At 51.5% G+C, this 115,093-nt stretch carries 104 protein-coding genes, 2 tRNA genes, 1 other RNA gene and 4 pseudogenes (2 of these 111 only partly in view); 61 read left to right on the plus strand and 50 right to left on the minus strand.

The features are described 5' to 3' along the window. The 3 genes from MON40_RS00300 to MON40_RS00310 all read right to left on the minus strand — a co-directional run. Positions 1–277, minus strand: partial view of a TIGR00341 family protein gene (locus MON40_RS00300; protein ID WP_003779587.1) — the beginning only. Its footprint begins 1,175 nt before the window's first position; only the first 277 of its 1,452 coding nucleotides appear in the window; the start codon lies at positions 275–277; its stop codon lies beyond the left edge, outside the window. Positions 278–622: 345 nt separating this feature from the next. Further along, positions 623–2,398 carry an extracellular solute-binding protein gene (locus tag MON40_RS00305; protein ID WP_039863197.1) on the minus strand — a complete coding sequence of 592 codons (1,776 nt, stop codon included), beginning with the start codon at positions 2,396–2,398 and terminating at the stop codon, positions 623–625. 94 nt (positions 2,399–2,492) lie between these two features. Then, entirely contained in the window at positions 2,493–3,725 is a 1,233-nt protein-coding gene (locus tag MON40_RS00310) for a YihY family inner membrane protein (RefSeq protein ID WP_003779590.1), read from the minus strand. Positions 3,726–3,871: 146 nt separating this feature from the next. On the opposite strand from MON40_RS00310, the gene wrbA reads away from it, so the two are divergent. Further along, complete coding sequence (gene wrbA / locus MON40_RS00315; protein WP_003779592.1) at positions 3,872–4,474, plus strand: NAD(P)H:quinone oxidoreductase; 603 nt, start codon at positions 3,872–3,874, stop codon at positions 4,472–4,474. Between the two features lie 97 nt (positions 4,475–4,571). Here the strand turns inward: wrbA and MON40_RS00320 are convergent, their stop codons facing one another. From MON40_RS00320 to rnpB, 7 genes are all read right to left on the minus strand, one after another. Next, positions 4,572–5,372, minus strand: coding sequence for a sulfite exporter TauE/SafE family protein (locus MON40_RS00320; RefSeq protein ID WP_003755764.1), 801 nt, complete (start codon positions 5,370–5,372; stop codon positions 4,572–4,574). Positions 5,373–5,658: 286 nt separating this feature from the next. Beyond that, a complete protein-coding gene (locus MON40_RS00325) occupies positions 5,659–6,252 on the minus strand; it encodes a hypothetical protein (protein ID WP_003779594.1) in 594 nt (197 codons plus the stop codon). Positions 6,253–6,367: 115 nt separating this feature from the next. After that, on the minus strand, positions 6,368–6,898 hold the full coding sequence (locus tag MON40_RS00330) for a hypothetical protein (protein ID WP_039863200.1): 531 nt from the start codon (positions 6,896–6,898) through the stop codon (positions 6,368–6,370). A gap of 87 nt (positions 6,899–6,985) precedes the next feature. Continuing rightward, on the minus strand, positions 6,986–7,504 hold the full coding sequence (locus MON40_RS00335) for a DUF4189 domain-containing protein (protein WP_003779596.1): 519 nt from the start codon (positions 7,502–7,504) through the stop codon (positions 6,986–6,988). 100 nt (positions 7,505–7,604) lie between these two features. Next, positions 7,605–8,135: a DUF4189 domain-containing protein gene (locus MON40_RS00340; RefSeq protein ID WP_039863213.1), complete on the minus strand. Its 531-nt coding sequence runs from the start codon at positions 8,133–8,135 to the stop codon at positions 7,605–7,607. An 81-nt stretch (positions 8,136–8,216) separates the two neighbouring features. Next, positions 8,217–10,274, minus strand: a complete 2,058-nt coding sequence (gene metG / locus MON40_RS00345) for a methionine--tRNA ligase (protein ID WP_003779598.1) — start codon at positions 10,272–10,274, stop codon at positions 8,217–8,219. A 260-nt stretch (positions 10,275–10,534) separates the two neighbouring features. Further along, an RNA gene (rnpB, locus tag MON40_RS00350) (RNase P RNA component class A) lies at positions 10,535–10,896 on the minus strand. 217 nt (positions 10,897–11,113) lie between these two features. Between rnpB and MON40_RS00355 the strand changes: the two genes are divergently transcribed. From MON40_RS00355 to MON40_RS00365, 3 genes are all read left to right on the plus strand, one after another. Continuing rightward, positions 11,114–12,748 (plus strand): transferrin-binding protein-like solute binding protein, encoded by a 1,635-nt coding sequence (locus tag MON40_RS00355; RefSeq protein WP_003779600.1) that lies wholly within the window; start codon positions 11,114–11,116, stop codon positions 12,746–12,748. A gap of 133 nt (positions 12,749–12,881) precedes the next feature. Next, positions 12,882–13,109, plus strand: coding sequence for an exodeoxyribonuclease VII small subunit (locus MON40_RS00360; RefSeq protein WP_029609485.1), 228 nt, complete (start codon positions 12,882–12,884; stop codon positions 13,107–13,109). Continuing rightward, entirely contained in the window at positions 13,093–13,989 is an 897-nt protein-coding gene (locus MON40_RS00365) for a polyprenyl synthetase family protein (RefSeq protein WP_003779601.1), read from the plus strand. Before MON40_RS00360 ends, MON40_RS00365 begins: the two co-directional genes overlap by 17 nt. A 503-nt stretch (positions 13,990–14,492) precedes the next feature. Here MON40_RS00365 and gnd read toward each other — a convergent pair. Further along, positions 14,493–15,941, minus strand: a complete 1,449-nt coding sequence (gene gnd, locus MON40_RS00370; RefSeq protein ID WP_039863203.1) for a decarboxylating NADP(+)-dependent phosphogluconate dehydrogenase — start codon at positions 15,939–15,941, stop codon at positions 14,493–14,495. A gap of 478 nt (positions 15,942–16,419) precedes the next feature. On the opposite strand from gnd, the gene ggt reads away from it, so the two are divergent. After that, a complete protein-coding gene (ggt, locus tag MON40_RS00375) occupies positions 16,420–18,189 on the plus strand; it encodes a gamma-glutamyltransferase (RefSeq protein ID WP_039863205.1) in 1,770 nt (589 codons plus the stop codon). Between the two features lie 311 nt (positions 18,190–18,500). Here ggt and lpxC read toward each other — a convergent pair whose 3' ends face one another. Then, a complete protein-coding gene (lpxC, locus tag MON40_RS00380; RefSeq protein ID WP_003766512.1) occupies positions 18,501–19,415 on the minus strand; it encodes a UDP-3-O-acyl-N-acetylglucosamine deacetylase in 915 nt (304 codons plus the stop codon). 569 nt (positions 19,416–19,984) lie between these two features. Between lpxC and gap the strand changes: the two genes are divergently transcribed. Both gap and MON40_RS00390 read left to right on the plus strand, forming a co-directional pair. Next, on the plus strand, positions 19,985–20,989 hold the full coding sequence (gene gap, locus MON40_RS00385) for a type I glyceraldehyde-3-phosphate dehydrogenase (protein WP_003766473.1): 1,005 nt from the start codon (positions 19,985–19,987) through the stop codon (positions 20,987–20,989). A gap of 541 nt (positions 20,990–21,530) precedes the next feature. Further along, positions 21,531–22,378, plus strand: a protein-coding gene (locus MON40_RS00390; RefSeq protein ID WP_242925951.1) for an IS630 family transposase whose coding sequence is annotated in 2 segments (ribosomal slippage) — positions 21,531–21,846 and positions 21,846–22,378 — 849 coding nt in all. Because the reading frame shifts where the segments join, the coding sequence is not laid out codon by codon here. Between the two features lie 80 nt (positions 22,379–22,458). Here the strand turns inward: MON40_RS00390 and MON40_RS00395 are convergent. From MON40_RS00395 to tsaA, 3 genes are all read right to left on the minus strand, one after another. Continuing rightward, positions 22,459–22,890, minus strand: coding sequence for a hypothetical protein (locus MON40_RS00395; protein WP_003779613.1), 432 nt, complete (start codon positions 22,888–22,890; stop codon positions 22,459–22,461). Between the two features lie 9 nt (positions 22,891–22,899). After that, complete coding sequence (locus tag MON40_RS00400) at positions 22,900–23,430, minus strand: outer membrane protein assembly factor BamE (RefSeq protein ID WP_003755818.1); 531 nt, start codon at positions 23,428–23,430, stop codon at positions 22,900–22,902. 366 nt (positions 23,431–23,796) lie between these two features. Next, positions 23,797–24,471: a tRNA (N6-threonylcarbamoyladenosine(37)-N6)-methyltransferase TrmO gene (tsaA, locus tag MON40_RS00405; RefSeq protein ID WP_242926042.1), complete on the minus strand. Its 675-nt coding sequence runs from the start codon at positions 24,469–24,471 to the stop codon at positions 23,797–23,799. Positions 24,472–24,585: 114 nt separating this feature from the next. Here tsaA and MON40_RS00410 point away from each other — a divergent pair, with 114 nt between their 5' ends. The 5 genes from MON40_RS00410 (at position 24,586) to MON40_RS00430 (ending at position 28,823) form a co-directional block, all read left to right on the plus strand. Further along, complete coding sequence (locus tag MON40_RS00410) at positions 24,586–25,221, plus strand: nicotinamidase (protein WP_003779619.1); 636 nt, start codon at positions 24,586–24,588, stop codon at positions 25,219–25,221. A gap of 36 nt (positions 25,222–25,257) precedes the next feature. After that, positions 25,258–26,238, plus strand: a complete 981-nt coding sequence (waaC, locus tag MON40_RS00415) for a lipopolysaccharide heptosyltransferase I (protein WP_003779621.1) — start codon at positions 25,258–25,260, stop codon at positions 26,236–26,238. Between the two features lie 215 nt (positions 26,239–26,453). After that, complete coding sequence (locus MON40_RS00420; RefSeq protein WP_003779623.1) at positions 26,454–27,203, plus strand: electron transfer flavoprotein subunit beta/FixA family protein; 750 nt, start codon at positions 26,454–26,456, stop codon at positions 27,201–27,203. A 10-nt stretch (positions 27,204–27,213) separates the two neighbouring features. Then, on the plus strand, positions 27,214–28,149 hold the full coding sequence (locus tag MON40_RS00425; protein ID WP_003779624.1) for an electron transfer flavoprotein subunit alpha/FixB family protein: 936 nt from the start codon (positions 27,214–27,216) through the stop codon (positions 28,147–28,149). Positions 28,150–28,211: 62 nt separating this feature from the next. Next, a complete protein-coding gene (locus MON40_RS00430; RefSeq protein WP_003779627.1) occupies positions 28,212–28,823 on the plus strand; it encodes an IMPACT family protein in 612 nt (203 codons plus the stop codon). 49 nt (positions 28,824–28,872) lie between these two features. On the opposite strand, the gene MON40_RS00435 is transcribed toward MON40_RS00430, so the two are convergent. Beyond that, positions 28,873–29,193, minus strand: a complete 321-nt coding sequence (locus MON40_RS00435; RefSeq protein WP_003779629.1) for a DUF4298 domain-containing protein — start codon at positions 29,191–29,193, stop codon at positions 28,873–28,875. 158 nt (positions 29,194–29,351) lie between these two features. On the opposite strand from MON40_RS00435, the gene purD reads away from it, so the two are divergent. Both purD and MON40_RS00445 read left to right on the plus strand, forming a co-directional pair. Beyond that, positions 29,352–30,623 carry a phosphoribosylamine--glycine ligase gene (gene purD / locus MON40_RS00440; RefSeq protein ID WP_003779630.1) on the plus strand — a complete coding sequence of 424 codons (1,272 nt, stop codon included), beginning with the start codon at positions 29,352–29,354 and terminating at the stop codon, positions 30,621–30,623. A gap of 55 nt (positions 30,624–30,678) precedes the next feature. Continuing rightward, a complete protein-coding gene (locus MON40_RS00445) occupies positions 30,679–31,248 on the plus strand; it encodes an L-threonylcarbamoyladenylate synthase (RefSeq protein ID WP_050797972.1) in 570 nt (189 codons plus the stop codon). Between the two features lie 191 nt (positions 31,249–31,439). Here MON40_RS00445 and MON40_RS00450 read toward each other — a convergent pair whose 3' ends face one another. Beyond that, positions 31,440–31,886 (minus strand): surface-adhesin E family protein, encoded by a 447-nt coding sequence (locus tag MON40_RS00450; RefSeq protein WP_003769219.1) that lies wholly within the window; start codon positions 31,884–31,886, stop codon positions 31,440–31,442. A 383-nt stretch (positions 31,887–32,269) separates the two neighbouring features. Between MON40_RS00450 and recQ the strand changes: the two genes are divergently transcribed. Then, positions 32,270–34,582, plus strand: a complete 2,313-nt coding sequence (gene recQ / locus MON40_RS00455; protein WP_242925952.1) for a DNA helicase RecQ — start codon at positions 32,270–32,272, stop codon at positions 34,580–34,582. 90 nt (positions 34,583–34,672) lie between these two features. Here the strand turns inward: recQ and MON40_RS00460 are convergent, their stop codons facing one another. After that, positions 34,673–35,569: an IS3 family transposase gene (locus MON40_RS00460; RefSeq protein WP_242925953.1), complete on the minus strand. Its 897-nt coding sequence runs from the start codon at positions 35,567–35,569 to the stop codon at positions 34,673–34,675. After that, positions 35,473–35,823 carry a helix-turn-helix domain-containing protein gene (locus MON40_RS00465; protein ID WP_036491819.1) on the minus strand — a complete coding sequence of 117 codons (351 nt, stop codon included), beginning with the start codon at positions 35,821–35,823 and terminating at the stop codon, positions 35,473–35,475. The genes MON40_RS00460 and MON40_RS00465 overlap by 97 nt, the downstream gene beginning before the upstream one ends. A 188-nt stretch (positions 35,824–36,011) precedes the next feature. Here MON40_RS00465 and MON40_RS00470 point away from each other — a divergent pair, with 188 nt between their 5' ends. The 8 genes and pseudogenes from MON40_RS00470 to MON40_RS00505 all read left to right on the plus strand — a co-directional run bounded on the left by MON40_RS00470 (position 36,012) and on the right by MON40_RS00505 (position 40,646). Continuing rightward, entirely contained in the window at positions 36,012–36,467 is a 456-nt protein-coding gene (locus MON40_RS00470; RefSeq protein ID WP_003779637.1) for an HvfX family Cu-binding RiPP maturation protein, read from the plus strand. An 81-nt stretch (positions 36,468–36,548) separates the two neighbouring features. After that, positions 36,549–36,860 carry an HvfA family oxazolone/thioamide-modified RiPP metallophore gene (locus MON40_RS00475; RefSeq protein ID WP_003755853.1) on the plus strand — a complete coding sequence of 104 codons (312 nt, stop codon included), beginning with the start codon at positions 36,549–36,551 and terminating at the stop codon, positions 36,858–36,860. A 107-nt stretch (positions 36,861–36,967) separates the two neighbouring features. Continuing rightward, positions 36,968–37,810, plus strand: coding sequence for an HvfB family MNIO-type RiPP peptide maturase (locus MON40_RS00480; RefSeq protein WP_003779641.1), 843 nt, complete (start codon positions 36,968–36,970; stop codon positions 37,808–37,810). Beyond that, on the plus strand, positions 37,800–38,501 hold the full coding sequence (locus MON40_RS00485) for an HvfC family RiPP maturation protein (RefSeq protein WP_003779642.1): 702 nt from the start codon (positions 37,800–37,802) through the stop codon (positions 38,499–38,501). The genes MON40_RS00480 and MON40_RS00485 overlap by 11 nt, the downstream gene beginning before the upstream one ends. A 306-nt stretch (positions 38,502–38,807) precedes the next feature. Next, entirely contained in the window at positions 38,808–39,398 is a 591-nt protein-coding gene (locus tag MON40_RS00490) for a sigma-70 family RNA polymerase sigma factor (RefSeq protein ID WP_003779644.1), read from the plus strand. An 18-nt stretch (positions 39,399–39,416) separates the two neighbouring features. After that, on the plus strand, positions 39,417–39,587 hold the full coding sequence (locus MON40_RS00495; protein ID WP_003779645.1) for an anti-sigma factor family protein: 171 nt from the start codon (positions 39,417–39,419) through the stop codon (positions 39,585–39,587). Between the two features lie 6 nt (positions 39,588–39,593). Next, positions 39,594–39,707: pseudogene (locus MON40_RS00500) on the plus strand (IS5/IS1182 family transposase); the annotation flags it as partial. A 396-nt stretch (positions 39,708–40,103) separates the two neighbouring features. Next, positions 40,104–40,646, plus strand: a complete 543-nt coding sequence (locus tag MON40_RS00505) for a c-type cytochrome (protein ID WP_003767473.1) — start codon at positions 40,104–40,106, stop codon at positions 40,644–40,646. A gap of 314 nt (positions 40,647–40,960) precedes the next feature. Here the strand turns inward: MON40_RS00505 and MON40_RS00510 are convergent. Beyond that, positions 40,961–41,036, minus strand: a tRNA-Lys gene (locus tag MON40_RS00510). 201 nt (positions 41,037–41,237) lie between these two features. On the opposite strand from MON40_RS00510, the gene MON40_RS00515 reads away from it, so the two are divergent. Beyond that, complete coding sequence (locus MON40_RS00515) at positions 41,238–41,648, plus strand: Ag473 family lipoprotein (RefSeq protein WP_003755882.1); 411 nt, start codon at positions 41,238–41,240, stop codon at positions 41,646–41,648. Positions 41,649–41,880: 232 nt separating this feature from the next. On the opposite strand, the gene ptsP is transcribed toward MON40_RS00515, so the two are convergent. The 6 genes from ptsP to MON40_RS00545 form a co-directional block, all read right to left on the minus strand. After that, the gene (ptsP, locus tag MON40_RS00520; RefSeq protein WP_003779647.1) at positions 41,881–43,668 is read right to left on the minus strand and encodes a phosphoenolpyruvate--protein phosphotransferase; all 1,788 of its coding nucleotides are present in this window, start codon (positions 43,666–43,668) and stop codon (positions 41,881–41,883) included. Next, positions 43,668–43,937: an HPr family phosphocarrier protein gene (locus MON40_RS00525; RefSeq protein ID WP_003767811.1), complete on the minus strand. Its 270-nt coding sequence runs from the start codon at positions 43,935–43,937 to the stop codon at positions 43,668–43,670. Before MON40_RS00525 ends, ptsP begins: the two co-directional genes overlap by 1 nt. Positions 43,938–43,984: 47 nt before the next feature. Then, on the minus strand, positions 43,985–44,422 hold the full coding sequence (locus MON40_RS00530) for a PTS sugar transporter subunit IIA (protein ID WP_003755891.1): 438 nt from the start codon (positions 44,420–44,422) through the stop codon (positions 43,985–43,987). A 129-nt stretch (positions 44,423–44,551) separates the two neighbouring features. Next, positions 44,552–45,115, minus strand: a complete 564-nt coding sequence (locus tag MON40_RS00535) for a hypoxanthine-guanine phosphoribosyltransferase (protein ID WP_003779648.1) — start codon at positions 45,113–45,115, stop codon at positions 44,552–44,554. Positions 45,116–45,736: 621 nt separating this feature from the next. After that, positions 45,737–47,560 carry a tetratricopeptide repeat protein gene (locus MON40_RS00540; RefSeq protein WP_242925954.1) on the minus strand — a complete coding sequence of 608 codons (1,824 nt, stop codon included), beginning with the start codon at positions 47,558–47,560 and terminating at the stop codon, positions 45,737–45,739. Positions 47,561–47,742: 182 nt separating this feature from the next. Further along, complete coding sequence (locus tag MON40_RS00545) at positions 47,743–48,549, minus strand: DNA ligase (protein WP_003779656.1); 807 nt, start codon at positions 48,547–48,549, stop codon at positions 47,743–47,745. 146 nt (positions 48,550–48,695) lie between these two features. Between MON40_RS00545 and MON40_RS00550 the strand changes: the two genes are divergently transcribed. Beyond that, complete coding sequence (locus tag MON40_RS00550) at positions 48,696–49,328, plus strand: MBL fold metallo-hydrolase (RefSeq protein WP_003779657.1); 633 nt, start codon at positions 48,696–48,698, stop codon at positions 49,326–49,328. 107 nt (positions 49,329–49,435) lie between these two features. Then, on the plus strand, positions 49,436–49,858 hold the full coding sequence (locus MON40_RS00555; RefSeq protein WP_174263551.1) for an NTF2 fold immunity protein: 423 nt from the start codon (positions 49,436–49,438) through the stop codon (positions 49,856–49,858). Positions 49,859–50,079: 221 nt separating this feature from the next. On the opposite strand, the pseudogene MON40_RS00560 reads toward MON40_RS00555, so the two are convergent. Next, a pseudogene (locus MON40_RS00560) lies at positions 50,080–50,196 on the minus strand (IS5/IS1182 family transposase); the annotation flags it as partial. A gap of 105 nt (positions 50,197–50,301) precedes the next feature. Between MON40_RS00560 and MON40_RS00565 the strand changes: the two are divergent. Next, complete coding sequence (locus MON40_RS00565; protein ID WP_003779663.1) at positions 50,302–52,071, plus strand: acyl-CoA dehydrogenase family protein; 1,770 nt, start codon at positions 50,302–50,304, stop codon at positions 52,069–52,071. A 399-nt stretch (positions 52,072–52,470) separates the two neighbouring features. Here the strand turns inward: MON40_RS00565 and MON40_RS00570 are convergent, their stop codons facing one another. Beyond that, the gene (locus tag MON40_RS00570) at positions 52,471–53,262 is read right to left on the minus strand and encodes a class I SAM-dependent methyltransferase (RefSeq protein ID WP_003779668.1); all 792 of its coding nucleotides are present in this window, start codon (positions 53,260–53,262) and stop codon (positions 52,471–52,473) included. Positions 53,263–53,589: 327 nt separating this feature from the next. Next, the gene (bioH, locus tag MON40_RS00575; protein WP_003779669.1) at positions 53,590–54,336 is read right to left on the minus strand and encodes a pimeloyl-ACP methyl ester esterase BioH; all 747 of its coding nucleotides are present in this window, start codon (positions 54,334–54,336) and stop codon (positions 53,590–53,592) included. Positions 54,337–54,349: 13 nt separating this feature from the next. Here bioH and MON40_RS00580 point away from each other — a divergent pair, with 13 nt between their 5' ends. From MON40_RS00580 to MON40_RS00595, 4 genes are all read left to right on the plus strand, one after another. After that, positions 54,350–55,087: a ComF family protein gene (locus tag MON40_RS00580; RefSeq protein ID WP_039863216.1), complete on the plus strand. Its 738-nt coding sequence runs from the start codon at positions 54,350–54,352 to the stop codon at positions 55,085–55,087. Positions 55,088–55,150: 63 nt separating this feature from the next. Then, positions 55,151–55,615, plus strand: coding sequence for a tRNA (uridine(34)/cytosine(34)/5-carboxymethylaminomethyluridine(34)-2'-O)-methyltransferase TrmL (trmL, locus tag MON40_RS00585; RefSeq protein WP_003779672.1), 465 nt, complete (start codon positions 55,151–55,153; stop codon positions 55,613–55,615). A gap of 150 nt (positions 55,616–55,765) precedes the next feature. Next, positions 55,766–56,491 (plus strand): septal ring lytic transglycosylase RlpA family protein, encoded by a 726-nt coding sequence (locus MON40_RS00590; RefSeq protein ID WP_003779675.1) that lies wholly within the window; start codon positions 55,766–55,768, stop codon positions 56,489–56,491. Between the two features lie 246 nt (positions 56,492–56,737). After that, positions 56,738–57,070, plus strand: coding sequence for a zinc ribbon domain-containing protein YjdM (locus tag MON40_RS00595; protein WP_003779677.1), 333 nt, complete (start codon positions 56,738–56,740; stop codon positions 57,068–57,070). A gap of 305 nt (positions 57,071–57,375) precedes the next feature. Here the strand turns inward: MON40_RS00595 and ftsY are convergent, their stop codons facing one another. Then, complete coding sequence (gene ftsY / locus MON40_RS00600; RefSeq protein ID WP_003779678.1) at positions 57,376–58,716, minus strand: signal recognition particle-docking protein FtsY; 1,341 nt, start codon at positions 58,714–58,716, stop codon at positions 57,376–57,378. Positions 58,717–58,946: 230 nt separating this feature from the next. Between ftsY and MON40_RS00605 the strand changes: the two genes are divergently transcribed. The 3 genes from MON40_RS00605 to MON40_RS00615 all read left to right on the plus strand — a co-directional run bounded on the left by MON40_RS00605 (position 58,947) and on the right by MON40_RS00615 (position 59,946). Further along, complete coding sequence (locus MON40_RS00605) at positions 58,947–59,393, plus strand: hypothetical protein (RefSeq protein WP_003779680.1); 447 nt, start codon at positions 58,947–58,949, stop codon at positions 59,391–59,393. Positions 59,394–59,418: 25 nt separating this feature from the next. Next, positions 59,419–59,619, plus strand: coding sequence for a hypothetical protein (locus MON40_RS00610; RefSeq protein ID WP_003779681.1), 201 nt, complete (start codon positions 59,419–59,421; stop codon positions 59,617–59,619). Between the two features lie 251 nt (positions 59,620–59,870). Further along, positions 59,871–59,946: transfer RNA gene (locus tag MON40_RS00615), tRNA-Thr, on the plus strand. Between the two features lie 211 nt (positions 59,947–60,157). On the opposite strand, the gene MON40_RS00620 is transcribed toward MON40_RS00615, so the two are convergent. The 6 genes from MON40_RS00620 to MON40_RS00645 all read right to left on the minus strand — a co-directional run bounded on the left by MON40_RS00620 (position 60,158) and on the right by MON40_RS00645 (position 65,238). Then, complete coding sequence (locus MON40_RS00620; RefSeq protein ID WP_003779683.1) at positions 60,158–60,397, minus strand: DUF924 family protein; 240 nt, start codon at positions 60,395–60,397, stop codon at positions 60,158–60,160. A 2-nt stretch (positions 60,398–60,399) separates the two neighbouring features. Continuing rightward, entirely contained in the window at positions 60,400–61,164 is a 765-nt protein-coding gene (locus MON40_RS00625; protein WP_003779684.1) for an SDR family oxidoreductase, read from the minus strand. 45 nt (positions 61,165–61,209) lie between these two features. Continuing rightward, entirely contained in the window at positions 61,210–61,461 is a 252-nt protein-coding gene (locus tag MON40_RS00630) for a hypothetical protein (RefSeq protein WP_147611987.1), read from the minus strand. Positions 61,462–61,618: 157 nt separating this feature from the next. After that, positions 61,619–63,514 (minus strand): tRNA uridine-5-carboxymethylaminomethyl(34) synthesis enzyme MnmG, encoded by a 1,896-nt coding sequence (gene mnmG, locus MON40_RS00635; RefSeq protein ID WP_003779686.1) that lies wholly within the window; start codon positions 63,512–63,514, stop codon positions 61,619–61,621. A 973-nt stretch (positions 63,515–64,487) separates the two neighbouring features. Beyond that, positions 64,488–64,817 carry an FKBP-type peptidyl-prolyl cis-trans isomerase gene (locus MON40_RS00640; protein WP_003743612.1) on the minus strand — a complete coding sequence of 110 codons (330 nt, stop codon included), beginning with the start codon at positions 64,815–64,817 and terminating at the stop codon, positions 64,488–64,490. Positions 64,818–64,977: 160 nt separating this feature from the next. Then, entirely contained in the window at positions 64,978–65,238 is a 261-nt protein-coding gene (locus MON40_RS00645; protein ID WP_003762337.1) for a hypothetical protein, read from the minus strand. Positions 65,239–65,457: 219 nt separating this feature from the next. Here MON40_RS00645 and MON40_RS13430 point away from each other — a divergent pair. Continuing rightward, positions 65,458–65,565, plus strand: a pseudogene (locus tag MON40_RS13430) (IS5/IS1182 family transposase); the annotation flags it as partial. On the opposite strand, the gene MON40_RS00650 reads toward MON40_RS13430, so the two are convergent. Next, the gene (locus MON40_RS00650) at positions 65,552–65,734 is read right to left on the minus strand and encodes a DUF2061 domain-containing protein (RefSeq protein WP_003763483.1); all 183 of its coding nucleotides are present in this window, start codon (positions 65,732–65,734) and stop codon (positions 65,552–65,554) included. The pseudogene MON40_RS13430 and the gene MON40_RS00650 overlap by 14 nt on opposite strands. A gap of 129 nt (positions 65,735–65,863) precedes the next feature. Between MON40_RS00650 and MON40_RS00655 the strand changes: the two genes are divergently transcribed. Then, positions 65,864–66,814, plus strand: a complete 951-nt coding sequence (locus tag MON40_RS00655; RefSeq protein WP_003779689.1) for a D-2-hydroxyacid dehydrogenase — start codon at positions 65,864–65,866, stop codon at positions 66,812–66,814. A 262-nt stretch (positions 66,815–67,076) separates the two neighbouring features. On the opposite strand, the gene mnmE is transcribed toward MON40_RS00655, so the two are convergent. Next, entirely contained in the window at positions 67,077–68,441 is a 1,365-nt protein-coding gene (gene mnmE / locus MON40_RS00660) for a tRNA uridine-5-carboxymethylaminomethyl(34) synthesis GTPase MnmE (RefSeq protein ID WP_003779690.1), read from the minus strand. Between the two features lie 272 nt (positions 68,442–68,713). Here mnmE and MON40_RS00665 point away from each other — a divergent pair, with 272 nt between their 5' ends. Next, positions 68,714–69,391, plus strand: coding sequence for a hypothetical protein (locus tag MON40_RS00665; RefSeq protein WP_242925955.1), 678 nt, complete (start codon positions 68,714–68,716; stop codon positions 69,389–69,391). Continuing rightward, on the plus strand, positions 69,391–69,741 hold the full coding sequence (locus MON40_RS00670) for a HEPN domain-containing protein (protein WP_242925956.1): 351 nt from the start codon (positions 69,391–69,393) through the stop codon (positions 69,739–69,741). The genes MON40_RS00665 and MON40_RS00670 overlap by 1 nt, the downstream gene beginning before the upstream one ends. A 90-nt stretch (positions 69,742–69,831) precedes the next feature. On the opposite strand, the gene MON40_RS00675 is transcribed toward MON40_RS00670, so the two are convergent. Further along, the gene (locus MON40_RS00675) at positions 69,832–70,107 is read right to left on the minus strand and encodes a hypothetical protein (RefSeq protein WP_003762327.1); all 276 of its coding nucleotides are present in this window, start codon (positions 70,105–70,107) and stop codon (positions 69,832–69,834) included. 223 nt (positions 70,108–70,330) lie between these two features. Between MON40_RS00675 and MON40_RS00680 the strand changes: the two genes are divergently transcribed. Both MON40_RS00680 and MON40_RS00685 read left to right on the plus strand, forming a co-directional pair. Beyond that, positions 70,331–70,756, plus strand: a complete 426-nt coding sequence (locus MON40_RS00680) for a CopD family protein (protein WP_003762323.1) — start codon at positions 70,331–70,333, stop codon at positions 70,754–70,756. 63 nt (positions 70,757–70,819) lie between these two features. Further along, positions 70,820–71,284, plus strand: coding sequence for a CYTH domain-containing protein (locus MON40_RS00685; RefSeq protein ID WP_036491155.1), 465 nt, complete (start codon positions 70,820–70,822; stop codon positions 71,282–71,284). Between the two features lie 834 nt (positions 71,285–72,118). On the opposite strand, the gene MON40_RS00690 is transcribed toward MON40_RS00685, so the two are convergent. Next, positions 72,119–72,607, minus strand: a complete 489-nt coding sequence (locus tag MON40_RS00690; RefSeq protein WP_003779699.1) for a dihydrofolate reductase — start codon at positions 72,605–72,607, stop codon at positions 72,119–72,121. A 256-nt stretch (positions 72,608–72,863) separates the two neighbouring features. Between MON40_RS00690 and MON40_RS00695 the strand changes: the two genes are divergently transcribed. After that, positions 72,864–73,754 carry a DegV family protein gene (locus MON40_RS00695; protein WP_003763462.1) on the plus strand — a complete coding sequence of 297 codons (891 nt, stop codon included), beginning with the start codon at positions 72,864–72,866 and terminating at the stop codon, positions 73,752–73,754. A 129-nt stretch (positions 73,755–73,883) separates the two neighbouring features. On the opposite strand, the gene MON40_RS00700 is transcribed toward MON40_RS00695, so the two are convergent. Continuing rightward, the gene (locus MON40_RS00700; protein ID WP_029609441.1) at positions 73,884–74,132 is read right to left on the minus strand and encodes a BolA family protein; all 249 of its coding nucleotides are present in this window, start codon (positions 74,130–74,132) and stop codon (positions 73,884–73,886) included. A 572-nt stretch (positions 74,133–74,704) separates the two neighbouring features. On the opposite strand from MON40_RS00700, the gene MON40_RS00705 reads away from it, so the two are divergent. Both MON40_RS00705 and MON40_RS00710 read left to right on the plus strand, forming a co-directional pair. Beyond that, positions 74,705–84,562: an ESPR-type extended signal peptide-containing protein gene (locus MON40_RS00705; RefSeq protein ID WP_242925957.1), complete on the plus strand. Its 9,858-nt coding sequence runs from the start codon at positions 74,705–74,707 to the stop codon at positions 84,560–84,562. Positions 84,563–84,859: 297 nt separating this feature from the next. Further along, on the plus strand, positions 84,860–85,903 hold the full coding sequence (locus MON40_RS00710; RefSeq protein WP_003780363.1) for an NAD(P)H-dependent flavin oxidoreductase: 1,044 nt from the start codon (positions 84,860–84,862) through the stop codon (positions 85,901–85,903). A gap of 64 nt (positions 85,904–85,967) precedes the next feature. Here MON40_RS00710 and MON40_RS00715 read toward each other — a convergent pair whose 3' ends face one another. Further along, positions 85,968–86,237 (minus strand): hypothetical protein, encoded by a 270-nt coding sequence (locus tag MON40_RS00715; RefSeq protein ID WP_003780362.1) that lies wholly within the window; start codon positions 86,235–86,237, stop codon positions 85,968–85,970. Positions 86,238–86,312: 75 nt separating this feature from the next. On the opposite strand from MON40_RS00715, the gene MON40_RS00720 reads away from it, so the two are divergent. Further along, entirely contained in the window at positions 86,313–86,585 is a 273-nt protein-coding gene (locus MON40_RS00720; RefSeq protein WP_003780361.1) for a hypothetical protein, read from the plus strand. Between the two features lie 576 nt (positions 86,586–87,161). On the opposite strand, the gene MON40_RS00725 is transcribed toward MON40_RS00720, so the two are convergent. The 3 genes and pseudogenes from MON40_RS00725 to MON40_RS00730 all read right to left on the minus strand — a co-directional run bounded on the left by MON40_RS00725 (position 87,162) and on the right by MON40_RS00730 (position 90,466). Continuing rightward, the gene (locus tag MON40_RS00725) at positions 87,162–87,977 is read right to left on the minus strand and encodes an alpha/beta hydrolase (RefSeq protein ID WP_003780544.1); all 816 of its coding nucleotides are present in this window, start codon (positions 87,975–87,977) and stop codon (positions 87,162–87,164) included. 190 nt (positions 87,978–88,167) lie between these two features. Then, a pseudogene (locus MON40_RS13435) lies at positions 88,168–88,233 on the minus strand (transposase); the annotation flags it as partial. A 124-nt stretch (positions 88,234–88,357) separates the two neighbouring features. Further along, on the minus strand, positions 88,358–90,466 hold the full coding sequence (locus MON40_RS00730; RefSeq protein ID WP_003780379.1) for a TonB-dependent siderophore receptor: 2,109 nt from the start codon (positions 90,464–90,466) through the stop codon (positions 88,358–88,360). Between the two features lie 475 nt (positions 90,467–90,941). Between MON40_RS00730 and adhE the strand changes: the two genes are divergently transcribed. From adhE to MON40_RS00745, 3 genes are all read left to right on the plus strand, one after another. Further along, positions 90,942–93,557, plus strand: coding sequence for a bifunctional acetaldehyde-CoA/alcohol dehydrogenase (gene adhE, locus MON40_RS00735; protein WP_003779917.1), 2,616 nt, complete (start codon positions 90,942–90,944; stop codon positions 93,555–93,557). A 117-nt stretch (positions 93,558–93,674) separates the two neighbouring features. Beyond that, positions 93,675–94,025, plus strand: coding sequence for a helix-turn-helix domain-containing protein (locus MON40_RS00740; protein ID WP_003756620.1), 351 nt, complete (start codon positions 93,675–93,677; stop codon positions 94,023–94,025). Continuing rightward, positions 93,929–94,825, plus strand: a complete 897-nt coding sequence (locus MON40_RS00745) for an IS3 family transposase (RefSeq protein WP_242925846.1) — start codon at positions 93,929–93,931, stop codon at positions 94,823–94,825. Before MON40_RS00740 ends, MON40_RS00745 begins: the two co-directional genes overlap by 97 nt. Before the next feature lie 759 nt (positions 94,826–95,584). Here the strand turns inward: MON40_RS00745 and MON40_RS00750 are convergent. Continuing rightward, positions 95,585–96,157, minus strand: coding sequence for a hypothetical protein (locus tag MON40_RS00750; protein ID WP_242925958.1), 573 nt, complete (start codon positions 96,155–96,157; stop codon positions 95,585–95,587). Positions 96,158–96,183: 26 nt separating this feature from the next. After that, complete coding sequence (locus tag MON40_RS00755) at positions 96,184–96,999, minus strand: PoNe immunity protein domain-containing protein (RefSeq protein WP_003779919.1); 816 nt, start codon at positions 96,997–96,999, stop codon at positions 96,184–96,186. Between the two features lie 795 nt (positions 97,000–97,794). Here MON40_RS00755 and MON40_RS00765 point away from each other — a divergent pair. From MON40_RS00765 to MON40_RS00790, 6 genes are all read left to right on the plus strand, one after another. Continuing rightward, positions 97,795–98,769: a S49 family peptidase gene (locus MON40_RS00765; RefSeq protein ID WP_039863262.1), complete on the plus strand. Its 975-nt coding sequence runs from the start codon at positions 97,795–97,797 to the stop codon at positions 98,767–98,769. 431 nt (positions 98,770–99,200) lie between these two features. Then, positions 99,201–100,154 (plus strand): ABC transporter ATP-binding protein, encoded by a 954-nt coding sequence (locus MON40_RS00770; RefSeq protein WP_003779922.1) that lies wholly within the window; start codon positions 99,201–99,203, stop codon positions 100,152–100,154. Further along, positions 100,144–101,268 carry a hypothetical protein gene (locus tag MON40_RS00775; RefSeq protein WP_003779924.1) on the plus strand — a complete coding sequence of 375 codons (1,125 nt, stop codon included), beginning with the start codon at positions 100,144–100,146 and terminating at the stop codon, positions 101,266–101,268. Before MON40_RS00770 ends, MON40_RS00775 begins: the two co-directional genes overlap by 11 nt. A gap of 342 nt (positions 101,269–101,610) precedes the next feature. Then, complete coding sequence (frr, locus tag MON40_RS00780) at positions 101,611–102,168, plus strand: ribosome recycling factor (protein ID WP_003758927.1); 558 nt, start codon at positions 101,611–101,613, stop codon at positions 102,166–102,168. Between the two features lie 57 nt (positions 102,169–102,225). Next, positions 102,226–102,972 (plus strand): isoprenyl transferase, encoded by a 747-nt coding sequence (locus tag MON40_RS00785; protein WP_003758925.1) that lies wholly within the window; start codon positions 102,226–102,228, stop codon positions 102,970–102,972. A 2-nt stretch (positions 102,973–102,974) separates the two neighbouring features. After that, positions 102,975–103,769, plus strand: a complete 795-nt coding sequence (locus MON40_RS00790) for a phosphatidate cytidylyltransferase (protein WP_003779928.1) — start codon at positions 102,975–102,977, stop codon at positions 103,767–103,769. A gap of 118 nt (positions 103,770–103,887) precedes the next feature. Here the strand turns inward: MON40_RS00790 and MON40_RS00795 are convergent, their stop codons facing one another. Continuing rightward, the gene (locus MON40_RS00795) at positions 103,888–104,052 is read right to left on the minus strand and encodes a hypothetical protein (protein ID WP_167317439.1); all 165 of its coding nucleotides are present in this window, start codon (positions 104,050–104,052) and stop codon (positions 103,888–103,890) included. Here MON40_RS00795 and ispC point away from each other — a divergent pair. The 8 genes from ispC to lpxA all read left to right on the plus strand — a co-directional run bounded on the left by ispC (position 104,046) and on the right by lpxA (position 113,371). Further along, positions 104,046–105,230, plus strand: a complete 1,185-nt coding sequence (gene ispC / locus MON40_RS00800) for a 1-deoxy-D-xylulose-5-phosphate reductoisomerase (RefSeq protein WP_003779930.1) — start codon at positions 104,046–104,048, stop codon at positions 105,228–105,230. The two genes, MON40_RS00795 and ispC, sit on opposite strands and share 7 nt — an antisense overlap. 211 nt (positions 105,231–105,441) lie before the next feature. Next, positions 105,442–106,782, plus strand: a complete 1,341-nt coding sequence (gene rseP / locus MON40_RS00805; protein ID WP_003779933.1) for an RIP metalloprotease RseP — start codon at positions 105,442–105,444, stop codon at positions 106,780–106,782. Positions 106,783–106,786: 4 nt separating this feature from the next. Continuing rightward, positions 106,787–109,186 carry an outer membrane protein assembly factor BamA gene (gene bamA / locus MON40_RS00810; RefSeq protein ID WP_003779935.1) on the plus strand — a complete coding sequence of 800 codons (2,400 nt, stop codon included), beginning with the start codon at positions 106,787–106,789 and terminating at the stop codon, positions 109,184–109,186. 162 nt (positions 109,187–109,348) lie between these two features. Continuing rightward, entirely contained in the window at positions 109,349–109,852 is a 504-nt protein-coding gene (locus MON40_RS00815; protein WP_372338583.1) for an OmpH/Skp family outer membrane protein, read from the plus strand. A 195-nt stretch (positions 109,853–110,047) separates the two neighbouring features. Then, positions 110,048–111,091 (plus strand): UDP-3-O-(3-hydroxymyristoyl)glucosamine N-acyltransferase, encoded by a 1,044-nt coding sequence (gene lpxD / locus MON40_RS00820; protein WP_003779940.1) that lies wholly within the window; start codon positions 110,048–110,050, stop codon positions 111,089–111,091. A 124-nt stretch (positions 111,092–111,215) separates the two neighbouring features. Then, complete coding sequence (fabZ, locus tag MON40_RS00825; RefSeq protein WP_003741990.1) at positions 111,216–111,665, plus strand: 3-hydroxyacyl-ACP dehydratase FabZ; 450 nt, start codon at positions 111,216–111,218, stop codon at positions 111,663–111,665. 206 nt (positions 111,666–111,871) lie between these two features. Further along, positions 111,872–112,552: an Abi family protein gene (locus tag MON40_RS00830; RefSeq protein WP_039863244.1), complete on the plus strand. Its 681-nt coding sequence runs from the start codon at positions 111,872–111,874 to the stop codon at positions 112,550–112,552. A gap of 42 nt (positions 112,553–112,594) precedes the next feature. Then, positions 112,595–113,371, plus strand: a complete 777-nt coding sequence (gene lpxA / locus MON40_RS00835) for an acyl-ACP--UDP-N-acetylglucosamine O-acyltransferase (protein ID WP_003779946.1) — start codon at positions 112,595–112,597, stop codon at positions 113,369–113,371. Between the two features lie 318 nt (positions 113,372–113,689). Here lpxA and MON40_RS13340 read toward each other — a convergent pair whose 3' ends face one another. Continuing rightward, on the minus strand, positions 113,690–113,821 hold the full coding sequence (locus tag MON40_RS13340; protein ID WP_259345818.1) for a hypothetical protein: 132 nt from the start codon (positions 113,819–113,821) through the stop codon (positions 113,690–113,692). A 225-nt stretch (positions 113,822–114,046) separates the two neighbouring features. Then, positions 114,047–115,093 carry the 3' portion of a glutamate 5-kinase gene (gene proB / locus MON40_RS00840; RefSeq protein ID WP_003779949.1) on the minus strand. 78 nt of this gene lie beyond the right edge of the window, so only the last 1,047 of its 1,125 coding nucleotides appear in the window; its start codon lies beyond the right edge, outside the window; its stop codon occupies positions 114,047–114,049.

The raw sequence follows: 115,093 nt of genomic DNA on the forward strand, positions 1-115,093 counted from the left end.
TCGGCCCCATCAACGGGGAAATCAACATCGCTCCGATCACTACCGCCGTGCTGTTTACATTTAGACCGATACTCGCCACAGCAATGGCAAACATCAATACCCACATATTCGTTCCGGACACCCGAGTATTGGCACGGATAGTGGCATCGATCTTATCGGGATGAGCTTGGTCATGCGCAAGATTGAACACATCTTGCAACTTGGTCATGGCACCCTTGTCTTCTTGTTCCTGCTTTTCTTGTATTTCCTGATTTTTACTTTCTTCCTGATCTTGCATGTGCGTATCCTAAAATTTTAATATTTTATTTTAAATATCTAATTCATAGAGAATTTTTGAGTAATGAAATAATGCCTTGCCATTACGGCTAAATCTGACAGGCACAATTCTCGCAATATATTAGCATACGTACGCAAATTTCCCCCGCCGGACGGGGAAGGGACAAGTTGCCTTGCGGCAACGAGTAGCGTGGGCTTTGCCCACGAAAGCCACCGTCTGACAACCGCAATCATCCAACAACCAAATCAAACAACAGCCGAATTGGCGTTCATTTTGTGGGTAGAACCCACGCTACGCATTGCTGCCGTATCCGTTTTCAGACGACCTTTTATCTGCTCACTCCTCCTATTTCCACCACCCGCTACTCAGCGAAAAAAATACCGGGTCGTAATATTTCGGCAGTTGTTGCGGGATACCGAGGTTGTTGCGGTAAACGACGCGGTAGCGGTCGGCGTACCAGGCGGGGACGATGATGTATTGGTGGCGGATGGTGCGGTCTAGTGCCCGGGAGGTGGTTTTCAGCTCTTCTCGGTTGGTAAAGCTGCCGAAATGTTTGAGCAGCTTTTCGACTTCGGGGCGGCACACGCCGGCGAGGTTTCGGCTGCCGGGGATTTTGGCGGCTTCGCAGCCGAAATAATCGTATTGTTCGTTGCCGGGGCTTTCGCTGTTGGCATAGACGGTAATGGTCATGTCGAAGTCGAAATCGTTGAGCCGCCTTTGGTATAAGGCGGGGTCGGTAACGCGGATGTTCATGGTTACGCCGATTTTGGCGAGGTCGCGCTGCCATTTGGCGGTAATGCGTTCGTAGGTTTTGGAGGCGGTCAGGAACTCAAAGGTCAGGGGTTTGCCTTGGCTGTCGGTCAGTTTGCCGTTTTTATAGCGGTAGCCTGCTTTTTCCAAGAGTGCGCGGGCTTTGAGCAGGTTGGGGCGTATGCCTGTTTTCGGGTCGGTTTGAGGCGGCTCGGGGACGGGTTGGTTCAGGACGGCGGGATCGAGGGTGTTGCCGAGGGACTGGAGCAGTTTCAGTTCCGCGCCTTGCGGTTTGCCTGTCGCCGCCATCTCGCTGTTGGTGAAGAAGCTGTTGCTGCGGCGGTATGCGCCGTAGAAAATACGCGCGTTGATGCTTTCAAAATCGAAGCTCTCGACCATCGCCTGCCGCACGAGAATGTTGTCGAACGGGGCGCGGCGCAGGTTCATGACGAAGCCCTGCATGCCGGCGTCGCTTTTCTGTATCCATTCGTGCTTGCCCATGCCGCGTTTGGCGAGCATTTCGTCGGAATAGCCCCGCGCCCATTTTCGGGCGATGTTTTCGTAAACGAAGTCGTATTGTCCGGCTTTGAGGCCTTCGAGGCGGACGCTGTCGTCTTTGAAATATTTGAAGCGGACGGTGTCGAAGTTATATCTGCCTTTGCGGGTCGGCAGGTTTTGCGCCCAGTAGTTTTTGTCGCGCGCGTATTCGCTCATGCGCCCGATGTCTGCTTTGACGAAGCGGTAGGGGCCGGAGCCGATGGGCATTTTGTTTGCGCCTTTTTCCAGCCCTTCGGGATAGCTTTTATGAGAAAATACAGGCAGTTGCCCTAATGCCATGTGTAATTCGGCATTGCGCTGTTTGAAGCGGAAAACGACTGTCCTGTCGTCGGGCGTTTCGACTTTGGCAACATCGCTCCAGTATATGCGGTAGAAGGGATTGGCGGCTTTGTCTTGGGTGAGCAGGCGGAAGGAGGCGGCTACGTCTTTGGCAAGCACGGGGTCGCCGTTGTGGAATTTGGCTTTCGGGTTGAGCCTGAATGTTGCCGACAGTCCGTCTTCGGCAAGTGAAAAGTCTTCCGCCAATAGTCCGTACATGGAGAAAGGTTCGTCCCAACTGTTGTCCGTAAGCATGTCCACGGTCAGATTGAGGACGCCGGCTTCTTTGTCGCCTTTGAGGGTAAACGGGTTGAACGTATCGAAGCCGCCCTGTATCGGCAGGGAAAACACGCCGCCTTTGGGCGCGTCGGGATTGACGTATTCGTAGGCGCGAAAGTCGGCGGGATATTTCGGTGCCTGCCCTAAACCCAAACCGTATGCGGCAAAAGCGGTGGCAGTGGAGAAGGAAAGCAGCAGCAGGACGAGCGTTTTCATGAGTTTCCAAACCGAACGGGACGATGAAGTCCGATTATAGCAAAAGGTCGTCTGAAAACCGTTTTCAGACGACCTTTTGTGTGTTTCAAAATCCTCAAGAAGACTGCTGCCGGTTTTTCGCCTGCGCGTCAAACTCTGCCAGCGTCATGTTCAAAGTCTGCAAACACGGAGTCATCACCGCATCGACGGCTTGGTTCACATGGTCCCTTCCCAAAGGCGACGGGCGGTAAACAAAGAGCTTGAAGAGTTCGCTCAACTCAATCGAATCCGCTCCCGTTTTCAACACCCAGCCCTGACGGCCGTTGTAGATATAGCCGTGTCGCGCCAGCTTTTCCAGAAGCTCGCCCAATTCATCGTAGCCCATATTGATATGTCGTCTGAACTCCTGAACAGGCAAAGCTTTGCCCTCTTTTTGCGCCGCATCCAAAAGCAACAGGATTTTCAACACATCATCAAACCGCCCGCGCGAATCGAATCCCCTGCGGAACGCATCGCCCTGCCAATAAGACAGCGACGAAGTCAGCACCGCACCGCCCAACACCAGCGTCCACAGCAAATTCAGCCACACCAAGAAAAACGGCACAGCAGCAAACGCCCCGTAAATCGAGCGATAGCCGTCGAAATTGCCCATATACCAAGCAAACAGGAAACGCGCCGTTTCCAAGCAAAACGCCGTGACCAAAGCCCCGATAAACGCATGACGCCCAGGCACGAAGCGGTTGGGCACAAAACGGTACAGCCCCCACAGCAAAAGCGTGGCAAAAAACAGCGTACCTAAGGTTTGAAGTAACCCCACCACCCATTGCGGCGCAAATGAAGCCAACGCAGAATCCTGCACCGACCCGACCATAAAAGAAATCCCCACGCCCAAAGACAGCGGCCCAAACGTCAGCAACGCCCAATACACCAAAAACTGCATCATCCAAGGCCGCTGCGAATTGACCCGCCAAATCCGGTTAAACGCATTATCAATCGTCCGAATCAGCATCAGCGACGTCACCACCAGCATCACACTGCCGATCGCCGTCAACTTCCCCGCCTGATTGCGAAACGCATTGATATAATCAAACACCATGTCCGCACCCTGCGGCACAATAGTCTGATTGACGAACGCCACAAAAGAATCCGACCAACGGTCGAACACAGGGAAAATCGAAGCGACCGCCACCATCACCGTCAACACCGGCACCAAAGCCAGAAGCGTCGTAAACGTCATACTCGACGCCGCCTGCGGCACACGCTCCTCATCAAAACGCCGGACCACAAACCACGCAAACGCAAACGCCTTACTACCCAACAAACCTTGCCACCACTTTAAAAACGGCATAATCTTTCCCGAAAAAATAACCAATTAAAAATAAAAAAACAGAAAACGCCGCAGCGCACTCTACGTCGTCTGAAAACACAGCTTTAGTGAAGTTAATCCACTATAACACCCATTTCCCATCAACCCCATTGTAACGGAATACCCAAATGAACCCAAATCCCCTCAAAATCCTCGTCCTCTACTACTCCCAAAACGGCAGCACCCTCAACCTCGCCCGCCAAATCGCACGCGGCATCGAAAGCGTCGCAGGCTGCGAAGCCGTATTGCGCACCGTCCCCAAAGTCTCCACCGTCTGCGAAGCCGTCGAAAAAGACATCCCCGACAGCGGCGCACCCTACGCCACCGCCGAAGACCTCAAAACCTGCGCCGCCCTCGCCCTAGGTAGCCCCACCCGCTTCGGCAACATGGCGGCCGCCATGAAATACTTCATCGACGGCACCATCCCCCTGTGGCTCGGCGCAGAACTCGCCGGCAAACCCGCCACCGTCTTCACCAGCACCTCCTCCCAGCACGGCGGACAAGAAACCACCCTCCTCACCATGATGCTCCCCCTCCTGCACCACGGCATGATCATCAGCGGCATCCCCTACACCGAAGCCGCCCTCAGTAGCACCCAAAGCGGCGGCACCCCCTACGGCGCATCCCACGTCGCCGGACACGACAGCAAACCCGTCCTGACCGCCGAAGAAAACGACATCGCCTTCGCACAAGGCAAACGGCTGGCAGAACTCGCCGTCAAGTTGGCTTAAGGCGGGCAGTTTAGAAATCCAATCTGCCAAAAACTAAAAGGTCGTCTGAAAACCTGATTTCCAAGTTTTCAGACGACCTTTTATCAACATCTATCCGTCAAGCCGAAAAAGCCTTATATGCCATCGAAGCAATAATCAGCAAAACCGTTACGACCAAAACCTTACGGATGATTTCCCCGTCTGAATTAATAGCATGGAGGCTGCCGAAATGGTTGCCCAACAAATTTGCCAAAATCATCGGGATTCCGATTAGGAACGCCATTTTCCCCGCTATCAAGAAAGCGACGAATGCCCCGATATTGGAAGCAAAATTAAAAATCTTAGAAGTAGCCGAAGCCTGCAACAACGACAATTTGTTGATGACAAACAAAGCGATAATGAAAATGCTGCCCGTGCCCGGTCCGAAAAAACCGTCATAAAAACCAACAATCAGACAAGTTAAAAAGACAGCGACGGCAGATTTTTTTATCTCGCCGCGTTCATCGTCTTTTTTCAGCAAAACGCCTTTGAACAAAGTTGCCAGCAAGCCTATGGGTAAAAACGCAAGAATGATGTAATTGATGGTTTCCACAGGCAGAATCAGAATGACTTTCGCACCGACGAACGCCCCGATTAAAGCCGCAACAATGCCGACCGGCACAATGCGCCATACAATCGAACTGCTTTTCATAAAGTTTTTAATCGCAGCCACCGTACCGATGGTACTCACCAATTTTTCCTGTGCCAACGCGACCTGCGGCGGCAAGCCGACCATCAAAAACGCGGGAATCAAAATCAGCCCGGCTCCGCCCGCAATAGCATCGACATAGCCCGCAATCAAAGACGCGGCAACCAGCAGGAAAAGACCGAGATAAAAATAATCGGCAATGATACTGCCGGGAATAAATAATTGCTCCATAGATTGTTTCCTCTTGATTAAATTTAATTTTTTGTATGCAGCAGCACGCAGGACCGTTTAAAGCTTCAAATAAAGTATCAGTACATTAATTACCACCATAAAAATTGTCAACACTATTTATTTTTGTAAAAATAAACCAAAAATCAGTTAACTGCTTCAATTAGTTTCTTCTGCTAAAAGGTCGTCTGAAAACCTTAATCGATTCCAAAATAAAAACCCGCTTCAAAAAGCGGGTTTCTTGTATCCGGTCAGGGCAGACCGTCTGTCCGTATTGTCCGAAACTTCGTTACTGTTTTTCTATTTTCCGGCGGGCAATTTCCGCTTTTTTACGGCTGGCTGTCAGTTGTTCGCGCATTTCGTTCAAGATTTGCTTGGAAGATTTCGGTTTTTCCCAGTTGTCCGGTTCTGTATTTTGTCGTTGCGCCAATTGCTTTTGATGCTCTTGATAAAGCGCATTCGATTCTTCGGAGACTTTGCGGGCAATGTTCGGCAGCTCTTTTTCAACCAAAGCCTCGGCGCGTTGTTGGGCAAGATGGCGTTCTTTGCGGCTTTGGGCGCAATATTGTTTGCTGTCTTGCTCGGGGGAATAGCCGTAATGAGGCAGCGGTTTCCCCGCTTTTTTCATCGCCATGCTGTAATTGACGCATTGCAAGGCTTGCGGATCGGCAGCCATGTACAAAGAGTATAAATGCCCAGCATAGTCTTTGATGTCCTCATTGTCCCCGCCGCATACATTCGCCGTAGCCTCAATCAGCGCCGTATCTTGCAGCATTTGCCGGCAATGTTCGACCTGCTCCGTATTCAAACTGACGGCGGGCTCTTGCGCGGCGGCTGAAAAAGATAAAATCAAAGCAAGTAAGCCTAAAGCAGATTGTTTCATGGTTTTTCCTTTTAAACCGGAATGATATTTTCAAATAAAGCATGAATGCATGAATGTCGGAATGTCGGAACGCAGTACATTCATGCCCGAAGTTTTCAGACGACCCCTTCCGTCCTTATCTGCCATCCTTCTGACGGATAAAGGCATCGGCTTTGGCGCGGCGTTCGGTTTCTTCGGCAACGGTTTTACGCAGCAATTCGTCAACGGGAATACCTCGGCGCGGCGCTTCTTCTTCCGCATACTGTTTTATCTTGCTGTCCATATACGCCTCTACCTGACGGCGCAAACGGTCGCGTTCTTCTCGGCTTTCCGCGCAAAGGCGCTTCAACTCCTTATCGTCGAGATGGTGAAAGCTTTGTTTTTTGAATTCCTCCTCCAGTTTCGGATATTGTCGGCACTGATCGACTTTCGGATGGTTAAACAACAAAACCATAGACAAAAGGTTGAAATATTCGGCGGTCTCTTTATTGTCCCGATAACAAAGCGAACCGTTCGCCAAAGTATTGGTGTCTTTAAACAATTGCCCGCACTCGGCGGCAAGCTTTTTATCTGCCGCAGAAGCGGATGGCGCACCGGTTTGATTTTGCGCGGCGGCAGAAGCGGACAAACCGGCGAGCAGCAAAGAAAATACAAAGGCTTTTTTCATATGGGTACTTTCAAAAAACAGATGGGAAAATCATGAATAGTTTATATACAGGGGTCGTCTGAAAACTTTCAGACGACCTTTTGTCTGTCAATATCTAGGCAACGAGCAGCCTTCGGGCGTGGTAATTTCGCATTGCGGAAGCCCTGAAGCCCGACATTTTCTTAATGCCGACGGTTCTGCCAGACCGGGAGATGCTTCTGTCCCAAAAAAGGACTTCCACTTGCTGCCGGATTTTCCCTGGGCAACAGCGATACAACCGTTTCTCACCCAAGCCTCTACTTTACACGGTGCATTACGCCCGCCCTGTTCACAGGTTTTAATCGCTTCTTTTTCTGCGGCAGCACGGGAATTCATATTGAGTGCCCCGCCTGAAATACCCGTTTTAGGATTAATTGCCCATGCGCCGTATTTGGACGGGACATTGATGTTGACGATTTCCGTAGGCTGCTGCCGAGACTGGCGGGGAGATGCGCAGTTGGGATTGTAGCCGTATGCACACAATGCCGAATTATTCTGCAATGCGCCTTTAGTTGCATCATAGGTTGGGTCGGCGGCATAAGTATTAAAACTCGCCAGCCCCAAAAAGATAAAAAGCAGTTTTTTCATCAGTCTTATTCCTTTGTTTGGTCGTAATCTCTTTTTGCTTTCTTAAAGCAAGAACCTGATATAGAGGTCGTCTGAAAACTTTCAGACGACCTTTTGCCTGTCAATATCTAGGCAACGAGCAGGCTTCAGAAACAACAATTTTGCATTGCGGAACACCCGCAGCCTGACATTTCCTCAAAGCTTCCGCTTCAGCACGACCCGGTTTTGTCGTACCAGAGAAAACCCTCGATTGTTTACCCTCATTCCCTTGAGCAACAGCGATACAACCGTTTCTCACCCAAGCAGATACAATACATGGTGCATTGCGACCGCCTTTTTCACAGGTTTTAATCGCTTCTTTTTCCGCAGCTTCACGCGAATCCATGTTGAGGGCGCCGCCTGCAATACCCGTTTTAAGGTTAACCGCCCATGCGCCGTATTTGGACGGGACATTGATGTTGACGACTTTAGAACCGTTTTGCACGGAACCGCCGTTAGAAGATTGGGGCGGAGCCATATTATATTGAACCATTTCCCCGTTATTCCCCTGAAAGCGGCAAATACCGCTGACAGGGTCAAATTGTCCGGGGCAGCCGTTGGCATAGACATTAAAACTCGCCAGTCCCAAAAAGATAAAAAGCAGTTTTTTCATCAGTTTTTCCTTGGTTTCAAGATACAAAAAAAGCTGTCCGAACATCTTGCATGATGGTTTCAGACAGCTTTTGTCAGCGTTTTAGCCTACTTTGTCGCCCGGCTGCGCGCCGGCATCGACATCGAGGAGCTTCAGTTTCCCGTCTGCCGTGGCGGCACTCAAAATCATGCCTTCGGATACGCCGAATTTTGCCATTTTGCGCGGGGCGAAGTTGGCGACGGCGATGACCATGCGGCCGTTCAATTCGGCGGGGTTGGGATAAGACGCGGCGATGCCGGAGAAGATGATGCGTTTTTCAAAACCGAAATCGAGGTCGAATTTCAGGAGTTTGGTGCTGCCTTCGACGGCTTCGCAGTTCAATACTTTGGCGACGCGCATGTCGATTTTCATGAAGTCGTCGAAGCTTGCCTGTTCGGCGACTTTTTCGTATTTGCTCTCTTCGGTGGCAGGCGCGGGGGTCGTCTGAATGCTTTGTTTGTTGGCTTCGATTAAATCGTCCACTTGTTTTTGCTCCACTCGTTGCATTAAATGTTCGTATTTGTTGATGGCGTGTTCGCCTAGGGTTTCGCGCGTGTTCGCCCAGGTAATTGCGTCCAGATTGAGGAAACGCGCGGCGTTGGCGGCGGTTTGCGGCAACACGGGGGCGAGGTAGGCGGTCAGCATGGTGAAGGCGTTGATGAGTTCGCTGCATACTTCGTGCAGGCGTTCGTCTTGACCTTCCTGTTTGGCGAGCTCCCACGGCTTGTTGGCATCGACGTATTCGTTCACGACATCCGCCAATGCCATGATGTCGCGCAGGGCGCGGGCGTATTCGCGGTTTTCGTATTGCTCGGCAATTGCTGAGCTTTCGGCGGCGAGTTTTGCCAGCAATGCGCTGCCTGAAACGTCTTTCAGACGACCTTCAAAGCGTTTGGCGATGAAACCTGACGCGCGGGCGGCGATGTTGACGTATTTGCCGACGAGATCGCTGTTTACGCGGCTGATAAAGTCTTGCAGGTTCAAATCGATGTCTTCGATTTTGCTGTTGAGTTTGGCGGCGATGTAGTAGCGCATCCACTCGGGGTTCAGGCCTTGTTCCAGATAGGATTTGGCGGTGATGAATGTGCCGCGCGATTTGGACATTTTTTGTCCGTCGACGGTCAAAAAGCCGTGTGCGTACACGCCGGTCGGGGCGCGGTGGCCGGAGAAATGCAGCATGGCGGGCCAGAACAGGGCGTGGAAATAGAGGATGTCTTTGCCGATGAAGTGGTACATCTCGGTTTGGCTGTCGGCTTTGAAGTATTCGTCAAAATCGACGCCGATACGGTCGCACAGGTTTTTAAACGACGCCATGTAGCCGACGGGCGCGTCCAGCCAGACGTAGAAATATTTGCCCGGCGCGTCGGGGATTTCGAAACCGAAATACGGCGCGTCGCGGGAGATGTCCCAGTCGGACAGGGTGGTTTCTTCGCCTTCGCCCAGCCATTCTTTCATTTTGTTGAGGGCTTCGGGTTGCAGATGGGGCTTGCCGTCGTGCGGGTTGTTGCCGGAAGTCCATGCTTTGAGGAAGTCGGCGCATTCGCCCAGTTTGAAGAAGAAGTGTTCGGATTCGCGCAATTCGGGTTTGGCACCGGAAACGGCGGAATACGGGTTGATCAGTTCGGTCGGGGAATAGGTCGTACCGCAGACTTCGCAGTTGTCGCCGTATTGGTCTTGGGCGTGGCATTTGGGGCATTCGCCTTTGACGAAGCGGTCGGGCAGGAACATTTGTTTTTCGGGGTCGAAAAGCTGCTCGATGACGCGGCTCTCGATTTTGCCGTTGGCTTTCAGCGCGCGGTAAATGTCTTGGGAAAACTGTTTGTTTTCAGGGGAGTGGGTGCTGTAATAATTGTCGTAGCCGATGAAAAAGCCGGTGAAGTCGGCGAGGTGTTCTTCGCGCACTTTGGCAATCATGTCTTCGGGCGCGATGCCTTGTTTTTGCGCGGCCAGCATCACGGGCGTGCCGTGGGTGTCGTCGGCGCAGCAGTAGTGGCATTCGTGGCCGCGCAGTTTTTGAAAGCGCACCCAAACGTCGGTTTGGATGTGTTCGACCATGTGGCCGAGGTGAATGCTGCCGTTGGCATAGGGCAGCGCGGAGGTAACGAGGATTTTGCGTGTCATGGTTTTATGCTTGGGAAAACAATGGATAAAGATGGGGAATTATACCGTAAATCGTGCGGGCGAGACGGGGGAAAGGTCGTCTGAAAAGGGGATTCCGTGAAGCGGGAACAGGATGGGCAAAACGGGTTATAGTGGCTTAACTTTAAACCGGTACTGCGTTGCCTCGCCTTGTCCTGATTTAGTTAATCCACTATATCTATGGCAAAAGGTCGTCTGAAACACAAAAATCGGTTTTCAGACGACCTTTTCGATAATCGGGACATACAGGCCGGACGGTAAGCCGGGTTCTGTCTCGGACAGTCATTCCTCTAGGCACACCATTACTGATGCGCTCCAGCAACCTACCCGAACGCTCGGCGAGCAGCGTCAATGCGTTCTGTTTGGTCTTGCTCCGGATGGGGTTTAGCCTGCTGCGCCTTGTTACCAAGTGCACGGTGCGCTCTTACCGCACCTTTTCACCCTTACCCGTGCCGCCCGAAGGCGGCCGTCGGCGGTATTGCTTTCTGTTCCACTTTCCGTCGCGTTTCCGCGCCCGGCCGTTAGCCGGCATCCTGCTCTGCGGAGCCCGGACTTTCCTCCCCGTATGCCTTACGCGATACGCGGCGACTGTCTGTCCGACCTGTATGAAACGCGGATTATAACACAAGCAAATCACAACCGTTTGACCATCAAAAAAACCGCCTATCTAAAAATTTACCCATTTCGCAACATAAAAATTCAAATAAAATAAACTATTTATAAACAAAAAGTACCGTTCGTCAAATAAATGAATGACATGTTATAAAAAAGCCCATAAAATGAATATCACATAACTATTTTAAATATAAAAGTACATTACGATGAAAAACTATCCACATATCCTGTCTTACCTTGCCCTATCCTTACTTGCCGCCTGCGGAGGCGGTGGAGGAGGCGGTTCGCCTTCAACCGCCTCAAGCGATACCAACCAACCCAAAATAGAATGCAACGCCGAATGCCAAGCGGGACGTAAAGCCGCTGAAGAAGCTGAGAAAGCTAAAGCTGAAGCTGAGCGTAAAGCAGCTGAAGAAGCTGAGAAAGCCAAAGCCGAGGCTGAACGTAAAGCGGCTGAGGAAGCCGAAAAAGCCAAAGTCGAAACAGAACGTAAGGCTGCTGAAGAAGCCGAAAAAGCTAAAGTAGAAGCAGATCGTAAAGCCGTTGAAGAGGCTGAGAAAGCTAAGGCTAAAGCTGAAGCAGAGCGCAAAGCCACTGAAGAAGCTAAAGTAGAAGCGGAACGCAAGGCTGCTGAGAAAGCTAAGGCTGAAGCTGAACGTAAAGCCGCTGAAGAGGCTGAGAAAGCTAAAGTCGAAGCAGAACGTAAGGCTGCTGAAAAAGCTAAAGCAGAAGCTGAACGTAAAGCAGCCGAAGAAGCTGAAAAAGCCAGAGTAGAAACAGAACGTAAAGCCGCTGAAGAGGCTGAGAAAGCCAAAGCAGAAGCTGAGCGTAAAGCTGCCGAAGAAGCTGAGAAAGCTAAAGCAGAAGCTGAGCGCAAAGCCGCTGAAGAAGCTGAAAAAGCCAAAGCGGAAGCGGAACGCAAGGCTGCTGAAGAAGCCGAAAAAGCTAAAGCGGAAGCTGAACGTAAGGCTGCCGAAGAAGCTGAGAAAGCCAAAGCCGAGGCCGAACGTAAAGCCGCTGAAGAGGCTCAGAAAGCTAAGGCGGAAGCCGAACGTAAGGCTACCGAAGAAGTTGAGAAAGCCAAAGCAGAAGCTGAGCGTAAAGCGGCTGAGGAAGCTGAAAAAGCTAAGGCGGAAGCCGAACGTAAGGCTGCTGAAGAAGCCGAGAAAGCTAGAGTGGAAGCAGAGCGCAAAGCCGCCGAAACTGCTGTTGCAACCCAACAAATCGACGGCTATTACAGCAAAATTTCCCAATCAGGAATGGAAGGCGACGATATTTCCCATATCGGCGACATCAATATTCTTGAGGTGGACGGACAAAAAATTTCGCTGGTGCCCGTATCTCCACAAAGAGATGAAGTATTCGGCATTGAAGATGACGAACACAAATTTTCCCTAGTTGCAGCCACTCATCTGAAATACGGCCGCTACGGATCTTATGGCTTGAGAAATGAAAACGGCGACATCCATACATCGTATATGTTCTACCAAGGGGTTATTACTCCGGAAGCAGCGATGCCTCAAGAGGGTCAGGCTTTTTACCGCGGTTATGCGCTTTACAGCGATGTCGGACAAGCCAATACGTTCGGCAACTCCATCTTTATGGTGGACTTTGGCCGCAAATCCCTCTCCGGTGCGGTTTACTCAGAAAACGGTGAATTTGATGAAGTGAATCTGGAAGGTCAAATCGTCGGCAACCGCTTCTTCCATGTGGATGAGAAAGAACAAAAAATCATGTCGGGTATGTTCCTCGGCCCCCAAGCAGAAGAGCTTACCGGCCGATTCGATCATCTTCTGGAATCTAAAAACGGTACGTTTGGTGCCGCCGCTCTGAAAGAATGATTTTTACCGTATCATCAGCTCAAAAGGTCGTCTGAAAACTTGTAAATCAGGTTTTCAGACGACCTTTTTCCGTTCCCGGCCAAGAAGCAGCCCATAAAATGCTACAATACCGCTTTGATTTTTTGCCCGCATCATCATGAAAAAAGCCCCCAAATCCTTTGAAGAAGCCCTTGCCCGCCTCGAAACCCTGACCCAGTCCATGCAAAGCAGCGAAATGCCGCTGGAAGACGCTCTGGCAGCCTATCAGGAAGGCAACGAGCTGGTCAGATACTGCCAAACCAAGTTGGCGGAAGTCGAACAAAAGCTGCAAGTATTGGACGCGGGCGAACTGAAGGAGCTGAACCTTGAACCCGGCGAATGAATTGAAAGCATGGCAGCAAAAAGCCCAAGCGCAGACCGAATTGCTGCTGGAGCGTTTCCTGCCGTCTGAAAACCAAGTGCCGCACACGCTGCACGAAGCCATGCGTTACGTTACCCTCGGCGGCGGCAAACGGCTGCGCCCGCTCTTGGTGCTCGCCGCGTCCGAATTGGGCGATGCCGACCAAAACGCCATCGAACAAGCCATGGCGGCGATCGAAATGGTGCACGTCTATTCCTTGGTTCACGATGATATGCCCGCAATGGACAACGACAGCCTGCGGCGCGGCAAACCGACCTGCCATGTGAAATACGACGAAGCCACTGCCCTCTTGGTCGGCGACGCGCTGCAAACCCAAGCCTTCGACGTATTGAGCCGTCCGACCGGACTGCCCGCCGAACGCCAAATCGCCATGTTGTCCACGCTCGCCAAAGCATCCGGCAGCCTCGGCATGGCAGGCGGACAAGCCATCGACCTTGCCAACGTCGGCAAAGCCATGAACCAGGCGCAGTTGGAACAAATGCACAGCCTCAAAACCGGCGCCCTCATCCGCGCCGCCGTCGTATTGGGCGCACTTGCCTGCCCCGATTTGGATTCAGACGACGTCCGCACCTTAGACAAGTACGCCGCCAAACTCGGCTTGGCGTTCCAAGTTATCGACGACGTGTTGGACTGCGAAGCCGACACTGCTACTTTAGGCAAAACCGCCGGCAAAGACAGCGACAATGACAAACCGACCTACGTCAAACTGATGGGCCTGCAAGCCGCCCGCGCCTACGCCGAAACCCTGACCGCCGAAGCCGCCACCCTGCTCGAACCCTTCGGCGCAAAAGCCCTGCATCTGCGGCTGCTGGCGGAATTTGTTACTGCGCGGAAAAATTAAACGCTTTAAATCATTTTTCTTTTTATACCGTTAAGACACCAAAGGTCGTCTGAAAAATCAGTTCTAAGATTTTCAGACGACCTTTTTGTATAGGGATAGCGTTTATAGTGGATTAAATTTAAATCAGAGCAAGGCGAGGCAACGCCGTACCGGTTTAAAGTTAATCCACTATAATGAATCATGCTTTTATTCAACGGGATAAATTGGGATTAAAATGTGGATAAGTTGTGCGCAAACAGTGGATTTTATAGGCGTTTTAACCACCCTTCTGTTCCTGCAAACATCCGTTTTTATAGTGGATTAACTTTAAACCAGGACGGCGTTACCTCGCCTTGCCGTACTATCTGTACTGTCTGCGGCTTCGTCGCCTTGTCCTGATTTAAAGTTAATCCACTATAAAATCGAAATTTGTCGTTGAGATTTCGCCTCAAATTGAAAGATTCAAATAAAAAGGTCGTCTGAAACCAAAATTTTCAGACGACCTTTTCGCTGATTCAGACAAATCAAATATCGTAAGTGGTCGATGCCGTATCGCCGCCTTTGCCTGTCCAGTTGGTGTGGAAGAATTCGCCGCGCGGTTTGTCGGTACGCTCGTAGGTGTGCGCGCCGAAGTAGTCGCGTTGGGCTTGCAGCAGGTTGGCGGGCAGGCGTTCGGTGGTGTAGCCGTCGAGGAAGGTAATCGCGGAAGCCATGCAGGGCATAGGGATGCCGCATTCGATGGCTTTGGCGACGACTTTGCGCCATGCGGGCAAGCAGTTTTCCAATACGCCTTTGAAATAAGGGTCGGAACCCAAGAACACCAAATCGGGATTGGCTTCGTATGCGTCGCGGATGTTGCCCAAGAACGCGCTGCGGATGATGCAGCCTTCGCGCCACAGAAGGGCGGTGTTGCCGTAGTTCAATGCCCAATCGTTGTTTTCGCTGGCTTCGCGGATGAGCATGAAGCCTTGTGCGTAGGAAATGATTTTGGATGCCAACAGGGCTTGGCGCAGGGCTTCGACCCATGCGGCTTTGTCGCCGTCAACGGGGGTAACGGTTTTGCCGAACAAGCGGCCGGTTTGAACGCGTTGGTCTTTGAACGCGGACACGCAGCGGGCGAACACGGCTTCGGAAATCAGCGTCAGCGGGATGCCCAAATCGAGGGCGTTAATGCCGGTCCATTTGCCTGTGCCTTTTTGTCCGGCGGTATCGAGGATTTTTTCGACCAAAGGTTCGCCGTTTTCGTCTTTGTAGCCCAAAATTGCGGCGGTGATTTCAATCAGGTAGGAATCCAGCTCGGTTTGGTTCCATTCGCTGAAAATGCGGTGCATTTCGTCGTAGCTCAGACCCAAACCGTCTTTCATGAATTGGTAGGCTTCGCAAATCAACTGCATATCGCCGTATTCGATGCCGTTGTGCACCATTTTGACGAAATGGCCCGCGCCGTCGCGGCCGACCCAGTCGCAGCAGGGTTCGCCTTGCGGGGTTTTGGCGGCAATGGCTTGGAAGATGGGTTTGACGGCAGGCCATGCGGCTTCGTCGCCGCCGGGCATGATAGACGGGCCGTGACGCGCGCCTTCTTCACCGCCGGAAACGCCCGCGCCGATAAAGCGGATGCCTTTTGCCGCCAGCTCGTGCGTGCGGCGGGTGGAATCGGGATAGTTGGCGTTACCGCCGTCAATAATAATGTCGCCTTGTTCCAAAAGTGGGACAAGTTGCTCGATAAAGTCGTCAACGACAGAACCTGCGCGCACCATCATCATGATTTTGCGCGGTTTTTCCAGTTTATCCACTAAATCTTGCAATGAATAGGCACCGATAATGTTGGTGCCTTTGGCTGCGCCGTTGAGAAAATCGTCTACTTTAGCAGTGGTCCGGTTGTACGCCACGACTTTGAAACCGTGATCGTTCATATTCAAAATCAAATTTTGACCCATAACGGCCAAGCCGATGACGCCGATATCGCCTTTCATTGATGGAAGCTCCATTATTAATTTAATTTATCAGCCGTAACTCTATCTGATTTACAGAGGTTTAACAATCCTTAACTATCTAATTTTTTGAAAAGATGCCTTTACGTTGCGGGCTTTGGCTGCGCATTGGAAAACAAACTATAAATAAGATTTTAAATAATAAATAGATGATTATATTGAGTCGCGCATTTGTTTGTGTATAACTTTGATTCCTTTTTCAGTTCAATAAGTTGAATGTAGATTTTGGATGCGGATAAACTGCTGTTTGCCTTGTTTGCAGATGTGGATAATTTTGAAATCCGGTTTGGTTTTGTGCATAACTTTCCGGCTATACACACAGCCTGCCGGTTTTATACCGGGCTCAAACGGAACTGTCCGAAGAGATAAACAGTCCAATCGGTTTTCATGTTTCAGACGACCTTTTGTGTTTTTCAACCGCAGGTCTTCTGAAAAATATCTCAACGAAAAGGGAGCAGATATGAAATTTTCCTTTGGCTTAAACCTGTTGGCAGCTTTGGTTTTGGCGGCGTGCGCGCACCAGCCGATGCAGAAACCTGATGCTGCACCTGTGCCGACGGCTGTGGATAACCATGCGCCGGAACAAGGGACGGGGCTGACCGAGCAGAAATTGATCCGCGCCAAGCATTATATGGCGGCGTCTGCCAATCCGTTGGCGACTGAGGCGGGATACGAGGTTTTGAAACGCGGCGGCAGCGCGATAGATGCGATGATCGCCATGCAGACCACGCTGGGACTGACCGAGCCGCAGTCTTCCGGTTTGGGCGGCGGCGCGTTTTTGGTGTATTGGGACAATAAGGCGAAAAAACTGACGACGTTTGATGCCCGAGAAACGGCGCCGAAAGCGGCAACGCCGGCGCTTTTCTTGGATGAAAACGGTAAGCCGATGGGCTTTATGAATGCAGTGGTCGGCGGCCGTTCGGTCGGTGTGCCGGGGATTCCGAAGCTGCTGGAAGATGTCCACAAGCGTTACGGCAAATTGCCTTGGGCAAGTCTGTTTGACAAACCGATTGCTTTGGCGGAACAAGGCTTTACCGTTTCACCACGCATGGCGAAATCCATCGAGCAGAATCTGGAGCCTTTGAAACGTTATCCGCAAACCGCCGCGTATTTCCTGCCCGACGGCAAGCCTTTGGCAGCGGGAACGGTGTTGAAAAACCCTGAATTTGCCCGCTCCGTACGCCTGTTGTCGGAAAAAGGCAGCGCGCCGTTTTATCAGGGGGAGCAAGCGCAGAATATTGTCCGTGCCGTTACCGGCGCTGTGGATAACCCCGGCAAAATCAGCATGGCGGATTTGAAAAACTACCGCGTTATCGAGCGCGAACCGGTTTGCGCGCCGTATCGTGAATACGAAGTCTGTGGCATGGGCGCGCCAAGTTCGGGCGCGATTGCTTTGGGTGAGATTTTGGGCGTCCTGCAAAATCAGGATATGAAGGCGTTGGGCGCGGAAAATATCCACAGTTGGCGCTGGATAGGCGATGCGTCGCGGATTGCGTTTGCCGACCGTGATTATTACGTCGGCGATCCCGCGTTTGTCAACGTCCCGACCCGCGCCCTGATTTCTCAGGCTTACCTGAAACCGCGTGCCGAAGAAATCCGCCAATCCGACAAGGCGTTGGAAAACATTCAGGCAGGCAAGTTCGGCAAGGCATACGCGCAGGGTATGGCGGTAGAGCTGCCGTCCACCAGCCATTTGGTGGTTGTGGATAAAGACGGTAACGTCGTGTCGATGACGACTTCGATTGAAAACGCGTTCGGCTCGGGACTGATGGCAAACGGCTATCTGCTCAACAATGAATTGACCGATTTCGCTTTCAACCCTGTCGGCGCAGACGGTAAAACGGTGGCAAACAGCGTGGCGGGCGGCAAACGGCCGCGTTCTTCGATGGCGCCGACCATTGTGATGAAAGACGGCAAGCCTTATCTGGCAGTCGGTTCGCCCGGCGGCAGCCGCATCATCGGTTTCGTCGCCAAAACGCTGGTGGCGCATATCGACTGGGGCATGGACATTCAGGCGGCAATCTCCCTGCCGAATATGCTCAATCGCGGCAGCCAGTATGAAATCGAGGAAAAAACCGCGGCGGCGGACAAAGCGGCAGCATTGGAAAAACTGGGCTACAAAGTCCAAATCCGCGATTTGAATTCCGGCGTACAAGGCATTGTGATCGGCAAAGACGGTTTGCTCGGCGGTGCCGACCCGCGCCGCGAAGGCAAAGTCATGGGCGATTGATCACCGATTGGCTTGTGGATAAAAGGTCGTCTGAAATCCGAATTTGGGTTTTCAGACGACCTTTTTTATCGTTGGAGAAAAGCTATGGATAAAGTGTGTATAAAATTTGAGAAAAAATATAATCTTTTTATTTTTCAGAAGGATAGATTAGATAGCCATGTGGATAATCATGTCTGAAATATTGGCGGGAGATGGTTTGTTTTATTGAAAGGTCGTCTGAAAACTTAAAATCAAGATTTCAGACGACCTTTATTCAATAAAAAGGCTGTGGATGATTGTTTATCCACAGCCTTTTTGTACACCGTCTTATCTCAAGCCGCCGGCAGCTCGTGGAAGGCTGATGGCAAATTCTCATCGTCAGAGAATTCCACCCATTCATAAGCGGTTTCGTCCGCCAAAACCGCACGCAATAAAGCGTTGTTGATGGCGTGGCCGGATTTGTAGCCTTCGAATGCGCCGATAATCGGGTGTCCGACGATATACAAATCGCCGATGGCATCGAGGATTTTGTGGCGGACGAACTCGTCGGGATAACGCAAACCTTCCGGATTCAAAACATCCATCTCGTCAATCACAATGGCGTTGTTCAAATTGCCGCCCAGTCCGAGATTGTGGGCGCGCATCATTTCTACTTCGTGCATAAAGCCGAAGGTGCGCGCGCGCGCGATTTCGTCGATGTAGGACTTGCCTGCGAAATCGATTTCAAAAGTGGGCGAGCTGCGGTTGAAAACCGGATGGTCGAATTCGATGGTCAGCGTCACTTTAAAGCCGTCATACGGTGTAAAGCGCACCCATTTGCCCGCCTCCTTGACTTCGACGGGCTTGAGGATTTTCAAAAACCGCTTTTGCGCCTTTTGATCGACAACGCCCGCATCTTGTAAAAGATAAATAAACGGCAGGCTGGAGCCGTCCATAATCGGGATTTCGGGCGCGTTCAACTCAATCAGCGCATTGTCGATGCCGTAGGCAGACAGCGCGGACATGATGTGTTCGATGGTGCCGACGCGCACGCCTTTGTCGGTTACGATAGTGGACGACAGGCGCGTATCGTTGATGAGGTAAGGCGTAAGTTTGATGGTTTCGCCCATTTCGCCGTCCAAATCGGTACGGCGGAAGGAAATCCCGCTGTTTTCGGGCGCAGGGTGTAAGGTCAGCGCGACCCGTTCGCCCGAATGCAGCCCGACGCCGGTTACGCTGATGGATTTTGCCAAAGTTCGTTGCAGCATAAACCGCCTCCTTATTCAATAATTGGTTTGATGTTTGGATAATACGATAAAAAGGAAAAAATAATCCATTATTTTTAATAGTATTTGCTAATGTAGGTGTTTCAGAACCATAGATTTTTCAGACGACCCTTTGTACCGGTAAGATTATCCACAATATGCCGTGTAATCCGAGTGGAAAAATCCGATTTTATCCACAGAAAAATTCAAACAATTACAGATTATCCGACTTTGTTCTCATAAAAAACAAAACTTGAACGCAACCTTTAAATGAATACAACAATTTGATTATACAATCAGTAATAAGGTTATCCACAAAGCGGGGATACACTCATCACCATCATCATTTTTTTAAATAATTACATATTAATTTTAAAAACAACCAAAATTTATCCCCAAATATGGGGACAAACCGTACCAATCTGCATTTTCAGACGACCTATTTCACGGTTTTTTTATTTAAATCAAACATTTTAAAAGTAGCATCGTGTAATTCTAGGTAGTAGTTTTATTTCAGGATACAATAGCCCTTATTGAAATTTATCCCTTTCCCTACTGACAGGAGTATCAAAATGAGCATCAAAGTAGCGATTAACGGTTTCGGCCGCATCGGCCGTCTGGCATTGCGTCAAATTGAAAAAGCCAAAGGCATCGAAGTCGTCGCCGTCAACGACCTGACCCCTGCCGATATGCTGCTGCACCTTTTCAAATACGACAGCACCCAAGGCCGCTTCCAAGGTACTGCCGAATTGAAAGACGATGCCATCGTAGTGAACGGCAAAGAAATCAAAGTCTTCGCCAATCCGAATCCTGAAGAATTGCCTTGGGGCGAATTGGGCGTAGACGTCGTCCTCGAATGTACCGGCTTCTTTACCAGCAAAACCAAAGCCGAAGCCCACATCCGTGCCGGTGCGCGCAAAGTCGTTATTTCCGCCCCCGGCGGCAATGATGTGAAAACCGTCGTATATGGCGTAAACCAAGACATTTTGGACGGCAGCGAAACCGTCATCTCCGCCGCTTCCTGTACCACCAACTGCCTCGCCCCGATGGCGGCAGTCTTGCAAAAAGAGTTTGGCGTAGTCGAAGGCCTGATGACCACCATCCACGCCTACACCGGCGACCAAAACACCCTTGACGCGCCGCACCGCAAAGGCGATTTGCGCCGCGCCCGCGCCGCCGCGCTCAACATCGTGCCCAACAGCACCGGCGCCGCCAAAGCCATCGGTTTGGTTATCCCCGAATTGAACGGCAAACTCGACGGCTCCGCCCAACGCGTCCCCGTTGCCACCGGCTCGCTGACCGAATTGGTTTCCGTCCTCGAACGCCCCGTAACCAAAGAAGAAATCAACGCTGCGATGAAAGCCGCCGCCAACGAATCTTACGGCTACACCGAAGATCAAATCGTTTCTTCCGACGTCGTCGGCATCGAATACGGCTCGCTTTTTGACGCCACCCAAACCCGCGTAATGACCGTAGGCGACAAACAACTGGTGAAAACCGTTGCTTGGTACGACAACGAAATGTCCTACACCTGCCAACTCGTCCGCACTTTGGAATACTTCGCAGGCAAAATCTAAAAGATTTCGGATTGGGTAAACCAGTCTGTGGATAAGTAAGAGAAAAAGGTCGTCTGAAAATTTTTTCAGACGACCTTGTTTTTATCTGTCATCCACTCTCTCTCCCACCAGATGAGAGAGGGTTGAGGGAGAAGATGGTTCTACAAATTTCATGAATTTAATTTTACCCAAAACCATAAAGCCCCCCATCCTAACCTTCCCCCGCCGGATGGGGGAAGGGACAAGTTGCCGTTGCAACGACGAGTAGCGTGGGCTTTGCCCACGAGATGAAAGCAGGTTCGGCTGTTGTCTAATTTTGATTATTGAATGATAGATTTCGTGGGCAAAGCCCACGCTACGGATTTATAGTGGATTAAATTTAAATCAGGACAAGGCGACGAAGCCGCAGACAGTACAGATAGTACGGCAAGGCGAGGCAACGCAGTACTGGTTTAAAGTTAATCCACTATAGTTTATCTAAAGTGTTCATTGAATAAGATTCGCTTTGATTATAGTCAATTAAAAACAAAATAGTACAATACTCAACTTTGAAGGTTTAACCATGGCATACTCTGCGGACTTAAGAAAAAAAGCTTTAAACTATTACGAACAATGCAAAAACATCAGCCAAACCGCAGCAACGTTTAACTTGTCAAGAAACACGCTTTACCTGTGGATTCGCCTTAAAAAACAAACAGGCAGCCTAAAACATCAAGTTACCGGTCTAAATGCCGTCAAATTGGATAGGCAAAAACTGGCTCAATATGTTGGGCAACACCCGGATGCCTATCTGCATGAAATCGCCAAACATTTTGATTGTACGCCAGCCGCCGTTTGCTATGCACTCAAACAGATGGGGATGACGCGCAAAAAAAGACCACCACTTACAAAGAACAAGACCCGGCCAAAGTAACGCATTATTTGACACAGCTGGCCGAATTTTCCGACTACCAACGCGTTTATTTGGATGAAACAGGATTTGACCGCTACCTGTTCCGTCCCTATGCCCGCAGCCCGAAAGGGCAAATAGTGAAAGCGCAGATAAGTGGAAAAAGATACCGACGCTTATCTCTGGTGTCCGCACAAGTCGGCAACCGGCTGATTGCTCCGATGGTTTATCAAAATATGATGACCGGAGTCTTTTTTGAAGCGTGGTTTCAGCAATGCCTACTGCCCGCATTGACTCAAAAATCGGTGATTATTTTAGATAATGCGCGATTTCACCGTATGGGTGTCTTACGGGAAATGGCGGAAAAATGGGGACATAAGGTATTGCCTCTTGCACCTTATTCACCTGAGCTCAACCCGATTGAGAAGGTGTGGGCGAATATTAAGCGGTATCTGCGAACCGTATTGTCTAATTACGCCCGATTTGACGATGCGTTACTGTCCTATTTTGATTTTAATTGACTATAAATAAAAAGGTCGTCTGAAAACCATTTCAGATTTTCAGACGACCTTTCTGCATCCTTGTTATGTGGAGTAGTCCGTCAAATCACTTCCAAAACGAAGTAATTGCGCAGCTTGTCGTACACTTTGTCAGTTACATTGATGCAGCCGTTGGTCATGATGCGGTCAGAGACAACATCAGAGGCAATGCGTTTCATGCGGTGTTCGGAAGGTTTGAGTGTCCAAACGCGGTGCAGGGCGAAGAGGAAGTCTTTTTCCTGCTTGAAGCCGATGACTTCGCCGCCGTAGCCGGGTTTGGAAGTCTTCATCAACTGCATGTCGAATTTGCCTTTTGGCGTGGTTTTACCGATGAGTACGGGGTGGCACTGGCCATCGTCGGCAAAGCACAGCTCGGCTTTGGCGGTGTTGACGATGACTTTTTTGCGTTGCATGTATTCTTTGGCGGCATCGGCTGCTGCAAAGCTGTTCAGCCCTGCCAGCAGCGATACGCTGAGGATGATTCTTTTAAACATGGTTTCCTATTATCTGCGGATGCGGTGGGGTGTTTCAGGCGCAACCTCACGGATGATGATTTGAGGTTCGGGCGCGGGTTGTGGGGCAACTTCTTGTACGGGCGGGCAGACGGCATCTTCCGGGAAGACGGCTTTCCAATGGAAGCTGCGGGCGTATTTGTGTTTGTCGAACAAGACTTTGTATTGGCAGGTGGTAATGCCTTCTACGTTGGAGCCGATATCGGGATTGGCGGGAACGCCGGGAGTGCGGAAGTGGAAGAGGTAGTTCCATTCGCGCACGCCGAACATACCTTCATCGTAGTGCGGACGACCGAGGATTTTGTAGATGTCGTCTTTGCTCAGACCCGGTTTCATCTGTTCGAGTTCATCGGCGGTAGGGAATGTGCCTTGGTTTTTGTTGAAGGTTACGGAGTAGGGTTTGGGAAAGACGGGGTTATCCGTCGTTCCGTCGGCTTTAACGTGGCTTTTGCCGGCGCAGGCGGACAGTACGGCTGCGGCAGCGAGGTAAAGGGCGGTTTTGGCAATGCGGGACGTTTTCATGGTTAATCCTTTTTTGTTGCGGCAATTTCAATCAGGCCGCCGTTGCATGGTCAAGATTCGATGTTATCCGTGCGCCGCCGTTTTCATTCTGTTGACATTTATTGTCACTTTGTAACAATTTCATACGGACATAAATGAAAGCAATGGTATATCGTCTTCAGGCAAGCGTGTGTTTGGCACGGGTAAAATCGCGTTACTGGTTGTTTCTTTTGATGTTTAATCAAATTTTGGGTGAAACGTGAATTTCTCGGTTGAATTTCATGCAAGTTTTATGCCAATTTTTTGAAGAGGTTGTCTGAAAACCATATTTCGCCGTGTAATTCGGTTTTCAGACGACCTTTTTGAATGGGAGCGGACACTAAAAATTTAAACAAGGCTTATCCCAATAACCGTCGCGCGGTTTTCCTCGATTTGAAACCTGACTTCATAATCCGCAATATTCATGACGTAAATCCGTTTGGGAATATTCTGATAGGCGGGGCGCGGGTCTTGGGCTATGCTTTGGCTGATCAGGTTTTGGGTGCTTTCGGATAAATTTTCCGCGCCGATGTTTTCCAACCATACGACTTCAAGCTCTTCGGGTTTGCCGCTAACGAAGCCGGATGATGCGTCGGGTTTGGATTCGACAAAGGGGATGTAGGGTTTGATGTCGATAATCGGTGTGCCGTCCAGCAGGTCTGCGCCGCTGCAATAGAGGCGGACGGGTTTGCCGGTTTCGATGCGTTCGAGTTTTAAGAGCGATAGTCCGAGGTGATTGGGGCGGTGGGGGCTGCGCGTGGCAAATACGCCCATTTTTTGTTTGCCGCCAAGCCGTGGCGGGCGCACCATTTGTGCCCAGCCTTCATCCAGTACGCCGTGAAAGATAAAACTTATCCACACATAATCGAAGTGTTCCAGTCCGCGTACGCTGTCTGCGGTAAATTCGGGATTCAGCTCGATACAGACTTCTGCGGCGGGAACCAATCCGGGCTGACGGGCGACGCCGAATTTCTGTTTGTAGGGCGAGCGGGCGGTGGCGATGGGGACGATGGTGTAAGTCATGAGGATTGTGGACAAGTTTTTCGGAAAAACGTTATCTTATCACAGCCGGTTTTACCGCTTTTGGGCAGTAATTTGTTATAATACAGAGCATTTTAATCGCGTTGAAATGATGAGATGATTGTTTCCATTGATGTTGATGCACAAAAAACTTTTACGCCTTTGTGTCCTGACGAGCTGCCTGTGAACGAGGGGCATTTAATTGTCGAAGAATTGAATGCCCAAGCCGCTTTGGCGGATTTGCGCGTGATGACGAAAGATGCGCATCATGCGGCAGCAAAATGGCTTGTGGATAACCCTGTTGATATGTTGAAACCGACAGGTTTGCCCGATGCGGATTTAACTTGGGTGGCTCATGCGATGGTCGGTACGCGCGGCTATGAATTGTTGGACGGACTGCCTTCTGCTAAGGAATACGATTATTGCGTTTGGAAAGGCGTTGATCCTGAATTGCATCCTTATGGCGCGTGTTTTCATGATATTGAGGAAAAACTGAGCACAGGGCTGATTGAATGGCTGCGTTGTCAAAATACGGATACGGTCATTGTCGGCGGGTTGGCTACGGATTATTGTGTGAAAACAACGGTTTTGCAGTTGCTAAAAGGCGGCAATTGGCAGGTTATCGTCAATGAAGCGGCTTGTCGGGGCATTGCGCCGGAAACCATCGAAACGGCATGGCAGGAAATGCATTCTGCCGGTGCAATGATTTTAAAAAACGCTAAAGAAATTAAAAAATATATTAATAATCAATAAGTTAAAATTGTTTCACGTGAAACACCCTTCCTAAATATGAAAATTTTGCTTGTCCGCTTGTCCAGTATGGGCGATTTAATTCACACTTTGCCCGCAATCGAAGATTTGGCGCGACAATGCCCTGATGTGGAACTGCATTGGTTGTGTGAAGCCGGATTTGCAGATATTGCGCGCCTGCATCCGTTCGTAAAAAAAATCTATGTGATGAAATGGCGGCAATGGCGTAAACATCTCTTTCAGGTTGAAACTTGGAGGGAAATAGGTCGTCTGAAACAGGTCTTGCGGCAAGAAGCATTTGATTTTGTATTGGACAGTCAAGGTCTGATTAAAAGCGCGTGTTTCGCCAAAATGGCAAAATCCCCTATTTATGGTTTAGATAAAAACAGCGCGCGTGAGGGGTTGGCTGCGTTGGCATATGCGAAAACATACGCTGTACCGAAAGGGAAAAATGCTGTTTGGCGCAACCGTGAACTGTTCGCCCAAGTATTTGGATATGCAATGCCGGAAACGCAGGTATTCGGTTTGACCGTTCCCGAAGCAGGTCGTCTGAAAAATTTGGAGCAGCCATATTATGCGGCTTTGCACGCGACCAGCCGGGACAGTAAGTTATGGCCTGTGGAAAACTGGAGGGCGTTGCTGCAAAAGCTGAATGAAGAACAACAATGCAACGTTTACCTGCCATGGGGGAATGAAACTGAAAAAACGCGTGCCGAACAAATTGCAGACGGACTGCCATTTGCCATTGTGTGCGACAAAATGAATTTATTGCAGGCGGCGTATCTGCTGAAACACGCGGTCGGAATTATCGGTGTGGATACCGGTTTGCTGCATTTGGCAAATGCTTTGGAAAAACCTGTGGTCGGTATTTATACCGATACTGATCCGATTAAAACAGGCGTTCAAGTTTCGGCTGTTGCAAAAAATTTGGGCAATATCGGGCAGATTCCGACTGCGGATTTGGTTTATCAAACGTTGATGGATTGTGTGGCTGCTGATGAAGGCTCAAAGGTCGTCTGAAACTGATATAGCGGCATGATATTTTCCAGTTTGTTGAGTACAGGAATGTATATCCTTCAGTCTGAGTAAATGCTTTAAAAATGGTATAATCGGCAATCATTATCTGAAAGATTTCTGAATGAATTCGTTTTTAAGAAAAAACGGATTTGATTTTATAGAGAAGAAGGTTTGGTTTCGCTGGATGGTGAAAGCAACGTTCTTTTTAGGAGAATTCAATGAAAGCACTGGTCGCAGTAAAGCGCGTAGTGGACTACAACGTCAAAGTTCGTGTAAAAGCCGATGGTTCGGATGTGGATATCGGCAATGTCAAAATGTCGATGAACCCGTTTGACGAAATCGCTGTGGAAGAAGCCGTCCGTTTGAAAGAAGCCGGAAAAGTAAGTGAAATCGTAGCGGTTTCTTTGGGTGAGAAAAAATGCGAAGAAACGTTGCGTACAGCTTTGGCGATGGGTGCCGACCGTGCAATTCATGTTGAAACCGATACTAAATTGGAGCCGCTGGCCGTTGCCAAGCTGCTGAAAGCCGTTGCAGACAAAGAAAATCCACAAATTTTCTTTTTGGGCAAACAAGCGATTGATGATGATGCCAACCAAGTGGCGCAAATGCTGGCTGCTTTGCTGAATGCGGCGCAAGGTACGTTTGCGTCCAAAGTACAAATTGAAGGTGACGAAGTGCAGATTGTGCGCGAAATTGATGGCGGCGAAGAAACCCTAGCATTGAAACTGCCTGCTGTTATCAGCGCGGATTTGCGTTTGAACGAGCCGCGCTTTGTCAAACTCCCCAATATTATGGCGGCAAAGAAAAAACCTTTGGAAAAACTGGCGCCTGCCGATTTGGTTGCGGATATTTCACCTCGTCTGAAAACGGTGAAATTTGCCGAGCCTAAAGCGCGTCAGGCAGGTGTAAAAGTAGCAAGCGTTGCCGAATTGGTTGAAAAATTGAAAAACGAAGCCAAAGTGATTTGAGGAGACTGAAATGAGCGTATTGATTATTGCTGAACACGACAACAAACAGTTGAATCCTGCCACTTTGCATGCCGTTACCGCTGCTGCCAAACTGGGTAAAGTCGATTTATTGGTTGCCGGAAACGGCGCATCGGCCGTAGTGGAATCCGCGAAACAAGTAGCGGGTGTGGAAAAAGTTTTGGTTGTGGATGCTGCCCATTATGCCGAAGGTTTGGCTGAAGAACTGGCTCCGCTGGTTGTCAAATTGGCAGCGGATTACCGCTATGTTTCAGCAACGGCAACCACATTCGGTAAAAACCTTCTACCCCGCGTAGCCGCATTATTAGATGTGCCGCAAATTTCTGATTTGACCGAGATTGTGGATAACACGACTTTTGTGCGTCCGATTTATGCGGGTAATGCATTTGAAACCGTGCAAGCCGATTCAGAGAAATTGGTGCTGACCTTCCGTGCAACAGCTTTTGACGCAGCTCTAGCGCAAGGTGGTCATGCTGAGGCGGTTAATGTTGAAGCGACCCCTGCTCAAAACCTGAGCCGTTTTGTGAATCGTCAGCTCTCCCATTCCGATCGTCCTGAGCTGACTCAGGCAAAAGTCATTGTCTCCGGTGGCCGTGCGTTGGGTAGTGCGGAAAAATTCAATGAAGTGCTGATACCGTTGGCAGATGTTTTAGGTGCGGCAATTGGTGCATCCCGTGCAGCAGTTGATGCCGAATATGCGCCAAATGACGTGCAAGTCGGACAAACCGGTAAAGTGGTTGCGCCTCAGCTCTATTTTGCGATCGGTATTTCAGGTGCGATTCAACATGTTGCCGGTATGCAGGACAGCAAAGTCATTGTCGCAATCAACAAAGATGCTGATGCGCCGATTTTCAATGTGGCCGATTACGGATTGGTTGGCGATTTATTTGAAATCGTCCCGCAATTAACAGAAGCATTGAAAAATTAATGTTTCACGTGAAACGTTCAGACGACCTTGTTATTAATGAGGTCGTCTGAAAACATTTCAGCATGATTACGACTTATAAAACCATTATTTCCCCGACGCAGGCTGAATTTAAAGATAAAGGCAGCCGTTTTATCGCATTTGCCTATCCGATTCGGACATTGGCTGATGTGAAAAAATATCTCGATCCGTTAAAGGAAGAACACCATAAGGCGCGGCATTGGTGCTATGCCTATCGTTTGGGCGTAGATGGCATGCAATTTCGTGCCAACGACGATGGGGAGCCGTCAGGAAGCGCGGGTCGGCCGATTTTAGGGCAGATTGATTCGGTGGGCGTAACCGATGTTTTGGTTGTGGTCGTCCGCTATTTCGGCGGTACTTTATTGGGTGTTCCCGGTCTGATACATGCGTATAAAGAGGCAACGGCTCAGGCATTGGCAGTTGCGGAAGTGGTTGAAAAGAATATTGAAAAAACCGTTTGGCTGAAATGTGAATATCCGTTTTTGAACGAAGCTATACGCATCGCTAAACAATATCAGGCGGATATATTGGAGCAGGATTTACAGTTGGATTGCCGATTGACGGTAAGTTTGTCGTTGGCAAATTATGAGGCCTGTGTTGCGGCTTGGAAGAATACACGGCAAATTGAAGTAAATACAGAAAAGCCTTTTGAATGAAAAGGTCGTCTGAAATGCTTTTTGATGGTATTTCAGACGACCTCTTCTCTCATAAATCTTCTTGTGTGTATCTGTCTAAGGCATCGATGCTGGAGCGCAAATATAGCCATGCCAATTGATGGAATTCGCCCAGCGCGTTCCATAACGCATCTTCACTCATAATGCTGTATTCGCCTTCCGTACTCAAATCCAGTTCTGCCCCGTCCTCAATGGCTTGATGGCACGCCTGATACTCATGGGTATAAAAATTGTCCATATCGCGAATCAAAGCGACGGCATGTTTCCAACGCCGGATGTCTTCTTCCAATTGCGGTAGTAGATGACACCATTCGCGGTATTTTCTTTGGATTTCATCAATACGTTTTTGCATGGTTGTTTGTCCTTTTTTTAATTTTGTGGATAAGTTGAATAGGTTGCAGAGTGGAATGAAGTGGTCTTTGTTTGATTCCACCAAAATTTCTTCAAACGGGACAAAAGTCCCCTTGTGTCGAGTTTTCGTTAAAAGTACATATTTGTCAAGGAGATGGCATGAAACTGCTGGTTATCGGTAATGGCGGTCGCGAACACGCGCTGGCTTGGAAATTGGCGCAGTCGCCCAAAGTGGAAACAGTATTTGTTGCGCCCGGTAATGCCGGTACGACGATTGAACCCAAGTTGCAAAACATCGCCTTGACTGCGCATCAGGATTTGATCGAATTCTGCCGCAAAGAAAATATTGCTTTTACCGTCGTCGGTCCTGAAGCGCCTTTGGCGGCGGGTATTGTGGATGATTTCCGTGCCGCAGGGCTGAAAATATTTGGTCCGACACAATATGCGGCGCAGTTGGAAAGTTCTAAAGATTTCGCCAAGGCATTTATGGCGAAATACAACATTCCGACCGCGCAATATCAAACCTTTGAAAATGCCGATGCTGCACATGATTACGTCAATCAGAAAGGTGCGCCCATCGTCATCAAAGCCGATGGTTTGGCGGCAGGTAAAGGCGTGATTGTGGCAATGACTTTGGATGAAGCGCATGCTGCGATTGACGATATGCTGCTGGGCAATAAAATGGGTAATGCCGGCGCGCGTGTTGTGATTGAAGATTTCCTGCAAGGCGAAGAAGCCAGCTTTATCGTCATGGTTGATGGCAATCATGTGTTGCCTATGGCGACCAGCCAAGATCACAAGCGTCTTTTAGACGGCGACAAAGGCCCGAATACGGGCGGTATGGGCGCGTACAGTCCCGCGCCTGTGGTAACGCCCGCTGTGTACGAGCGCGCGATGAACGAGATTATTTTGCCGACCGTAGCGGGTATGAAAGCGGAAGGGCATGAGTTCACCGGCTTCCTGTACGCAGGTTTGATGATTGATCAAAGCGGCGCTCCCTATACGATTGAGTTTAACTGCCGTTTTGGCGATCCCGAAACCCAGCCGATTATGAGTCGTCTGAACAGCGACTTGTCGGATTTGGTCGAAGCGGCAATAGACGGCAAACTTGATAGCGTAACTGCAGAATGGAACCCGCAAACTGCCGTAGGCGTAGTGCTGGCGGCGCAAAATTACCCCGAAACGCCTAAAAAAGGCGATGTTATTTCAGGCTTGGACGCTGCCAACCAAATCGGCAAAGTTTTCCACGCAGGCACAACGGCAAACGAGAAAGGCGACGTATTGACCAACGGCGGCCGCGTATTGTGTGTCGTAGGATTGGGCGACGATGTGGCGCAAGCTAAAGCCAAGGCGTATAGCGCATTGGAAAAAATCAGCTTCGACGGTATGCAATACCGTAAAGACATTGCCGACAAAGCCATCAACCGTTAATCAAAGAAATAGGTCGTCTGAAAACATGATTGTGTTTCAGACGACCTTCCCTATCATGTTATTCCCCAGAATCCTTTCAGTTTCGACGCTTCGCAAGCTGCAATCCCATCTTAAAAAAGGCGGCTTGGTCGCCTATCCTACCGAGTCTTGCTACGGCATAGGCTGTATCCCGACCTTGCCTAAAGCGCTCAACCGACTGATTAATCTGAAAAAAAGACCGCAACACAAAGGTATGATTGTCATTGGCAACCGAATGGAGCAATTACAGCCCCTGCTCAAAAGGTCGTCTGAAAACATTCAAACCATGCTCAGAAACGAATGGCCTGCGCCCAAAACCTTTCTGCTTCCAGCGGCTGCTGACGTTTTGCCCGCATTACGCGGAAAAAGGCGCAGCAAACTGGCGGTCAGGGTTCCCGCCCATGCAGGTGCGCGCCGCTTGTGTCAGGCTTTGAAAACATCTTTGGTCTCGACTTCGTGCAACCGCGCAGGCAAACGCGCTTGTAGAACGGAGCGGGAAGTAAGAAGGCAGTTTGGAAGGAATGTATGGGTAGTCAGCGGTTTAATCGGTAAACAAAAGTCGCCGAGCCAGATTATTGATGGGGAAACGGGCGTTCGCTTGCGTTAGAAATTGGATGAGTGGGATGCTTAGGGATTATGCTTTGAACCGATAAATCTCGTATTCAATAAAATGTGGATAATCCTGAATATAACTTTCCCGAAAAAACCAAAAAGGTCGTCTGAATCCCCATATTCATGGTTTTCAGACGACCTTTTGATTTGACTATCTTGTGGATAAGTATGTAGATAAGTTGAGTATTAGAGCTTGCTGCCGCATACGGCTTCGAATTGTTTTTCGGTAATCGTACCGTTCATCACGCTCATGGGGCGGATATTCGTCGCAGTGTAGTTGTGTTTGGAAATTTCTTTGCCGTGTTCGTCAAGGAGCTGCAAAGCGGTCAGGCGGTAGGTTTTGTTGGTGCAATGGATTTCCCAGTCGCCGATGGCGGTTTTGTAGGCGGGCGTGTTGACGAAGCGTTCCTCTTTCATCTTCGACACGGTTTTTCTATCGCGGAAAGTAACCAAAGTACCGTTTTTCTTGATACTGTTTTTATCAATCGCCACTTTGATATTGCCGTCGGAAATCGTACCGATGTTGTCCCAGTTGCCGCTGACGCCGCCGCTTGTGGTCGTAGTCGTTTGACAGGCACTCAGGAGCAGGGCTGCCGATAAAGTCGAAATAAGGGAAAAGTGTTTGATGTTCATAAGTTTCGGTTGCTTAGGATAAATTATTAGACTGCCGTATTATGCGCGAAGACGGCGGGGCAGTAAATCGGCTTTGCAAAGTCTTAAAACCACCAAAAAATGAAAAGGTCGTCTGAAAACAGGTTTTCTAGTGGATTGACTTGAAACCAATATGCCGCCGCTTTGCCTGAGATTAAAGAGAACGGTAATGCATTGAGTAAACCAGTTTCCTACATCCGTATTGTCGGTAGTTACTCCATCTTGTCAAATCAAAAATCAATCTACGATACCCAACCAAGCATAATCCGTTTTCAGACGACCTCATGTGGATAACTCAAATATCCCCCATGCAGGCAGTGTCTAAAACCGCTAAAATAACGTTTTTTCCTCCCTACGGAACCATCATGCCCCAGCCTTCCGCCCAACAGATTTTGCACGAAGTATTCGGCTATCCCGAATTTCGCGGCAAGCAGGAGGCTGTCGTCAATACATTGGCAGGCGGCGGAAGCCTGCTGGTATTGATGCCGACGGGCGGGGGCAAGTCGTTGTGTTACCAAATTCCCGCGCTGATGCGCGAAGGTGTCGCCATCGTCGTTTCGCCGCTGATTGCTCTGATGAACGACCAAGTGGCGAGCCTGCACGCTGCAGGTATAGAGGCGGCAGCGGTCAACAGCAGCACGACGGTGGAAGAAGCCCGCGAAGTGGCGGACAAACTCGCCCAAGGTCGTCTGAAACTGCTCTACGTCGCACCGGAGCGGCTTGTTACCGACCGTTTCCTACGTTTTCTCGACCAGCAAACCATCAGCCTCTTCGCCATAGATGAAGCACATTGCGTCAGCCAATGGGGACACGATTTCCGCCCCGAATACCAGCAATTAGGGCTGCTTGCCGAACGCTATCCGCAAGTGCCGCGCATTGCCCTGACTGCGACTGCCGATGCGGCGACCCGTGCCGACATCAAACATTTCCTCCATCTGGAAGACGCGCCCGAATTCATCTCCAGCTTTGACCGCCCGAATATCTATTATCAGGTCATCGAAAAAAACAACGGCAAAAAGCAGCTTCTCGACTTCATCCGCAAAGAGATGGGAGGGCAAAGCGGCATCGTCTATTGCCTAAGCCGCAAAAAAGTCGAAGACATCGCCCAATTCCTTTGCGAAAACGGATTGGACGCGATTCCTTACCATGCCGGCTTGAGCATGGAAGTGCGCGAAGCAAACCAACGCCGTTTTACCCGCGAAGACAACATTATCGTCGTCGCCACTGTTGCCTTCGGTATGGGCATAGACAAACCGGACGTGCGCTTCGTTGCCCATCTCGATATGCCCCAAAGCGTCGAACATTTCTACCAAGAATCCGGCCGCGCCGGGCGGGACGGGCTGCCTGCCGTGAGTTGGCTGTGTTACGGTCTGAACGACTGGGTATTGCTGCGCGAGCGCATCGCCGAAGGCAACAGCGACGAAGTGCAGAAACAAATCGAAATGCAAAAGCTCGATGCCATGCTTTCTGTCTGCGAAACCGCCGCCTGCCGCCGCGTCCTCCTGCTCAAACATTTCGGCGAAGAATCCGCTCCTTGCGGCCATTGCGACAACTGCCTGCATCCGCCCGTACGCTTCGACGGTACTGTCCTCGTACAAAAGCTCCTCAGTTGCGTGTATCGCGCCGGACAACGCTTTGCCGCCGGCTATATCATCAACCTGCTGCGCGGTAAAAGCGATGACTGGATACAGCGCAACGGCCACGACAAACTCTCCACCTTCGGCATCGGCAGCGGGCAAACCGACAAAGAATGGCGCAGCGTCATCCGCCAATGCATCAGCCTCGGCTACCTCACCGTCAAGGTCGCCCAATATCAGGCATTGCAACTGACCGAAGCCGCAAAAAAAGTACTCAAAGGAGAAACCGAAGTCATGTTGCGCCCATTGCGCCGCGAAAAAGCCGCCACTCAAAAGCCAAAAGACAACTGGCTGCGTACCGAACGCGAAGAACGCCTCTGGCAGGCATTGCGGCATTGGCGGCAGCAGCGCGCCCATGCCGAAGAAGTTCCTGCTTACGTCGTCTGCGGCGACAAAACCCTGCGCGACATCGTCGAAAAAATGCCGCAAACGCTGGAAGATTTGCACCAAATCTACGGTTTGGGCGAAGCGAAAATCAACAAATTCGGCATCGACATCCTCAATGTTTGCGGGAACGCAGCCGAAAATCAAAGCAGACAAACGGGCGACGAAGAAGCCCTATTCACCCCCCAAACCGAGCGCGAACAGCAATTACAGCAAAAGCTGGAAACCTGGCGTGCCGAGCAGGCAGCCGTCAAACAATGCGCCTTGGGCAAAGTCCTTTCCAACATTAGTCTGACCGACCTTGTCGTCTTCACGCCCGCCGAAGAAGCCGATTTGCTCGGCATCTACGGCATCGGCAGCGAAAGAATTGCCCAATACGGGCAGGCAATACTCGACATCTGCCGCCCCTACGCAGACGGGCTTTCCGAGCCGAAACAGGCAGAACGCCAGCTCGCCCGCCGCCTGTTCCAATGGTGTCTTGATACCGCCCGATATGAAGGCGGAGAGATGCACGCCGTCGCCAAAAAACAGACTTTACGCGCCATCGCCAAAGCCTGGCCGCAAACTTTGACGGCGCTTTCCAAAATAGAGGGCGTGAGCGGGGAATGGTTGGAGCAATACGGCGAAGAAATCATAGAAATCTGCACGGCGGATTGACCGTTAAAAAGACACAGAAAAAGGTCGTCTGAAAACCCTGTATAAAGGTTTGAACTGGCCCCCAAATCTTGGACACTCATAAAAGCCTATTCAGGCGCTCTGTGCAAGCTGGGTTCTGTATGCGACAGGACTCAGCTTTTTCAATTTCAAACTGCAACGCTCCCGGTTGTAGTAATCCATATAGTCATCTATCTGCTTCATCAATTCATCTACCGTCAATTCACCTGCGTTATAGAAACACTCCGTCTTTAACACCGCAAAGAAGCTTTCCATCGGCGCATTGTCCCAACAGTTCGCCTTTCGCGACATGCTTTGAACCATGGAATGCTCCGCAAGCAATTCCCTATACCCCGCCGTACGGTACAGCACACCTTGGTCCGAATGAAGCATCGTTCCTTTATCAGTCAGACGGGGGGCGGCTTTTTCGAGCATTTCCTTCACCATTTCGCTGTCGGCTCTGCGGCTCATGGCGTAGGCGACGATTTCTCGGTTGAACAAGTCCAATATCGGCGAGAGGTACAGTTTGCCGTCCTTTCCTTTGAGTTCGGTCACGTCGGTCAGCCATTTTTCGTTAGGCTTTTCAGCTTTGAATAGGCGTTTGAGGAGGTGTTCCGATATTTCGCCCATGGCGGGATGGCGGTAGGCTTTTTTCGCCCGTATGAGGGCTTTCAGCCCTAGCTGCCTCATCAACCGCGCCGCTTTTTTGCGGTTCCAACCCAATGCTGCGGCAATGCGCCTTTGTCCGTAGCGTCCTTTATGCCGCCGGTAGGTTTCGACAAGGAGGGCTTTGTCGGCTGCGTCGGTGTCGGGCTGGTCTTGGTGGTGGTAGTAAAAGCTGCTTTGGGGCAGGTTTGCGATGTGCAGCAGGTATTTGAGCGGGTGTTGCGCCCTCAGTGTTTGGACGGTTTGGCTTTGTCCTTTTCGGTCTGTTTTTGGCTGAGGGCTTTTAACTCCTTTAGGTAGGCGACCTCTGCGCGCATATAGCACAACTCTTCGATAAGCTCTGCCTGTGTTTTTTCTTGGTCGGGTTTATCTGCGATGAAGGGGTTTTTGCGGTGTTGGGTCATGGTTTTGGATTGGGGATGTTCGAGTGCGCCGATACCGCCTTCTTGATAGGCGCGTATCCATCGTCTCAGGTGGGTTCGGGAAATGCCGTAGTGGTCTGCGGTACGTTGTTGGCTGCGTATATGCAGGTAGTGGAGTACGGCTTGGTATTTGAAGTGTAATGTATATTTGCTCATAAAAAAACTGCACCTTGTGAGTTGGAGGGGATGTCCAACTTTTGGGGTGCAGTTCAGTTTTCAGACGACCTTCTGAATATTAATATCATTATAAAACAATAACAAACAAAATTTTTTCAATTCGCTTGTAAGCATTTTCAGACTGCCGCGTCTAATCGGGCATGAAATGATTTTATGAAACGGTTATCATGAAAATGAATACGACAGCCCCGTGGCAATCGGCTTTAGGTTTATTGGCTTTGCGCCTGTTTGCCGCTTACGAATTTTGGGAATCGGGCATGCAGAAATGGAACGGCGAAAACTGGTTTGCCGAAATCAACGACCAATTCCCTTTTCCGTTTTATCTGCTGCCCGACAGCATGAATTGGAACTTGGCGATGTGGGCGGAGCTGGTTTTTCCGGTTTTGCTGCTTTTAGGATTGGCAACCCGCCTGTCCGCCTTAGGGTTGATCATTGTAACGGCAGTGGCGTGGGCAGCAGTCCATGCCGGTGCGGGTTATAATGTCTGCGACAACGGCTATAAAATGGCTTTGATTTATATCGTGGTTTTAATCCCGATTCTGCTGCAAGGCGCGGGCTGTTTATCGTTGGATGCGTTGTTGAAAAAACGTTTTTGCCCGAAATGCCGCGTCGGAAATCAATAAAAAAGGTCGTGGAGCGGACTTTAAACGCGCCAACTCAAATTCTTAATCTGTTTAACTTGATACTTTAAAAAGGAAATCAATATGAAAAAAAATGTAGCCGCTGCCCTTGCAGGTGCTTTGTCTTTGTCTTTGGCTGCCGGCGTTGTTGCCGCTGACAAACCGGTAAGCAGCAAAGCAGGCGTTCAAAAATCTGCCCAAGGCTCTTGCGGTGCGGCTAAAGCTGCTGAAGGTTCATGCGGTGCCGCTGCTCCTAAAGCAGGCGAAGGCAAATGTGGCGAGGGTAAATGCGGTTCAACCGTGAAAAAAGCCCCCGCTAAAAACGCCAAAGCAGCAAAAGCCAAAGCTAAAGCAGTTGAAGGCAAATGCGGCGAAGGCAAATGCGGTTCTAAATAATTTAGAACAAAAAGCCGCATTTTATTGATAAATGCGGCTTTTTATCTGATTTTGACAGCAATTTCGTACCAAAACCGTCGGAACACCATCCAAAACGGAGCAACATCATGATTCAACACGCAGGCTTAGGCTACCGCCGCGACTTGGCGGAAGACTTCCTCTCGCTTTCAGACGACAGCCCGATACACTTTATCGAAGCCGCCCCCGAAAACTGGCTGAAAATGGGCGGCAGAGCGCGCAAACAGTTTGACCGCGTGGCGGAACGGCTGCCGCTGGCGTTGCACGGATTATCCATGTCGTTGGGCGGACAAGCCCCGCTGGATACCGCCTTGATAGACGGCATCAAAGAAATGATGCGCCGTTACGATTGCACGTTTTTCTCCGACCATTTGAGCTACTGCCACGACGGCGGCCATCTCTACGACCTGTTGCCGCTGCCCTTCACCGAAGAAATGGTGCGGCATACCGCGCAGCGTATCCGCGAAGTACAAGACCGATTGGGCTGCCGCATCGCCGTAGAAAACACCTCCTACTACCTGCATTCCCCGCTTGCCGAAATGAACGAAGTCGAGTTCCTCAACGCCGTTGCACGCGAAGCCGACTGCGGCATTCATCTCGATGTGAACAATATCTACGTCAACGCCGTCAATCACGGCCTGTTGTCGCCAGAGGCCTTTTTAGAAAACGTCGACGCAGGGCGCGTGTGTTACATCCACATCGCCGGACACGATGTCGAAACGCCCGAATTATTGATTGATACCCACGGCGCGGCGGTTTTACCGACCGTTTGGGACTTACTTGAACTCGCCTACACCAAGCTGCCGACCATCCCGCCCACCCTGTTGGAACGCGATTTCAATTTCCCGCCTTTTGCCGAACTCGAAGCCGAAGTCGCCAAAATCGCCGAATATCAAACGCGTGCCGGAAAGGAATACCGCCGTGCAGCCTGAAACCTCCGCCCAATACCAACACCGCTTTGTCCAAGCCATACGTGAAGGCGAAGCCGCCGACGAACTGCCGCAAGACCGCCTGAACGTCTATATCCGCCTGATACGCAACAATATCCACAGCTTTATCGACCGCTGTTATACCGAAACGCCGCAATATCTCGACAGCGGAGAATGGGGTCGTCTGAAAGAAGGCTTCATCCGAGACGCGCGCGCCCAAACCCCCTATTTCCAAGAAATCGCCGGGGAATTCCTCCAATACTGCCAGAGCCTGCCCCTTTCAGACGACCTCTTGGCACTGATGGACTTCGAACACACCCAACTGCTCGCCGAAGTCGCCCAAACCGACAGCCAAGCCTCGCCTGCCGATTCAGACGATTTGGCATACACCCTTTTTCCTGCTGCCTTTGTGCGCCGTTATCAGTATGACGTTACCGATGAATTGCAGGCGGCGGAAACCGCCGTTTTGGTGTGGCGCGATAAGGAAGACGACGTGATGTACCAAACCCTCGACGATTTCGACGCATTATTGCTGGAAACGCTGGCAGACACGCCCGCCTCCCTAAACGGTCTGCAAGCCATGCTGGCAGAGTTCATGTCGTCTGAAAGCGGCTGGCAGGACGCATTAAGGCAAAAATGGGCGGACTGGCTGGAACAAGGCATTTTGGTTGTCGCATCAGCCGAGGTCGTCTGAAATGATCGAATTGACGTAGTGGGCAGGAAATTCCTATAAAGGCACTATCGTACCCCCTTCCCGAAGGAAAGGGCAAAGATGGGGAAGAAATCGAAATATCGGCGGTTTTTGTCGTTTTCAGACGACCTTTTTTATATTGGGGGTAAAGACCCGCTAAAAGGCTTGGCAGGTCGTCTGAAAACGCGTAACCGGTTACTGAGAAACAAAAAAGCTACGTCAATCATTTATGTATTTGATGACACACACGCTCAGTATCAGCGTAAAATCAGAAGTTCACAGCCATAATTCATTCAATGCTGATACATTATGTCCCTACCCGAATTGACCGACGCCGAGCTTGCCGAATCCCGCAAGCTGCTCCTGCGTTTCGCCCGTATCCAGTTGCCCGACCGCCCCGATTTGGCGGAAGACCTTGTGCAGGAAACCATGCTTTCCGCCTACCGTGCTGCGGAAGGTTTTAAAGGAGATGCACAAGTCGGCAGCTGGTTGTTTGCCATTCTGAAAAACAAAATCACCGACTGCCTGCGCCAAATCGGACGGCAGCGCGAAATATTCGCCACGCCTGCGGAAGAAATGTTGGACGAAGCCTTTGAAGAACGGTTTGCATCAGACGGGCATTGGACGGCGGACGGCCATCCGCAAACTTGGTCCTCGCCCGAAAAAACGTTGGACAACAAAGAGTTTCGTGAAATCCTGCAAACCTGCCTCTACCAAATGCCCGAAAACACCGCCCGCGTGTTTACCATGAAGGAAATCCTCGGCTTCTCGTCCGACGAAATCCGCGAGCAATGCGGCATCAGCATGTCCAACTACCACACCATCATGCACCGCGCCCGCGAAACCCTGCGCCAATGCCTGCAAATCAAATGGTTCGGCAATGCAGAACATGCCGGTTAAGCCCGTTAGGAAAACACGATGAACAAATGCCGCAAAACCGCCTACCTGCTCTCCAAAAAACAGGACGAAACCCGCCTGACCGTTCCCGAACGCGTTTTTCTGGGCAGCCACCTGCTGATATGCCCCCATTGCCGCGAATATAAAAAACAACTCGACCTTATTCAGAAAGCCATGAAAAAGATGTTTTGAAGCTGGCGGATAAGGTATAGTGGATTAAATTTAAATCAGGACAAGGCGACGAAGCCGCAGACAGTACAGATAGTACGACAAGGCGAGGCAACGCCGTACTGGTTTAAAGTTAATCCACTATAAAAAGGTCGTCTGAAACCTGATGTAGAGTTTCAGACGACCTTTTTGCATGAAAGAAAATAGGGATTGATTGGTTTGAGCATGAGTTGGGATGAAATGGCGTGCCCATAAAAAAGCCAGCTTTTAAAGCCAGGATTTTGAAATTGGGCAGGATTGGGGCGGATTTAAAGGCATGGCAAACAAGGTTCAAACCGCCCAATAAGCCGGAGGCTATATAGGAATGATTGTGCGGGTGTCAACATTTTCCGCCTTTTTTCAGAACAAAACATGACTTATGCCAATATTTGTTACTACAACCCACTACATCGGCGGGAATATGAAAATGATGTGTGTTAGAATTTTTCCAGCTGTTTTATAAAACAGTACCTTAACTAAAAAATTTAAGAAGGATAGAACATGAACAAATTACTAATTGCTGCGATGATGATGGCCGCTTTGTCGGCTTGTTCCCAAGAAGCCAAGCAGGAAACTAAGGAAGCGGCTTCTGCCGTAGCTTCCGAGGTTAAAGACGCTGCGGCTTCTGCTACCGATGCTGCTGCATCTTCCGCTCAAGCAGCGGCGAGTAAAGTAGAAGATACTGCCGCCAAAGCCGCATCAGAAGTAAAAGAAGCTCCTGCCTCTGAAGCCAAACCGGCTGAAAAAACAGAAGCTGCGCCTGCCGACGAGAAAAAAGATGCCTCGTCCGCCAAAGTGGACGGCAAAGCCGTTTTCGAAGCCAACTGTAAAATGTGCCACGGCGGTACCATCCCGGGCGCTCCTGTTGTCGGTAAAAATGATGATTGGGCTCCGCGCATCAAACAAGGCAAAGAAACCCTGCATAAACATGCACTCGAAGGCTTCAACACCATGCCGGCAAAAGGCGGCAACACCAGCCTGAGCGATGACGAAGTCAAAGCGGCGGTTGACTATATGGCAAACCAATCCGGCGCCAAATTCTAAGCTGTACAAATCAAAACGCACCTTGCAATAAGGTGCGTTTTTTTATGGGAAAACAGCCAAGCGTCGAGACGGTTCGGATTTGCTTTGATGGGAAACGGTATAAGATTAAGCTGAAATCAATGCGGTGTTGCTTCGCCTTGTCTTGATTCAAGCTTACTTGAACCACTACACAGGAAGTTGAGGGAAGCTCGTCTGAAACATTATCCTGTTTTCAGACGACCTGATCTTTGATTAACGATGGTGCGGTCTGAATGTTAGAACTAAGGCAGAAAGGCAATAAAAAAGCTGAGTTTTTCAACTCAGCTTTTTAAATTTGGTGGGTCGTGAGCGATTCGAACGCTCGACCAACGGATTAAAAGTCCGCTGCTCTACCGACTGAGCTAACGACCCGATAAGCTGTGAATTTTATAGAAACAGATGAGCAGTGTCAATGTTTTTCTGTATTTTTTCGGAACAAAATAGAACTTAAAGCACTGTTTATCGTCATATAGAAGAGATTATTAACATGATATGTGTTACAATTTTTCGGGCTGTTTATATAAAACAGCATTTTAACCAAAATCTTAACCAAAAATTCAAGAAGGATAGGACATGAAAAAATTACTGATTGCCGCAATGATGGCGGCTGCTTTGGCGGCTTGTTCCCAAGAGACCAAGCAAGAGACTAAGGAAGCGGCACAAGCCGTTGCGTCCGATGTTAAAAACACTGCAGCTTCTGCCGCTGATTCTGCTGCTTCTGCCGCCCAAGAAGCGAAAGATAAAGTCAAAGACGCTGCGGCTGATGCAAAAGAAACTGCCGATAAAGCCATGACTGAAACTAAAGAAGCTGCCGACAAAGCGGCTACCGATGTAAAAGAAGCGGCAGATAAAGCCGTTACCGAAACTAAAGAAGCGGCCGGTAAAGCCAAAGAAGCGGCTACCGATGCAGCCAAAGATTCTTTGAACAAAGCTGCTGATGCGACTCAAGAAGCTGCGGACAAAATGAAAGACGCTGCTAAATAATTTGTCGTGTTGACATAAAAAGGTCGTCTGAAAACCGAATTTGGTTTTCAGACGACCTTTTGGTTTATATAGTGGATTAAATTTAAACCAGTACGGCGTTGCCTCGCCTTAGCTCAAAGAGAACGATTCTCTAAGGTGCTGAAGCACCAAGTGAATCGGTTCCGTACTATCTGTACTGTCTGCGGCTTCGTCGCCTTGTCCTGATTTAGTTAATCCACTATAGAAACCTTGTTTACGCCTGCGCTATCGGGCTGTCTTCGTCCTGCCGCTCTTCTTCGTGTTCCGCGCTGTTGAGCAATTTCAGCAGCTTTTCGGTTTTTTCCGAGTCTTCGCTGCGGAGGATTTTGGCGGTTTCGGTTTCGAGCAGGGCGGTGTTGCTGTGCAGGATGATGTTTTTGACGGGGAGCAGGTTGTTGGGGTTCATGGAGAATCGGCGCAGCCCCATGCCCAGCAGCATCCGCGTGTAGGTGGTGTCGCCTGCCATTTCGCCGCATATGGAGACGCTTTTTTCCATGCGGTTGGCGGTGCGGATGATGTGCTGGATGGTTTTCAACACGGCGGGATGGCCGGGCTGGTAGAGGTGGCTGACGCTGTCGTCGCCGCGGTCAACCGACAAGATGTATTGGATCAGGTCGTTGGTGCCGATGGAGATGAAGTCGGTCAGTTTCAGGATGCTGCCGACGGTCATGGCGGCGGAGGGGATTTCAATCATGCAGCCGACGCTGACCGTGCCGAAGGTTTCGCCGCGTTCGGTAAGCTGGCGTTGGGCGGTGTCGAGGTGGATCAGGCATTGGCGCACTTCGGACAGGGAGGTAATCATCGGCCACATCATGCGCACGGGGCCGTGGACGGCGGCGCGGAGGATGGCGCGCATTTGGGTGCGGAACATGACGGGTTCGGCGAGGCACAGGCGGATGCCGGTGAGTCCGAGCGCGGGGTTGAGGCTGCCGTTGGGCGTGGTGTTCTGACCGAACCAGCGGGGGTTTTTGTCCACGCCCAAATCGACGGTGCGGATGGTGATGCTTTTGCCTTTCATTTTTTTCACAATCGCGCTGTACACTTCGTACTGCTCGTCTTCAGACGGCATGGTGTCGCGGTTGAGATAGAGGAATTCGCTGCGGAAGAGTCCGACGCCGTCTGCGCCGAAGTTGTGCAGGGTTTTGATGTCTTCGGCGGATTCGATGTTGGCGAGCAGCTCGATGTTGATGCCGTCGGCGGTGGTGGCGGCAGTTTTTTTGAGCTTGTTGAGTTCGCGCTTGTGGAGGCGGTATTCGCGGGCGAGGCGGCGGTATTCGTTGAGGACGACTTCGTCCGGATCGATGATGAGGACGCCGTTGATGCCGTCAACGATGACGGTTTCGTTTTCGGTAATGAGCCTGCGGGCGTTGTGCAGGCCGATGACGGAAGGGATGTCGAGGCTGCGGCCTAGGATGGCGGTGTGGCTGGTCGGGCCGCCGACGTCGGTAACGAAGGCGGTAATGCGCTGCTCTTTAAAGAGGACGGTGTCGGCGGGCGAGAGGTCGTGGGCAATCAGGATGGTGTCTTCAAACAAGCCTTCGTTGAGGTTTAAGTCGTTGCTTTGCCCCACAAGGTTGTTGTGGATGCGGCGGACGACTTGCAGCATGTCTTGTTTGCGTTCGCGCAGGTAGTCGTCTTCGATGTTGTCGAACTGGGCGGCAAGCTTGTCGCTTTGCTGTTTCAATGCCCATTCGGCATTGATTTTTTGTTCTTTCAAAATATCGACGGGTTCGCGCGAGAGGGTAACGTCGGTCAGCAGCATGAGGTGCAGCGAAATAAACGCGCCCAATTCGGTCGGGGCGTTTTCAGGAATCGCGCTGCGAAGCTGTTCCAACTCTTTGCGCGTGGCTTTGATGGCGGCATCGAAACGGGCGGCTTCGGCGTCGATGAGGTCGTCTGAAACGTCGTATTGCGGCACTTCAGCCGTCCCGCGCGTAATCAGGTGGGCTTGTCCGATGGCGATGCCTTTGCCCGCGGCGACACCGTGCAGCACGATACTCATTATTCGCCCTCGCCGAAGTAGTCGTTGATTAAGTCGGTCAATGCCTTCATGGCGGCGGCTTCGTCCAAGCCGTCGGTTTCCAGCTCGATGATTGTGCCTTTGGCGGCGGCGAGCATCATTAAGCCCATGATGCTTTTGCCGTTGACGCGGCTTCCGTTTTTCGTTACCCAGACTTCGCTTTGAAACTGAGACGCGGTTTGGGTGAATTTGCTGGAAGCGCGGGCGTGGAGTCCGAGTTTGTTGATGATTTCGATTTGTTGTTTTTGCATGTTTGGCTTTCGGGTGTGCGGGGTCGTCTGAAAACGTGTCGGTCGGGTTAGACGGCTTCGGCGTGCTGTTTGCACACCAAATCTTCCGGTTCGGCGGTGATGGCGAAAATGCCTTTGACGGCGGCTTCCCTGACCGTTTCAGTAAAGGCGGCGAGATCTTCCGCCATGGGCGAGTATTGGGTCGCTTTAATCATCATCGGCGCGTTCAGTCCGGTCAGGATGGCGGATTTGCCCGCGCGAACCAGCCTGCGGGCGGCATTGCACGGCGTCGCGCCGAAGATGTCGGTCATAATCAATACGCCGTGGTTTTCAGGAAACTCTTGCAGCGCGGCGATGGCATTGTTGATGATGTCGTTTTGGTCTTCGTCAGGCTCTACGCCGAGGATGCGGATGTTTTCCGGCATTCCCGTCGGGAAGAAATGATGGGTCAGGCTGCGGTAGGCCTCGCCTACTGCCTCGTGGGTAATGATTAAAAGGTTGATCATGATGTGTTCTCTGATGATTTTATTCGGCCGGTGTGGGCGAAAATATCGTCCGTTCACCCGCCACATAGCGCGATATGGTGGCACAAAGGTCGTCTGAAAAGGTTTTCAGACGACCTTTTTAATCTTGTCTCAGCCTTGGTTGAGCGCGTAAATCTCGCCCAAATTGCGCCAGCAGCCCGCCGCATCCATACCGTAGCCGAAGACGTAGCGGTTGGGAACATCCAGCCCGACATAATCCGCCTTGGTCGGTTTTTCCTTGTCGATCAACTTGTTGGCAAACACAGCCGCACGGCAGCTCGCCGCGCCCATTTCCAAGAGCTTGGACTGAATCGCCGACATCGTGTGGCCCTCATCCAAAATATCGTCCAACACGACCACATGACGCCCCCGAATCTGCTCCGGGTCGGGCATCCGTTTCCAGTTGAACGCGCCGCCCGCCAGCTTGTCGCCGTAACGGGAAACATGAACATAATCAAAGTCCAACGGAAAGCGCAACAGCGGCAGCAACTGCCCCGTAAACACCACCGCCCCGCCCATCACAGGCAGCAGGAGCGGATATTTGCCCCCCAAGTCGCGCGTAATCTCGTCCGCCACTTTTTGCAGCGCGGCACGGCATTGGTCTTGGTCGAACAAAAGCTCGGCATTATCAAGCATGGCTTGGGTTTCAAGGCGTTTGGTTTCTAAATCGATCATGGTAAACGGGGAAATCAGTTGGGAAAAAGGAAATTATAAACCCAAAACAACAGGCTGAGGTCGTCTGAAAACAGAGAAGCGGGTTTTGCCATCGCTTTCAATACACCGCCTAGCTATCAGTTGCAGTAAGTCGGATTCTCGAATCCGACGGCTTTTGAGATGGTAGGTTTTTGTCGGATACAAGTATCCGACCTACGGCTGAAATCCCGCCGCCGCTTTAACCCGTATTGTCGTTTTTGAGCTGGGGAAACCCTTTTCGCAGGCAAATCCCGCGTGGCGGGCGTTGGCGGAATGCGCCGAACTGGCTTAGTTTCAGTAGGTCGGATTCTCGAATCCGACGGTTTTTGGGATGGCAGGTTTTTGTCGGATACAAGTATCCGACCTACGGCTGGCTGAGGTCGTCTGAAATTCCGCCGCCGCTTTGACCCGTATTGCCGTTTTTTGAGCTTGGAAAATCATTTTCTCAGGCAAAGCCCGCGTGGCAGGCGTTGGCGGAATGCGCCGAACTGGCTTAGTTGCAGTAGGTCGGATTCTCGAATCCGACGGCTTTTGAGATGGCGGGTTTTTGTCGGATACAAGTATCCGACCTACAGCTGGTTCGGCATTGCCGCGCAAACTAAGCTACTTATTCGGCGGATTAATCGGCAGCGTCGAGCGGGAGACTTTGACGTCGGGGCATTTTTGCTTCATCTGATAGCGGAACACTTCCGCCTTGCGTTGATTGCCGGTTTTTTCGTAATTCGTACCCAAAATTACCTCATCCGCCCGATTCCGAATATCGGCATAAGGAATATAGACGGATTGGGTCGTCTCGCAATATTCGATTTCCTCCGAATCGATCGGCTTGATAACCAACAGGCGGAACTCTTCTTCATCGCGGAAGGCGAAGTCTTTAAACAGATAGCGGATGTATTCCAAGGCTTCTTTATCGTCGTCGCTGACGGCGGATTTGTCCTTGAAAAACCCGATAAGCTCTTCCAACGCTTCTTTTAATTTTTCCAAGCGGAACTGATGCCATTCTTCATTTCCGACGGGTTTCAGGCGGATACCGAACCGACTGATGTTTGAATTTAACGTAAATCGAATGGACGAACCTAAATTTTCTTTTGCTAAATTTTGATGAAGGTCGAAAGCCTTATTGGGTGCAGAAAGCCATATTTCGCATTTCTTATCTGTAATATATTCATCTTGGTACGCGATATAAGCTACTTGATAAAGCGGTAGCTTTTCGTATTCATTATCTGAAAAAACAGCTTCCGGCAGGTCGTCTGAACTCTGACCAGACATTTCAGACAGACCGCGAAATGGGACGGAAATATCCGATTCTTTCAACCAATCCCCGTTTTTATTGAACACCAGGCAGCAGCCCGAAGCCTCTACGCCGCCCTCTTTGCCATACAGGCGGAACTGGTTCAAATCGTTGACGCGGCTGGAGAAACAGGTAAAAAAAGCATTATAGGACGTGCCATCCGCTTTGTTTTCCAGCTCCAAATCCTGCTGGTTCAATAAGTCCAGTAGTGGCTTGCCTTCAGACGGATCGTTCATATAGGTGGAACTGCCGAGCCGCATCGGACTGGCGGTTTCGTTGCCGCCGATGCCGAATAATATATGGCATACATGGGGCGAAGTGTAATGCGCCATCGGAATAAAACCCAATTCTATCGGCGTGATATGGAGAACCGCCAACACGGATGCAACGGCATCTTGCGGTTGTGAAGTTTTACTCTTGAAAAGCGATTTCTGTATTTCTTGTTTTTTCTTCTCAAAATAGGAATGCCAATCCTTATTGAGGTAATCAATTTCCCTTAAACCTTGATGGATTTTTTTTTTCATTCTTTTTTTTGCGTTACCGCTTAATCGAGATAACTGTTTATAGGTAACAGAAAAATATTCTCTAGCCTGCTTAACAAATTTTTCTGCTTCAGATGTACTTTTAATTCTCTTACCCAATTCAAGATAACAACGACCAAACCAAGATTGAGCATTAGCCTGTTCCCAAATGCGGTATTGATGTTCTAAATGATTGGAAAGTTGTAACAACTCTTGACAACATTCAATCACTTGCTCAAACAGTTTACTTGCCTTGTCCGTATTTTTGGTTTTCTTGGCGTGTTCAAAATAACAATTAATAAGCTCATATTGGGCACTGATTTGTTGCTGAATGTTTTTTTGTCCACCCTCTTTGGCAAGCCGTGAATACTCTCGACAACATTTAATGGCTTGCCCGAACAGTTCTTCTGCTTTGTCCGTATTTTTGGTTTTCTTGGCATATTCAAGATAACAACAAATAAGCCCGGATTGAATTAGGCTTTGCTTGAAAATCTGAGTGTTTTTATCCGTAATCCCGTCTAAAGCCTGATACAGCTTTTCAATCGCTTCAGCGTATTTTTTCTCTTCAAATAATAATTGGGAACTTTCATTAATCAAACCATCAATATCCATCATTTATCCCTCTATCAAACCAATCCATTAAAAACTAATCAAACGAAAATTGTACACCATATATACCAAAGCTCCCCTTTCCTGCCCCCAAAGCAGAAAACCGATTCAGTATCCATCCATGTTTATAAAAAGGTCGTCTGAAAACCCGAAAATACGGTTTTCAGACGACCTTTCGACCATCGGTTTCACCTGTCCGTCCTGACCCGCACAAACGTGGCAAACTTCGGCGTGCCTTTTTGTGTGAAGCCGCGGTAGCGGTATGTGATGACCGAGCCGATTTTGGGCGGGTTATCGCGGTCTTTGTCTTTGAAGCCGCTGCCGATGCGGAATTCGCCGTGTCGGTTTTTGCAGCCGACCGCGCCCAGCCGTCCGGCGTTGCGCCCTTTGCCTTCATAATGCCGCGTTACCGTGCATTCGTCGTCGTATTGGCTTTTCAGCTTCAATAATTGGCTGCTCCTGCCGCCGCTGTAACGCGATTCGGGCTGGCGCAGCATCACGCCTTCGCCGCCCTGCGCTTCGATTTGTTTCAAAAAATCCATCGCGTGCTGCCGGTCGCGCACTTTGGTTTGCGGGATGATGGTGATGGGCGCGTTCGGATGCGTTTTCAGCCATTGCGTTGCGACGGCGAGGCGTTGGTAGAGATTGCCCTGTGCTTTGGGTACGTCGAAAACATGAAGGCGGATGCCGCGCCAATCGCCGGAAGACGAGCGCACGGCGGCGGAAATCTGTTCAAACTGTCCGCGCCCGCTATACAGCTCGCCATCGAGCGGATACGGCGGGAACTGCGCGGTAAAGCCTTTAGGCGGGGTAAACGCGTAGCCCTGCCTGCTGACCAATTGCCGCCCGTCCCAATACACGCGCACGCCGTCGAGCTTCTCGCTCATCGCCCAGCCTGTAATGTCTTGGTCTTTGTATTCCTGCGCCAGCATCAAATCCGCGCCGAGCGCCGTTTGGATGAAAAAAGCGGCAAAAATCGGTATCATGCCTTGCATTGAAGTTCTCATAAACGTTCCAATAATGTGAGTGATTATTTCAAATATAATAATGATACCGCATAAGCAGACCGAAGGTCGTCTGAAAACATCGTTTCAACGAAGTTCAAGCCCTGTCCCAACCACTACCCAAGGAATCCCGCCTCATGGCACTTCAAGCCGAAATCATTGCCGTTACCCCCTTCCGCCAAAACTGTACCCTTTTGTGGGATGACGAAACCCGCGAAGCCGTTCTGACCGATGTCGGCGGCGACGTTTCCTACCTCCTGCAAGAGCTGGACGCGAAAAACCTAACCCTGACCGCCATTTGGCTGACCCACGGACACCTCGACCATGCCGGCGGCGTGGTGGAATTGCGGGAACACCGCCCCGTCCCCGTCATAGGCCCTCATGCGGACGACGGTTTCCTGCTCCAAGCCCTGCCCGAAACAACCGCCCAATACGGCTTTCCCGTTTCCCCCGCATTCGAGCCGACCCGTTGGCTGACCGAAGGCGAAACGCTCAAGGTCGGCAGCCATGCCTTCCAAGTCCTGCACATCCCCGGCCACACGCCCGGCCACGTCGTTTTCTACTGCGCCGAAGCAGGGCTGCTCATCGCGGGCGACGTATTGTTTTACGAAACCATAGGCAGAACCGACTTCCCGCGCGGCAACCACGCCGACCTCATCCATAATATCCGCACCAAACTGTTCGTCCTGCCCGAAGATACCCGCGTCATCGCGGGACACGGCAGAATGACCGACATCGGGCATGAAAAACGGCACAATCCGTTTTTTTAAATCCTGAAAGCGAAAGGTCGTCTGAAACACGGATAAGCGTTTCAGACGACCTTTTTATAGAGAATGAGTAAAATGCAATGGAATACACTTTAAAGGAAATTCGTAATATGAAAACCGCGCATGAAACATTAGCTGAGTTCATTCAAAAAATGAAAGATTATGAATTGTATTGGGGAGGGCTTACTCAAAAAAGTTTGGATGAAGGTACTTTTTTTGAAATTGATGAAGATGAAAACAGCAAAAAAAGATCTGATGAAATCAAAAAAATACACCAACAATTTTTATCTAAAAAAGCTTTATCTTTAAGGCAAGCTAGACAAGAAGCCCCTGATTTTGGAATGCCACCAGAATATAACCAAACCATTACAGCCGAACGGAAAATCAGCGATAAAAAATATGAAATAGATGTGTTGAGTGATAGAGAGGGAAAGAAAACCTATACGCTGGTTTTGGAAGGTGGGGAATGGAAAATCGATCAAATGGGTTTTATGTATTACGATAAATGGAAGAAGTCCCGCCAATTGTTTTGAATAAGCGATAACTTGTCATCGGTTGGTTTAAGAATCAATACCTTGATAAAGTTGATTGAAGGGCTGGTTCCCGGAAAATTTGTTTTCTTAAAAAGGTCGTCTGAAAAGTTCAAAATCTTTTTCAGACGACCTTTGACGACTTTGACCGCGCTCAAACCTGCTGCGCTCCGCCCATGCTGCCTGATTTGAAATAATTTTTTTAAAAATAAAAGGATAGCCTTGTATAGTGGATTAACTTTAAACCAGTACGGCGTTGCCTCGCCTTGCCGTACTATCTGTACTGTCTGCGGCTTCGTCGCCTTGTCCTGATTTAAATTTAATCCACTATATTTTGCCCGAGGTCGTCTGAAAACCTGCGCTTTGCAAACCTGTGGTTTAGGATTAGTATAACTATACCAATTTATCCCAAATCCATTTCAAATCATTCACTTCGGAGAGATTCCATGAGCTACACGGCCCCTGTAAACGAATTACGTTTCGGCATCCGCGTGCACGGCAGGTTGGACGAAATCCTGCAACTGCCCCATGCGGAAGGTTTGGACGCGGAAACGGTGGATGCGGTGCTGGACGAAGCGGCGCGGTTTGCCTCGGAGCAATGGGCGGACACCAACCGCACCGGCGACCTCTACGGCGCGGGTTTTTCAGACGACCTGATTACCACCCATCCCGATTTGGCGCGTGCCTACCGCGATTTCTGCGAAGCGGGTTGGGCGGGTTTGCACGCGCCGGCAGAGTTTGGCGGACAGGGGCTGCCGGCGGTCGTGTCGGCGGCGTGTGAAGAGATGTGGTGCGCCGCCAACCTTGCCCTGTCGCTGATGCCGATGCTGACGCTGGGGGCGGTGGACGCGCTGTTCAAACACGGCAGCGAGGAGCAGAAACAGACCTACCTGCCGAAAATGTGCAGCGGCGAATGGGCGGGAACGATGAATTTGAGCGAACCGCAGGCGGGTTCGGATTTGAACCATATCGCCACCCGCGCCGTACCGAAAGAAAACGGTGCGTATGCCCTCAGCGGGCAGAAAATCTTCATCACTTGGGGCGATCAGGAAATGACGGAAAACATCGTCCATCTGGTGCTCGCACGCCTGCCCGATGCCGCGCCGGGCGTGCAGGGCGTGTCGATGTTTATCGTACCGAAATATTTGGTGAACGCCGACGGCAGCTTGGGCGGACGCAACGGCGTGCGCGCCATCGGCATCGAACACAAGCTCGGCATACACGCCAGCCCGACCTGTACGATGGAGTTCGACAATGCCGAAGGCTATCTGGTCGGCAGGGCGGGCAAGGGTTTGGCATATATGTTTACCATGATGAAAACCGCGCGGCTGAACGTCGGCATCGAAGGCCACGCCGTCGCCGAACGCGCCTACCAAAACGCGCTCGCCTATGCCAAAGAACGCGTGCAGGGACGCGACGAGGCGGACGGTTCAGACGACGTGGCGATTATCCGCCATCCCGACGTGCGCCGTATGTTGTTGATACAAAAGGCAACGCTCGCCGCCCAACGCGCCCTGTATCTGCGCGCCGCCGCTCTGACCGATTTTGCCGCCGCCTGCCCCGACAACGTATTGCGCAAAGAAGCGGAGCGCGAACTGGATTTCCTGATTCCCATCGTCAAAGCCTGGCCGACCGACAACGGCGTCGTCCTGACCAACCTCGCCGTCCAGATTTACGGCGGTGCGGGTTACGTCGAAGAAAGCGGCGTGGCGCAATACCTGCGCGACGTGCGGATTACGCCGATTTATGAAGGCACCAACGGCATACAGGCCGCCGATTTGGCAGGGCGCAAAACCACCGGCAAAAACGGCGCGCTGCCCTTGAAGCTGCTCGCCGAAGGCAAAGAGCTGGCGGACAAACTCGCGGCCGCCGAACCCGCCGCCGCGCAGCAACTGGCGCAAGCCATTGAAACGGCAGAACAAAGCATCGCCCGGATGGTTGGATACGCCGACCGTCCCACCCTTGCCGCCTCCGCGTCCAACGCCTACCTCCAACAAATGGGGCTGACGCTCGGCGCCATCGGACTCGCCCGCGCCTACCTTGCCGCCGAAGCCGCCCAAAAGGACGACGCCGACGGCTTCGGCAGCAGTTTCTACGCCGCGCAGCAACACAACGCCCGCGTCTATTGCGCCCACGTCCTGCCGCAGGTTTACGCCTGCGCCGCGCAGATTGAAAACGCGCAGGCATTGCTGGACGTACCGTTAGAACTTTATTGACGGATACGGGTTTGAAAAAGGTCGTCTGAAACCGGATTTTGGGTTTCAGACGACCTCTTTTGTCAGCGTTAGCGTGGATTGAAGCAGAACGCCTGAGTCGAATTGAGCCATCTGTCCGATCGGGCATTGGACGGAAATGGAAAGGAAACAGGCTTGCCGCCGCGTAAAAAGGTCGTCTGAAAACGTTTTAACGCCATTCGTTATAGTGGATTAAATTTAAATCAGGACAAGGCGACGAAGCCGCAGACAGTACAGATAGTACGGAACCGATTCATTTGGTGCTTCAGCACCTTAGAGAATCGTTCTCTTTGAGCTAAGGCGAGGCAACGCCGTACTGGTTTAAAGTTAATCCACTATAAAACGTTTTCAGACGACCTTTCATTCATTCCGCCAAACCGTTCAGCCTTTCGGATAAAACCGCACCACGTTTTCCCCCTCGGGCAGCGTCAGTTTCTTCACGGCATGACCGTACACGGTTTCGAGCGTGACGGTCAGACCGCCTTCGGTTTCAAAAATCTTATCCACAAACGCATCAGCCGCTTGGGCGTCGTCGTTGAATTTCAAGGCGTGCCACAAGCCCAAGGTTTCCATGTCCTGCCGGAACGTCGCCGCCTTGCGGTAGCTCAATTCGAGCTTGGCGGTGTCGGTCACGGGGTCGTAGAAACCGTTGTCGGCAAGCATGTCGCCGAGGTCGTGCATATCGATTAAGGTCGGCGTTTCACACGCTATCCCCGCGCTTTTCAGACGACCTGTCAGCTCGGTCAGGCTGTCGCGGCCAAAATGGGTGAAGAATAATAAACCGTCTGTTTTCAAAGCGTTTGCCCAATTTTTCAGGACGGGCAGGATTTCGTCCGCGCGGGGCAGGCTGAGGTTCGCCCACAACATATCGGCACAGGCTTCGGGCAGCGGGTCGGTCAGGGCTTGGCAGTGTTGCGGGACGGTTTTACCGGTGAGTTTTTGCCAAAAACCGCTTTTGCGCGCGGCTGCAGCGGTCTGGAGGAAGTCGGCGCGCGGGTCGTATTCTTCGAATACCGCATTCGGATAACGCGCGGCAAGCAGGCTGCGGCTGATGTCCGCGTCCGCACCGACCAGCAGGATGCGTTTGGGCGCGTTGCGGACGATTTGCAGCCGTTCGTCGGTGTCTTGGGCGAGATGGCGGTGGATTTGCCAGCGTTTGTCTTGGGGTTTCATGTTTCAGACGACCTTTTTCTTCTTTTTTGAAGGGGTGGTTTTTGTACCGTTGTTGATGTTTGTATAGGGATGGCGGTTCTATGTTCTTATGCCGCATTTCGAAAGCCACCCTAATCCTCGTATGTCGTCATTCCCGCGCAGGCGGGAATCCAGACCTCTAGTTTTCAGAAATATTCAAAGATTACCGTCATTTCAAACTTCTGGATTCCCGCCTGCGCGGGAATGACGAAAAGGGTTTTCTGCCATTTTAATCTATTAAAAATAGAAAAATTTCCTTAATCCTTAATTTCCAAATTCATATTTGTACAGAAATCAAAGTATGCCTTTTCAGACGACCTTTTCGACAAAATCGCGGTAGTGTTCGGCAAATTCGTCGGCGTGGCTTAAAAACGGGGCGTGTGCCGCTTTTTCCATCAATACCAATTCGCTGTCCGCCAGATGGCGGTTGAGGTATTCGCCCATGCGCGGCGGGGTGATGGCGTCTTTTTGTCCAAACACTAAAAGCGACGGGGCTTGGATGCTTGAAAGCAGGGGGCGGGCATCGGCTTGGTTGACGGCATCCAACGCGGCTTGCAGGGCGGGCGGTGCGCCGTGGCGGGAGAGGTCGGGCAGGATGTTGCCGATGATTTCGGCGGCGTTTGGTGTGTGCAGCAACTGTAATTGTAGAAACTGTTTGATATGTTTGGCATAATCCTGCCGGAACGCGCCGACCATCTTGCCCAAAGCGGGGTTGGACAGCCCTTCGGGGTAGTCCGCGTCGGCGGTCAGGCGGGCGAAACTTGCGGTCAGGCAGAGCGAACAGACTTTGTCGGGACGGCGTGCGGCGAGATGGAGCGCGACCAAGCCGCCGAGCGACCAGCCGAGGATGTGGGCGGGCGTGTCGATTTCTTCGGCGAAGGCTTCGGCAATTGCGGCGATGTTGAAGTTTTCGGCAAAGGGTGCGTCGCCGTGTCCGGGCAAATCGAGGGCGCGGATGTCCCAATCGGAGGGCAGGCGCGGGATGAGGTCGTCGAAGACGTGGCGGTTCGCTGCCCAGCCGTGTATCAGATAAACTTTTTTGGCGGAGTGCGGCATGGCTGTTTTCTCTATGGATGTGTTTTCTTGGTGGCGCAATGCGGGATGGTGGCACAAAAGCCGTTGCGTATTATGCCACGCCTTGGTTTCAGCGTGCGAAACCCGGCCGTATGGCGGTTTTTGCGGCGGCTGCGCGGCGGACTTGGAAGAGTTTTTTACGGACGCGGCAAACAGTTGCCCCTTGTGTTTCCGCACTATACAGGGCGGGGCGGTGTGCGGCGGCTGTCAGAAGAAGCCGCCGGCATTTGAGCGGATGTGGGCTTCGCTGTATTATGGGCCGCCCGTCAGCAGTATGATACGCGCGTTGAAGCATTTGGCAGACCTCGGCATGAGCCGTCCGCTGGCGGAACTGATGCGCCGCCATGCGCCCGACTGGCTGGAAACGGAGCATTTCGATTTTGTGCTGCCCGTGCCGTTGAGTAAAGAAAGGCGGCTGCACCGCGGCTTCAACCAAAGCGAGGAATTGGCGGATATTCTGTCCGAACATTACGGCTGGACGCTGCTGCCGCGGCAGACGGTTTTCAGACGACATCGCGAGCCGCAAAGTACGCTGAAAAGCGCAGACAGGGTTCGCAATATAAAAAATGCTTTTGAAATCAATGGTCATATCTCGAAAAACTGTAATATTTTGTTAATCGACGATGTGTTCACCACCGGCTCGACGCTGAACGAACTGGCGCGGACGCTGAAAAAATCAGGCGCAGGCAAGATTTTTTGCTGGAGTTTGGCGCGTCCGCTAATGAAAAAATAGCTAAAGTTTTTGACACCTGCGGAACATTTCGGCATTATGCCCCTCTATAAGTGATTGATTTATATGTTTACCATAGTTTTGTACCAACCCGAAATCCCGCCCAATACGGGCAATATCATCCGATTGTGCGCCAACACCGGAGCCGATTTGCATCTGGTCAAGCCGCTCGGTTTTCCGCTGGATTCGGCAAAAATGAAACGCGCAGGTTTGGATTATCACGAGTTTGCAAAACTGACGGTACACGAGAATTTCGAAGATTGTCTCAAAGCCCTGGAAGGCCGCCGCATTTTCGCGCTGACCACCAAAGGCAAAACCCGTCCTGACGAAGTTTCCTTTGTTGAGGGCGATGTCTTTTTGTTCGGCCCCGAGACACGCGGCCTGCCCGCCGAAATCCTCGACACCCTGCCCCAAGGGCAAAAGCTGCGCCTGCCCATGAAGCCCGGCAGCCGGAGCATGAATCTTTCCAACACCGTCGCCGTGATTCTGTTTGAAGCATGGCGGCAAAACGGTTACGCAGGCGGTGTATAACATCCGCTGGGGAGTCTCCCTGAGCCGTTTGACAAAAACCAAGACGATACTGTCCGACAACAGCTTGGTTTTTGTCAAACCGCCGATACGTCGTCTGAAACCGCCTGGGAGCCATCCCACTGCGTTATCAACTCAAGAACGGACTACGTTTTGACTTTATCTAAAACTACCCTTTTCTCCACCCTGACTGCCGTCGCAATCAGCATCCTTTCCATTCATTCCGCCTCAGCCGACTCCATCGTCCGTGCCGAGAAGCTGCATTCCTCCGCCAACCGCAGCTACAAAGTCGCCGGCAAACGCTACACGCCGATGACCAAAGTATCCTCCTTCGTCCAAACCGGCAACGCTTCATGGTACGGCAACCAGTTCCACGGCCGTAAAACCTCCAGCGGCGAGCGTTACAACATGAACGCCCTGACCGCCGCCCACAAAACCCTCCCCATTCCCAGCTACGCCCGTGTGACCAACACCAAAAACGGTAAAAGCGTCATCGTCCGCGTCAACGACCGTGGTCCTTTCCACGGCAACCGTGTGATCGATGTTTCCAAAGCCGCCGCCCAACAATTGGGTTTCATCAACCAAGGCACGGCACATGTCAAAGTCGAACAAATCGTACCAGGTCAAAGCACCCAAGTTTATGATGGCAAAGACATTTTCGTCGATTTGAAATCCTTCGGTACCGAACGCGAAGCGCAAGCCTATATGAACCAGGCGGCAAGAAACCTTTCCGCCGGCATGATGAACCCGAGAGTTTCCATGGAGAAACGTGACTACGAATACGTCGTCAAAATGGGTCCGTTCACCTCGCAAGAGCGTGCCGCCGAAGCCGAAGCCAAAGCACGCGGTCTGATTCAGGCAGCTTCGCTGTCCCTCTAAGCCGCATCCGTGTTTTCAGACGACCTGTTGCAAGACAGGTCGTTTTGTATTGAAGCTAGGTACAAAGCCGTCGTATCCTTGCATCCTTTTCCTTATATAGTGGATTAAAATAGTGGATTAAAATTGCAATGATACGGCGTTGCCAACGCCCTTATACTACCCGTACACAGCGGGCGTTGCCGCCTTGTCTCATTTTTATTTTAATCCACTATAATTCCCCGCTTCTCAACCAAAGGAATCCCCACCATGTCCCTCCCACCTTGCCCGCAATGCCAATCCGAATACACCTACGAAGACGGCAGCCAATACATCTGTCCCGAATGCGCGTTTGAATGGACGGAAAACGACGGCGAAGCCGCAGAAGAAACCATGAGCGTCAAAGATGCCAACGGCGCCGTGTTGCAAGACGGCGACACCGTCGTCCTGATTAAAGACCTCAAAGTCAAAGGCAGCTCCATGGTTATCAAGCAAGGAACCAAGGTAAAAGGCATACGCCTGCAAGAAGGCGACCACAATATCGGTTGCAAAATCGACGGCAGCGCGATGAATTTGAAATCAGAGTTTGTCAAAAAAGCATGATGTTGGTATAATAACCGTTGGTGGGTCGCTAGGCCGACCTGAAAACCGTTTGTAAAGCTACTTGTCTCCGTAAGGGTTGCTTTCAAACGGTTTTCGCCTTTTCGGCAGGAGGAAATAGGCGTTGCACCAATTGACGGCAGCGATATTTCGTCCGCCACATCAAACAAAGGTCGTCTGAAACCTGTTTTCGGTTTCAGACGACCTTTTTCATGGTTCGGCAAAATGGCTGTGTCGAATCAAAACGCATCCGCAGGCATTTTGCCGTATCGGGATTTTTCGTTATCGGACTGTTTGCCCGATTTGGCTTAGTCCAACAACGCGTCCACAAACGCGCGCGCGTCAAACGGGCGCAAATCGTCTATGCCTTCGCCCACGCCGATATAGCGGACGGGGACGGGGCGGTCGGAGGCAAGCGCGGCGAGGATGCCGCCTTTTGCCGTACCGTCGAGTTTGGTCACAATCAGTCCCGTCAGCCCCAGCGCATCGTCAAAGGCTTTGACTTGGTTGACGGCGTTTTGCCCGATATTGGCATCGAGGACGACGATGATTTCGTGCGGCGCATCGGGCATCGCTTTTTGCAGCACGCGCTTCACTTTTTTGATTTCTTCCATCAAATGAAGCTGCGTGGGCAGGCGGCCAGCGGTGTCGGCAAGCACGATGTCGATGCCGCGCGCTTTGGCGGCTTGAACGGCATCGAAGCAGACGGCGGCGGAATCACCCGTGGTTTGCGAGATGACGGTAACGTTGTTGCGTTCGCCCCATGCTTGAAGCTGCTCGCGAGCGGCGGCGCGGAAGGTGTCGCCTGCGGCAAGCAGCACGGATTTGCCCTGAGCTTGGAAATATTTGGCGAGTTTGCCGATGGAAGTGGTTTTACCCGCGCCGTTGATGCCCGCCAACATGATGACGAACGGCTCTTTCGTGTCGGGCAAGACCAGCGGTTTTTCCAACGGCTTAATCAAGTCGTACAAAGCTTCTTTCAATGCGCCGCGCAACTCGTTGCCGTCTTTCAGCCCCTTGAGGCTGACGCGGTTGCGCACGTCTTTCATCAGGTATTCCGTCGCTTCCATGCCCATGTCGCTGGTAATCAGCACGGTTTCCAGCTCTTCGTACAAGTCTTCGTCGATTTGCCCGCCGCCGAACACGCCCGCCAGCGATTTCGCCATTTTGTCGCGCGATTTGGTCAAACCCTGTTTCAAACGCGCCGCCCAGCCGAGTTTGGGTTCGGTTTCGGATGGTTCAGAGGTTTCAGACGACGTTGCGACGGCTGTATTTTCAAAGGCTGCTACGGAATGTTCTTCGGATGTTGCAGGCGTGGCTTCGGCTTGGATTTCTAAAGTTTCGACAGCTTCTGCGGTTTCAGACGACCCGTCGCTGACCGCTTCATGGACGTGTTCGACCGTTTCGGAAACATGTTCAACCACAGTCTCGCAGATTTCTTCGGCGTGCTCTTTGGTACTTTCTACCGCCGTTTCAACTGCCGCCGTCAGCTCTTCCGCTTTTTCGCCGACATTTTCCTGAACCGTTTCAAGCGTTTGCGAAACGGCAGCTTCAGCGTTCTCTACGGCTTCGGCGGCGGTTTCCTGAATACGGGTTTCTTCTTGAGCGGGCGTTTCCTGTTTTTTCTTGCGGCGGAAGAAGCTGAACATTGAATTTTCCTTTTAATTTTAGAAACTTGAAATAGGGCGTATTGTAGCGTATTTTGCGCGGCAAGGTCGTCTGAAAACGTGATAATCGAATAAGGTTTGCTGACGTGTTCCGCGGATGGAAGTACAATACCCGTCTTCTCGGTTTCCGCTATTCGGAGTGCCGCATCGTCCTCAAGTGGAATAAGGTCGTTTTACTCCGTATCGTTTTGATTTTTAAAAGGTAAGCCAAAATGAAAAGAATATTTTTTACCATCCTGTTTTTGTCTACGGCTGCCTATGCCAGCCATACCTATTCATCAGACAAGTTGACTTGCACATACCAAGATTTGACCGCCCCAAACAGCCAACCGAAAACAACGGCTTGCAGCAGCCTGGCTTGGGAAAGCGCACAAGTCTATGATGAAAAACGCGGCGGCTATATCGCGGGGAACGGGGAAGAGTACAAATTGAAAAATGGAAAAACGATTGTTTTTTCGTATGAAGCCTTTGTGAAAACGAAAGAATCCAACCCGACAGGCGGCAAATGGACTCATTCGACCAAACTGATGAATAACAAGACTTACACCACCTCCGAGCGTACCTTAAAAGGCAAAAGCTGGACCTGCTACCGCTCGGAAAAAGAAGAATTATGCGTAGATGCCCCAAGCCTTTACTCTATCTTATCGGCTGTTAATTAATTTCCTCTGCGTTTGGCTTTGCCTAATGTCTCGATATGAAAAAAGGTCGTCTGAAACCGGATTTCCAGTTTCAGACGACCTTTTGTTTACCGTTACGCCCTCCAGCATCTATATCCTTTGCCTCACGCTTTTGTTAACCTTTAAAGATTATAGTGGATTAACTTTAAACCAGCACGGCGTTGCCTCGCCTTGCCGTACTGTCTGCGGCTTCGTCGCCTTGTCCTGATTTAAAGTTAATCCACTATATATTCGGACGGAGGCTGACAGTTTGCCGATTCCGGATAAACCTGCCCAACCCATTGCCGTTTCCGTGCGGGCGGAAGGGATGGAAAGTCAAGCATCAAAACACTATCCCCATACGGTCTTTTTAAAAAAGGTCGTCTGAAAATACGGCATATATTTTCACCGAGCAACAACCTTATCGGGAAATGCGAACTTGCCGAACATCCCGTTTATGTATATGATAACGAACACCGTGCCGGTGTAGCTCAGTTGGTAGAGCAGCGCATTCGTAACGCGAAGGTCGGGGGTTCGATTCCCTTCTCCGGCACCAGATTGGATAAAGAAAGGTCGTCTGAAAACTTGGTTTTGGGTTTTCAGACGACCTTTTTTATTGCGGTGTTTGTTCAAGACTGAGGACTCGGAAGGTGTCTTTTAGAATATCAAGAACTCCATCCATTCCATATGGACAAATATTTTTGTTATCAAGAAAATCTTTATTTATACGCTCTTGCCATGATTCTCTATCATGAAGGGTACTAACGTCAAAATGTATATTTGCAGCAAGCCGTAGGTCGGATACTTGTATCCGACCTACGGCTGCTGCCCTGCATATTGCCGCGCCAGTCGGCCAGTTCGCCCTGTGCGGCGCGTTGCCACACGGCAAAAAAGCGTTGGCGGATGATGCCGTCGAACGCATCGGATCGGGCAAACCATTGCTGCGGCGCAGTTTCGCGAAACCAAAAATCCAATACGGCACGATAATCTGAAGACGGAGCGTTCATGATTACAAACCCTTCCGCATAATCCGCTGCCCCAGCCGTGCGGAGAGGCGGTTAATCCAATAGAGCCACTTCGTTTTGCCAATCATGCTTTCAAAGCGGTTGCGTTCAAAATCACGCCAAAATTCGTCTGCCAATTCGTCGGGCGAAATTTTCAGGTGCGCGTGCCCCTTGCCTTTGTACATGGGCGTGGCGACCATGGGCGGCAGGATTTCGAACACGCGGATACCGCTGTTTTCCAACTGCCAGCGCAACACTTGCGAAAAGCTGTGTAGCGCGGCTTTGGTGGCACAGTAAACGGCGCAGGTTTCCTTGGGCACCACCGCCAAGCCCGATGATACGTTGATAACGGCGGCCTGCGGCTTGCCCGCCAGCATGGGTAGGAAGGCGCGGGTGAGCTGCACGGGCGCGGTGAGATTGACGGCGATTTCCTGCGCGATTTCGTCGTCCGTCTGCTCGTCCAACCGTTTGGTGAACTGGATGCCGGCGTTGTTGATGAGGATACTGGTTTCGGGAAACTGCGCCGCCAGCCGTGCGCGGTCTTCGGCTTGGGAAACGTCGGCGACGGCATATCCGCAACGTGCGCCGTTATCGTGCAGGCTGCCTGAAAGCTGTTCTCCTGAAAGTTGTTCTACGGCTTGGCGTAGCGCGTCTTCGCGCCGTCCGACCAAAATCACGCGGTTGCCCGCTGCATGGAACTTTTTTGCCAGCGCAAAGCCGATGCCGGTGGCGCCGCCGGTGATGAGTACGGTGTGTTGTGTGGGGATCATGGGGTTTCCTTGTTTTGGGGGTGCAGGCTGCTTTTTTCAGGCTGCCTATTCTTTCAAAAAGCCGTATTCGTACACCAGTGGTTCGAGTTTGGCAGCGAGGGCGGCGTAGGTGGTTTCGAAGGGGGCGAAGCCGGTTTGCGGAGCGGCCTTTTTCAGGGCGTTGCGGATTTTATACCAGCCTGCACCGCTTTTGTCGAGCAGGTATTCGTCGCGGATTTTGCGTTCGATGTCGGCCCGGTAGAAGGCCTGCCACAGCAAGCCGTAGGTCGGATACTTGTATCCGACACAGCTGTCCAAGATGTCAGATTCAAGAATCCGACCTACGACGCTGCGCGGGAATGACGGCAGGGGGTGCGTTCTATTTTAATCTACATAAATATGTGTCGGTATTAAAAAAGGTCGTCTGAAACCTGATTTTCGGTTTCAGACGACCTTTTCTTATCTGCGTGCAAGCCTATTTCGCCCCTTTAAACCCGCGCTTCAAATGCACCATCAGCAACGCCACTGCTGCAGGGGTTACGCCGGAAATGCGGCTGGCTTGCCCGACGGTTTCGGGTTTGTGCTGGTTGAGCTTTTGCTGCACTTCGGCGGATAAACCTTTGACTTTGCTGTAATCGATGTCGTCGGGTAACTTTAGGGTTTCGATGTCGCGGCGGCTGTCGATTTCTTCGTTTTGGCGGTCGATATAGCCTTGGTATTTGACTTGGATTTCGACTTGTTCGATGACTTCGGCAGAGAGGTTTTCAGGCGACCTTGCGCCTTCGAGCGTCATCAGTGCGGCGTAGTCGAGGTTCGGGCGGCGCAGGAGGTCGTGCAGGTTGGCTTCGCGGCTGAGTTTTTGTCCGAACACGCGGATTTGTTCGTCTTCGGCGAGTTTTTGCGGCGTATACCACGTTGTTTTCAAACGTTGGATTTCGCGTTCGATGGCTTCGCGCTTTTCGTTGAACATGCGCCATTGTTCTTCACCCACCAAGCCGATTTTGTGGCCGTCTTCGGTCAGACGCATATCGGCATTGTCTTCGCGTAGTTGCAGGCGGTATTCGGCGCGGCTGGTGAACATGCGGTAGGGTTCGTTCACGCCTTTGGTGATGAGGTCGTCCACCAATACGCCGAGATAGGCTTGTTCGCGGCGCAGCAGGAGCGGGTCTTGTTCGCGGACGTATTGCACGGCGTTTGCGCCTGCGAGCAGGCCTTGCGCGGCAGCTTCTTCGTAACCGGTCGTACCGTTGATTTGTCCGGCGAAGAAGAGGCCTTGGATGGTTTTGGTTTCGAGGCTGGCTTTGAGGTTGCGCGGGTCGAAGTAGTCGTATTCGATGGCGTAGCCGGGGCGCAGGATATGGGCGTTTTCAAGGCCTTTCATACTGCGCACGAGCGCGATTTGGATGTCGAACGGCAGGCTGGTGGAGATGCCGTTGGGGTAGTATTCGTTGGTGGTCAGGCCTTCGGGTTCGAGGAAAATCTGATGGCTGTCTTTGTCGGCGAAGCGGTTGATTTTGTCTTCGATCGACGGGCAGTAGCGCGGGCCGACGCCTTCGATTTTGCCGGTGAACATGGGGCTGCGGTCGAAGCCTGAGCGGATAATGTCGTGTGTTTTCAAATTGGTATGCGTAATCCAGCAGGACACTTGGCGCGGGTGCATTTCGGCGTCGCCGCGCACGGACATTACCGGAACGGGCGTGTCGCCGGGCTGTTCGGTGAGCCGGGAGAAATCAATCGTGCGCCCGTCGATACGCGGCGGCGTGCCGGTTTTCAGACGACCTTGCGGCAGGTTCAATTCGCGCAAACGTCCGCCCAGCGATTTGGCGGCGGGGTCGCCGGCGCGGCCGCCTTCGTAGTTTTCCAAACCAATGTGGATTTTGCCGGACAAAAACGTGCCTGCGGTCAGCACGACGGCGCGGGCTTTGAATTCCACGCCCATCGCGGTCATGACGCCTGAAATACGGTCGCCGTCGAGGGTTACGTCGTCAACCGACTGCTGGAAGAGGTCGAGGTTTTCTTGGTTTTCCAGCATCTCGCGGATGGCGGCTTTGTACAGGATGCGGTCCGCCTGCGCGCGCGTGGCACGAACCGCTGCGCCTTTGCTGGCGTTCAGACGGCGGAACTGGATGCCGGATTTGTCGGTGGCCAACGCCATCGCGCCGCCGAGCGCGTCGAGTTCGCGCACAAGATGGCCTTTGCCGATGCCGCCGATGGACGGGTTGCACGACATTTGTCCGAGCGTTTCGATGTTGTGTGTGAGCAAAAGCGTCTGCGCGCCCATGCGTGCGGCGGCAAGCGCGGCTTCCGTGCCTGCGTGGCCGCCGCCGACGACGATGACGTCGTAGGTTTTGGGGTAAATCATGTGGGTCATGTGTTTCAACGGGCCTAATGGTTTCAGACGACCTCTTTTCTCTGACGGAGGTCGTCTGAAAATATAATGAATTCAAAAATAAACGTGGGATTGTACGCTTTTTCGGGGGGATTTGACAGGTGGAAAGGCGCTTGCGGGTACGGGATGGGGAAAGGGTCGTCTGAAAACGGGGATGAACGAGTTTCTCTACAAACCCGAATCTAAAGGTTTTCAGACGACCTCGTTTTAACCTGAAACCTACCCCCTCTCCCGTCCGGCGGGAGAGGGCTGGGGAGAGGGTGGCTCTTAGGGTTACACAAATCCGATTTTGCCTAAACCCCACAAAGCCACCCCCATCCTGGCCTTCCCCCGCCGGACGGGGGAAGGGACAAGTTGCTGTTGCAGCCACCCGTAGCGTGGGCTTTGCCCACGAGATAAATAACGTACACGGTTTCCCGATTCAGGTTATCAGACTGTGGATTTCGTGGGCAAAGCCCACGCTACCAGAGTTATTCCAATCCCGTGTTGATTGAATAAATAAGGTCGCCTGAAAACGGGTGTAGAACGAGTTTCTCTAAAACCCGAATCTCAAAATTTTCAGACGACCTTGTTTCAACCTGAAACCTACCCCCTCTCCCGTCCGGCGGGAGAGGGTTGGGGAGAGGGCGGCTCTTAGGGCTGCACGAATTTGCTTTTATTACCTAAACCTACAAAGCCACCCCCATCCTAACCTTCCCCCGCTGGACGGGGGAAGGGACAGGTTGCCGTTGCAGCCACCCGTAGCGTGGACTTTGCCCACGAGATGAAAGCAAATGAGATTATTGTCTGACATGGTTAGACAGCAGATTTCGCGGGCAAAGCCCACGCTACAAATTTGGTTTGACCCAACCTACTTGAATTAAACAAAAAGGTCGTCTGAAAACCTCAACATTCGGTTTTCAGACGACCTTTCGCTCAGTTCAACGTAGAAAATCGATCCCAACGCCGTCAGGCATTATTCATAAACTTTCAACAGCTCTACTTCAAACACCAATGTCGCGTTAGGCGGAATCACGCCGCCGGCGCCGCGTGCGCCGTAGCCCATTTCGGCGGGAATGGTCAGCTTGCGTTTGCCACCTTCCTTCATGCCGCCGAAACCTTCGTCCCAGCCTTGAATGACCTGACCCACGCCCAGCGTAATCGTCAGCGGCTGACGGCGGTCGAGGCTGGAGTCGAATTTGGTGCCGTCTTCCAGCCAACCGGTGTAATGTACGGTAATTTCCTTGCCTTTCACGGCCTCTTTGCCGTGACCTTCCTGCAAATCTTCAATAATCAAACCGCTCATGTTTTATCCTTTCATAGCGTTTTCAATCAGTTAACAATATCGACTCTTCGATATTCCGCGCTGAAGGGTATCATAGCTGCCGTTTCCGATAAAGCAAAAGGTCGTCTGAAAACGGATGGATACGTTTTCAGACGACCTTTCAATTTCAACCGATTAGCAATCAATTTGAGCCGTTTTGCAACGAACGGGCATAGGTGTCGTTGTAGCCGATGTCGGTGATTTCGCGCACGCCTGTGGCAGGTGCGGTGAATTTCACGCGGTCATCATCCTTACGCATATCGTGCGCGTCGTGATATTCGACTTGGGTTAAGCCCGGAATGGGGCCGGAGTCGTTGGCATGGTTCCATTCAGGAATGCGGCTGTCGGCGAAAGATGCGGCGGCGGCAACGGCGATGAGGGAGGCGAAGAGTGCTTTTTTCATGATACTTTCCTTATGATGTTGAATATAAAAGATGAACTGCATAGGCGTTCAAGCGATGGAAAGCATTTTATTAATTTCGTTTTGATTGATAAATATCTATTTTATTGAAAGAATATTTACTAATAAGAAACAATATGCCCTAACCCGTTTTCAGACGACCTCCGGTCAAAACTTATCCACAATGGTGCAGCGGCGTAGCCCATTCTTGTTTCACGGTTTTATAGTGGATTAAATTTAAATCAGGACAAGACGACGAAGCCGCAGACAGTACAGATAGTACGACAAGGCGAGGTAACGCCGTACTGGTTTAAAGTTAATCCACTATATTTTTTTCGTAACGTCGCCATGCCTGTTCGTGGAAATAGAAAACGACGGTGTTGGCAAGCGGTTCGACCAGCGCGACTGCGCTTGAGATGCCGATGCTGCCGGTCAAAATATAGGCAACGCCGAACGCGGTGGCGAAATGTAAAATGGCAAAAGTCATGGTTTTAATCATGATGGTTTCCTGATATGGTGATGTCTGTATGGTTCGGATAATAACTATTCTCAACTATGCCGTATATTTTGAATATTTTATTCAAAATTAGTTTATTTTAATCATTATTTTATTTTTGATAGGTAAAACATGAATCCACTGTGCATTGCCGTTCTCGACCGCGACACGCTTGCCGACCGTCCGTTTGACTTTGATTTTCCGCATACTTTAAGCAGCTATGGTTCAACTGAGGCGCATCAGACCGCCGAGCGCATACAGGGCGCGGACATCATCATTACCAACAAAGTCGTGATTTCCGCCGAACACATCGCCGCCAACCCGCAGCTCAAACTGATTGCGCTAGCCGCGACGGGCGTCAACAATGTTGACCTTGCTGCCGCCAAGCAAGCGGGCGTGAGCGTGTGCAACATCCGCGCTTACGGCAATGAATCCGTGGCGGAACACGCGTTTATGATGATGATTACCCTGATGCGCAACCTGCCTGCCTATCAGCGAGACGTTGCAGCAGGCTTGTGGGAAAACTCGCCGTTTTTCTGCCACCTCGGCGCACCGATGCGCGATTTAAACGGTAAAACACTGGCGATTTTCGGTCGCGGCAACATCGGACAGACGCTGGCAACTTATGCACAGGCGTTCAAAATGAAGGTCGTGTTTGTCGAACACAAACACGCCGAAACCGTCCGCGACGGCTACGTTTCCTTTGACGAAGCCGTCCGCACTGCCGACGCGCTGTCGCTGCATTGCCCGCTCACGCCGGAAACGGCAAACATGATAGGCGAAGCCGAGTTGCAACAGATGAAGCCCGGCGCCATCCTCATCAACTGCGGGCGCGGCGGCTTGGTTGATGAAGCCGCTTTGGTTGCGGCGTTGAAATACGGCCAAATCGGCGGGGCAGGTTTTGACGTGTTAACACAAGAGCCGCCGCGCGACGGCAACCCTCTGCTGAAAGCTCGACTGCCCAACCTTATTGTCACGCCACACATTGCATGGGCAAGCCAAGAGGCCGCCAACCGTCTGTTTGACATCCTTGTGGACAACATCAACCGCTTCGTCGCGGGCAATCCGCAGAATCTGGTTTGATGCCGATAGCCCTTAGCCCTGTTGATAATTTTGTGAACAATTTAAAAGGTCGTCTGAAAATTTTCAGACGACCTTTTTGTATGTTGATATTTTTCAATGAATTAAGTTTAATTTGATTGAATTGGGATGAGGTTCAAATTGTGGATAAGTTGTGAGCAATCCGTGGATTTCGTCAAAAACCAATGCTTTCAAACGGCAAAGGTCGTCTGAAACCTGAATCTTGGTTTTCAGACGACCTTTCGCGTATGGATAAGGTTTAATCTTATTTGCCGATACAGAAGCGCGAGAAAATCACGCCCAGCAAATCGTCGGCGGTAAATTCGCCGGTGATTTCGCTGCACGCGTTTTGGGCGAGGCGCAGGTGTTCGGCGAAAAGCTCGATTTGGTTGTTGTCGCAGAGGGCGGCATTTTCCAGCTCGGTTTCGGCTTCGTGCAAGGCGTTGAGGTGGCGGCTGCGGGCGAGGAACAGGCTTTCGCTTTCGCCCTGCCAGCCGACTTCCTGCAACAGCGCGTGTTTGAGCAAGTCGAGACCCGCGCCGGTTTTGGCGGACAGGCTGATGACGGAGTCCGCGCCGGTTTGCGCGAGGCCGTCTGAACGGACGGCGACGGGTTCGCCGGTCAGGTCGGCTTTGTTGTGGATTTCGATTTTTTTCAAACCTTCGGGCAGGCTGTTCAAAATGGCTTGGGTTTTGGCGTTCACGCCTTCGCGCGGGTCAATCAGAATCAGGGCGACATCGGCTTCGGAGACGGCTTTGCGGCTGCGCTCGATGCCGATTTGTTCGACCACGTCGTCGGTTTCGCGCAGGCCGGCGGTGTCGATGATGTGGACGGGCACGCCGTCGAGGGTGATTTGTTCGCGCACGGTGTCGCGGGTGGTGCCGGCGATGTCGGTTACGATGGCGATGTCGTCGCCCGCCAAGGCGTTGAGCAGGCTGGATTTGCCGACGTTGGGTGCGCCGACGAGGACGACGTTCATGCCTTCGCGCAAAATCGCGCCTTGTTCCGCGCTGGCGAGGACGGTTTTCAGACGACCTTGCAGGGCTTGGAGCTTGCCGCGCGCGTCGGCGGCTTCGAGAAAATCGATGTCTTCTTCGGGGAAGTCCAGCGTAGCTTCGACCAGCATCCGCAGGGTGATGAGGTCGTCCACCAGCTCGTGTATGTGTCGGGAAAACGCGCCCTTGAGCGAACGCAATGCCATGCGTGCGGCGGACTTGCTGGAGGCGTCGATGAGGTCAGCGACGCTTTCGGCTTGGGCAAGGTCGAGTTTGTTGTTGAGGAAGGCGCGTTTGGTAAATTCGCCCGGCTCCGCCATGCGCGCCCCCAGTTCGAGGCAGCGCGAGAGCAGCATGTCCATCACCACAGGGCCGCCGTGTCCCTGCAATTCAATCACGTCTTCGCCGGTAAAGCTGGCGGGGGCGGCGAAGTAGAGCAGGATGCCGTTGTCTAGCGGCTGCCCGTCGCCGCCGAGAAAGTCGGTGTAAAGCGCGGTGCGCGGTTTGGGCGTTTTGCCGCCGCTGAGGGTTTGCGCCAAAGGCAGCAGGTTTTTGCCGGAAAGACGGATAACGCCGACGCCGCCGCGTCCGGGGGCGGTGGCGATGGCGGCGATGGTGGGTTGGGATGCGGACATGGCTGGCTCGTATCGGGAACTGGGTGAGCGGTATTATAGCAAAGGGTTTCTAAAATCTTTGAACTTGCTATTGATATTAAGTGAGAATAGAAAGATAGACGGATAAGCAATTAGTAACACATATTAAATAAAACAATTTCATATGGTATTGCATATAAAAAGCTCATGAAGTAATATCTTCAATTATGAATACTAAGCCCCAAACCATTTTTTCGGACTTGATAGGTCAAATTAGGGACATGCGCAGAAAAACGTGCATTCGACCATTTGATTTGACTCGTGCAAAAAGAGATGCAGAGAAATTATTAAAAACACACGCTCCTCATCAAGGTTATTTATGTTTAGCGGAACTCGCAGTCTTTGAAGATGCACCTCTACAAACTCGTCTGAAAAGTGTGGAAGAATACTTGAATAAAGCTTCTCGTTTGCCACATGATACTCGTAATTATTATATAACTTATTGTAATTGTTTAGTTAGACTTGGTGAGCGTAAGTCTGCTTATTCAGTTCTTGATAAGTATGTTGATATTTTGGAGGATGACATTGAAGCTTTGAGAGGATGTTTTGAGTATACTAGGTTTACTGGTCAAATCTCTTTATCTGAAAAAGTTATAAATAAACTGAATAAACTAGGAAAAGATATGACTAAGGAAGCTGAGGAAATAAAAAGAATTAAAACAGTAATTAATGAATCATATCTAAAAGAACTATTAGTATATGCTGGGGAGGTTCTGCGTAGTTACAGCTTAATTAATGATGGCTTAAATTTGGATTGTAGCTATGCTGAGGATGAAATTTTCTACGAATTAACAGTGCTGGCTGACTCAGATGAAGACAAAGTTGCTTCTTGTGATATTGAGTTGAGTCGTTTGAAGATTAAATTTGCTCGCGAAAAAGGGATTAATCTTAGCCGTTTCGTGTTGGGTTGTGCTGTAAGGGATATAAATTAATGATTACTGCGATAGATTTCTTGCATTTTGCGGATAGTTTATGTCGTAATAGTGAAACAGATGATAGAGTATGTATCAGTAGAGCTTACTATGCAGCCATGCATCATGCTCTAGAAAAAGCAATAAATAAGGGTTATCAGCGAGATAAGTATGATGCTGGGGGAACACATAAGAATTTGATTTTCTATTATGAAAGACAGGCTGATGATGATAGTTCACTTATTGCGGATTTATTAAAAAAACTAAGAAAAGTTCGATCTCGAGCAGATTACGAGTTAGTTGAATCAATTTATTCAAGTCATGCAAAGACTGCAATTAAGCAGGCTAAAGAGATATTCTCCCTTATTTGATAAAAATCCAAATCATAAAAGGTCGTCTGAAAACCTGAAAGCGGTTTTCAGACGACCTTTCTATCTTTTCCTTCAATGAGCCGGAAGGAATCAACGTTTTTTCTTAGCGTTTTTCTTTTCGGCGGCGGCAAGGCGCATGGCGACGAATTCGACCATCAGTTCTTTTTTCGTCCAGAAGAAGTTTTTCATTTTTTCCAGAGAATAGATTTTGCGCACCATCATGGGCAGGCCGGCATGGATGATGGCGGCGACTTCGCCGTTGCGGGTTTCGTCCGCCATGGCGGTTTTGAGGTCGGTCTGGTTGGCGGCGAGGTAGTCGCCGAGTTGTTTTTGAACGCTGGTGCTGATTTCAAATTGCTTAATCATGTTTTCTTTCCGTTTTGTGTTTGTTCCGCGAGGTAGGGCGGCTATTGGTTTTAATTACATGTGCATTTTAACAAATTTTAATTTTATTGCATATCAACTGTGCGAAATTATGACGTGATTTACAATTTTTCGGGCGTAAAACAGACAGTCGTTGACATAAAGAAAACAGCCGCTGCGGTTTGGCGGGTAAAATACGCGTTTTCGAGCGTGAGGTCGTCTGAAAATGTATTTGTGGTTTAAGCTCTTGCATGTGTTTTTTGTGATTTCGTGGTTCGCCGGACTGTTTTATCTGCCGCGGATTTTTGTGAATCTAGCGCAGGTTGAGGCGGCGGAGCAGCCGGTGGAATATGAGCGGCTCTCGGCGATGGCGCGGCGGCTGTATAAGTTTATGTCGCCGTTGGGGTTCGGGACGCTGGTGTGCGGCATGGTGATTCCGTTTGTGACGGGCTGGTGGGGGCAGGGCTGGCTGCATGTGAAGCTGTTGATGGGCCTGCTGCTTTTGGCTTATCAATTTTATTGCGGCGCGCTGCTTCGGGGCTTTGAGGAAAAACGCAATAAGCATTCGCACAAGTGGTACAGGGTGTTTAACGAAGTGCCTGTGTTGATGATGGTCGTCGCTTTGTATATGGTGGTGTTCAAGCCGTTTTAAGGTGTGTGCGAAACCTGCAAAACCTGTTTTCAGACGACCTTCTTTTATATTGGAATCAAACAGATGACTATTGAAATCGAACGCCGCTTCCTGTTGAAAAACGATGACTGGAAGCGCGAAGCCTCCGCGCCGCAGGTGTTGCAGCAGGGCTATTTGAGCGTAGAAAAAGAGCGCACCATCCGCGTGCGCATTATTGACGACAAGGCTTGGCTGACTTTGAAAGGCTATATTTCGGATGTCAGCCGCAGCGAGTTTGAATACGAAATTCCTTTGGCGCACGCGCGGCAGATGATGGAGACGATGTGTCCGTTTAAGATGGAAAAACACCGTTATCGGGTGGAGTTTAAAGGTTTTGTGTTTGAAATCGACGAGTATTTCGGCGATAACGCGCCTTTGGTGGTGGCGGAGGTCGAGCTGCCTGCGGAAGATACACCGTTTGAAAAACCGGACTGGCTGGGCGCGGAGATTACGTCGGAAGGAAAATTTACCAATGCGTATTTGAGCAAACATCCTTATTCGACTTGGTAGGCTGGTTGGGGAATAACGGTATGCCGCTGATACTGGACGCGGATTGTAGCGTGGGCTTTGCCCGCGGAAAACGGCCTGGTTGATTGTCCGGTTCGGGATTTGATCGGCAGACTCGTGGGCAAAGCCCACGCTACGGCTGGCTTAATTTAATTCGCTATATCGGCTTGTTTGAGAAGCACAAAGGTCGTCTGAAAACCGGTTTTCAGACGACCTTTTTGATTTTAGATTGTAGCGTCTTTGCCCACGGAAAACGGCTTGGTTGATTGTCCGGTTCGGGATTTGATCGATAGATTCGTGGGCAAAGCCCACGCTACGGCTGGCTTGGTAGGTGGGTTGGGGAATAACGGTACGCCGCCGATACTAGACGCGGATTGTAGGATTGTAGGATTGTAGGATTGTAGGATTGTAGGATTGTAGGATTGTAGCGTGGGCTTTGCCCACGAAAAACGGCTTGGACGATTGTCTGGTTCGGGATTTGATCGGCAGATTCGCGGGCGAAGCCCACGCTACGGCCTGCTTAATTTAATCCACTATATCGGCTTGTTTGGGAATCACAAAGGTCGTCTGAAAACCGGTTTTCAGACGACCTTTGTGATTTTAGATTGTAGCGTGGGCTTTACCCACGAGGAAACAGCTTGGTTGATTGTCCGAATCAGGATTTGATCGGCAGATTCGCGGGCGAAGCCCACGCTACGGCTGGCTTAATTTAATTCGCTATATCGGCTGTTTGAGAATCACAAAGGTCGTCTGAAAACTGTTTTTCAGACGACCTTTGTGATTTTATTGATTCATCGCATCGCTGGCGGACGGTTTGACGGCAAACCGCCTGTTTTTTTATCGGATGCGGGTGTAATGGACGAACGCGTAGCCTGTGCCGTTGGCGGAGGTGTGGGTTTCGCGGGCGGCTTCGCGCCATTCTGACGGCGAAAATTCGGGAAAAAACGCATCGCCTTGGACGTCTAATGCCACTTCGGTAATCCGCAAATCGCTGGCGAGCGGCAGGGCTTGGGCATAGATTTGTGCGCCGCCCATGATGATGATTTCTTCCGCAGCGGCACATAATGCCAAAGCCTCTTCAAGGCTGCCGACGGTTTCCGCGCCTTCTGCCGGATAATCTGCCTGACGGCTGATGACGATATTGCGGCGGCCGGGCAGCGGCTTGCGGGGCAGGGATTCCCAAGTTTTTCGCCCCATCACGACGGGTTTGTCGAGGGTATAGGATTTGAAAAATGCGAAGTCCTCGGGCAAGTGCCAAGGCATGGTGTTGTTGATGCCTATGCAGCGGTCGGGCGCGCAGGCGGCAATCAGGGTGATTTTCGGCATGAGGTGGTCTTTTGATTGAGAAGTAGCTGTATTGTAAACGATATGTAAACGCAGGTGTTTAAAAGGAGGTATAAAAACCATATGGCAATGAATGATAACTATTATTTTAGAATATAGTGTTTAGTTTCAAAATAATGCTCAAAACTATTAATATGTAGACAAAAATTTACATACCGTTTATCATTAAAATAGACCGCTTAGATGGTCCTTTATTTATTTGAGATTTTGCATTGTTTGATGCACAAGGGAGCAGTTTATGGCAGGCTCTTATGCCTTATATCGTTGCGCGGTATTGTCCACGTCGAGTGGCTCTTTGTCGGGCATACTCGATCGGGACAGCCCGATTCAGATTCTGCATCTGAATGTATTTATGGAACAACAAGAGTTTGCTGACGGACTGGAAATCAGCAATGAAGAATATTGCAATTGGCGCCGCGAGCATTTGGACAGCGATGTTTCTACAACACCGCCGTCGTCTGAAGATTTATTGAGGACTTTTCAATATTTGGTCGGTCAGGGTTATCACGAAGCCATTGTGACGACGTTGAGCCACAAATTAAGTGATTCTGCCGATATGGTGCGTCAAGTTGCCGAGCAGGTTCCGCAATTGAAAGTCCATGTCGTCGATACAGGGACATGCTGCATGCCCGAAGGCTTTTTTGCTTTGGAAGCAGACCGCCTGTTGCGCGAAGGAAAAACGCCGACGGAAATCGTTGCTTACTTGGAAGGTTTAAAAGAACGTTGCAACATCATTTTCGGACTGTCCACAATCAAATCCCTTGTCGGCAGCGGCACGATGGCAAGATTGGGCGCTTCGTTGTGCGACTGGTTGGGGCTGCGCGCCGTATTGCGCTTTTCGCAAGATCAGTTGTGCCGGGTCGAATCCACTTCCGATGACGAAAAAATGTTTGATGCCATCATCGACCAAGTGTTGAAACTGATGCAAGGCAAAAACAGGGAACAATTTATCCTTGGCGGTCTTTATACGGGCGAACGCGACCGGTATCGGATATTTGCGGAACGCTTCTTCAAGCGGACCGGTATCTGCTTGGATGACGGCGTTCCCGTATCGCCGGTGGTGGCGGTGCACGTCGGCATCTGCGGCGTCGGCGTCGGCATGGTCGAAAAACTCGAAGCAGCGGCATAAGGAGCAACACCGATCTGCCTGCATTCCTGATGCTTATTAATCGGCAATTCAACATTGTGTAAATTAAAAAAGGTCGTCTGAAAACCCGATTCAGGTTTCAGACGACCTTTTTTTGTCTGAGCTAACGACTTATTGCTGCTTCGCCGCCCATTCCGCAGGCGTGGCGGCAACGGAAATCGACAGCGCGTGCAATTCGTTGCTGGCCAGTTGCGCCTTCAGACCGTCTTTGATTAGGCGGTGGCGGGCGAGGCGGGCTTTGCCTTCAAACTCGGAAGAGACGATGACGGCGAAGAAGTGATGTCCGTCACCTTCGACTTCGACGTGTTCGCAAGCGGCGACGCCTTCAATCAGCGATTTGACTTGTTCTGGGGTAAGCATTTGTATTCCTTGTTTCAAAAACACTGCGGCATTATACAGAATAATGCCGCTTAACATCGCCAACTTGCTGAAGATGGTATCCGAAACATAATTCATTAATATTGAATTAACATAAGGATTACAGAGGTCGTCTGAAACGTTTTCAGACGACCTCTTTTCTTATTTTTGGATTCCGGATACTTAAAAATATCATTTTTTTAGTACGAGTGAATTCAGGCAAAAGGGTTTTGGTATATAAATTGCTTTCAGATAAAAGATAAAGTTTCACTTTGATTGCAAAATAAAGTTAAGAAAATAGAAGTCATCAAAGATAAGCGGATAGATAAATAGCCAAAAGGTCGATAAATCAGTTTTGGGAGATTGTTATCTGAGGTATAGATAAATCCTGAAATTTGTTTGAAAGTGACAATATACGTCATATCCGTTGAATAAATTTTGCAATCGAAATATCGGCATCAAATACGATATTTTCATTTTTGGTTATTGGATTAGATGTTTGGAAAGCAGGTTATTACATAAATTCAATAATATATTAAATTTATTTGTTTAACATTTTAAATCAGAGAGTCAACATGAATAAAATCTATCGTGTCGTATGGAACGAAACCACACAGACGTGGAATGCGGTGGCGGAATTCGCCAAAGCGCATGGGAAAACGGCTTCATCAGGCATAGGCGGCATCGTTGCCTCCGTAGGCGTGCGCTTCGCGTTTACCGCCATCATGTCCGGCCTGCTGCTTGCCAGCGGTCAAGTCATGGCCGCAGCAAATAACGGTAAAACCCTTGCCAATGGCAAAGCCGTCACTGCGGCTGCCGAAGGTACCGACTACAACACCTGCTATTTCGATACCACCAGCTACAACGTGGTCTGCGGCGATGATACGACGACTGCGTTAGATTTCATTCCTCAAGACGGCGGACAACCTCCAAAACAAGGTAAATCTGTCTCCATCGGACAAGGAACCCAAACCAGCGGAGAAAGTAACGTTGCCATCGGTCCGAATTCAGCTACTGCCGAAACCGGCTCTATTGCCATCGGTTCTTCCGCCAATGCGGCCAAAAACCAGACTATTGCCATCGGTCAAGGTGCGGCAACGAAAGGTCAGGCTGACATTGCTATAGGTAAAGGTGCGGGTCCCGGCTCCAGTTCTGCAAACGGGCGAAACATCGCTATCGGTGAAAATGCGTTACAAAACAGCACGAACAGCGATAACGTGATCGCCATCGGTACCAACGCAGGCAGTGGCAGTGACAGTACCCAGTCCATTTACATCGGTAATGGCGCAAACGGTATGGAAACCAAAAACGTCGCTATCGGTAACTTGGCGAAAACCAAAAGCGGCAGTGTCGGCATCGGCGACTCTTCAAATGCGCAAGGCAGATCATCTGTTGCCATCGGTACCAGCGCCACTGTTACTGAAGCGGCAGGTAACGGTATTTCCATCGGTTTCAATTCCAATACTTCGGGTATGAGCGCCGTAGCCATCGGTGGTGCGAGTACCGTTGGCAAGGGTGCGAATGCATCAGGTGCAGCCAGCCTTGCGATTATGAGTACTGCCATTGCCACCGGACAACGGGCTATTGCCGTGGGTGAATCGGCTTTAGGTTCAGGCTCTTACGGCATTGCCATCGGTGGTAAAGCGAATGCGTTAGGTGCTTCCTCCATCGCGATTGGCGGCAGTCAGGCGGCGGATAAAGGACCGACTGCAACCGGCAATTTCTCAACTGCTATCGGTTATGGTGCAAAAGCAGGCAATTCGGATGCTGTCGCCATCGGTTCGACTGCCAATGCCGCCCTGAAAGATACCACTGCCGTCGGTAAAAACAGCACGGCAAACGGTCTGCGCGCCACAGCCTTCGGTGTAGACAGCAATGCAGGTGCTGAAAATGCCTTGGCTGCCGGTCCGCAAACCACCGCTTCTGCCAAAGGCGCGATTGCTGTCGGTTTTGCCACTCAGGCAACCGGTTTGAGCAGCATTGCAGTCGGTAAGGAAGCCATTGCCACTACAGAGACTTCTACTTCACTCGGTCAAAACAGCCAAGCCACTGCCAACAACGCTGTCGCCATCGGTAACAAAGCCGTAGCGGCAGGTACGGGCAATATCGTGGTAGGTACGAACGCAGGTGTGTACGACGCCGCCGTTTCCGCAGGGCGCACAGTCGGCGCGGACACCGTCTATATCGGCGCGGACAGCGGTCGCAATGCCTATACCAACGAACGCCAAATCTCCATCGGTAAAGGTACGGGCAACAACGCTACCGGCGTGGACAATATTGCCCTCGGCTTGCGTTCCGGCGCATTTGTGTCTGGTGCGAACAACGTCGCCATCGGTAGGGAAGCAGGCATGGGTACGGATGCCCAAAAACTGAGCGTCACTTCCACTGTCGCCATCGGTGAGGCTGCAAAAGGCAGCTTCAGCAACACCGTCGCCATTGGTAAAACGGCCTTGGCAGAAAAAGAATCCGCAGTTGCCGTCGGTATGGTTTCCAAAGCCAGCGGCGACAATTCCGTCGCCATCGGTAAGACTGCCAATGCCAGCGCACACGAAACCGTAGCCATCGGTCACGAGACTGTTGCCGGAGCCGTTTCTTCCGTCGCTGTCGGTCAGCGTGCCAACGCATCGGGCAGTGAGGCGGTCGCATTGGGTATCGATTCTAATGCCTCCGGTCGTTTTGCCGTGGCCATCGGTAACATGGCGAAGGTAACCAACAGCAAGCTCAACGGCATTGCCATCGGCAGCAATGCTGTCGCTTCAGAAGACTATGCAATGGCGATGGGTCTTGACACCCAAGCAACGGGCAACAGCTCGATTGCCTTTGGTAATACGACTAAAGCACTTGCTGCAGAAGCTATTGCTATCGGTCATTCCGCCAATGCAGCGGAAGGCAATACTGTCGCCTTGGGTGTATCTGCGACTTCGGCAAAAGCAGGGGCGGTTACTTTGGGTGCATACACCAAAGCTGATGCTGTCAAAGCACTTGCCTTGGGTTACGAATCCCATGCCGTCAATGAAAACGATGTTGCTTTGGGTGGCGGCAGTTTGACTGAAGCGCATCACAGTGGCGATTACACACTGAACGGTAACTACACAGCCGCCGGTACATGGTCTTACGGTACGGTTTCCGTCGGTAAAGTCGATGCAACCACCCCTGCCAACAACTTTACCCGTCAAATTCAAAACGTTTCCGCAGGTGTCATCAGTGCAACCAGCACCGACGCCATCAACGGCAGCCAGCTTTACGCGACCAATTCTTACCTGCTTAACTTGGGTAACAACGTCAAAAACGCCTTGGGCGGCGAAACTGCAATCGACAATGCAGGCAATCTGACCCTGAACAATTTAGGCGGTACAGGCAAAGCCAATGTTCACGACGCTTTGGAAGCGATGAACAACAAAATCGACCAATTAGGCGGCGGCAGCTCCAGCCATTTTTACAGCGTTCAGACGACCTCCAATGCCCGAGGCAATTACAACAATGACGGTGCAACCGGATTGGATGCTCTGGCAGCAGGTGCGGACGCGCAGGCAGCGGGCGATTTTGCCGTAGCCGTCGGTACAGGTGCGCAGGCGGTAATTTCCAACTCTATCGCCATCGGTAAAAACGCCTCCGTCAACGAAGATACCGCCTCCGTTGCCGCCGTCAACGGCGCGACCAAAGGTGAAGGCTCCGTCGCCATCGGTGCGAACACCAAAGCCAGCGGCACCAACGCTACCGCCGTCGGTCAAGCGTCCAACGCCTACGGTCAAAACTCCTTCGCAGGCGGTCAGTCTTCCAAAGCATTGGGCAAATCCAGCGTAGCGGTCGGTGACGGCGCAATCGCCAACCAAGATTCCGCCACCGCAATCGGCGCATACAGCCAGTCCACGGCGGCAGGTGCGACCGCGTTGGGCTTCAATACCCGCGCAACCGCTTCCGGTACTGTCGCGGCAGGTCGCAACAGCAAAGCCACTTCCAACAATGCTTTGGCATTGGGTAACGAAGCAGACGCGCAAAAAGACGACACCATCGCCATCGGCTACAACGCCCAAGCCACGCAAAACCGTGCCGTAGCCTTCGGTAAAAATGCCAAAGCCACCGCAGGCGACACCTTTGCTTTCGGTGATGCGGCAAAAGCCTCTGTCGGCAATGCCATCGCTTTCGGTAAAAACGCCAATGCCGCTCATGCAGGTTCTATCGCATTGGGTGCCAATTCCGCGACTGAAGCAGCCGTTCAGACGACCTCTGCCACCGTTGGCGGTCTGACCTTCGGCAACTTCGCAGGCAACGCCCCTGAGTCCACACTCAGCATCGGCACGGCAGGCAAAGAGCGTACGATTACCAACGTCGCCGCAGGCCGCATCAGCGACAGCAGCACCGACGCAGTAAACGGCAGCCAGCTTTATGCGACTCAAAACGTCATGAACAACATCGGTACGACCGCAGTCGGCGTATTGGGTGGAAACGCAGCCATTGCGAATAACGGCACCATCACGATGTCCAACATCGGCGGTACGGGTGCGTCCACCATCGACGGCGCGATTTCCGCCATCAACAACGCCTCTTACAAGTCGTTCAAGTTGAATACGGCTAAAACCAACGGCACCAACGGCGAAGCCTACAACCACTCGTTGAAAGAAATTACCAATGGTTCGACCATCACGTTGGAAGCGGGTAAAAACATTGTGCTGAACCAAAACGAGTCCACCGTCAGCATCAATACTGCCGATGCGCCTGAGTTTGCCGGCAAAATTACCGCTAAAGACGGGCTGGATATGTCCAACACCAAGATTACCAATCTGGGCAAGGGCGACCAACCGACCGATGCGGTTAACCTGAGCCAGTTGACCGATGCCATCAATAACGTTCACGTTACTACCCTGACGGCGGTTACCAACGAAGCGCCGTTTGCTTACGTTTCCGCAGATGGCAGAATCCTGAAGCGCAACGTAACGGTTGACGGTTCAGGCGCAAAACAGGTTTCCTTTGTTTACGCTGACGATACAAGTACGCCATATAACGGCGCAGTAACCATTGCCGCGCTGAACCCGACCGATCCGCAAACCACCGTTCCAACCTCAATCGGCAACGTCGCCGCAGGTAAGGGACAAAATGATGCGGTAAACGTATCCCAACTGGACAAAGTTGCCCAAGCTCTGGGTACTTCCGTCAACAACGCGACAGGCGAAATCGCCGCGCCGAAATACTCTGTAATTTCCGGCAGCCCGGCAACTTCAGGCGTAGCTGATTACAACAATGTCGGCGATGCATTGACTGCCTTGAGCAATGCCGTTCGTGCGCCTTTAACTTTTGCAGGTGACAGCGGTACGCCTTCAACCCGCCAATTGGGCAGCACTGTCACCGTTAAAGGCGGTGAGGCAGATGCAACCAAACTGTCCGCTAACAACATCGGCGTGGTTTCAGACGACGCCAATGGCACGCTCAACGTCAAACTGGCGAAAGAGCTGAAAGGTCTGACCTCGTCTGAATTCATCGACGCAGCAGGCGGCAAAACCACCGTTTCTGCAGACGGCGTGACCGTCGGTACAGCGGCAAACCCTGTCAAACTGACGACCGAAGGTCTGTCTAACGGCGGTAAGAAGGCAACCGAAATCGCTGCCGGTGTGAGCAATACCGACGCCGTCAACGTCAGCCAGCTCACTCCGTTGGCAACCGCATTGGGCGCAACCGTCAATCCGACTACCGGCGCGGTTGAAGTACCGAATCTGGTGGTAACCAAAACCGACGGCACGCAGGCCGCACCTGTCAACACCGTACAAGGCGCGTTGGACAACATCGGTACCGAGCTGCAAAAAGGCCTGACTTTCGGCGGCGACAACGCAGACAAGAATTTCGAGCGCAAACTCGGCAACCAAGTCTTGGTTAAAGGCGGTGCAGATGCGGCGAAACTGTCCGACAACAACATCGGCGTGGTTTCAGACGACCTTAACGGTACGCTCAACGTCAAACTTGCCAAAGATTTGCAAGGTTTGAACAGCGCACAATTTGAAACCGACGGCAACGTGACCACCATCAACGGCGGCAATGTTTCCTTGGCTGACAAAGACGGCAATATTGCCGAAACCACAGCAAACGGCATCACCCTGACCCCGGTGCCAAGCAGCGGCAAAGAAGCCGTCAGCCTGACCAAAGACGGTCTGAACAACGGCGGCAACAAGATTACTAAGGTTGCCGAAGGTACGCTTGCGGCTGACAGTACCGATGCTGTTAACGGAGCGCAACTGTACAAAGTTGATCAGAAAGCCGACACCAATGCCGAAAATATCGCCAAAGGCATCAATATCGGTGGTACGAGCGGCAGCAACAAATACGCATTGGGCGACACTGTCAACATCAAAGGCGACAGTAACATTACCAGCGAAACCGTTGAAGGCGGCGTACAACTGAAACTTGCCGATACCGTCAAAATCGGACAAGACAGTGGCAAACCTGTCAGCATCGACGGCGTAAACGGTACTGTCAGCGGTCTGAGCAACAAAGCCTTGGGCGGTGCGGACTTCGCTACCAAAGGTCAAGCAGCGACTGAAGAGCAGTTGAACGCTACCCAAGCCAACCTGGCGAAAATCCTCGGCGGTAACGCAGCCAACAACAACGGCAACGTCAACTTCACCGACATTGGCGGTACAGGCAAAGACAACGTCCACGACGCCATTGCCGCAGTGAAAGAAACTGCCGAAAAAGGCTGGAACCTGAACGCCAACGACGAAACCTCGTCTGAAAAAATCGGCGCAGGCGACACCGTAACCTTCAAAGAAGGTAAAAACGTCAAAGTCAGCCGCAACGGTAAGAACATCACCGTAGCGACTTCAGACGACGTATCCTTCAACAAAGTAACTGTCGGCGACAGCGTTCTGACCGACAACGGGTTGACTGTGGGCAACGGCAAAGCAGGTAATCCTGTCAGCCTGACCAAAGACGGTTTGGACAACGGCGGCAATAAAATCGCCAACGTCGCCGCAGGCGAGGCAGATACCGACGCCGTCAACGTTGCTCAGTTGAAAGCCAATTCAGGTCGTGTGGAAAGCGGCGACGACAACATCGTCGTCGAAACCGACAAAACAGGCGGTTCTAACGTTTACAAAGTTTCTACCGCTAAAGACCTGAAGGCTGACAGCCTGACCGCAGGCGAGACCGTTGTGAACAACAGCGGCGTAACCGTCGGCGACAAAGTGGCGCTGGGCAAAGACGGTCTGAAAGCAGGCGATGTGAACATCACTGCCGACGGCATCGACGCCGGCAACAAAGCCATCAGCAACGTAGCCAAAGGCGTAAAAGACACCGACGCCGTCAACGTCGCCCAGTTGAACGAACAACTCGCCGCCACTGAAAAAACCACCACCGTCGTTGCCGGCAAGAACGTTACCGTCAGCGAAAAAGTGGACGGCAACAACACCGAGTACACCGTTAACGCCGACAAGACCACTCTCAGCCAAGCGGCGGGCGGTGCGGTTAAAGTCAACGAAGGTGCGAAAGACGCCGACGGTGTTACCGATTACGCCCTCGACCTGACCGACGAAGCCAAAGCCGACATCGCCAAAGGCGTCGCGGCGAAAGACGCGGTGGACAACAAAGGCCTGACCTTTGCCGCCGACAACGGCACGACCGGTGCGAAGAAACTGGGTGACAGCCTGAGCGTCAAAGGCGACGGCAACATCCTGACCCGCGCCGACGAAAACGGCATCGGCTTCTCGCTGGCCGACAAGATTACCGTCGGCAAAGCAGGCAACGGCAACAAACCGCTCGTAATCGACGGTACCGCCGGTCTGATTTCCGGTCTGAGCAACACCACTCTGGGCGGTGCGGACTTTGCCACTAAAGGCCAAGCCGCAAGCGAAGAGCAGCTGAACGCAGCCCAAGCCAACCTGGCGAACCTGCTCGGCGGTAACGCGGCCAACGACAAAGGCAACGTGACCACCACCGACATCGGCGGTACCGGCAAAGACAACGTTCACGACGCCATTGCCGCAGTGAAAGAAACTGCCGACAAAGGCTGGAACCTGAACGCCAACGACGAAACCTCGTCTGAAAAAATTGCCGCAGGCGACACCGTAACCTTCAAAGAAGGCAAAAACGTCAAAGTCAGCCGCGACGGTAAGAACATCACCGTAGCGACTTCAGACGACGTCTCCTTCGACAAAGTGACCGTAGGCGGCAGCGTACTGACCGACAACGGACTGACTGTGGGCAACGGCAAAGCAGGCAAGCCCGTCAGCCTGACCAAAGACGGTCTGAACAACGGCGGCAACAAAGTCACCGACATCGCCGCAGGCGAAGCCGACACCGACGCAGTGAACGTTGCACAGCTTAAAGCAGCCGCAGCGAAAGCCACGTCCAAAGTGGACAGCGGCAACGACAACATCGTCGTCACACCAGAGCAAAATGCCGACGGCAGCACCACTTACAAAGTGGCGACCGCACCTAACCTCAAAGCCGACAGCTTCAGCGCAGGCGATACCGTTGTGAACAACGACGGCGTCAAAGTCGGCGACAAAGTGGCACTGGGCAAAGACGGTCTGAAAGCAGGCGATGTCAACATCACTGCCGACGGTATCAATGCAGGCAACAAAGCCATCAGTAACGTTGCTGAAGGCAAGAAAGATACTGATGCAGTAAATGTTGGACAGTTGAACCGTCTGACCGCTGCTGCTAAGACAGAAGTCGAAGCCGGTACCAACATCGCCAGCGTGAGCAGCAAACAAGGTGCGAACGGTCAAACCGTTTACACCGTGAACGCAGACGGCGCGAGCGTCTCCGCAGGTTCCGACAATATCGTCGTGACTAAAGGCAACAAAGACGCCAACAACGTAACCGACTACGCGGTTGACCTGTCTAAAGCCGTCAAAGCCGACATCGCCAAAGGCGTAGCGGCGAAAGACGCAGTAGACAACAAAGGCATCAGCTTCGCAGGCGACAGCGGTACGACCGTTGCCAACAAACTGGGCGATACCGTTGCGGTTAAAGGCGATGCCAACATCACCACCACCGCAGGCGCGAACGGCATTCAGGTCGGTCTCAACAAAGACCTGAAAGTAGACAGCGTCAAAGCAGGAGATACGGTTGTGAACAACAACGGCGTCAACGTCGGCGACAAAGTGGCGCTGGGTAAAGACGGTCTGAAAGCAGGCGATGTCAACATCACTGCCGACGGTATCAACGCAGGCGGTAAGAAAGTGACCGGCGTCGCCGCAGGCACCGTCGCCGCAGGCAGCACCGATGCCGTCAACGGCGGACAACTGCACCAGGTTTACGAACTGATCGGCAGCAACGGCGGCAACGTCAACACCGCACCGCCGTCAGTCGAAGCAGACGGCAAAGCAGGCTTGGGTAATATCAAAAACATTACCCTGGTGGACAACAGCAACAATCCGAACGTGACCAACGTTACGAACGAGACCAAGATCGCCCAGTCCAACGGTTACAGCCTCGTGACCTACAACGTCGAAGACCAAGGCATGTACGTGACCAACAACGTCATCGAAGCCGTAGGCCGTATGAACGAACAAGGTATCAAGTTCTTCCATACCAACGACGGCGAAGTGAACCCCGACGTACAGGCCTATAACAGCGAAGACTCCAGCGCGAGCGGCGCATACGCCACGGCAGTCGGCTACCAAGCCGCTTCCAAAGGCACCAACGCCATCGCTATTGGTAAAGGCGCCCAAGCCAACGCCGAGAACACCATCGCCATCGGTACCGGCAACATCGTCAGCGGCAAAAACTCCGGCGCCATCGGTGACCCGACCGTAGTAAGCGGCAACAGCGCTTACTCCATCGGTAACAACAACAACGTATCCGCCGACAACGCCTACGCACTGGGCAGCGACATCAAAGCCACGGTTAAAGACTCCGTCTACCTCGGCGACCGCGCCCAAACCCAAGGCATCCATACGGCTGATGCGGCCAAAGGCGAAGCCTACACCTACGGCGGCCTGAACGACAAAGCCGTGGCAGGCAAAGCAGGTTCGGCTGCCGCCGCGAACAAAGTCGCCGGTGTCGTCACCGTCGGCAACGGTACGGACGAGACCCGTCAGGTACAAGGTGTGGCGGCAGGTGTGGTATCTGCGGATTCGACCGATGCGATCAACGGCAGCCAGTTGTATTACACCAATCAGGCGATTAACCAAAACGTGACCAACATCGGCAATTACGTGGTGAACATGGGCAACCAAATCAACCAACGTATCGACAATGTGGAAAGCGACTCCAAAGCCGGTACCGCAGCAGCCATGGCGGTGGCAGGCCTGCCGCAGGCCTACCTGCCGGGTAAGAGCATGATGGCGGTTGCAGGCGGCGTTTACCGCGGTGAAAGCGGCTACGCAGTCGGCTTCTCCAGCATCTCCGACGGCGGCAACTGGATCATCAAAGGTACCGCTACCGGCAACTCGCGCGGCCACTACGGCGCGACTGCAGGTGTCGGTTACCAATGGTAATCCTGATCTAAAGCCTGTTTGAAGGCAAAGCAAAGGTCGTCTGAAAACCCGAAACAGGGTTTTCAGACGACCTTTTTCTATATCGGATTGAATGGGAGGAGGAAGGGTTCCAATATGCTCGGTTTCTCAAACACTCGCTTGACACAAAACGCTAAGATTTGTTTTCAGACGACCTTGCAGTCATGTCCGACTATTTTTTGTGGCAAAATTCAGCCATGTTCCACATGGTCAGTCCGCGTATTTAAACTGAAGAAATTTCAAGCCAGCTGACCAAACAGATTACAAGGAGAAACAGATATGAGCCGCATTTTATCCTCACTGCGTTATCCGCTGATTCAAGCACCGATGGCGTTTGCACATGACACAGAGCTGACTTTGGCTGTCGGCAAAACCGGCGCTTTGGGTTCGTTGGCAGGGGCGATGTATGACGCCGCGGGTTTGGAAAAAGCGTTGGCACGGATGAAGCAGGAAGGCGGCGACCGTCCGTACAACCTCAACTTTTTCGCCCACCGCACGCCGTCTGCCGATCGCACGCAATACGATGCCTGGTTTGCCGTGTTGCGTCCGTATTTCAAGGCTTACGGGCTGACAGAAAACGACATTCCCAGCGGCGGCGGACGGCAGCCGTTTGATGCCGATGCGTTGGCATGTGTGGAACGTTACCGCCCGCCTGTGGTCAGCTTCCACTTCGGCTTGCCCGCGCCCGAATACTTGCAGCGCGTCAAAGCGACGGGTGCGGAAGTGTGGAGCAGCGCGACGACGGTCGAAGAAGCCGTTTGGCTGGAACAAAACGGCGCGGATGTCGTGATAGCCCAAGCGTGGGAGGCGGGCGGTCATCGGGGATGGTTTTTAAACCGCAATCCCGACAGCCAAAGCGGCTTGTTCGCCCTGTTGCCCGCCGTCCGCAAGGCCGTGCGCCTGCCCGTCATAGCCGCAGGCGGCGTTTCCGATGCCGCCGCCGTCCGCGCCGCGTTGGGATTGGGCGCGTCTGCAGTGCAGGTCGGAACCGCCTTCCTGCTCGCAGACGAAGCCCTGACCAAACCCGCCCACCGCGCCGCCATCCAAACTGCCCGTCCCGAAGATACCGTGGTGACCAACTTGTTCAGCGGCGGCGCGGCACGCGGGCTTTACAACCGCTTCATACGCGAAGCCGGTCCGATGAATGGCGCAGCGCTCCCGTTCCCCTTGGCAGGCGCAGCCGTCGGCGCATTGAAAGCCGCCGCCGAAAAACAAGGCTGCTACGACTTTTCTCCATTTTGGGCAGGGCAAAACGCAGGACTGTGCCACCCCGGCAGCGCGGCGGAAATCGTCGAACGGTTGTGCGGCGGCATCGAGCGTTAGGACGGTTTGAGCACAGGCAAGGTGGACGTTGCAAGAAGGTCGTCTGAAAATTGAAAACAGGTTTTCAGACGACCCGTAGCGTGGGCTTTGCCACGAAATGAAGATAAAGACAACCGCCCGATTCGGATTGTCGGACAGCAGGTTCGCGGACAAAGCCCACGCTACGGACTGGGTCTCTTCCGAGCTTGTCGATTAGTGGTTCCTGAGGTTTCCGTTTGCCGTTAATCAGGGGTTTGCGGGTAATGCGCAGCCTGCCGTCGGACAGATATCGCTTTTCCTGAACATAAACCGATTGCAGCCCTTTACCGGAGATGTCGCGGAAGCGTCCACCCATATGGAACGCTGCGCCCGATTTGGTGAATGTTTTGATTTATGCTTTATACTTATAGAAAACAAGAGGAAGTGATATATGTCTTTCTTTAAAAATAAATTAGGTATCTGGCTGGCATTAATCTATCTAATCGCATCAATGGTTATTTTGGGTGATAGTACAGAGGGGAGCTGGGGAGGTTTTCTTCTCTTCGTCTTAGCCTTTCCCTTTTCCATTTTGTCTTTATTCGTTTCCAATTATGTAAATGGCCCGTTAGCCAATTGGGTATTTATCTTTCTGAATGCAATTTGGTGGTTTTTACTGGGATGGTTAATCACTAAGATTTTTAGAAAAAAGATTCAGACAGAATAAATCCGGATTGTCGATGACAGGAAGGGCTTTTTTGCAAAGCCCACGCTACTTGAGTCCCAAGCCTGTATTGATTGAATAAACGAGGTCGTCTGAAAACGGGAGTGAACGAGTTTCTCCAAAACTCAACTCTCAGAGTTTTCAGACGACCTTATTTTTACCTGTAACCTGCCCCCTCTCCCGTCCGGCGGGAGAGGGCTGGGGAGAGGGTGGCTCTACGGGTTGTACAAATTTGATTTGACCTAAAGTTGCAAAGCCACCCCCATCCTAACCTTCCCCCGCCGGACGGGGGAAGGGACAAGTTGTCGTTGCTGCAATGAGTAGTAATCCGTAGCGTGGGCTTTGCCCACGAGATAAATGCCGAAATGGATACCCATTCGGTTGTTGTCTGATTTGGATTTTTAGATAGCAGATTTCGTGGGCAAAGCCCACGCTACGGGTTGGATTTCCAATTTAATTGAATAAAACCCGCGTTGATTGCATAAAAAATTGAATCCAAGGTCGTCTGAAAATCCCCAACCGCCATCACTCAAGCCGTATTCCTCTTTGTTTGGAATACGGCTTGTCGTTTCTGCCGGTTTATTTCTTCTGCCACGCTTGGCGGAGGTATTCGATGTGGTCGGGGAGGGCGTAGAAGGGGGTGTTGCCGTGGTTGGCGTTGGGGTAGAGGGTAAATTGTGCGTCTGCGCCGAGGTGTTGGAGGGTGCCGGCAAGCAGTTTGGCTTGGGCGACCATTTCCCTGCCGATTTGTTCGGGGCGGTTGCTGCGGCCTTCGTGTTCGCCGACGCTGATGCGGACGGCGGTGTCGGCGGGAAGGGCGGACGGTAGGAAGTCGAGGACGCGGCGGTTGTGCCACCAGACGGAGGGGGAGGCGAGCAGGTTGTGTTTGAAGCGGTCGGGGGCGGTGAAGAGGGAATAGAGTCCGAACAATGCGCCGAAGGAGTGTCCGAACAGGGCTTGTTCTTTGGGGTTGATGGGGTATTTGGCGGCAAGGGCCGGGGCGAGTTCGTGGTCGAGGAAGGCGGCGAAGCGGTCGGCTTGTCCGTATTGGCGGCGTTCTGCTTCGGTGGCGGTTTCGGGCAGGGGCGGGGTGTAGTCAAGGGCGCGTTGGGTCAGGTCGCGGACTTCGCCGTTGGGGTAGCCGATGCTGACGATGAGGCAGGCGGCGCGGCTTCGGGTCATGGGGTTGATGAGCAGGGATTGCGCCATGCTGAGGGCGGCGGGAAAGAAGGCGTCGCCGTCGAGGATATGGAGGACGGGATAGCCTTGCGGGGGCGGGTCGCCGACGGCGGCGGTTTGGATGCGGTAGCTGCGGCCGGTTTGATCGGAACGGATGTGGGTTTCTTCGGCTTGCAGCAGGCGGGCGGCTTGCCAGTGTGCGGTGCGTGAGGTCATGGCGGGGTTGTCGGTTGTGTTGGTGGGGTGTGTTGTGTGTGTTATCGGGTTGGCGGATGTTTCAGACGACCTTTGGGCTATATCTGCTGTTTTTTCTATAGTGGATTAACTTTAAACCGGTACGGCGTTGCCTCGCCTTAGCTCAAAGAGAACGATTCTCTAAGGTGCTGAAGCACCAAGTGAATCGGTTCCGTACTATCTGTACTGTCTGCGGCTTCGTCGCCTTGTCCTGATTTAAAGTTAATCCACTATATTTGAATACATGGACATAAATGATAAAACCGGACAGGTGGTGTGCCCTGCCTGTCCGGTCTGTTTCCGTAATGTGTTGGTCTTCTGGTTTTTGGCGGTGATTTGTTTTCCTTTTGCTTTTCCCGTTTTTAGAAGTCGTAGCGGAGGTTTGCCATCAGGCTGCGCTCCGAGCCGGGAATGTTGAAGGTGTTTGCGCTGCCGACGCGGGCGTAGTAGTGGCGGTTGAAGATGTTGTCGGCGTTGATTTGCAGCTTCAGCTTAGGCGTGAAGCGGTATGCCGCCATGGCGTCGAATGTGGCGTAGCCGCCCGCGCGCAGCCCTGCCGCAGAGGAGATGCTGCTCATCGCGTTCACGCCGCCGCCGAGGGTCAGCTTGGGCGTAACTTCATAAGTCGTCCACAGGTTTGCGCTGTGTTTGGGCATCAGCAGGAAGATGCCGTCGTCGCGGGGGTTGGCGGCGGTTTTGATTTGGCTGTGCAGATAGCTGTAACCTGCGTGGATTTGCCATTTCGGTGTAATCGCGCCGCTGATTTCGGTCTCAACGCCTTCCATCACGCGTTTGCCCAAGGCGGCGTAACGGGTATTGCGATTGTTCGGGTTTAGTGGTGCGGCGGCGTTTTTGTCTTTCAGGCGGTAGAGGGAGACGCGGGTGTTGAGGCGGTCGTCCATGTAGCTGCCTTTGTAGCCGACTTCAAACTGGTTGCCTTCGCGTGGTTTGAGCAGGTTGCCGTCGGTGCCGAGGCTGGTTTGCGGCGTGTAGAGTTGGGAGAAGCTGGCGTAGAGGCTGTTGTTGTCGTTCAAGTCGTAAACTGCGCCTGCGTAGCCGGTGAACTTGGTTTTGCTGGCTTTGTGCAACTCGTCGCCTTCGCCCGCTTCAATTTTGTAGTGTCCCAAACGCCAGCCGCCGATGAGCGACAGCCTGTCGACCGGATGGAAGACGGATTTGCCGTAAACGCCGAATTCGTCAAGGTTTTCAGTAGCGACGGTATGGCTGTAACCGCGCGCGCCGGCACGGGCGTTCTGCATCAGGTTGACATAGGGAACGGAGTGGAAATCGCCCAAGGCAACATTACGCGCAACGGCTGCACGGCCTTGCTCGTTGGTGCTGCGCAAGCGGTTGTAGTCCGCGCCGACGACGAGTTCGTTTGCGGTGTTGCCCAAGGCAAACGGACGGCTGTAGCTTGCGTCAACCGCGAAGGCTTTTTGTTTGATTTCCGTGCCTAAGCCGGCGACGTTTGCCTTATTGTCGGCAGAAAGTTTGTTGGCGGCGAAGGTGTAGTTGGAGTCGGCATCGCGGTCGGAATAGCGCATACCGATTTTGCCGTAGCCGCCGTCGTCAAAATAGTGTTTCAAATCGGCGAACACGTCATGGCTGTTCATTTTGAATTTGTTCCAATCCGCGCCGACAAAGGTGTGGTTGGGCAGGGACAGCAAATTGCCGCTGCTGCCGACGGGCAGGCCGTTGTACGGCGCGAGGTGGCGTTGCTGGTAGAGATAGCCTACGCCCAAAGTTGTGTCGGGGTTGATGTCCCAATCCGCCGCCGCATAGAAGGTTTCGTGATGGTTGTTTTTCTCGGCAGGACGGGGAGATGCACCTGAAGTCTGCGCCATCACACGGGCGCGTACGCTGCCGTCGGCGTTCAGAGGACCTGAAACATCGGCTTCGGCTTTATATTGTTTGTGCGTACCGAACCCTGCCGCCGCATGGCCTTGGAACTCTTTGGTCGGGCGTTTGCGCACCAAATTCACAATACCGCCCATCTCGCCGCTGCTGTCGAACAAGCCGCTCGGGCCGCGCATCACTTCGACGCGGTCGAAGGCGAACAGGTTGGGCAGCGTGCCGTTGATACTCTGCATTTGCGCGGGCAGGCCGTCGATGTTGTATTCGCTGTATTCGTAACCGCGCGCATAAACCGATGAGCGTCCGTCGTCATTGCTCAACACGCGCAGCCCCGGCGTTTTGCGCGCCAGTTGGTCAAAGGTATCGACGTTGCGGTCTTTTACCTGCTGATTGGTGATGATGCTGACGGATTGCGGAATCTCGCGCAAAGAAGCGGGGATTTTTGTGCCGACGGTGGCGGCAAACGAGCTGTAATCGCCGTTTTTCTCGGTGGCAATCGCGTTATACGAACGCTGTCCTTTCACATGGACAGTATCCAGCTCGACCGTTTCGGCGGCAAATACAGTGGAAGATAAAGCGGCCACAACGGCGGCAGCAGTCAGATTGGGTCGGAACATCAATTTCTCCGTTCATTGTACAAATGAGAATGGTTGTATTTTATAAGTTTAATATCTGAAATTGTAGAAAAAAACTATCGTTTTCCCGACAATCTCTTGTGAATATGCGACAAGGTCGTCTGAAAACTTTAATTTGGTTTTCAGACGACCTTGTCCGTTTTGCCTGCAAATTTTGTTTGAAAGGTTGTTTTGTAATTTCGATACAAAATTCAAAAAATTTCATTTTCATATGAATTGCAGCGGGTAAAACAATAGCGATATGGCAAAGGGGGAAACTCGGCGGCCTCTTTTATCAAACTCGTTAAAATGATTTTATTTCAATGTATTAAAAACAGAAAAATCCTGAAAGAGGTCGTCTGAAAACAGCATGCATGGTTTGTGATGTAAGTCAAAGAGAAATGTAACAAAATTACTTATAGTAATCGTAGTGAAAATTTATCGTCTTTATTGCCACCTTATATCAAGGAGATACACCATGAACGCATCAGCCGACAATGTCGTCAGCCCCGCCGTAGCCGAGGTCAACAGTTTGGTTGAAAAGGGTTTGCGCTCGTTGGACGAGTTTCGCAAGCTGAATCAGGAGCAGATTGATTATATCGTTGCCAAAGCCTCCATTGCCGCGCTGGACAAACATGGTGTACTCGCCATGCACGCGGTCGAAGAAACGGGACGAGGTGTATTTGAAGATAAGGCGACCAAAAACCTGTTTGCCTGCGAAAACGTCGTGCGCCGCCTGCGCGATTTGAAAACCGTGGGCGTCATCAGCGAAGACGATGTAACCGGCATTACCGAAATCGCCGATCCGGTCGGGGTCGTCTGCGGTATCGTGCCGACCACCAATCCGACTTCCACCACCATTTTCAAATCCCTGATTGCGCTGAAAACCCGCAATCCGATTATTTTCTCGTTCCACCCTTCCGCCCAGCAGTGTTCCGCCCACGCCGCCCAAATCGTACGCGATGCCGCGATTGCCGCCGGCGCGCCGGAAAACTGTATCCAGTGGATTGAAAAACCGTCTATGGAAGGCACTTCCGCGCTGATGAAGCATCCGGGTGTAGCGACGATTTTGGCGACCGGCGGCAATGCGATGGTGGAAGCCGCTTATTCCTGCGGCAAACCCGCGCTCGGCGTCGGGGCGGGCAACGTGCCTGCCTATGTTGAAAAAACGGCAAACATCCAGCAGGCGGCACACGACATCGTGATGTCCAAAGCGTTCGACAACGGCATGATTTGCGCCAGCGAACAAGCCGTCATCGCCGACAAAGAGATTTATAAAGAGCTAGTTGAAGAGTTCAAATCCTATGGTGTGTACTTCGCCAACAAAAAAGAAAAAGCCATGCTCGAAGACTTCATCTTCGGCGTTACGGCAAACTGCGCCAACTGCGGCGGCGCGAAGCTCAATTCCGCTGTTGTGGGCAAACCGGCGGCATGGATTGCCGAGCAGGCAGGGTTTAAAGTCCCCGAAAAAACCAACATCATCATCGCCGAATGCCGCGAAGTCGGCCCCAACGAGCCGCTGACCCGCGAAAAACTCTCGCCCGTACTGGCGATGCTCAAAGCGGATTCCACCGAACAAGGTTTGCAGTTTGCCGAACAAATGGTCGCTTTCGACGGCTTGGGACACTCCGCCGCCATCCATACCGCTGATCAAGAATTGGCAAAAACCTTCGGCACCCGCGTCAAAGCCCTGCGCGTGATTTGGAACTCGCCTTCCACCTTCGGCGGCATCGGCGACGTTTATAACGCCTTCCTGCCGTCCCTGACCTTGGGCTGCGGCTCTTACGGCAAAAACTCCGTCGGCGGCAACGTCAGCGCAGTCAACCTGTTAAACATCAAAAAAGTAGGCCGTCGGAGAAACAACATGCAATGGTTCAAAGTACCCGCAAAAATCTATTTCGAGCGCGATTCCATCCAATACCTGCAAGACATGAAAGACTGCGAAAAAGTCATGATTGTGACCGACCGTTCGATGGTCGATTTGGGCTTCGTCGATAAAGTGACCCACCAGCTCCACCAACGCAAGAACAAAGTAACCATCCAGCTTTTCACCGATGTCGAGGCCGATCCGAGCGTCCAAACCGTCTATAAAGGCACCGATTTGATGCGCAGCTTCCAGCCCGACACCATCATCGCACTGGGCGGCGGCTCGCCGATGGACGCGGCAAAAGCCATGTGGCTCTTCTACGAACAGCCCCAAGTCGACTTTGAAGACCTCGTCCAAAAATTCATGGACATCCGCAAACGTGCCTTCCGCTTCCCCGAGTTGGGCCGCAAAGCCAAATTCATCGGCATCCCAACCACATCGGGCACCGGCTCCGAAGTTACGCCGTTTACCGTCATCAGCGACGGCGACAAAAAATACCCCATCGCCGACTACTCGCTGACCCCGACCATCGCCATCGTCGATCCCGCGTTTACCATGACCGTCCCCGCCGGCGTAACCGCCGACACCGGTCTGGACGTACTGACCCACGCCGTAGAAGCATACGTTTCCGTACTCGCCAACGACTTTACCGACGGCCTCGCCCTGCAAGCCATCAAACTCGTGTTCCAATACCTCGAACGCTCCTACAAACACGGCGCGTCCGACCCCGAAGCACGCGAACACATGCACAACGCCTCCACCATCGCAGGCATGGCGTTCTCCAACGCATTCCTCGGCATCAACCACTCGATGGCGCACAAAATCGGCGGCAAATACCACGTTCCGCACGGCCGCGCCAACGCCATCCTGCTGCCACACGTCATCCGCTACAACGGCACGCGCCCGCAGAAAACCGCCACTTGGCCGAAGTACAACTACTACAAAGCCGACCTGAAATATCAGGAAATCGCCCGTACCTTAGGCCTGCCGTGCGCCACCCCCGCCGAAGGCGTAGAATCCTTCGCCCGCGCCTGTCATGAACTGGCGGTCAACGTCGGCATCAAAATGTCGTTCAAAGAGCAGGGCATCGACGAAAAAACCTTCATCGACGGCCGCAAAGAACTGGCACTGCTGTCCTTTGAAGACCAATGCACCCCCGCCAACCCGCGTCTGGCATTGGTCGCCGACATGGAAGAAATCCTGACCAAAGCCTATTACGGCGAATAAGGTTCGCGAATTACAATAAGGAGTAAGAAAAAGGTCGTCTGAAAACCGCATTTCGGGTTTGAACTGCACCCCAAAAGTTGGACACATCCCCTCCAACTCACAAGGTGCAGTTTTTTTATGAGCAAATATACATTACACTTCAAATACCAAGCCGTACTCCACTACCTGCATATACGCAGCCAACAACGTACCGCAGACCACTACGGCATTTCCCGAACCCACCTGAGACGATGGATACGCGCCTATCAAGAAGGCGGTATCGGCGCACTCGAACATCCCCAATCCAAAACCATGCCCCAACACCGCAAAAACCCCTTCATCGCAGATAAACCCGACCAAGAAAAAACACAGGCAGAGCTTATTGAAGAACTGTGCTATATGCGCGCAGAGGTCGCCTACCTAAAGGAGTTAAAAGCCCTCAGCCAAAAGCAGACCGCAAAGGACAAAGCCAAACCGTCCAAACACTGAGGGCGCAACACCCGCTCAAATACCTGCTGCACATCGCAAACCTGCCCAAAAGCAGCTTTTACTACCATCACCAAGACCGACCCGATCCCGAAGCAGCCGACAAAGCCCTCCTTGTCGAAACCTACCGGCGGCATAAAGGACGCTACGGACAAAGGCGCATTGCCGCAGCATTGGGTTGGAACCGCAAAAAAGTGGCGCGGTTGATGAAGCAGATGGAACTGAAAGCCCTCATACGGGCGAAAAAAGCCTACCGCCATCCCGCCATGGGCGAAATATCGGAACACCTCCTCAAACGCCGGTTCAAAGCCCGAAAGCCCAACGAAAAATGGCTGACCGACGTTACCGAACTCAAAGGGAAGGACGGCAAACTGTACCTCTCGCCAATCTTGGACTTGTTCAACCGCGAGATCGTCGCCTACGCCATGAGCCGCAGAGCCGACAGCGAAATGGTGAAGGAAATGCTCGAAAAAGCCGCCCCCCGTCTGACTGCTAAAGGAACGATGCTGCATTCGGACCAAGGCGTGCTGTACCGTACGTCGGGATATAGGGAATTGCTTGCGGAGTATTCCATGGTTCAAAGCATGTCGCGAAAGGCGAACTGTTGGGACAATGCGCCGATGGAAAGCTTCTTTGCGGTGTTAAAGACGGAGTGTTTCTATAACGCAGGTGAATTGACGGTAGATGAATTGATGAAGCAGATAGATGACTATATGGATTACTACAACCGGGAGCGTTGCAGTTTGAAATTGAAAAAGCTGAGTCCTGTCGCATACAGAACCCAGCTTGCACAGAGCGCCTGAATAGGCTTTTATGAGTGTCCAAGATTTGGGGGCCAGTTCAGTTTTCAGACGACCTCTGTTTTTTATATTGTGCCCCACTTATTTTTAGCAGCCGTAGCGTGGGCTTTGCCCAACGAATGAACATAAATAATTTGATTCGGATGTTCGGGCGGAAGCTCGCGGGCGAAGCCCACGCTACGATTTGCTGCGTTCCTTCCCCCGTCCGACGGGGGAAGGTTAGGATGGGGGTGGCTTTATGGTTCTAGGTAAAATCAAATTCGTGCAAACCGTAGAGCTGCTCTCTCCCGCCAGACGGGAGAGCCAGCCGCCCGTAGCGTGGGTTCTACCCACGAATAAACAGAGATGATTGGATTCGGATGTTTGGACGGAAGATCGCGGGCGAAGCCCACGCTACGGGTTACTGCAACGGCAACTTGTTCCTTCCCCCGTCCGGCGGGGGAAGGTTAGGATGGGGGTGGCTTTATGGTTTTAGGTAAAATCAAATTCGTGCAAACTGTAGAGCCCCTTCCCGCCAGACGGGAGAGCCAGCCGCCCGTAGCGTGGGTTCTACCCACGAATGAACAGAGATGATTAGATTCGGATGTTCGGGCGGAAGGTCGTGGGCGAAGCCTACGCTACGGATTGGTTTATCTCTTAAATCTGTATCCACTTGACGAAGGGTCGTCTGAAAACAGAAATCCTCAATTTTTCAGACGACCTCAATAACAGACTTTCAATTCAATCTACGCTTGCTGGATAGCACCAATAAGAAGGTAATTTTTACAATTGAAATTTACGGCAACTATTTACATTATCTACGCCATAATAATTTTCCGCATCCAATTTATTATTTCTATAAAATATAGGTATTCCTCTAAAATATTTATTTAAATCAATATCTCTATCTCCATCCCCATCACTTAAGGTATGTTTTCCTTTCCAATTAACGTAGTATTTAGAAGGCGCCATAACCAAGCACCCGCTTTTATGATTTAAAATCAAAATATTATTAGTTTCATGGTAATGCGAAGAATTTTCTTCCAAATCCTCTACCATGCCTCCTTCTATATGCATAAATATCGAATACTTGCCATCAGGCGAAGATTCCAGATAAACCATTTCAGATACACAATTATCTACTTTATCTTTTTGATAACAGCCATCTTGTAAGGAATATGTTTTTATTCCTTTATTTTTCATTGTATAGCGCATAAAAATATTTTTTTTATTTGGCTTTAAAAACTCTAACTGCCCATAACCCAACAAATGTTGCACTTCATGAACAGGAAAAATATTTTGTTCTGCCATAGCGAAACTACTATAAATAAAGAATAATAAAACGATTTTCTTCATATCAATCCACCCTTGCCGTATTACTCCTACTCGTGCTTAAGCTTCTGCTCCCGCGCCCAGTCCACCATATCTTTAGGATAGTACAGATACTGCCGCAGGGAGGTGTCGTCTAAGTCTTTCAAATAGGCGACGGCAGCGGATTCAAAGCTCCAGTAGCCGATATAGCCCCCATATTCGGGATCTTGGTTCAAATGTGTATCAATCAGGAGATTACCGATTTTTCGGTTGCCTTCGTACCAGCCGGAGAGGTAAGCGTTGAGATATTTCAGGGATTCTTCCTTGCTTTCCGCCATGATTGCTTGCAGTAGGGGTTTGCGGAAGTTGTGTCCGCCTTTGGCAAATTTGGCGCTGGGATCAAATTTCGTGGGTAGTGCCATATTTATCAAAGCCCTGAATGATGGATCGTAATACATTTCGTCATCGTTATAGGGATTGAGGCTGTCTTTAATGGTTTCCAGCCAATCCATCCGTTCGAACAATAGGCAAAGTCCGATAATGTTGGGTTGCTCTTCTCCCGCCCACTCCTCCGGTCCCCAAATAAACATGATGTCTTCCTTTTGCCCGTATTGCCTGTGTATATCCAGGCATTGCTTACAGTAATAAACTATCTGCTCCATACGCTTCTTGATGTCTTCTATCGGAAATCCTGCGGTGTATTCGGTAAGTAATAAAGGATATAACTGGTCAACCACATTTGTAGGCGGTTCGGTAGGATAGTTTTTTTCACACTGAAACGTGACATTAAGCAACATAAGGTTATTTTTATAAGATTGCTCAAGAAAATCCCTATCAAACAATCCTTGACGGTCTTTATTATGGTCGTATTTGATTTGATTGGTCATTTGGAGTCCTTTAAATAAACAAGTTATTTAATATCGTCTGCATCTGTTTTCTGCATTTTTCCGACGTTTTTTTGGCATTTTCATAGTTTCTTTGTGCTTTTAGCCTTTTCTCCGTTATCGAACAATCAATTCTTTACCTAGAGAATGTGGTCGGCAGGTTTGTGATGGCGGTGTATCAAAACCATATGAACAATTGAACAGGACGACTGCTATTGGCAAAGAGGTCGTCTGAAAATTTCAGACGACCTTGATAGATGTTGGATTTCCGCCCCAATCTACGCTTGCTACACTCCTACGGATGTTTTGAAAAAAGCGTTTTCCAGAATAGGCGTCTGCGCTTTTATAGTGGATTAAATTTAAATCAGGACAAGGCGACGAAGCCGCAGACAGTACAGATAGTACGGCAAGGCGAGGCAACGCCGTACTGGTTTAAATTTAATCCACTATAATGTTTACATCGACGGTATCGGTACGTTTTTCGGAACAAAACAGCATTATGATAGGAATAGCCCGATTACTCAAAATAGTTATCATAAATCTTCCTTCAAGCTTTTATCGCTGCGCATAATATCCCATATCATTTTTTGACGCTGTTTTCTTTGTTTCCCTCTAATGAGGAAACCAAAAATTTCGTTATAAAATGAAAACTTTGTTCAAATATTTGCTGATGATTGAAATTTTATCTTTTAGGACGGTAGAATGCGGGGTTATTGGATAGGAGACATCCTCTAAAATGTTGGAGCTACCTGAATTGTGGTTCCGAGTGTCAAAATTTGAACAATGAAAGTACCGATCATGCAGGAACCTTATTCTCGCGAGGGGAATAATCCCTCATCTCATTCCGGCTCGTTTTGGGAGCGCGAAGTATTGCGCGAAGTATTGCTGGCTTCTTATAAAGAGCAGCGTAGCGCACGTATTTGGCGCAATATTTGGCGTGTTATCGGTGTGATTTTATTTCTCATGTTTATTGCGTCACTGTTTGGAGACGATACCGATGCAGTGCAAAGCAGTGGGGAACATACAGCAGTGATCGATTTGAAAGGCGAAATCGGCAATGAACTTGATGATCAGGTTGAGATGCTGCGCACCGGTATGGAGGCGGTTTACAATAATCCCAATGCTAAAGCGATTATCATCCGCGCCAATAGTCCGGGCGGATCGCCTGTGGTTTCCAATATTGCGTTTAACGAAATCCGCCGCATGAAGTCGGAGCATAAAGACATTCCTGTGTATGTGGTGGCGGAGGATATGTGTGCATCGGGCTGTTATTACATTGCGGCGGCGGCTGACAAGATTTATGCGGACCCGTCCAGCGTGGTCGGCAGTATCGGTGTGATTGGCGGGGGGTTTGATGCGACGGGGCTGATGGATAAAATCGGTATCAAACGTCGTCTGAAAATCGCGGGCAGCAATAAAGGTATGGGCGATCCGTTTTCTCCTGAAACGCCCGCACAAACTCAGATTTGGGAAAAAATGCTGACCGATATCCATAAGGAATTTATTAAATCGGTTAAACTCGGACGCGGAAAGCGTTTGAAAGATCAGCAGTATTCTGATGTTTTCAGCGGCCGTATCTATACCGGTTCGGAGGCTAAAGAAGTAGGATTGATTGATGATTTCGGCAGCGTATATAGTGTCGCTAGAGATGTCGTCAAAGCCCCTGAGCTGGTGAACTATACGCCTGAAGAAGATTTCGGCAAAATATTGGGTCGCCATTTGAGTGCTGAAATGGAGACTAAAGTTAAAGAAAAACTGTCGAAAATATGGTAACAGGATTTGTCCATTATTCGTTTGTTGCCGCCCTAAGTCATTGTGGGGTCGTCTGAAAACGTATCTCTTGAGGTGTTTGATGATGTTCCATATGCCATTTATAGGTTGGAAGGTAACAAACCAATGATAAAAAAGCGGCTTGGAAGGTGTCCTTGCCGCTTTTTTAAGTTCGCTGATATAGGGTAAAGTTATCCGTCTTTCTATTAAAGCGACCGCAGAAGCAGTTTTTTGTATGTCAAACAGTTTTTTGTTGATAATACGAAGGCTCAAGATCGGAACGGCTGAGGCTGAATGTTTATCATGAAATGCCAAGAAATGTTTGAGGTCGTCTGAAAAGCCATTTTGTCATTTCATCCGTGTGATAAAAGTTTGTCAGTCGGCGTTAGCGCCCCCGATTTTTGCATCCAACCCCTTCATATCTTATAAATATTATGATTAATGTCCAACATCTAGATTTTTACTACGGCAATACGCAGGCATTGTACGATGTCTCGGTTGAACTTCCGCAGGGCAGTATTACCGGATTAATCGGACCTAATGGTGCCGGCAAATCCACTTTGATGCGTTGTATGGCAGGATTGGAAATCCCGACATCCGGCGATGTCTTGCTTGACGGTCTGCCTATTCTTGATAATCCGCGCAACAGCTTTTCCAAACTCGGCTACCTGCCTGATTTTTTTGGTTTGCCGGATGGTTTGAGCGTGATCCAGTGCTTAACGTATGCCGCCAAATCCCGCGGTATTCCTGATGCGCGACTTCCCGATTTGCTGCTGGAAACCGTTCGCCTGCTTAATTTGGAACATAAACTGTATGCCAAAGTCAGCGACCTTTCCCGCGGTCAGAAACAGCGTGTCGGTATCGGGCAAGTCATCATCCATCGTCCTAAGTTTCTGCTTTTGGATGAACCTGCCAGCGGTCTTGACCCTGAGGCACGACATGAATTGTCTTTGTTGCTGCTGAAGCTCAAAGATGAAGGCATGAGCATTTTGGTGTCGAGCCATATTCTTTCCGAGCTGGACGAATATTGTTCGCATATGCTGGTTATCAAAGGCGGACGTGTTCAGGCATTTCAATCTGTTAATGATGATGTTAACGAAGATCAGACTGTTTCGCTGCAATTTGTCGGTTTGGATGAATCCATATTCGAGCGGGTCCGCAATACGGAAGGCGTGAAGCAGGCAGAATGGAACAATCATGCCGTTACCGTCATATTGGATGCGGGAGAAGAAGCGCGTGCGGCCTTGTTGCGCAAGCTGTTTGAACAAAACCTGCCTTTGAGCGAAGCGTCCGTCATTAAGGCGTCGCTGCTAAACAGTTATCAAAACAGCCTCAATCTCCACAAGCAGGAGCAACAAGAGCAACAGGAGCAAGCCGATGGACAATAAATTGAATATTCCCAAAATCCGGGTTAACGCCGAATTTCAAAGGCTGATGTGGCTCAACATGAGCTGGGGCATGATTACAGGCATCATCATACTCTACAGCCTGTTTATCTTTGCTAAAGCAAATTCTGAGGACTTGGTGGAATATATTGCCGGAGTCGGTACATTCGGCGCATTCATTTCAAGTATTGCCCTTTATCTGCAGATTGAGCGCAGTCTGCGCCAAGATGTATCCAGCAATGCGTTTGACCAGTTGCGTATGTCTTCTTTGTCTCCGTGGCAGATGGCTTGGGCAAGGATTGTTGTCGCACCTTTGACCGGTTGGGTTATTTTCCTTATCGGCTGGATACTGCTCGGCCTAACGATGTCTCATTTCAACCATGAAGACAACGATGTTTTCATCATGTGGTTGACTATGCCGCTCTACTCATGGGCACTCGCCTGCATGATATTGGTTAATGCTTTGCAGTTCAAACGCGGCAACGATCAATGGGAAGGGTCTCTATTGCAAATCCTATTGCTGTTTGTCGTCATGGTTATGTTCTTAACCGGTATGTTGTCCGCCGCGGAAGATCTTTCATACTTGGGTGGAGGCGTATCCAATACAGCATCCCCAATTATTGCCTCCATTATTTCTGTTGTCTTATGCAGCGTTGCCGCCCGCGCTGCTATGGCAGAACGCCTGCACCTGCGCTCTTCCCGATTGACTTTTATCGTACTTGGACTTCTTACGCCTTTAGCTGCGATTAGCTTCGTAAGCAACTATCAACAAGCGCTGTATATTTGCGCCGTAGCTTATGGCGGCATGAGTATTTTGTCTTTGATTACGCAGAAGCAGACGACCTTTTCTTCTATTGGAGAATTTGTCCGTACGCGCAATAGAAAACCGAAGTGGGCGATTGCTTCGTTGCCTGCTTGGATGATTCTTTTGCCTTTGGGATTGATTTGTGCCGTATTGTTGTCAGCAGACATGGTATGGGTATACATAGGACAATTCTTTCTCCTCATACTGCTGGTTTTTTCCATCAACCAAATGAAATGGCGATACAACAACATTACCATCACATTATTGATATACCTGCTTCTTCGAGGTCTTTGGTTCGTGATTGCATCGTAACAGGAGCGTATTTTCTGTTTTGCACCCTGCCTTTAGCCATAGAGAGGTTGGGAGGTAGGATAGGATAAAGGTCGTCTGAAAACCGGTTGACAAGGTTTTCAGACGACCTTTTTGTCTATACGCAAATGAATGCGGCTGTATCGAGGCCGTCCATGCTTTTCCGTCTCAAACTCATCTATAACGGCATTTAAATATCAGTTAAGAAACAAAACCCAAAACCGCCCCTGCCTTGTCGGAATCGCCGAATGACGGTACTATGCGCAGTTAACAGCTTGATTGCCGTTCGGATGGTCATGCGTCCGGGCAAGGTTTTAAATTCAGTATCTTATTTGAAAGCAGAAAATGATTAACGATATTCAAAAAACAGCGGAAAGCAAAATGCAGCGCTCGGTAGAAGTGCTGAAAGAGAATTTGGCGAAAGTGCGTACCGGCCGTGCGCATACCGGTCTGTTGGACCAAGTGGAAGTCGAATACTGGGGCAGCATGGTTCCGGTCAGCCAAGTTGCCAACGTGACGCTTCTGGACGCGCGCACCATCGGCGTGAAACCTTTTGAAAGCAATATGGCAGCCAAAGTCGAGAAAGCCATCCGCGATTCAAACTTGGGTCTGAACCCGGCAGCCGTCGGCGATTTGATCCGCGTACCTATGCCCATGCTGACCGAAGAGCGCCGTAAAGATTTGATTAAAGTCGTACGCAGCGAAGCGGAAGAAGGACGCGTGTCCATCCGCAACGTGCGCCGCGATGCGAACGATCACATCAAAAAACTCTTGAAAGACAAAGAAATTTCCGAAGACGAAGCACGTCGCGGCGAAGAGGCGGTTCAAAAACTGACCGACAAATACATCGCCGAAGCCGATAAAACGCTGGCTGCCAAAGAAGAAGATTTGATGGCGATTTAAACCCTTGTCCGCGGCGTTTCAGACGACCTTTGAACCGCCGCGCTGCGAAAGGCAGATATGAAGAGCAGCACGCAGACCATTTTGGAACATACTTCGGTTCCGAAGCATATCGCCGTGATTATGGACGGCAACGGCCGTTGGGCGAAAAAGCGTTTCCTTCCCCGCGTGATGGGGCACAAACGCGGCTTGGACGCGTTGGAAAATATGGTGAAGCATTGCGCCAAACTGGGTGTGCAATATCTGACCGTGTTTGCCTTTTCGACTGAAAACTGGCGTCGCCCCGAAGACGAAGTGTCGTTCCTGATGGGGCTGTTTTTGCAGGCTTTGCAAAAACAGGTGCGCCGTCTGCACGAAAACAATATGCGCCTGAAGGTGTTGGGCAGCCGCGAACGCTTCAACCGGCAGATTCTGCAAGGCATCGAAGAGGCGGAAGCGTTGACGGCGAACAATACCGGCCTGACCCTGAGCATTGCCGCGGATTACGGCGGCCGCTGGGATATTTTGCAGGCGGCAAACAAACTGATTGCCGAAGGCGTATCCGAAATTACGGAAGACGCGCTGGCGAAACACTTGATGCTGGGAGATGCGCCGGAACCGGATTTGTTCATCCGCACCGGCGGCGAAACACGCATCAGCAATTTCCTGCTTTGGCAGATGGCGTATGCCGAACTTTATTTTACCGATACCCTGTGGCCCGATTTTGACAGCAAAGCCTTGGACGATGCTGTCGCCTCGTTCCAAAAACGCGAACGGCGCTTCGGACGCACTTCGGAACAGCTGCCGGTAGAGCAGCAAAGGGGTTAAAAATGTTGAAACAACGGATTATCACGGCGCTGTGGATGCTGCCGTTGATGCTCGGTATGCTGTTTTACGCGCCGCAATGGCTGTGGGCGGCATTTTGCGGATTGATTTCCCTGGTTACGCTGTGGGAATACGCCCGCATGAGCGGATTGGAAAAACTGAAAACCAATCATTATCTCGCCGCGACGCTGGTGTTCGGCGTCATCGCCTACGCAGGCGGTTGGACGCTGCCGGATATCGTCTGGTACGCCGTTTTGGCGTTTTGGCTGGTCGTTATGCCTTTGTGGCTGAAATTCAAATGGAAATTGAACGGCGGCTGGCAGGCTTATACCGTCGGTTGGCTTTTGGTCATGCCGTTTTGGTTCGCACTCATGTCCCTGCGTCCGCATCCCGATTACGCCTTGTCGCTGCTTGCCGTGATGGGTTTGGTGTGGGTTGCCGATGTTTGCGCGTATTTCAGCGGCAAAGCGTTCGGCAAACACAAAATCGCACCGACCGTCAGTCCCGGTAAAAGCTGGGAAGGCGCAATCGGCGGCGCGATTTGCGTGGCAGTGTATATGACTGTGGTGTGGTGGTCAGGTTGGCTGACGTTTGACGCAGGCTGGTTCAATACCGTGTTAATCGGTTTGGTGTTGACCGTTGTCAGCGTATGCGGCGACTTGCTGGAAAGCTGGCTCAAACGCGCGGCGGGCATCAAAGACAGCAGCAATCTGCTGCCCGGACACGGCGGCGTGTTTGACCGCGTGGACAGCCTGATTGCCGTCATCAGCGTCTATGCCGCCTTTGAAAGCTTGTTCTGAAGCGGTTATAGTGGATTAACTTTAAATCAGGACAAGGCGACGAAGCCGCAGACAGTACAGATAGTACGGAACCGATTCACTTGGTGCTTCAGCACCTTAGAGAATCGTTCTCTTTGAGCTAAGGCGAGGCAACACCGTACTGGTTTAAAGTTAATCCACTATAAAAATCGTTGGAACACATCAAACACAATATCGAATAAGCGTTTTCAGACGACCTTTCCGACCTCAAGCCCAAAGGTCGTCTGAAATCCGAAAGCAGTACATAAAGAACGCACCATGACACAACAAGTCCTGACCATATTAGGCAGTACCGGCAGCATAGGCGAAAGCACGCTGGACGTTGTCTCCCGCCACCCCGAAAAATTCCGCGTATTCGCGTTGGCGGGGCATAAGCAGGTTGAGAAGCTGGCGGCGCAATGCCGGACGTTCCGCCCCGAATATGCCGTCGTCGCCGATGCGGAACACGCCGCCCGGCTTGAAGCTCTGTTGAAACGCGACGGCACGGCGACGCAGGTTTTACACGGCGCGCAGGCATTGGTTGACGTTGCCTCTGCCGACGAAGTCAGCGGTGTCATGTGCGCCATCGTCGGTGCGGCGGGGCTGCCTTCCGCGCTGGCGGCGGCGCAAAAAGGCAAAACCATTTATTTGGCGAACAAAGAGACGTTGGTGGTTTCCGGCGCGTTGTTTATGGAAACCGCGCGCGCAAACGGCGCGGCAGTGTTGCCCATCGACAGCGAACACAACGCCATTTTCCAAGTTTTGCCGCGCGATTACACAGGTCGTCTGAACGAACACGGCATCCGCTCGATTATCCTGACGGCTTCCGGCGGTCCGTTTCTGACGACCGATTTAGACACGTTCGACAGCATTACGCCCGCGCAAGCCGTGAAACATCCCAATTGGAGCATGGGTCGCAAAATTTCCGTCGATTCCGCCACCATGATGAACAAAGGTTTGGAGCTGATTGAAGCGCATTGGCTGTTCAACTGCCCGCCTGATAAACTCGAAGTCGTCATTCATCCGCAGTCCGTGATACACAGCATGGTGCGTTACCGCGACGGCTCCGTGTTGGCGCAACTGGGCAATCCCGATATGCGTACGCCCATCGCTTATTGTTTGGGCTTGCCCGAGCGTATTGATTCGGGTGTCGGCGACCTGGATTTCGACGCATTGTCTGCGCTGACCTTCCAAAAGCCCGACTTTGACCGCTTCCCCTGCCTGAAGCTCGCCTATGAAGCCATGAACGCGGGCGGAGCCGCGCCCTGCGTATTGAACGCCGCCAACGAAGCCGCCGTCGCCGCCTTCTTAGACGGACAGATTAAGTTTACCGACATTGCCAAAACCGTCGCCCACTGTCTCGCACAAGACTTTTCAGACGACCTCGGCAATATCGAAAACCTGCTGGCGCAAGACGCCGTTACCCGCAGGCAGGCGCAGGAATTTATCGCCGCATTGGAATAAACCGTGCTGCAACGATAAAAAATGACAGGTCGTCTGAAAACCCGCCCACCCGTCATGTGTGGCGGACAAAACGGCAGACTGACTTTATAATCGGCAAAATAACGCCAATAATATTTTCTACACATTGCGAATGCTTTTCAGACGACCCCTGCCTTGATATGTCGTCTGAAACATCGACAACGTCAACCCATACCCAACCAGAGAGATTCTTTTGCAAACCCTTCTAGCTTTTATTTTCGCCATCCTGATTTTGGTCAGCCTGCACGAGTTCGGACACTACATCGTCGCCAGATTGTGCGGCGTCAAAGTCGTACGCTTTTCCGTCGGCTTCGGCAAACCGTTTTTCAGCAGAAAGCGCGGCGATACCGAATGGTGTTTGGCACCCATCCCGTTGGGCGGCTATGTCAAAATGGTTGATACGCGCGAGGGGGAAGTGGCGCAGGCAGACCTGCCTTACGCTTTCGACAAGCAGCATCCCGCCAAACGCATCGCCATCGTCGCCGCAGGCCCGCTGACCAATCTCGCGCTGGCGGTTCTGCTTTACGGCTTGAGTTTTTCCTTCGGCGTTACCGAAATCCGCCCTTATGTCGGCATGGTCGAGCAAAATACCATTGCCGCCAAAGCCGGTTTTCAGCCCGGAGACAAAATTATTTCGGTTAACGGCGTTAACGTCGGCGAGTGGGAAAAAGCCCAGCAAGAAATCGTGTTGAACATCGAGTCAGGCAAGGTAAATGTTGCCGTTCAGACGACCTCGGGGCAAAAAACCATGCGGATTATCGATGCCGCCGGTACGCCTGAGGCAGGTAAAATTGCGAAAAACCAAGGCTATATCGGGTTGTCGCCTTTTAAAATCACCACCCGTGTCGGCGAAGTGACAGAAAACAGTCCGGCTGAAAAAGCCGGTTTGAAAAAAGGCGACAAGCTGATCAGTGCCGATGGACAAGACATCGAGTCTTGGCAGCAATGGGTGGAAATCGTAAGCCAAAGCCCGGGCAAGAAAATCGAATTGAGCTACGAGCGCAATGGCCAAACTTTTCAGACGACCATCCGCCCCGACAGTATCCAGCAACCCGACAGAACGCTGGTCGGCAGGGTGGGCTTCGGTCCTCAGGGCGACGAAGCGTGGGCAAAAGAAATCAAGCGCGAATATAAACCGTCTGTCGCAGAAGCATTTGCGATGGGCTGGGACAAAACCGTCAACAACGCATGGATGACGGTAAAATTCTTCGGAAAACTGATTACAGGCAATGCCTCCCTGAACCATATTTCAGGCCCGCTGACCATTGCCGACGTCGCCGGGAAAACGGCACAGCTGGGATTTCAAAGCTATTTGGAATTCCTCGCGTTGGTCAGCATTAGTTTAGGCGTGTTGAACTTGTTGCCCATCCCCGTATTGGACGGCGGGCATTTGGTGTTCTACACTGCCGAATGGATACGCGGAAAGCCCTTGAGCGAGCGCATACAGGCAATCGGCCTGCGCCTCGGACTGGCTGCCATGCTGTTCATGATGGCACTGGCTTTCTTTAATGACATCAACCGTTTGTTTGGATAATTTTATGAAATTGAAACAGATTGCTTCTGCTTTGATGGTATTGGGCATGTCGCCTTTGGCGTTTGCCGACTTCACCATTCAAGACATCCGCGTCGAAGGTTTGCAGCGCACCGAACCGAGTACGGTCTTCAACTACCTGCCCGTCAAAGTCGGCGACCAATTCAGCGACGCACGCAGCGAAGAAATCATCAAAACTCTGTATGCGACCGGTTTTTTTGACGATGTCCGCGTAGAGACCATGGGCAATCAGGTCTTGCTGACCGTTATCGAACGCCCGACCATCAGCACGCTGAACATCACCGGCGCGAAAATGCTGCAAAACGATGTAATCAAGAAAAACCTTGAATCCTTCGGTTTGGCGCAATCCCAATACTTCAATCCGGCCACGCTGAGCCAGTCTGTCGCCAGCCTGAAGGAAGAATACAAAAGCCGCGGCAAACAGTCGGTCCAAATCACGCCGACCGTCACCAAACTCGCGCGTAACCGCGTTTCCATCGACATCGCCATCGACGAGGGTAAAACCACCAAGATTACCGACATCGAATTTGAAGGCAACAAAGTCTATTCCGACCGCAAGCTCATGAAGCAAATGTCTTTGAGCGAAGGCGGCATGTGGACTTGGCTGACCAAGAGCAACCAGTTTAACGAGCAGAAATTCTCGCAAGACATGGAGCGCGTCAGCGAGTTCTACCAAAACAACGGCTATTTCAATTTCCGCATTCTGGATACCGACATCCAGACCAACGAAGACAAAACCAAGCAAACCATCAAAATCACGGTTGACGAGGGCGAACGCTTCCGTTGGGGCGACGTGCGCATAGAAGGCGATACCCGCGAAGTGCCGAAAGAAGAGCTGCAAAAACTGCTGACCATGAAAAAGGGCAAATGGTACGAACGCGCCCAAATGGTCAAATCGCTCGAAGCCATTCAAAACCGCATGGGTACGGCAGGCTACGCGTTCAGCGAAGTCAACGTTCAGCCAGTGCCCAATGCCGAGACCCAAACTGTCGATTTCGTCCTGAACGTCGAACCCGGCCGCAAAATCTATGTGAACGAAATCAACATCACCGGCAACAACAAAACCCGTGACGAAGTCGTGCGCCGCGAATTGCGTCAGATGGAATCCGCGCCTTACGACACTTCCAAGCTGCAACGTTCCAAAGAGCGTGTCGAGCTGCTGGGCTACTTCGACAACGTACAATTCGATGCCGTGCCGGTTGCCAATACGCCCGACCAAGTCGATTTGAACATGAGCGTGAACGAGCGTTCTACCGGTTCGCTGGATATGAGTGCGGGCTGGGTTCAGGATACCGGCTTGGTCATGTCTGTGGGCGTTTCCCAAGACAACCTGTTCGGTACGGGTAAATCCGTTTCCCTGCGCGCTTCACGAAGCAAAACCACGCTGAACGGCTCGCTGTCGTTTACCGATCCGTATTTCACACCCGACGGCGTGAGCCTCGGTTACGATATTTACGGCAAGTCTTACGACCCGCGTAAAGCCTCTTCTAGCGCGAAACAATATAAAACCACCACCGCAGGCGGCGGCGTGCGCATGGGCATCCCCGTTACCGAATACGACCGTGTCAATTTGGGTCTGGCGGCGGAACACCTGACTGTGAATACCTACAAAGGCGCGCCTAAACGTTATGCCGACTTTATCAACCAATACGGTAAAGGCACGGACGGCGTAGGCAGCTTCAAAGGCTGGCTGTACAAAGGTACGATTGGTTGGGGACGCAATAAAACCGACAGCGCATTGTGGCCGACCCGCGGTTACATGACCGGCATCAACGGTGAAATCGCCCTGCCGGGCAGCGACCTGCAATACTACACACTGACCCACAACCAAACCTGGTTCTTCCCGCTGACCAAAGACTTTACCCTGATGCTCGGCGGCGAAGTCGGCGTCGGCAACGGCTACGGCAAAACCAAAACCATGCCGTTCTTTGAAAACTTCTACGGCGGCGGCTTAGGCTCCGTACGCGGTTACGAGAGCGGCACGCTGGGTCCGAAAGTTTATGACGAATACGGCGAGAAAATCAGCTACGGCGGCAACAAAAAAGCCAACGTTTCCGCCGAGTTGCTGTTCCCGATGCCGGGTATCAAAGACTCCCGCTCCGTCCGTCTGAGTCTGTTTGCCGACGCGGGCAGCGTATGGGACGGCAAAACTTATAACGACAGCAGCAGCAATACCTACTACACCAACAATGCCGCTCAAAACCCATACGGCTTAGGCAAGACCCACAAATCGACCTTCAAGGAAGAGTTGCGCTACTCCGCCGGTGCGGCAGTAACCTGGCTCTCGCCACTGGGTCCGATGAAGTTCAGCTACGCCTACCCGATCAAGAAAAAAGACAGCGACGAAATCCAACGCTTCCAGTTCCAATTGGGTACCACATTCTGACGTAGGCAGAAAAAGGTCGTCTGAAAACCGAAATCCCTATGCAGATAAACATTTTCAGACGACCTGAAGGAAAAGGGGCAGGGCGTTCTGCCTCTTTTTAAAAACAAACCGTCATCCCGCTGATGGGCGGGATACAAAATCAAGGAAATCCAGATGAACATCATTGCCAACGCCTTCCGCCTCGGCGGCGCGGCTTTATTGGGCTTCGGGTTGATGAACCAAGCTGCGGCGGCGGAAGCCGTACAGAAAATCGGCTTTATCAATACCGAGCGCGTTTATCTTGAGTCCAAGCAGGCGCAACGCATTCAGACGACCTTGGAAAAAGAATTCCGCAGCCGTCAGGACGCTTTGCAGAAATTGCAGCAAGAAGGTGAGAAGCTCGAAAAATCCCTGTCCGAAGGCAAATTGCAGGGCAAAGAGCGTGAAGCTGCGGCAAAACGCTGGGGCGAGCTGGTTCAGCAGTTCCGCAAGAAACAGGCGGAGCTGGCAGAAGACTACAACCTGCGCCGCAACGAAGAATTTGCCGCCCTCCAGCAAAACGCCAACCGCATCATCGTCGATCTTGCCAAACGCGAAGGCTACGATGTGATTTTGCAGGACGTGATTTACGTCAACGCGCGTTACGACATTACCGACAGCGTGATTAAAGCCCTGAATACACGTTAATCGGAAGGCTGAACGAGATACAGCAAACCTGTTTTCAGACGACCTCTTTCAAGCGAAGGGTCGTCTGAAAATCCAATAAACGATATAATTACCTGTCTTATCACTCCTGCCGGCATACGTTTTAGGCAAACCGTTCTGTCCGACTGCTCCCGCCGTCCCTTTCAGACGACCTCATCTCAAAGCTTACGAAACATCATGACTTCAAAAACCTACACCCTGTCCCAAATCACAGCGCAGCTTGGCGGCGAATGGCGCGGCGAGGACATTTCCGTCGCCGCCGTGCGCCCGCTCGCAGACGCGCAGGCGGAACACATCAGCTTCCTCGCCAATCCGAAATACAAAGCCGAAGTCCACGACAGCAGCGCGGGTGCGGTCATCGTTTCCGCCAAAGCAGTAAACGAATTTGAAGGGCGAAACCTGATTGTCGCCGATGATCCCTATCTCTATTTCGCCAAAGTCGCCCGCCTGTTTTCGCCCATCGTCAAAGCGCGCGGCGGCATCCATCCGACCGCCGTCGTCGAAGAAAGTGCCACCGTTCCCGCAAGCTGCGAAATCGGTGCAAACGCCTACATCGGCGCGAACACCGTGCTCGGCGAAGGCTGCCGCATCTTGGCAAACGCCGTTGTCCAACACGATTGCAAACTGGGCGACGAAGTCGTCCTGCATCCCAACGCCGTCGTTTATTACGGCTGCACACTGGGCAACCGCGTTGAAATCCACAGCGGCGCAGTCATCGGTGCGGACGGATTCGGACTCGCCTTCGCCGGCGATTCATGGTTTAAAATCCCGCAAACCGGCGCGGTAACGCTGGGCGACGACGTAGAAATCGGCTCGAACACCAACATCGACCGCGGCGCGATGAGCGACACCACCGTCGGCAACGGCACCAAAATCGACAACCAAGTCCAAATCGGACACAACTGCAAAATCGGTTCGCACACCGTCATCGCCGCCAAAACCGGCATCTCAGGCAGCGTTACCATCGGCAGCTACTGCATCATCGGCGGCGGCGTCGGTACGGTCGGACACATCGAAATTGCCGACAAAACCACCATCGGCGGCGGCACGTCCGTGACCCACAGCATTACCGAAAGCGGCAAACACCTCGCCGGCATCTTCCCAATGTCCACCCATAAAGAATGGGCGCGCAACGCCGTTTATATCCACCGCCTGAGCGAAATGAACAAACGCCTCAAAATATTGGAAAACCGTCTGAGCGACAGCGAAAAAGACGAATAACCCCACAATCGGTTTACATGGCGGATGCGCTTTAAATCCCAACAAAGCGGCAAAGCCTATCGTTTTAAAGCCTCCGCGATGAAACCGCCCAGCCAACCCCGAAATACCAAGGAATACGACGAACATGGACGTACAACTCCCCATCGAAGCCAAAGACATCCAAAAACTCATTCCCCACCGCTACCCGTTTTTGCAACTCGACCGCATCACCGCCTTCGAGTCCATGAAAACCCTGACCGCGATTAAAAACGTCACCATGAACGAGCCGCAGTTCCAAGGCCATTTCCCCGACCTGCCCGTCATGCCCGGCGTACTCATCATCGAAGCCATGGCGCAAGCCTGCGGCACACTCGCCATCCTCAGCGAAGGCGGCCGCAAAGAAAACGAATTCTTCTTCTTCGCCGGCATAGACGAAGCCCGCTTCAAACGCCAAGTCATCCCCGGCGACCAGCTTGTTTTCGAAGTCGAGCTGCTGACCAACAAACGCGGCATCGGCAAATTCAGCGCCGTCGCCAAAGTGGACGGACAAGTCGCCGTCGAAGCCATCATCATGTGTGCCAAACGCGTGGTTTGAGTGTTCAGAAAAAGGTCGTCTGAAAGTTTCAGACGACCTAATAAAAAGAAAACCCACCGGTTTAGGTTTGTTCAAACCCAGGGACACGGTGGGGATTAGTTTTACCTAACTGTATCAAATATAGTTTGAAACGTCAATTTAAAAATAAAGAATCAGGTGTTAGCGTGAATTATAAGGAATGCTGTAGTATTTTTTCTGATTTCAGAATGGAACGGTATAAAAATGCCGTTGGGGAAGACAAAGCAGCTGAATTGTATTTATTGAATTTATCTTTATCAAGAGAACTTTTTCATGTTGTTTCAATATTTGAGATTGTTTTAAGAAACAAAATTGACATTTGCCTTCAGCAGGAGTTTAAAGACAGAAACTGGTTATATGATAGCATACAGCCACAGACGAATCCCGCATTGAAATTTCAAGGTTGCTTTTTAAGAAATGGTACGAAAGAATCTGCTGAATTAATCAAGGTTGCATTATCTAAAATACGAAATAATAGCGGGGGAAAGTTTGACCACAACCAATTGGTTGCAGGACTAGGATTCGGTTTTTGGCGGTATCTGTTTGCAGGAGGGAAAGATGCTCAATTTGATGCTACAGGGAAAGTATTGATGAAAGTTTTTCCAAAAAAGCCCAAATCTACACCAAGTGTGCAATATAACCAAAAATGGATTTTTCAAGAACTTTCCAATATTAACAAATTCCGTAATCGTTTGGCACATCACGAGCCGATTTGTTTTAAAGGTGCAATAAAAGATACTAACTACGCTAGAAATATCCACCGATCTATTTTTGAACTGCTTAATTATATGGATGTAGATACTGCTTCAGTATTCAGCCATTTTAGCGATCAAGTGATTGCGGTCTGCGATGAAATCGACAAACTGTAATTTTCTATTATTTGTCTAAACAAGCAGCGGAGTATTAAAAACATGACCCTCATCCACCCGACCGCCGTCATTGACCCCAAAGCCGAACTCGACTCAAGCGTCAAAGTCGGCGCGTATACCATCATCGGTCCCAACGTCCAAATTGGCGCGAACACCGAAATCGGCCCGCATACCGTCATCAACGGCCACACCACCATCGGCGAAAACAACCGCATTTTCCAATTTGCCAGCCTCGGCGAAATCCCGCAGGACAAAAAATACCGCGACGAGCCGACCAAGCTGATTATCGGCAACGGCAACACCATCCGCGAATTCACCACCTTCAACCTAGGCACGGTAACCGGCATCGGCGAAACCCGCGTCGGCGACGACAACTGGATTATGGCGTATTGCCACCTCGCGCACGACTGCGTCATCGGCAACCACACCATCTTCGCCAACAACGCCTCGCTCGCCGGACACGTTACCATCGGCGACTACGTCGTCTTGGGCGGCTACACGCTGGTGTTCCAGTTCTGCCAAATCGGCGACTACGCCATGACCGCCTTCGCCGCAGGCGTACACAAAGACGTACCGCCCTACTTCATGGCGGCAGGCTACCGCGCCGAACCCGCAGGCATCAACAGCGAAGGCATGCGTCGCAACGGCTTCACCCCCGAGCAGATCGCCGCCGTCAAAGATGTGTATAAAACCATCTACCACCGCGGCATCCCGTTTGAAGAAGCCAAAGCCGACATCCTCCGCCGCGCCGAAACGCAAGCCGAGTTGGCGGTGTTTAAAGACTTCTTCGCCCAATCCACGCGCGGAATTATCCGCTGATTGGGAGAAACCGTACCGACAGGCAGGATTAAGGGCTGAAAGCCGTAGCGGCGAAAAGGTTTGAATAGAAACTGGGTGCTGTCCGCAAACCGTTTCAGACGACGTTGTCGCAACATCAGCCTTGTCCTTTCCCTGTTTGGCGCGGGAATGACTGCCGTCCAAACATTCGTCTTCAGACCAATAGAAAAGGTCGTCTGAAAACCAGGTAAACCGAGTTTCAGACGACCTTTTGATTTTATGGCACGATGTTCGTCATGCGGATTTCAGGGGAATGGGGCGGCATCTTCTGCGTGGGCAATGCCTGCCGTTCCGCCCGCTTTAGTGGACGTGGCTGCTTTCTACGCCGCCTTTGATTTCGCCATAGACTTGTGCAGAACTGCCTTGTCCGGATTGGGAGGCGCAGGCGTTGAGGAGCAGGAGGGCGGTGGTGAGGAAGATGAATTTTTTCATGCTGGTTTCCTTTGGTTGGATGGGAGGGGAGGTCGTCTGAAACGCAATAATATAGTGGATTAACTTTAAACCAGTACGGCGTTGCCTTGCCTTAGTTCAAAGAGAACAATTCTCTAAGGTGCTGAAGCACCAAGTGAATCGGTCCCGTACTATCTGTACTGTCTGCGGCTTCGTCGCCTTGTCCTGATTTAAATTTAATCCACTATAAGGTTTCAGGCGACCTTTTTACCAATGCGACGCCATATTGTCGCGGTGGATGAGTTCGTCTTCGTGGGCGTAGCCTAATTTTTCGGCGATGCGCTCGGACGGGGTTTGCAGGATTTTGGCGGTTTCGCCGCTGCTGTAATTGGTGAGGCCGCGGGCGATTTCTTTGCCGTCGGTATCGAGGATGGCGACGAGTTCGCCGCGGTGAAAATGGCCGTCCGCGCGGATGCAGCCGACGGGCAGCAGGCTGGCGTGTTGTTCGGTCAGGGCTTTTGCCGCGCCGCTATCGACGGTCAGGCTGCCGGCGGTTTGGACGTGTCCGAGCAGCCATTGTTTGCGGGCGGCTACGCGGCTGTGCGCGCTGGTGAAGAGCGTGCCTATGCTTTCGCCTTGTTTGAGGCGGACGAGGACGTCGGGTTCGCCACCCCATGCGACGACGGTGGCGGCTCCGCTGAGTGCGGCGCGTTTGGCAGCGGTTACTTTGGTGTACATGCCGCCGGTGCCGACGCTGCTGCCCGCGCCGCCCGCCATGCTTTCGAGGTCGGGATGGTCGGCTGCTATGGTCGGAATCAGTTTGGCTTGCGGATTTTTGCGCGGGTCGCTGTCGTACAGGCCTTTTTGGTCGGTCAGGAGGACTAGGGCGTCGGCTTCGATAAGGTTGGTCACGAGTGCGCCGAGGGTGTCGTTGTCGCCAAGTTTGATTTCGTCGGTGGTCACGGTGTCGTTTTCGTTGATGACGGGGACGATGCCTTTGGACAACAGGGTTTGCAGGGTGCTGCGGGCGTTGAGGTAGCGGGTGCGGTTGCTCAGGTCGTCGTGGGTGAGCAGGATTTGGGCGGTGCGGATGCCGTGCGGTGCGAATGCGGTTTCGTAGGCTTGGGCGATGCCGGTTTGCCCGACGGCGGCGGCGGCTTGCAGTTCGTTGATGGCGGTGGGGCGTTTGCTCCAGCCCAGCCGTTTGATACCTTCGGCGATGGCGCCGCTGGAAACGAGGACGGTTTGCACGCCTTGTTTGCCGAGTTCGGCGATTTGCGCCGCCCAGCGGTCGAGTGCGGCTTGGTCTATGCC

This window comes from Neisseria macacae ATCC 33926, assembly GCF_022749495.1.
In the GTDB taxonomy this organism is placed as follows: Bacteria; Pseudomonadota; Gammaproteobacteria; order Burkholderiales; family Neisseriaceae; genus Neisseria; species Neisseria macacae.

Bases quoted from the DNA above. Each gene is read 5' to 3' on its own strand.
- MON40_RS00305 (WP_039863197.1), bottom strand. From the start codon at position 2,398: ATGAAAACGCTCGTCCTGCTGCTGCTTTCCTTCTCCACTGCCACCGCT.
- MON40_RS00310 (WP_003779590.1), bottom strand. From the start codon at position 3,725: ATGCCGTTTTTAAAGTGGTGGCAAGGTTTGTTGGGTAGTAAGGCGTTT.
- wrbA (WP_003779592.1), top strand. From the start codon at position 3,872: ATGAACCCAAATCCCCTCAAAATCCTCGTCCTCTACTACTCCCAAAAC.
- MON40_RS00320 (WP_003755764.1), bottom strand. From the start codon at position 5,372: ATGGAGCAATTATTTATTCCCGGCAGTATCATTGCCGATTATTTTTAT.
- MON40_RS00325 (WP_003779594.1), bottom strand. From the start codon at position 6,252: ATGAAACAATCTGCTTTAGGCTTACTTGCTTTGATTTTATCTTTTTCA.
- MON40_RS00330 (WP_039863200.1), bottom strand. From the start codon at position 6,898: ATGAAAAAAGCCTTTGTATTTTCTTTGCTGCTCGCCGGTTTGTCCGCT.
- MON40_RS00335 (WP_003779596.1), bottom strand. From the start codon at position 7,504: ATGAAAAAACTGCTTTTTATCTTTTTGGGGCTGGCGAGTTTTAATACT.
- MON40_RS00340 (WP_039863213.1), bottom strand. From the start codon at position 8,135: ATGAAAAAACTGCTTTTTATCTTTTTGGGACTGGCGAGTTTTAATGTC.
- metG (WP_003779598.1), bottom strand. From the start codon at position 10,274: ATGACACGCAAAATCCTCGTTACCTCCGCGCTGCCCTATGCCAACGGC.
- MON40_RS00355 (WP_003779600.1), top strand. From the start codon at position 11,114: ATGAAAAACTATCCACATATCCTGTCTTACCTTGCCCTATCCTTACTT.
- gnd (WP_039863203.1), bottom strand. From the start codon at position 15,941: ATGAAAGGCGATATCGGCGTCATCGGCTTGGCCGTTATGGGTCAAAAT.
- ggt (WP_039863205.1), top strand. From the start codon at position 16,420: ATGAAATTTTCCTTTGGCTTAAACCTGTTGGCAGCTTTGGTTTTGGCG.
- lpxC (WP_003766512.1), bottom strand. From the start codon at position 19,415: ATGCTGCAACGAACTTTGGCAAAATCCATCAGCGTAACCGGCGTCGGG.
- gap (WP_003766473.1), top strand. From the start codon at position 19,985: ATGAGCATCAAAGTAGCGATTAACGGTTTCGGCCGCATCGGCCGTCTG.
- MON40_RS00395 (WP_003779613.1), bottom strand. From the start codon at position 22,890: ATGTTTAAAAGAATCATCCTCAGCGTATCGCTGCTGGCAGGGCTGAAC.
- MON40_RS00400 (WP_003755818.1), bottom strand. From the start codon at position 23,430: ATGAAAACGTCCCGCATTGCCAAAACCGCCCTTTACCTCGCTGCCGCA.
- tsaA (WP_242926042.1), bottom strand. From the start codon at position 24,471: ATGACTTACACCATCGTCCCCATCGCCACCGCCCGCTCGCCCTACAAA.
- MON40_RS00410 (WP_003779619.1), top strand. From the start codon at position 24,586: ATGATTGTTTCCATTGATGTTGATGCACAAAAAACTTTTACGCCTTTG.
- waaC (WP_003779621.1), top strand. From the start codon at position 25,258: ATGAAAATTTTGCTTGTCCGCTTGTCCAGTATGGGCGATTTAATTCAC.
- MON40_RS00420 (WP_003779623.1), top strand. From the start codon at position 26,454: ATGAAAGCACTGGTCGCAGTAAAGCGCGTAGTGGACTACAACGTCAAA.
- MON40_RS00425 (WP_003779624.1), top strand. From the start codon at position 27,214: ATGAGCGTATTGATTATTGCTGAACACGACAACAAACAGTTGAATCCT.
- MON40_RS00430 (WP_003779627.1), top strand. From the start codon at position 28,212: ATGATTACGACTTATAAAACCATTATTTCCCCGACGCAGGCTGAATTT.
- MON40_RS00435 (WP_003779629.1), bottom strand. From the start codon at position 29,193: ATGCAAAAACGTATTGATGAAATCCAAAGAAAATACCGCGAATGGTGT.
- purD (WP_003779630.1), top strand. From the start codon at position 29,352: ATGAAACTGCTGGTTATCGGTAATGGCGGTCGCGAACACGCGCTGGCT.
- MON40_RS00445 (WP_050797972.1), top strand. From the start codon at position 30,679: ATGTTATTCCCCAGAATCCTTTCAGTTTCGACGCTTCGCAAGCTGCAA.
- MON40_RS00450 (WP_003769219.1), bottom strand. From the start codon at position 31,886: ATGAACATCAAACACTTTTCCCTTATTTCGACTTTATCGGCAGCCCTG.
- recQ (WP_242925952.1), top strand. From the start codon at position 32,270: ATGCCCCAGCCTTCCGCCCAACAGATTTTGCACGAAGTATTCGGCTAT.
- MON40_RS00465 (WP_036491819.1), bottom strand. From the start codon at position 35,823: ATGAGCAAATATACATTACACTTCAAATACCAAGCCGTACTCCACTAC.
- MON40_RS00470 (WP_003779637.1), top strand. From the start codon at position 36,012: ATGAAAATGAATACGACAGCCCCGTGGCAATCGGCTTTAGGTTTATTG.
- MON40_RS00475 (WP_003755853.1), top strand. From the start codon at position 36,549: ATGAAAAAAAATGTAGCCGCTGCCCTTGCAGGTGCTTTGTCTTTGTCT.
- MON40_RS00480 (WP_003779641.1), top strand. From the start codon at position 36,968: ATGATTCAACACGCAGGCTTAGGCTACCGCCGCGACTTGGCGGAAGAC.
- MON40_RS00490 (WP_003779644.1), top strand. From the start codon at position 38,808: ATGTCCCTACCCGAATTGACCGACGCCGAGCTTGCCGAATCCCGCAAG.
- MON40_RS00495 (WP_003779645.1), top strand. From the start codon at position 39,417: ATGAACAAATGCCGCAAAACCGCCTACCTGCTCTCCAAAAAACAGGAC.
- MON40_RS00505 (WP_003767473.1), top strand. From the start codon at position 40,104: ATGAACAAATTACTAATTGCTGCGATGATGATGGCCGCTTTGTCGGCT.
- MON40_RS00515 (WP_003755882.1), top strand. From the start codon at position 41,238: ATGAAAAAATTACTGATTGCCGCAATGATGGCGGCTGCTTTGGCGGCT.
- ptsP (WP_003779647.1), bottom strand. From the start codon at position 43,668: ATGAGTATCGTGCTGCACGGTGTCGCCGCGGGCAAAGGCATCGCCATC.
- MON40_RS00525 (WP_003767811.1), bottom strand. From the start codon at position 43,937: ATGCAAAAACAACAAATCGAAATCATCAACAAACTCGGACTCCACGCC.
- MON40_RS00530 (WP_003755891.1), bottom strand. From the start codon at position 44,422: ATGATCAACCTTTTAATCATTACCCACGAGGCAGTAGGCGAGGCCTAC.
- MON40_RS00535 (WP_003779648.1), bottom strand. From the start codon at position 45,115: ATGATCGATTTAGAAACCAAACGCCTTGAAACCCAAGCCATGCTTGAT.
- MON40_RS00540 (WP_242925954.1), bottom strand. From the start codon at position 47,560: ATGATGGATATTGATGGTTTGATTAATGAAAGTTCCCAATTATTATTT.
- MON40_RS00545 (WP_003779656.1), bottom strand. From the start codon at position 48,549: ATGCAAGGCATGATACCGATTTTTGCCGCTTTTTTCATCCAAACGGCG.
- MON40_RS00550 (WP_003779657.1), top strand. From the start codon at position 48,696: ATGGCACTTCAAGCCGAAATCATTGCCGTTACCCCCTTCCGCCAAAAC.
- MON40_RS00555 (WP_174263551.1), top strand. From the start codon at position 49,436: ATGAAAACCGCGCATGAAACATTAGCTGAGTTCATTCAAAAAATGAAA.
- MON40_RS00565 (WP_003779663.1), top strand. From the start codon at position 50,302: ATGAGCTACACGGCCCCTGTAAACGAATTACGTTTCGGCATCCGCGTG.
- MON40_RS00570 (WP_003779668.1), bottom strand. From the start codon at position 53,262: ATGAAACCCCAAGACAAACGCTGGCAAATCCACCGCCATCTCGCCCAA.
- bioH (WP_003779669.1), bottom strand. From the start codon at position 54,336: ATGCCGCACTCCGCCAAAAAAGTTTATCTGATACACGGCTGGGCAGCG.
- MON40_RS00580 (WP_039863216.1), top strand. From the start codon at position 54,350: ATGGATGTGTTTTCTTGGTGGCGCAATGCGGGATGGTGGCACAAAAGC.
- trmL (WP_003779672.1), top strand. From the start codon at position 55,151: ATGTTTACCATAGTTTTGTACCAACCCGAAATCCCGCCCAATACGGGC.
- MON40_RS00595 (WP_003779677.1), top strand. From the start codon at position 56,738: ATGTCCCTCCCACCTTGCCCGCAATGCCAATCCGAATACACCTACGAA.
- ftsY (WP_003779678.1), bottom strand. From the start codon at position 58,716: ATGTTCAGCTTCTTCCGCCGCAAGAAAAAACAGGAAACGCCCGCTCAA.
- MON40_RS00605 (WP_003779680.1), top strand. From the start codon at position 58,947: ATGAAAAGAATATTTTTTACCATCCTGTTTTTGTCTACGGCTGCCTAT.
- MON40_RS00610 (WP_003779681.1), top strand. From the start codon at position 59,419: ATGTCTCGATATGAAAAAAGGTCGTCTGAAACCGGATTTCCAGTTTCA.
- MON40_RS00620 (WP_003779683.1), bottom strand. From the start codon at position 60,397: ATGAACGCTCCGTCTTCAGATTATCGTGCCGTATTGGATTTTTGGTTT.
- MON40_RS00625 (WP_003779684.1), bottom strand. From the start codon at position 61,164: ATGATCCCCACACAACACACCGTACTCATCACCGGCGGCGCCACCGGC.
- mnmG (WP_003779686.1), bottom strand. From the start codon at position 63,514: ATGACCCACATGATTTACCCCAAAACCTACGACGTCATCGTCGTCGGC.
- MON40_RS00640 (WP_003743612.1), bottom strand. From the start codon at position 64,817: ATGAGCGGTTTGATTATTGAAGATTTGCAGGAAGGTCACGGCAAAGAG.
- MON40_RS00645 (WP_003762337.1), bottom strand. From the start codon at position 65,238: ATGAAAAAAGCACTCTTCGCCTCCCTCATCGCCGTTGCCGCCGCCGCA.
- MON40_RS00650 (WP_003763483.1), bottom strand. From the start codon at position 65,734: ATGATTAAAACCATGACTTTTGCCATTTTACATTTCGCCACCGCGTTC.
- MON40_RS00655 (WP_003779689.1), top strand. From the start codon at position 65,864: ATGAATCCACTGTGCATTGCCGTTCTCGACCGCGACACGCTTGCCGAC.
- mnmE (WP_003779690.1), bottom strand. From the start codon at position 68,441: ATGTCCGCATCCCAACCCACCATCGCCGCCATCGCCACCGCCCCCGGA.
- MON40_RS00670 (WP_242925956.1), top strand. From the start codon at position 69,391: ATGATTACTGCGATAGATTTCTTGCATTTTGCGGATAGTTTATGTCGT.
- MON40_RS00675 (WP_003762327.1), bottom strand. From the start codon at position 70,107: ATGATTAAGCAATTTGAAATCAGCACCAGCGTTCAAAAACAACTCGGC.
- MON40_RS00680 (WP_003762323.1), top strand. From the start codon at position 70,331: ATGTATTTGTGGTTTAAGCTCTTGCATGTGTTTTTTGTGATTTCGTGG.
- MON40_RS00685 (WP_036491155.1), top strand. From the start codon at position 70,820: ATGACTATTGAAATCGAACGCCGCTTCCTGTTGAAAAACGATGACTGG.
- MON40_RS00690 (WP_003779699.1), bottom strand. From the start codon at position 72,607: ATGCCGAAAATCACCCTGATTGCCGCCTGCGCGCCCGACCGCTGCATA.
- MON40_RS00695 (WP_003763462.1), top strand. From the start codon at position 72,864: ATGGCAGGCTCTTATGCCTTATATCGTTGCGCGGTATTGTCCACGTCG.
- MON40_RS00700 (WP_029609441.1), bottom strand. From the start codon at position 74,132: ATGCTTACCCCAGAACAAGTCAAATCGCTGATTGAAGGCGTCGCCGCT.
- MON40_RS00705 (WP_242925957.1), top strand. From the start codon at position 74,705: ATGAATAAAATCTATCGTGTCGTATGGAACGAAACCACACAGACGTGG.
- MON40_RS00710 (WP_003780363.1), top strand. From the start codon at position 84,860: ATGAGCCGCATTTTATCCTCACTGCGTTATCCGCTGATTCAAGCACCG.
- MON40_RS00715 (WP_003780362.1), bottom strand. From the start codon at position 86,237: ATGGGTGGACGCTTCCGCGACATCTCCGGTAAAGGGCTGCAATCGGTT.
- MON40_RS00720 (WP_003780361.1), top strand. From the start codon at position 86,313: ATGTCTTTCTTTAAAAATAAATTAGGTATCTGGCTGGCATTAATCTAT.
- MON40_RS00725 (WP_003780544.1), bottom strand. From the start codon at position 87,977: ATGACCTCACGCACCGCACACTGGCAAGCCGCCCGCCTGCTGCAAGCC.
- MON40_RS00730 (WP_003780379.1), bottom strand. From the start codon at position 90,466: ATGTTCCGACCCAATCTGACTGCTGCCGCCGTTGTGGCCGCTTTATCT.
- adhE (WP_003779917.1), top strand. From the start codon at position 90,942: ATGAACGCATCAGCCGACAATGTCGTCAGCCCCGCCGTAGCCGAGGTC.
- MON40_RS00740 (WP_003756620.1), top strand. From the start codon at position 93,675: ATGAGCAAATATACATTACACTTCAAATACCAAGCCGTACTCCACTAC.
- MON40_RS00750 (WP_242925958.1), bottom strand. From the start codon at position 96,157: ATGAAGAAAATCGTTTTATTATTCTTTATTTATAGTAGTTTCGCTATG.
- MON40_RS00755 (WP_003779919.1), bottom strand. From the start codon at position 96,999: ATGACCAATCAAATCAAATACGACCATAATAAAGACCGTCAAGGATTG.
- MON40_RS00765 (WP_039863262.1), top strand. From the start codon at position 97,795: ATGCAGGAACCTTATTCTCGCGAGGGGAATAATCCCTCATCTCATTCC.
- MON40_RS00770 (WP_003779922.1), top strand. From the start codon at position 99,201: ATGATTAATGTCCAACATCTAGATTTTTACTACGGCAATACGCAGGCA.
- MON40_RS00775 (WP_003779924.1), top strand. From the start codon at position 100,144: ATGGACAATAAATTGAATATTCCCAAAATCCGGGTTAACGCCGAATTT.
- frr (WP_003758927.1), top strand. From the start codon at position 101,611: ATGATTAACGATATTCAAAAAACAGCGGAAAGCAAAATGCAGCGCTCG.
- MON40_RS00785 (WP_003758925.1), top strand. From the start codon at position 102,226: ATGAAGAGCAGCACGCAGACCATTTTGGAACATACTTCGGTTCCGAAG.
- MON40_RS00790 (WP_003779928.1), top strand. From the start codon at position 102,975: ATGTTGAAACAACGGATTATCACGGCGCTGTGGATGCTGCCGTTGATG.
- ispC (WP_003779930.1), top strand. From the start codon at position 104,046: ATGACACAACAAGTCCTGACCATATTAGGCAGTACCGGCAGCATAGGC.
- bamA (WP_003779935.1), top strand. From the start codon at position 106,787: ATGAAATTGAAACAGATTGCTTCTGCTTTGATGGTATTGGGCATGTCG.
- lpxD (WP_003779940.1), top strand. From the start codon at position 110,048: ATGACTTCAAAAACCTACACCCTGTCCCAAATCACAGCGCAGCTTGGC.
- fabZ (WP_003741990.1), top strand. From the start codon at position 111,216: ATGGACGTACAACTCCCCATCGAAGCCAAAGACATCCAAAAACTCATT.
- MON40_RS00830 (WP_039863244.1), top strand. From the start codon at position 111,872: ATGGAACGGTATAAAAATGCCGTTGGGGAAGACAAAGCAGCTGAATTG.
- lpxA (WP_003779946.1), top strand. From the start codon at position 112,595: ATGACCCTCATCCACCCGACCGCCGTCATTGACCCCAAAGCCGAACTC.
- MON40_RS13340 (WP_259345818.1), bottom strand. From the start codon at position 113,821: ATGAAAAAATTCATCTTCCTCACCACCGCCCTCCTGCTCCTCAACGCC.